The organism is Vibrio sp. 10N (assembly GCF_036245475.1).
Taxonomy (GTDB): domain Bacteria; phylum Pseudomonadota; class Gammaproteobacteria; order Enterobacterales; family Vibrionaceae; genus Vibrio.
This window is the reverse complement of sequence record NZ_BTPM01000001.1, coordinates 634,387-749,729: the sequence shown is the minus strand read 5'-3', so window position 1 is coordinate 749,729 and position 115,343 is coordinate 634,387. Positions and strand designations below refer to the sequence as shown.

Here is a 115,343-nt window from a genome sequence, read left to right as displayed (position 1 = left end):
TGATCTTCTGCTCTTTACCCGTCGACTTGTCTTTCGCAGATACGTGCAGGATACCATCCGCATCTAGGTCGAAAGTCACTTCGATTTGAGGCATACCACGAGGTGCAGCTTGAATGCCTTCTAGGTTGAATTGACCTAGAGACTTGTTGTACATCGCTTGCTTACGCTCACCTTGAAGAACATGGATAGTTACCGCGTTCTGGTTGTCTTCTGCTGTAGAGAAAACTTGGTTCGCTTTCGTTGGGATAGTTGTGTTCTTCTCAACTAGCTTAGTCATTACGCCGCCCATTGTCTCGATACCTAGAGACAGAGGAGTAACGTCTAGTAGAAGTACGTCTTTAACATCACCCGCTAGTACACCACCTTGAACTGCAGCACCCATTGCTACTGCTTCATCTGGGTTCACGTCACGGCGAGCTTCTTTACCGAAGAACTCAGCCACTTTCGCTTGAACCATAGGCATACGAGTTTGACCACCAACTAGGATTACGTCGTTGATGTCGCTTACTGATAGATCAGCATCTGCTAGAGCAACTTTTAGTGGCTCAAGAGAACGTTGTACTAGGTCTTCAACTAGAGATTCTAGTTTCGCACGAGTCACTTTTACGTTCATGTGCTTAGGACCAGTTGCATCTGCAGTCACGTACGGTAGGTTTACGTCAGTTTGAGAAGTAGAAGAAAGCTCGATTTTCGCTTTTTCTGCTGCTTCTTTAACACGCTGCATTGCTAGAGGGTCGTTCTTAAGATCGATGCCTTGCTCTTTCTTGAACTCTTCAACTAAGTAGTTGATCATGCGGTTATCGAAGTCTTCACCACCAAGGTGCGTGTCACCGTTAGTTGCTAGAACTTCAAATGTTTTCTCGCCTTCAACTTCGTCAATCTCGATGATAGAGATATCGAATGTACCACCACCAAGGTCGTAAACTGCGATAGTGCGGTCGCCGCCTTTCTTGTCTAGACCGTAAGCAAGTGCTGCTGCTGTTGGTTCGTTGATGATACGTTTAACTTCTAGACCTGCGATACGACCAGCATCTTTCGTTGCTTGACGCTGTGCATCGTTAAAGTAAGCAGGAACTGTGATAACTGCGCCAGTGACTTCCTCACCTAGGAAGTCTTCTGCAGTTTTCTTCATTTTCTTAAGTACTTCAGCAGATACTTGAGGAGCAGCCATTTGCTGGCCTTTTGCTTCTACCCATGCATCACCGTTGTCAGCCTTAACGATTTTGTAAGGCATGATTTCGATGTCACGCTGAACTTCTTCGTCTTCAAAACGACGACCGATAAGACGCTTAATAGCAAATAGCGTGTTCTCTGGGTTTGTAACTGCTTGACGTTTTGCAGGTTGACCAACTAGCGTCTCGCCGTCTGTGTATGCGATAACCGATGCGGTTGTGCGCTCACCTTCAGCATTTTCGATTACGCGTGGTTTGTCGCCGTCTAGAACAGCAACACAAGAGTTAGTAGTACCTAAGTCAATACCAATGATTTTACCCATCAGGCTATCTCCGAATAATTCTATTGTTTCGTTTGCTGCCTCAGTGTGAGGCTGAGAGCCGACAAAAATTGTCCGCTCGCAATAGGTTTGTTTTCTGTATGACCCATAGATAAGGGCGTCAAAATGCTTTTCAAGGGAAAAAGTGAAAAAAGTTTAAGTTTTTTCTGTTGTCATTGAGCATCTGAACATCATTTGTACCCAATGCCTAACGTTGTAATTGTTTGAAAAATAAAAAACGGAGCCACAATTGGCTCCGTTTATCATCGAGAGAAACTATTTTTAATTACGCACGGCTTTGGGCAAGCACTGCGTCAGCTTCTTGCTCTGCTGGCTCACCAATTTCACCTTCGCTACCAGCAACAATTGTGTTTACTGCGGTATCACCAACCACGTTTGAGCTAGTACAGAACATATCGTTGATACGGTCAACTGCAGCAACAATGGCTAGACCTTCTGGTGGCAAGCCTAGTTGGTGCAGGATAACACCAATCATCACTACGCCGCCGCCTGGAACACCACCAGCACCAATTGACAGTAGAAGTACCGTAAAGCCTAGAGTAAACAAATCGCCCATTTGGATAGGCTGACCAAAGGCATTAGCGATGAAGATAGCCGCAATTGCGATGTAGATAGACGCACCGGCCATGTTCATAGTCGCACCTAGTGGTACACCAAAACCTGCTACAGATTTAGACACACCAATCTTGTCTGTCAAAGTACGCATCGTCACAGGAATCGTCGCGTTAGAGCTTGCTGTTGATAGTGAAAATAGAACTTGCTCACGAGTTGCACGAATGAACTGTGCTGGCGTCATTTTTGTCGTCGCGCCAACCATAAGTGGGTAAACCACAAAGATCCACAGAACAAGAATACCTACTACTAGTGCCACATAACCCGCTACCGATGCTAGCGTGTTAGCATCAAGCGTTGCACCAAGTTGAATCATCAGTGCGAATACACCGTAAGGCGCTAGGCTCATTACAAGACCAATCAGCTTCATCATCACGTCATTCGCTACTTTGAATGCGTTGATAGCAGGGCCACCTTTTTTGTCCAGAGCTTGGATAGCTAGACCTGTCAGAATCGCCATAAAGATGATTTGTAGCATGTCACCGTTAGCAAACGCCTGAATTGGGTTGCTCGGTACAATGTTAGTGATCATTGAGAAAATATCTGGCGTCGTCGTTGATGTGATTGCCACAGCCTCCGCAACAGTACCGCCTAAGTTAGCACCCGCACCCGGCTGAACGACCATGCCGATGGCAAGTGCAAAAGTAATCGCGATGACAGTATTGAGAATATAAAGCGCAAAGGTTTTGCCGCCAAGACGACCGAAAGAGTTGATGTCTTTAAGCTCTACGATACCGCAAACGATAGAAACGTATACCAAAGGTACAACGAGTAGTTTGATTAATGAGACGAACATGCCGCCCACGCCTTCTGCAAAACCAAGTAGATACTGGTCAAAAAGGCTAACACCTGCGAAAAGGTATTGGATAGCTGTACCAATCAAAAGACCAGCAAATAGACCTACAAAGATCTTTTGGGATAGTGATTTATTCATTCATAAACTCCAGAATGTTGTGTTTAGTCCCTGCATTTTTATAGTTATTTGCTTTCTTATTTATAGAAAGCTCAGGGGATATTACAGATCTGAAGTCAAAATGAAAGCATAAATTTTACATTTCCCTATCCAAATTTTAAAGTTTATAACTCCGTATTTTTAGAAAAAACCAGAATAATAAACCAAAAAAAATGAAGCCAATAAGGCTTCATTTTATAGAATAGGCAAATTCTCTGGGATAAACCTCTAGTGTCAACCCCAAGAAATAATCTGCTACTTTGACACCATTACCATGGCAGGACGGATAACACGGCCATTTAGCTCGTAACCCTTTTGCATAACAAACATGACGGTATTTGGCTCATGATCGGCACTTTCCTGAATAGACATTGCTTGGTGCTGCTCAGGGTTGAATGCTTCACCTTCTGGATTGATCTCTTTCAGACCAAACTTAGCAACCACATCAACAAACGTCTTATGCGTCATCTCAACACCTTCAACGATCGGTTTTACCGCTTCGTTTTCAGCATCTGCTGCCGCGATAGCACGCTCTAGGTTGTCAATCACTGGTAGCAATTCTTCAGCAAATTTGTTCAGTGCGTACTTACGAGCTTTATCGATTTCTTGTTCTGTGCGACGACGCATGTTTTCAACGTCTGCTTTCGCACGCAGAACAGAATCTTGCTGCTCTTTCACTTTTGCTTCGCTAGACAGAAGGGCTGCTTCTAGTTGTGCAATCTTAGCTTCTTGAATGTCTTGCTCGGATTCTTCGTTCCATTCCACGTCAGCGTCAGAACCTACCACCTCTGCATCTTCCTGTTTTGCTTCCGCTTCTTGGGTGTTTAGCTCTTCTTGATTTACCTTGTTTTCTTCGTTGCTCATGGTCTCTCCGGAATACTCGCTTCAAGGCAATGCATAATACGACTCACCCACAATTCTTAGGAACTAAATCGCACCAAACACTGCATATATACATACTTTGGGTATATTATGGGGATGAAGATTTGTGATTCAAGCACTAATAGTTTGGAAGTGATATGAAAAAACCCTTTGAGGTGATCGCCATCATAGGTAAACCTCGAGCCCAGCAAGCGATTCAAACCCATAAAGAGCTGTTTTTGTGGCTAACCTCACAAGGCTACAAAGTTCTTGTGGATGATCGGCTCATCGATATTCTTGTCGATATCCCAAGACAACACTTTTTCAGCCTTGTCCGCATCGGTCGCGAAGCTGACTTAGCGATTGTCGTTGGTGGCGATGGCAATATGCTTGGCGCGGCACGCGTGTTGTCTCGCTTCGATGTCGCGGTGATTGGTGTTAATCGCGGTAACTTAGGCTTTCTGACCGATCTTAACCCAGAAGGATTTGAAACAGCGCTCGAGTCGGTATTGAATGGTGAGTATCTCGAAGAAAAACGTTTCCTATTAGAAGCGGAAATTCATCGACATGGTCAAATCAAAAGTCACAACGCCGCGCTCAATGAAGCCGTACTTCACCCTGGCCAAGTCGCTCATATGATTGAGTTCGAAGTGTACATTGATGACTCTTTTGCCTTCAGTCTGCGCTCCGATGGTCTTATTGTATCGACCCCGACTGGCTCAACCGCCTATTCTCTCTCTGGTGGCGGTCCGATTTTATCATCACAACTGAATGCCATCTCCTTGGTACCTATGTTTCCACATACATTATCCAGCCGCCCATTAGTTGTAGATGGCAACTGTCGCATCAAACTGGTGGTATCACCTGACAATCGTGGCACTCAAGAAGTGAGCTGTGATGGACAAATCTCTCTTCCAGTATCTCCAGGTGACGAGATCCACATTTATCAAAGCCCAAATGTGCTCAAACTGATTCACCCTAAAGACTACAGTTACTACCACGTACTCAGAAACAAACTGGGATGGTCTAGCAAACTGTTTTAAGTTAATCATATAGATAGCCTCAATATAACCATTGGGGCTTTTTTGTCTTCAACGCTCAAAAAACTGACAACAGTGCGTCATGTCACATAAAATTTTACCTGTATAACTTTACTGTATAAAGAAACAGTATATACTGAATTTACATACAGTAGTGTTCATTTAAACAGGTAATAAAAATGCTGTCTCATCTAAGTGTTAATAATTTTGCTATCGTAAAATCGCTGCAGTTAGAGCTATGTACAGGTATGACAACCATCACTGGCGAAACAGGTGCAGGTAAATCCATTGCTATCGATGCGCTTGGCCTGTGTTTGGGTGGCCGTGCTGATGCTGGTGCCGTGCGCGCTGGTGAAGACAAAACCGAAGTCACTGCCGCTTTTGCAATTGAGAACAACCAGCAAGCGACACGCTGGCTTGAAGACAATGACCTGTTTGATGGCACTGAATGCATTTTACGCCGCACCATTACCAAAGAAGGCCGTTCGCGCGCCTTTATCAACGGCAGCCCAGTTCCACTATCACAACTGAAGTCGCTCGGTCAGTTACTCATTAACATTCATGGACAGCACGCTCATCATCAGCTAATGAAAAGCGACTATCAGTTAAGCCTGCTTGATCAGTATGCCGGTCATACAACTCTCCTAAAGCAAGTACGCTCAAAGTACCAAACCTGGCGCAGTGCAGATATCACCCTAAGCCAGCTTAAAGAGAACAGTGCCAACAACCTAGCTCAGCTTCAACTTCTCGAGTATCAAATCAAAGAGCTCAATGAACTCGCCATTGGCGAAGAGGAGTTTCCGGAGCTTGAACAAGAGCACAAACGTCTATCTAACAGCGGTGAGCTCGCGGTCACTTGCCAACAAGCCATCGACATTATTTACGAAGGTGACGAGGTTAATGCCCTTGCTATGCTGCAAACAGCCAGCAGCAAACTTCTGCAACTTGCTGAACTCGATTCTAGCCTGTCACCACTTCCGAACATGATTGAAGAAGCCATCATTCAAATCGAAGAAGCCAATACCGAGCTGCGCAATTACCTCGACAAGATTGACGTTGATCCAGAACGCATGGCCTATGTGGAAGAGCGTTTTTCAAAAATCATGTCGCTGGCACGTAAACATCATGTGATGCCAGAAGAGCTTTACCAACATCATCAAGATCTATTGGCACAGATCGACGCACTTGACTGCTCAGATGAAAGAATGTCTGAAATGGAACAAGAAGTCGCCGCTCACTTCGACGCCTATGTACGAGCCAGTGAAAAGCTGAATAAGTCTCGAGGTCGTTACGCCAAAGAGCTGAACAAACTGATTTCCCAAAGCATGCACGAACTCAGCATGGAAAAAGCCAAGTTCGCCATTGATGTCTCATTCCAGTCTGATCACCCTTCCCCGACAGGCATGGACAACGTGGTGTTCTTAGTCTCTACCAACCCAGGTCAACCAATGCAGCCAATCGCCAAAGTTGCCTCGGGTGGTGAGCTGTCGCGGATCTCGTTGGCTATCCAAGTGATCACTGCGCAAAAAGTCGATACCCCAAGTCTCATCTTCGATGAAGTCGATGTGGGTATCAGCGGACCTACTGCCGCAGTGGTGGGTAAAATGCTACGTAAGCTGGGTGAATCGACACAAGTACTGTGTGTGACTCACTTGCCGCAGGTGGCTGGTCATGGCCATCAGCAACTGTTTGTTACCAAAACAACGAAAGCCAACAAAACCGAGACCAGCATGCTGACTCTGAACGAGCAAGAGCGTATCAGTGAACTTGCTCGCCTACTTGGTGGCAGCCAAATCACCGACTCAACACTGGCTAATGCTAAAGAACTACTGATCGCAGCGTGATTACACTGTGATGAGATAGTTCCCTTGTAAGCCAAGATTAACCGAGGATTGTTGCTTAACTCATAAAACCGAGCTTGAGCGACAATCTTACGCAGACAAGTTTTTACTTCTGGCTCATCCTTGTTTATTATCTTTGCAGTTTCACAAATCGACGTTGTAAATTAAAGCTATGCAATTTAAGAAGTGGTTACTTGCACTGCCACTAGCACTCAGTGTGCTGACAGGATGTTCAGTAATAGAAAAAATCGTTTATCGCATTGATATCAACCAAGGCAACTTCGTTGAACAGAGTGCGGTGGACCAGCTGCGTTATGGCATGACCAAAGAGCAAGTTCGCTTCGTCCTTGGCTCGCCAATGTTAATTGAAAACGGCTACCCGAATACTTGGTATTACATCTACCATGCGACTAAGGGGCACGACGATTCTGTTCAGCAGAATCTCATCGTCAACTTTGATGGTAACGGTGTATTGGCGTCTATCGCTGGCGATTATGAAGCAAGTGATAACTTCTTCGACGCCCTCAACTAACCCGTTGAAAATGTAAAAAGCTCGCCTAGGCGAGCTTTTTTGTGTCTTTTGGAAAGCGTTGTGTTAGTTTGACTCAGCAGTCTTTCTTAACGGAGAAGGTTTTCCACCAGTCACTGGATCGGCTTTACCCGCGTTTTTAGCCTGCTCAGCACGTTTTCGCCTGATCTCTTTAGGATCGGCGAGCAGAGGACGATAAATCTCTATACGGTCTTTATCTCTTACTGTCGCATCCAACTTTACGTTGCGGCTAAACACACCCACCTTGTTGACCGACAAGTCTATTTCAGGATAGACAGACAATACGCCCGACTTTTGGATGATCTCTTCAACAGTTGACTCGTGATTAACCACTAACTGAAAAACGCGCTGTTCATTAGGTAAGGCGTAAACCACCTCTACATGAATAAGCTGGTTATCAGCACTCATAGGTGTAGACCTCTTTGGCACGCTTAGTGAACGCGTTCACCATATTGCTAGTGACATCGTGGAAAATTTTTCCAAATGCCAGTTCAATCATTTTACTTGAGAATTCAAACTCAAGCTTCAGCTCAACTTTACAGGCCTGGTCATCCAGTGGAATAAAAGACCAAACGCCCTTAAGCATTTTAAATGGACCGTCCACCAGCTCCATTAAAATCTCGCTTCCATGCACCAAAGTATTCGCAGTGGTAAATGTTTTACTGATCCCTGCCTTAGAAACGTCTACCGACGCAACCATCGCTGAATTCGTTGTCTCTAGTACACGCGAACCTGAACAGCCCGGCAAAAAATCAGGATAACTGGCGACATCATTAACCAAGTTAAACATTTGATCAGCACTAAACATCACGAGTGCTGAGCGAGTCACTTGTTGCATAAAAACTCCCCAAACTAAAAGGTTGCCTCCGATTCTACTGTTAAGCAGCTGTTAGCTCAAGTAGCACGCTCACACCCTATGAGAATCAGGACGTAACGCAAGCTCACACAAAACAAAACGTTGGCAAATAAAACCCTTCCCTAAACGCAAAAACTCGCCGTATAATGACGCCATTATGGTAAAGAAGAATTCAAAGAATAAAGCGGGTAGCAATACCATCGCTCAGAACAAGAAAGCTCGCCACGAATTTCACATTCAAGACGAGATCGAAGCTGGTATCGAGCTGCAAGGCTGGGAAGTAAAATCCCTACGCTCAGGCAAAGCGAATATCGCTGAGAGCTACGTTTTCCTACGTGATGGCCAAGCTTACATCAGCGGCATGTCAATCATTCCGCTTAACCAAGCATCAACTCACATTGTTGCCGAGCCAACACGCGTGCGTAAACTGCTTTTGCACCGCCGCGAGCTGGACAAGCTTATCGGTCTCGTTAACCGTGACGGCATGACGCTTGTTGCAACAACTATGTATTGGTCTCGCTCTTGGGCTAAGATCAAAGTAGGCGTCGCGAAAGGTAAAAAGCTTCACGACAAACGTGCTGATTTGAAAGAAAAAGATTGGGCACGTGATAAAGCGCGAATCATGAAGAGTAATTTGCGCTAAAACTGACCAGTTAAACTCCGCAGTGCTAGACAGGCTAAGCTTTTCTGGTAACATGCGAAGAACACTTTGGGGCTGATTTAGGATTCGACAGGAATTTTGCAGTCTGAGGTGCATGCCGTGGGGCGGTTGGCCACGTAAAAAGCCGCAAAAAAATAGTCGCAAACGACGAAAACTACGCACTAGCAGCTTAATAACCTGCTCAGAGCTCTCTCGCCCTAGCTTCCGCACGTAAGACGGGGACCAACGAGAGATCAAACCCAAACGCGCTAGCCCGGATTTTCCCACCTGAGAGATGAACGGCGAATTATAATTCAGGTTAGCCATTAACTAGCGTGTCGGTTCGCAGGTTGGTGGTGAATTTAAAGATCGACTAAGCATGTAGTACCAATGATGAATGGTTTTTGGACGCGGGTTCAACTCCCGCCAGCTCCACCAATTCAATGAATTAAGACGTCCTAGGGCGTCTTTTTTTATGCCTGCCGTCAATAAAAATCAATGACTTAGCGTATTTTAGTGTTTTTTAACATCCAATAACTTCTTTGCATTATGGGTACACACGTGGGTACACTATCTAAAGTTCGTTAATTTGGTGTACCCATTATGGCAAAAACTACAACAAGACTGACCGACAAGGAAATCAAAGCCGCCAAGCCGCAAGAGAAGGAATACAATCTTTTTGATGGTGATGGCCTTCGCTTGAGAGTGAAGCCTAACGGCTCCAAACATTGGATTCTAAACTACTACCGCCCCAATAGCCGAAAGCGTGCTAATTTGAGCTTAGGTAAATATCCAGACCTTCCCTTAGCAAAAGCTCGAAAAGCGACAATGGAAGCCAAAGAACTTTTGGCAGAAGGCATCGACCCGCAGGAAAAGCGTAAACAAGAACAGCAAGAACACAAGGCAATCCAACAGCACACTTTCTTTAATGTCGCTAACGAATGGTTTGAGATTAAAAAAGGGGATGTGACCGCAGACTACGCCGTTGATATCTGGCGCTCTCTAGAGCTGCACATCTTCGCTCGCTTAGGAGAAATACCAGTACGAGAAATCACAGCACCTCAAGTGATTGAACTGCTTAAACCTATCGAAGCAAAAGGCAGCTTGGAGACCGTAAAACGCCTAGCTCAACGCCTAAACGAAATCATGAACTTTGCCACCAACTGTGGCCTCATCCATGCCAACCCACTAACGGGAATTAAAGCCGCCTTCAAAAAACCTAAGAAAGAGAACATGGCTGCGCTCACTCCAACTGAGCTTCCTGAGCTCATGTCAGCCATTGCTAACGCCAGTATCAAACGTACCACACGATGTTTGATAGAGTGGCAGTTACACACCATGACACGCCCTAGTGAAGCTTCCGGCGCTCGTTGGGATGAGATTGACCTAGATGAAAAGGTATGGGTAATCCCAGCGGAACGAATGAAAAAGCGCAGAGAGCATCGTATCCCTTTAACAGAGCAAGCGCTTGAACTGTTAGAGGTCATGAGGCCAATTAGCGGCAATCGTGCTTATGTCTTCCCGTCAGACCGCGACCCAAAAAAGCCATGCAATAGCCAAACCGCCAATATGGCTCTAAAGCGCATGGGTTTTGCAGGCCGACTTGTAAGTCATGGTTTGCGTTCGCTTGCGAGTACGACACTCAATGAACAAGGGTTTGAAGCTGACTTAATTGAAGCGGCACTCGCTCACGTTGATGATAACCAAGTCCGCAGTGCTTACAACCGAACTGACTATCTAGAGCGCCGCCGCCCGATGATGTATTGGTGGAGTGGTCATATTGAAGAAGCAAGCAAGGGGAAACTGTCGATAACGGGAACGCTTGGCTTAAAGTCTGCAATTTAGATACAAGCCACCTCAATGCAGGTGGCTACTCCACCAGCAAACTTTTGGACAGAAGTTCTCTACATCCCTTCATTTCTAACATACCCATATAGCCGTCATCCTCACGAAAGTGAGGATCTCTTACCGCGTGTAGGTAACTGAAAAAATTCGACTAAGTCACGTAAATTCACTTCGCGACGCGCGGAATGAGATCCCCTTTTTCAAGGGGATGACCGTAATTTTTTAGGATGGTGTGAAACACAAAATGGGGCACAGGCTTTTCAGACGCGAAGAAAAGCCTGTAGAGGTGTTTATCAGCAGTCTGTTTTCTCAGAGAGCCTCAGAGCGTCTTCTAGCTCAACACCAAGGTATCGAATAGTGTTATCTACCTTCGAATGTCCAAGTAGGATCTGAACCGCCCTAATGTTTTTCGTTCTGGCATAGATCAAAGTAGCTTTAGTTCGACGCATGGAGTGAGTTCCATAATAGTCAGCATTCAATCCAAGTTTCGCTGCCCAGTTTCTGATAATTGAGCGATAGAATGAGTAGCTGATAGGTTGCCCTGAACGTCGGTTACTCGGAAATAGAAAACTACTTGCCTCTAGGGATGCTGCATAGATCCATCGGCTAATACTTTGCTGTGTTCTCGGAGTAATCTCATAATGGACATCGGTCCCCGTTTTTTGCTGGATGCACTGAACCCTTTCATAGATCACTCCTTGAGAAGAAACATCGTAAACGTGTAGCTTTAGCAAGTCACTAGCTCTCAACTTGCTATCTATGGCTAAGTTCAATAACGCGAGCTGCATAAAATTGTTTTCAATCTCTAGCCTAGTTCTGATTCGCCAGATCTCTTCGAGCTTAAATGGTCTTTTGACACCACTGCATTTCCCAGAAGATAGCTTTCTCATTTTGACCTCCTCCAAATATTGTTGGTCAACATGAAGTTTGGCAGTCACATTTATTAGGTGTCAGGAAGAGCTGAAACATCGGCTCTAGGAAATCTGGCAGCGGATTCAACTCAAATTACCTCTCAAAACCACCCCAACTAATAGCTTTATCAATAATCGCGACTTCGGTTCCAATTTTACTACCCTGCGCAAGATTATTCAGAGCGGTGTCCTAGTCTCTCCCGTGACAATAGGAGGGCTCTGACAAAGCCTTTAGGCAAAAGAGAGGGATGTTATGAAAAACTTACACCGGACACACTGCTTAGCAGTAGCGCTCGCTCCACTAGCAGTGTTTAGTCACACAATATCTGCCAGCGAAATATTCACCACTCATGATGATGGTACGGCTTTAGGTATCGTAGATGCCAATTCCGGTCAGGGAGCGAATATCGGTCCATTTGGTTCTAATCAGACCTGGGCAGCTGCTTTTGACCCCAACGACACTCTGTATACCATCACTAATGGATTTTCTGGCGCTGGAGCTACCCTTGCCATTGTCGATGAAAATACTGCAACCATTACACCTGTGGGTTCCGTAGGTACCAATATGATTAGCCTTGAAGTCACTTGTGAAGGTGTAATGTATGGAGTGGGGTACAACGACAGGGTTCTGTATGAAATCGACCAGAACACCGGCAACACGACGGCCATTGGTAATACAGCGATAGCCAGCACCATGGACTTGGCTCTCGACAGTAACGGAGCGTTATGGGCAACCGTTGGTAATCGATTATGGACGTTGGATACTAACACGGGTGCATCCACCCCAATGACCACTATTACGGGAGTTGCATCAGGCTCGGTTATGGGCATCATGTTTGATTCCAACGATAATCTATATGCAACAGCCTATGTCAGCGACTCTCCACTCTATCTGATTGACGTCGGTACGGGCGCCGCAACACCTGTGGGTAATACAGGTTTTACCCGCCCTCACGGTGGTGACTTCCGACCCGATTGCATCATAGCGGTGGATATCGATATCAAGCCCGATAGCAATGTCAATCCGGTTAATCACAAGAGTAAGGGTAAGATCCCAGTGGCCGTTCTTACCACAGATACTTTCGATGCCGCTGCCGTAGACCCAACGACGGTGACCTTTGGTCCAGATGGTGCCACTCCCGCGCATGGCGGTCACATGGAAGACGTCGACCTTGATGGTGACTTAGATCTGATACTTCATTTTAAAACGCAAGATACCGGTATTCAGTGTGGTGATACCCAGGCAATACTTAACGGTAAAACCTATGAAGACCGAACCATCGAAGGTGTTGACCTTATCCACACGGTTGCTTGCAAAGACTATATGGCTGAAGACGAATAACCAAAAAATCTATTCGATGTCTCCAGAACAACCAGTGCTTCATCTTGGTGGAGTGCTGGTTAGTCCATTAAAAGCCATGTTTTCGTACACTTCGCTGTACATTCACGATCAGATTCATCGACACTGTCTGCAATTTAATCAAAACTACCGGTGAAACCGGTAGTATGATGAAAGCCCCTAGAAGCATAGGTATCTACACAAATTGGTTGCAAGTTGAACAATCAGATAAGCGAACGGAACTGATCTAAAGATCAGCGATCAACAGAGTTAACTTTCATTTCCTTAGTATTGATGATGACTCTTTGAACAACACCAATTGCCGTGTATCCGTGAATCAACCCACCCCTAAAGTTTGACGGAGAAGTGCGCTAGCTCGGAATGGGGCAAAAGTTTGTTAGCCCTTGCCCTATCACCTCATTTATTCCAATGCCTTTTGACCGTCGCAATACCCAAACCAAGTACCTCCGCGACTTTAGACTGCGACAAACCTTCAGATTTTTTTGCCAGAACAGAATCCGTAGTAGCCTGAGCTACTGGTCTTCCAAGTTTTTTGCCCTCTGCTTTCGCTCGTTCTAACCCTTCTTTGGTTCGCTCCCTGATTCTATTGCGCTCAAATTCAGCAAACGCCGAGAACATTTGAAGCATCAGCTTACCTTCAGCGCTCGACAAATCTGCAACAGGTAAGTCTAAGCAAACCACTTTTACTCCCCTGTCTCCTAACATGGTAATCGTCTTTTGAACATCAATGTTATCGCGCCCTAAACGGTCTAGCTTTAAAACCACCAGCATATCGCCAGATTCAAGCTGAAGCTCCACCAGCATTTTAAATTTGTCTCGCTTCATCGCCTCAACTGAGCCAGATACTGTTTCAGATACTACTCGTGATTCAATAACCTCATATCCTCGCTGTCGGATAGCTATTATCTGGTTTTCCGTGGACTGCTCTGTTGTCGATACTCGACAATATGAAAAAATCCGCATTCAGTATTTTCCTTGTTCAAAACTGGCATCAAATAACCTAGTATCAATAAATATAAGTATCATTTATTGATTGTGCTAGTTTTTTGATACCTTTTGAGATATAAAAAAGCTGGTATCAACATACGACTGTTTGTTAATACCATTAAGAGTCACTCTAAAATGGATTGAATGTAAGGTTGCTATCTTCAATCTTTCTCTTTGATGACTTATAGCGATTACAGCCATACAAACCAGGAACACGGCTCTCTTTAACCTGAATAACTTGTTTACTGCTTTGAGAACCTCTCAAAGCTTCTTTTCTATTTGTTTTATTTAAAGATAATGTTTGACCTTTATACATAATAAACATTCCAATATACGTAACAGTTAATATATACAAATAAGTATCAAATAAAATTCAAATAGTAAAGCATTTAATTCTGCCGCCAACAAATTAAATAATCAAACTAAACAGTATCTACATTTAGCAATATTGATCAGTTAATAAAATAAGATCAGCACATGACACATTTAGGATCCAATTTTATATTTAATAATTTTATTTTTTGTGTTATAACTTTATAACCGTTATAACTATTATAAAGTTATAATTAAATATAAGGAGTGACTGAAAAATTTGCATTCTATTAAAGAAATAAGCAGCCGATCGAGATAAATTTCTTCTGCCAAACTTGGCACATCGACTGTCAATGTTGGCACATTCACTGCCAAGTTTGGCAAAGGTAGAGTGCGACCTAAAATTGAGCCTGTTTTTACACCGCACTCATGCTGTGCAAAAATTAACCATTAAGAGGGATGCCGAAAATATTAATTTTTCTCAGACGGCAGGAACAAGCTTACACTTATCTGTAAAACTCTTTAGAATACATTAAGACAAATTATCCAGCCTTTAATTCAATATATTAACTTACGGTAACCATGAATGTTAGAAAAGATAAGTCATCTTGAAATTGGAGAACCACAAAAGTTTCTCAACTTTTGTGAAATTGTATCTTGCATAATAAAACATTGTGGTAAAAATAGTGCCACTAGTTATACCTTGCTTAAAACCATACGGGAAGCGACTCTATTAAGCACACCATGTAAAATGTTAAATGGCAGTAACAAAAACAATGCTGCACTCATTAGCCCTGAGGCTTTAGCCATAAAAGAAGCAGGAAAAGAGTCAAACAATTTAATTTTAGAACATGGTGTTCCTGTAAAAGTCATTATGGATAAAATACAGGAATACAACGAACCAACTCCTGTAGACATTGCAATTATCATTCAAAGCATGAGTGCTCTTGCTGTCATCACCAAAGAAGAAGGTAAATACATGAGTAAGCTTGGAATAAAATCAAAAATGCCAGACGACTGGGATAAACAAAACAAATGGATACGTTATGAACGCGCTAATATACAGCTTATTCCAAACCCATATAAAAGATAAGCTATAGCGATTAACGTATTAAAAGTCATCACCTTAAATCAAATACTCCTCTAGCTGTTAGAATGATCATAATATTAAACGGAATAATCTATCAGCTAGCTTGGAGAAAAATTGTTGAGCAGATATGGAAATTGCTATTCTGTATCACCTAGCTTACTAAGCGAAAAACTACCATCATCATTCTTAGTCCAAATCACTTTGTCACCATCCTTCCATTCTAGTTCTTTCAGGTATTCATCAGGAATTTCAAAGTAGTGCTCACCTTTATCATTAACTTTGATCGTAACTTTCATTGAATTAACCTCTACTCAAGAATTTGAGCTTTTTTACCAAGCTCACTAAAGTTGCAACATGAACGTTAGTAGCTTTCTGGCAACAAATGTAAATTTCGTCCGACACGTCGCAAATCTCGGATTGCTGCATCCTGTGTTGCAACACGAAGCGGTCTTTCTGAACGGTAAATACTATTCAGAATATCGGATACTGAGCGCTTGGTGTGCGTAATCTCTATCACTCCATAAGACGTTTTGTACTCTCCTTTGCACCCTGTGCTCATGATAGTAAGCCGATCTATCGGGATCTGACTAATCACGCCATATTCTGACAAAGCACTTTCGAGACTGATATAATTATACTCACCTCGTCGGAGTGCTTTTACTATGTATTCGATTGTATCTACACTCTTCGTTTTGGAAGATAGGCAGTATACATATACTCCCCGAACCACTCGCTCTAAGACACCTGCATTGAGGAGCCTTTTAAGACCTGCGTTAAAAGCCCTTTCACTATCTTCAATGAACAGCTTTCTCAAATCACCATGACGATAGACATAGTGACCTTTCATATCAAATTCATGTAAACGCTTAATTGCTGACTGTAACTTCATAACTCAAGTGGACACCTATTACATTTAAATATCGTATTTATCGATACTTGGTTGGTAGATACCGAGGTAAAACTCTACACTAAATCAATTGCTCTTGAACTATTGATTCTGCTGAAAAGCCAAGTGCTCGATACCCTTTTTCTCGCTTATTGAACATCCTGAGCAGCATTGGAATTTTTGCATCAATATAGTCGATCACTTTCACCTCCTCTTTTCCTTTGTAATCACGCTGTATGCGCCCTACATATTGGATTAACGAACCTTTCCAAGACACAGGCAGCGCCAATATCAAAGTATCTAAGCGAGGGAGGTCAAAGCCCTCTCCGATAAAACGCCCAGTAGCAACAATGACTTGTGTACTGCCTAGCTTAGACATCACCTCTGCTTGCTGCTTTTTCTTCATCGAACCTACTAATATTTGGTGTGTGATCCCCAAATCATTGAGTAAACCAGCAATGATATTGGCGTGCTCTCTCCGCTCGGTTAACACGATCGGAACTCGGCCATTGGAGACCTCTTTTTGAATCCCCTCAACAATGGTGGCGTTACGTATAGGGTGAAGCATTAACCAACGATAAATCTCGGAAATATGAGGTTTTGGGTCATTCGAAGATAAATGCAAAGGCACTTCCAGGTTCAGCTCTCGGCGATCTAGCACCTGAGCAAACTGATTGTTTCGGTCTGACTTTATGGTATGTCTTACTCTACCTGCTTGCATAAATATGATCGGTTGATGCCCATCTCGCCTTTCAAGTGTTGCACTAATCCCAACGACGTACTTAGCATGCGCTTCAGATAACACCTGCTCATATTGTGGTGCTGATAGATGGTGGCATTCATCCACAATGATTTGACCATACTCTTTCACCAACGAATGAACACTATTGTCGCTTCTGTTTATCAAACTTTGATAAGTCGCGATATCAACTTGTCCTGTTGGTTTCTTCTTACTTCCTGTATATACGCCGATATCGATACCCTGGGTGAAAGCTTTTAAACGCTCTTGCCACTGGTCAACAAGCTGCTTGTTATGCACCAAGACAAGAGTATTGACTCCTCGCCTTTGTATTAGACCAATTGCTGTTACCGTTTTACCAAAGGCCGTTGGAGCGTGAAGAACACCAATATCATGCTGCATTAGCTCATCAATCGCTTTACTTTGCGCTGAGCGCAAAGAGCCAACAAATGTCATGTCCGTTAGCACCTGACCAGCAAAACGATTATCCGTAACTTGGAGAGCAATCCCTAATTCTAAGCAAATAGCCTGTAAGTCATCCCAACACCCCCTCGGCAAGCTCAAGTAACCACTGTCTAATTCCGCCAAGCATATAAAACGTGCAATTCCGTTGGTCGACAATCGCAGCCCTTGGGCTTTGAAAAACTTAGGATTCGAAAAGGATGCCAATTTTTTAAACTGAGCAATTAGAGGATTCGGAACTTGGTTTATCGGTAAGTACAATCGGTTGGCAAGAACGATGTCTAACGCCTTAGGTTTGTCTGAGATGGCAGCGCTTGTGTTCACTGTTCGTTCCCATGGCTTGATTGATGCGCCATCTTCACCATCATTTCGATGGCCCACTCTGCTTTCGAGAAGTAATTCTATTTTCTCAATAGATAATCGTCCCGTCGACGCTAACACCTCCCATTGATCAGGGTATGGTGTAAATGAATGATCAACAAACACCGAGTTTCCATTTAAACGAGCTTGTTTTTGTAACGGCAAAGCAATCAGATTCCCAATTCCCCCGATAGGTAGCACGTCTTGATTGGGGAATAGGCGGTCATAGGAATCAAATGACAAAGCACCATGAATTTTCATGGCTTCATCAAGTAAATAGAACCCTAATTGTCGAGCTACTTTTGCGTCAGTCGCCTGTGCAAAGAAAATCCAGACATGTGCCCCCAGACCTGAGCGAGATCGTTCTAATAAACAATCGATGCCTTTTAGTTTGCACACTTCGACATACGCAAGAGAGGCTTCTTGCCAATCACTTTTATCAAAATCAACCGCTAGTAACCAACAGGTGTTATTCGCCAGCATAGGATACAAACCAACAACCTCTTTGCCAGTAAGGTGGGCATACATAGCATCGTCACCTAACGGCTTGAATGCTTGGTTGGGGCACTCCAAACACTTTACTTTAGGTTTACCGCATACACCTTGATGCCACTCGTTTTCGCAAGCAATCGCATAACCACTTCTGCCTTGTTGGTTCTGCCACCTATGCGCATAGCATTGAGTATTGCCTTTAAAATAACTCTGATAGATAGACAGTTTTTGCTGAGGTGACATTTCACATGCAGCTTCCTTGTCAATCGCTTCCTGCGTCAATAGACGCTGCTTCTGCTGTTCAAGTTGAGCCAGCTCCTTTTTTAGCTCATGAATCTTTTGTTCAATTAGCTCAAGCTCATCCATATCTAGCCCCGACAATTACATCACTTTTATGCAGTTAATAATCGATTGTATAAATATGCAACAATACGAAAAACAAAGGCACAATTCATAACCTATCTAACATATTTATAAAGCATTCTTGCCTAAAATCAGTACATACCGTCGCTAAATTGAGAGTTATTCACGTTTTGATGCTGCTTCAACATGTGCCTTTCGGCTTAAGAATCCAAGATCAGACATTCGTTGATGTCGCTGATGTTGTGCGAGGGAAGAATTGCGGCTGTATATGCCCTTCTTGCCACACACCACTGATTGCGAGACAAGGTGAAGAAAAGCAATGGCACTTTGCTCATGCGAGCCGCAAGGTTGAAGGAACTGATAAAGAATGTGATTTTTCTTTTTTTGTTTCTGTGCGCATGATGGCGAGACAAGTGATAGAAACGGGTATATCTATTGTTCTTCCTGAGTACAGAAGTTCTCTAACAAAACAAGCGAAAGGAAAGTGTTTCACAGAAGATTTTTTGGTTGCTAAGTCATCCACCATCTTACTTGATAGCGTCGATAAAGAAGCGTTATTTGAGAAATGTATTGTGGATGTAATGGGCAGAGTCGGTGAATTCATCTTTGTTATTTATTTCACCCACCCAAACCGTCCACTTCCAAGTGAGTTGCTCACACCACATAACAGGCAATGCGGTGTGCTCGAAATCAAGTTGGATGATACACATCATCTATTTACACGCGATAAAGTATCAGGGACTCGGCAACTGGACAGACTAAAAGATTACCTTCAAAACGATGTCGAATCTAAAGTGTGGGTATTTCATCCGCGCTACGCTCAGTTGGAACAAGAAGCGACTGAGCGATTATCCTTAAAGGCATCTCAGTACACACCACCACCTACTCCGAGCTTTCGTAATGACCAATATCGTCATCGCAACCAGAGGAATGTCAACCTTCACCGCTCCGACTCATGGCAATCAACAACGAAAGCTATCCCGCCTACACCTATACCAAAACGTTCAGCTCAATTTGAGTGCATCATGTGTCAATGCCAGTGGCAAGTTACGCTACCTAGTACACCAATCTGCCCTCAATGCCATAGCCACCTATACGCTAGCGAGGTCTCTTCAAGATAAGCACCACATCAATTGTTCATTTTATTCTTCCGTTCATTTTTTATGAACAAACCGAAAAAATGAACACAGCCAAATACTATCCTTAGTTTTTGATTCTCAAGACTAGCACTCTAAAAACAGCTAATGAGTAGTTAAAGTTACATAATCAAACCAAAACCCAAACAATGAGTAGCAAAGGTGTCATTAGGAGCAACTCCGTCTCCCAACCAATCGCCGATGACGTTCCCCTTTTGCGTACTCTGACTCTGGCACAAATACACGCATACCCTAAATCAACTGGAGGTATACTGTACGCAATGACCACACATTTACAAACTCAGCTAGGTAGAGAAATTGAAATTTTACGCAGTATCTGATTTGCACTTGGATTTACACGGTATCCATCGGAGCTTTTGGCATAACTTCGATAATGACGCTGCTTTGATTATTGCGGGTGACACCGCCAATGCACTCAATGGCATTGCGTATGTAAAAAATGTTCTTTGCTCTTACTTTAAAGCCGTTGTCATCATTGCAGGGAACCACGAGTGGTACGGTAGTAAAAGTAAATCGTATCGTTCTGGTTATCTGCACAAACAAGTTTCAATCAACTCCGAAAACGGTATTGATGTTCAAACATACACCCCAATAGCAAAGCTTAAGGCGCACAGTGAAACAACTGCGAACTTGTTTTTTCTGGATAATGAATCAATCGATTTAGACGGATGTACTATCTATGGCGGCACTCTTTGGTTTCCTATCCACACATACTCGCCTGAACTAATAGATGCGTACTCAGAACTGATGAATGATACAAAGTACATCAGCCATCAAATGATTGAAGAGCAGCACAAGGCATTCATTAACAACTTTCCAAGGAAAGTTGATATAGCGATATCTCATCATCTTCCATCAAAAGAGGCTTTTGCTGTCGAACAAAATGCCAACAGCGATTATGCTCCGTACTACCAAGCTGGTTTGAGTGACGAACTGATCTCTAAAGCACGATACTGGATTGCAGGTCATCAACACGATCCAGTAGAAAAGATCATTGCTGGCAGCACCACTTTCATTTGTAATCCAAAAGGCTCTATCCCACTCAAGTCAGGAGGCTTGAAGATCAAGGCATACTACCTTTAAAGGAAAATGTTTTATTTGATTTATGAAAGCCTTTGGCTTTCACATCCCAACCATTCTTTGTTTGTTCATTGATTACCTCCATTTAATTTTAACGCCATAGAAAAGTGAACAATTACAATTAATTAGCTGCAATTGTCAATCTTTGTTGAGCCAGCCCTGCTTTTGCTAAAGACTAGCTTGTCCAGATTGACATTTGCTTATACTAAGTATGAAGCACTCACCATATACTCATTACTGCGCCTCGCTCCCCACATAATCATACGCACACCAAAATGCACTTTTACGCGCATTAAAATGTAAAACAAAACATTTTTATGCGCATTAAAATGTTTAAACTTGCATTTTATCGCGCATTTTTATGTAATAAGCATCGAACATGAAATCGCTATCACTAAGGTGGCTAGATGAAACGAACACTGCTTGAAAACCTACTCACCTGGAAAGGCAAGCCAACCAGGAAGCCTCTACTGATTGACGGAGCTAGACAAACTGGCAAAACATTCTTATTGCAGGAGCTATTAGGAAGTACATTCGAAAATGTCCTAAGGATCGATTTTTTAGAGAGTCCTGAGTTAATGGAAGCTTTTGCTGGATCTTTAAATCCTGATGACATCATCACCAATATTGAACTCTTAACAGGGCAAACCTTCGAACCATCTACTGATCTACTTATTTTAGATGAGATTGGTGAGTGTCCTAGAGCGGTTACCGCACTTAAATACTTTGCAGAAAAGGCTCCCAAAGCTTATGTTGCTGCAAGTGGTTCCAATATTGGATTGCTCACCTCCTTCCCTGTTGGAAAAGTTGAACAGCACAACTTAAGGCCACTGACTTTCAGGGAGTTTTTGTGGGCATCTGGAGAGAAAGCTCTTCAAAAAGCGTTTGACCAAAAGCTGAGTTCTTCTGCGGCTCATTCCAAGTTAATCGAATTGCTAACTGATTATTACTTCGTTGGCGGCATGCCTGAAGCCGTAAACTCATGGTTCGCAAACTCTCAACTCAGTATCATTGACCGAATTGAAGCCGTCTCTGAAGTCCATCGAAACTTAATTGAGGGCTACATGCGTGATTTCGGAAAATACTCTGGAAAAGTAGATGCGCAACTCATCGAGTCTGTATTTAGAAGCATCCCAGCCCAGTTATCTTCGGTATTCGATGACTCCGTTAAACGGTTCAAATTCAAAGGCGTTCACGAACGCAAATCTCGATATGCTGAATATGAAAGTGCGATCACATGGCTTCACAAGTGTCGACTTGCGCTAAAGAATCATCCTATTGAAGGACAACCTCGTTCTCCTTTAGCTGCTTATCAGAAGGAAAATGCAGTTAAATTATTTCTATTTGATGTAGGCCTGTTGAACCATATGCTCGGCACGGGTTACCGTGAAATCAAACAGCAAGGCTATGAATACAAGGGATATGTCGCAGAAAACTATGTTCAACAGGAAATCGCCGCACTAGGTATTGAACCAAGTTTCTCTTGGGGAGACGCAAGGGCTGAGATAGAGTTCATCATCGCTGATGACCTAGGCCGTATTGTGCCTGTAGAAGTAAAGAGCGGTAAGCGAACCCGAGCAAAATCATTGCAGTCTTACATCGAAAAGTGCAAGCCCCACAAGACGATCAAACTTACAGGCACTCAAGGCTCTCCAGCAACAGAAAAAGAACACATAGTGATGCCACTTTACTACACTGAATACTTACTTGATCACCTAAGAGATCTAGATAAAAGCTAAGTGAGTAAGAACATACTCATTAATACCGAAGAATCCATGATATGGGCAATATTTGGCTCATATCATTTAAACAAAGTGTTCAAACCTTTGGGTCTAAGAGTTGGTCTGATACTGTCCTCATCTAGTATGCTAAACTCATTGCTCGACAGTAATAAATCACCTGTTGATGAATAACCATTACATGTAGTTTTAAGATTATTTTGCTATGATTAACACTGGCTTTAATAGCAAAAAGTTATATTTGGACGGGGGTTCAGTTTCTTTTGCAGTAGGAAATTGATGTAACATTTGATGCTACACCAAATTGGTAACACCAAGCTAATTACCTGAATTTTAAAATATTGATACATTGGTTCAACTCCCGCCAGCCCACCAAACGTTTGGAAAGGGCGCTAACTTTATAGTTAGCGCCCTTTTCGTATCTTAGCAGCAGGCAAATAGTTCAAGCATCGAGACCTTTTGACCACCGATAGGCCAAAAGGTCTATCACCTACTAAAAGCTAAACACACTCTTGCTCAATCAACTGAAGATAACCTCTTACATCGTCATCTGACATGTCTAGTAGTCTATCTCCCACGTACCATTCAATGTAACTTTGCTCGGCTAGCATTCCTTGTTGTGGGTTGCCAATCCAGAGGCTGTGCTCTGTGGCAAGCTTATCTCGAAGCGCTATTGCTTTGTCTTGACTCATGGGTAGATGGATGTGCAGCATGTTCGCTTGAGGCTTGACCGGGTTTGCAGTCAATGATGGAAACTCTGACAGTATTTGGTAGAGCTGTTTGGTACGTTCGAATAGCGCTGGCATTAAGGCCAGCCTTTGTTCGAACTGCATGGCTGCTGCGACGATATAAGGAGTGCGATGATAGACACTGCCACCCTGACGGTGCATCCATACTGCGGCTTGATCGATAAACGCTTGATCACCGAGTAACATCGCACCGCCTAGACCGCCGATGCCTTTGTACATAGAGACATAGACTGAATCAAAGCCCTCGCATATCTCAGCGTAATCCTTTTGATAGTAAGCAGCGGTTTCCCACAGTCGCGCACCATCCATATGTAAGTGAATATCGTATTGACCGCAGTGAGCTTTAATACGTGATAGCTCTTCAAAACTTGGCAACTGCCCGCCGATTTCACGCATTGGTAGCTCATAGAGTACAGCAGCCAGCGTATCTGGGATTTTAACTAAATCCTCCAGCACCCAAGGTTGAAACGGTTTGCCAACGGTAATCAAATTAAAACGCTGCTGCAACTGATAGCCTTGGTTTTCATGCAATTGGATATGACTTGAAGGATGCATAGCAACCTTATTGTTGCGCTTCATTTCGCAAGCGATCTGCAATGCTGTTGGCTGGGTCATGGTACCCGTAATAACAAACAATCCCGCTTCAAAGCCAAGTAGCTTTGCCAACTTCTGCTCAAAACTCTGTATTAACTCCCCTTCCCCATAACGGTCATGGGTGACTTGGTTCTGTTCACACCATGCAGACATTTGAGCAAACGTCTCGGCTGGAGAGTATTCTTTATTTCCTGGCAACGAAATCTTGCATTGTTGTTGCATCGTCTATCCCTATCTAGCATTGAGTTCGATTAGGGTAACACTGGTCTATCACTCATTAACAGCTAATCAATAGCAGCGCTCTAAACGGATGACGCTCATCTGCGTGAGGTCATCAGATTCACTGTTTACTTTGTGGAGACCGAGTCGCTCACAAACAGCAATCGCCGCTTTATTACCCGCTCGAGTCTCGGCAAAAATACAGCGCGCGCCCATTTGCTCACGGCCAAAAGCGATAAGCGTCGACATCGCTTCCACAGCGAGACCTCGTCCTTGTCTATCTACCGCCAGACCAAATCCAATCGAAGCTTGCTGATTAGGCTCCAAACGAAATGCGACAGTACCAATAACTTGATGGCTCTCTTTGCCTTCAATCACCAATTGAAACTTAGTGCGGGGAATTTGATGTGCCTGCTCAACAAACATTTCCAACAAGTGCGCATTGAACTCTGGGGAACATTCTTCTTTTGGATAGAAGGTTTGGTACTTGGGGTGTGAGGTAATTTGTAGCCACGATTCAATATCACCAAGTTCGAAATCTCTTAAGATAAGTCGTTCAGTTTCTAGATGGAGCGCCATTGTATTCTCTTGTTTGATTCGACGGACAACGTCGTTAAGGGGAAGTTTGAGAATAGTAGCTCACAATCCGTTATGCGAATGTGTTTTATCCCTCTGCTCTGTGACGCAAACCTAAAGTTTTTGTTAGCAAAGGTTAAAGCTAAGAATTCGGCCACAATCACCTTTTTTGCTGGCATAAGCACCATATGACTGCATTAGGGTTTTCAACTGACTGAATTATCGTTACCATTTAGGCGTCGAAATGACATTAATCTATTCTCAGGGCGGGGCGAAATTCCCCACCGGCGGTAAATCATCATGATAAGCCCGCGAGCGCCTGATACAGAGTATCAGGGTCAGCAGATCTGGTGTGAATCCAGAGCCGACGGTCATAGTCCGGATGGGAGAGGATAAGACTATCGAGTCACCCTAATCAGTTATTGATGGGGTGGATAGGCTATTTGCGCCTAAACTCGATTTTTAGCGTTATGACTGCCATTGAAGAATTCATACCTTTTCAATGTTTTACTGTCGTATCGCTTAGCTCTATCTTTTGGATAAACCACGTTAATTCTGACGTGGGTGCATCCCCATATCTATGCCCTGATTCTGGTACTTAAAGTTAGGAGTATTACCATGAATCAGAACCAAACTTCACTTCTTGCCGACTTTGGCACACCTTTAGAGCGTGTAGAACTGGCACTACAAGCGCTTCGCGAAGGCCGTGGCGTATTGCTACTCGATGACGAAGATCGTGAAAACGAAGGCGATATCATCTATTCCGTTGATCATCTCACTAACCAACAGATGGCACTGATGATCCGTGAGTGTAGCGGTATTGTTTGCCTATGCGTGACTGATGAACAAGCCAAACAGCTTGATTTGCCACCTATGGTAGAAAACAACAACAGCGCCAACCAAACCGCTTTTACTGTGTCTATTGAGGCTAAAGTTGGCGTGACGACCGGCGTATCTGCAGCCGATCGCGTCACAACCATCAAAACCGCTTGCCAACCTGGTGCTCGCCCGGAAGATCTGGCGCGTCCAGGCCACGTTTTCCCGCTTCGTGCCAAGCAAGGCGGGGTACTGACTCGTCGCGGTCACACTGAAGGCACCATCGATCTGATGCAAATGGCTGGTCTATCACCATTTGGCGTTCTTTGTGAAGTCACTAACCCAGATGGCACTATGGCCAAGGCGCCAGAAATTGTCGCTTTTGGCAAGCTTCACAATATGCCCGTACTAACGATAGAAGACATGGTTCAATATCGTCTGGCAGCGAGTGAAAAATCGGCATAACTACGCAGACCTAAAATAGAAACAGCCGCTCATCACTGAGCGGCTGTTTTATTATGGCGCCATCATAACTCACTAGATGCAGTGGAGAGGTGTCATGCAACCCAGCACACCCAATTGCGAGTTATGATGACTTAATACAGCTTATTACTGACACGGGCCAAGGTCTTTCCATACGCCCCATTCGCCTGACTTGCTTGGAACTTCACCTTGCGTCCACCACTTAGCAGAATACAGATGGCCTTGATAAACCACTTCATCTCCACCGTTATAGACCGCAGCAGGATCCCAAGGAGTACCACAAGTCGTACCTATGTTGCCTGCTTTCACTGTTACCGTATGTGATTGGCTTGAGGTTAATGAGCCGTCACTGACGACTACCGTCAACACATAGTCGGTATCCACTGTTACGCTTGGTGCCGTAAAGCTCACCTGTGCTCCATTGGTCGCGACAGCTAACCCTGCTGGCGTTTGCCAAGTAAACGTTAGTGGGTCATTTTCCTTGTCACTAGAGCTCGAAGCATCAAGTGTCACAAGATCATTGGCATTCGCCATTGTTGGTCCTGTAATCACAGCCACTGGTGCGGTGTTCACCGGCGTCGTATTCACCGGGTTTACGGTCAGTGTTACCGTCGCACTATCTGTCGCGCCCTCATTGTCGGTCACGGTGAGCGTGAGACTGTACTGCTCGCTAACGGTCACTTCAGCAACATCCACACTAAGCTGGGCAGTATTCGCACCAGATACTACTAATGTCTGACCTGCGGGTTGTGACCATGCATAGCTAACGATTGAGCCATCGCTATCACGAGATCCCGAGCCATCAAGAATCGCTGTTGCAGGGCCTACTACGGTTTGATTGCCACCAGCATTCGCAGTCGGTGCACGATTCACTGAAGTACCTCCTGCGAGACCTTCGTGCATCGCGTTGAGAATATCGCCATTGTCGGCATCAATTTCCCATGAGAACAGACCTGCAAAACCTTGTGCACGAACATACTGGCCTTTGGCAATTACAGAGCGTGGATCATCAAAAGTCACCAATTCACCTGTCGTGCGGTTCCACACATACGGGGCTTCTGCAAGTTCGTCATAGCCGTACTCAAAACCATTAACGCCGGTATTATTTGAACCAATCATGTATGTTTTCAGACCCTTATAGTCAATAACACCATCTTCCCAAACACCTTGAGTCGTCGTACCTTTGAGTTTACCCGTTGCTACACCTGTCATCGGATCCGTTGGGTCTGTGAGTGTATCAGGAGTCACGCCTTCCCAGCCTCGGCCGTACATGGCTGCGCCAACCACCAATTTGTTCGCTGGCACGCCTTTCGCGAGCAGCAATTGGATACCATTGTCGGTCGTGTAAGCCGGACCTTTGTAAGGCACACCATCCGCATCGACACCAGTACCATCACACTGACCAGGACGCATAAAGTTACCGCAATAGAGCGCCGCTTGGTGACCTGGTACGTTGTTCCAGCCACCGTAGAAGTCGTAGGTCATCGCGAAGATGTAATCCATATGAGGAACTGCATCGACGTAGTTTACGTCTTCAATCTTGTCATAACCGACACCCACCGCAGAGGTCAGCTCATAAGTACGACCGGTTTCCGCCGTGAGCTCATCGAGCATAATACGCAATTCTTGCATCAGTGCTGCGTACGCATCACCATCACGCAATGGGTCACCAAGATCAGGTGCCGCCCCTTGACCACCTGGGTATTCCCAGTCGATGTCGACACCATCATAGAACTTCCATGTTTGCAGGAAGCGTTTCACTGACGCCACAAAGATGTCGCGATTGGCTTTGTCGGTAAAGCTGTAGAACGGATCAGAAAGCGTCCAACCACCAATTGAAGGAAGTATCTTTAGATCAGGGTTACGCTGCTTAAGTGCCATCAACATGGCATAGTTACCCTTAATCGGCGAGCTGTACTCATGCCCCGCTTGTGGGAAACTTTTTTGATAAGCCGCCCAAGGGTCATGAATAACGACCTCATAATCAGGCATTCCCTGACAAGCAGTTTTTAGTGCATTAAAGCTGTTACCACCAACAGATTTCACCGATTCGTTCGGCCCACAGATTGGGATAAAGCCATAGATGATGTGAGTAAGGTTATCGACGGGGATATTGTCTACTGTAAATTTGCGCCCATAGATGCCCCACTCTACAAAGTAAGTCCCGACAACCGTATTTGGATCGGTGTTGTACGTTTTGTTGTTCGGATCAACATTCATGGTTAATGGCGCTAAGTGCGCGCCATCGGTATCCGCGACAATAAGCTCCGCAGGCGCACTGCGTGAGCACCCTGTTGCATCACACGCTTCAACTTCAACTTGGTAACGACCGCCTTGAGCATAGTTAAACTTCGCCAGTGTTTGACTGCCAGAAATGGGGCCCGTCGCCACTTTTGCGCCGTCAAAATAAATATTGTAAGTATCGCCAGTTGTTCCACTCCATTGGTTAAACTGGATGCTGATGTCTGCGGCATCTTTGTATTGCACCATTTGGTTATAACCAGCGGTGGTTTCCATCGCGAGTTGGATCTTAGAAAACTGAAGGTTGTTTGAGCCATAGACGTCGATTGACGGTGCAGCAGGAGCTGCCACAGCGCCTTGGCTTACCGCTAAAGCGACTGCAGATAAGCCTAATAATAGTTTTTTCATTGCCATTCTCTTTCCTTGAAAGACGAAAAATATCGCTGCTCACAAACGTTAAGAAACTGTGAACATCGGTATTTATTAATAGGCTGAAGCGTTTATTTTTTGCGCAAAAATAAACCTCACTTCGAGTCACCACTCAAAATTAACTCTCTCGTCTCACACAGTTTCATTCAGTATTTAACTCTGTACCCAGAATTTTTCTCTCATTTCGATCCCGCTACAAGTGATAAAAACTAAAGAGATTCGACATTGATATTCAACAAAACCCATACATTCACCCGACAAATGAAAGTTAATGCGAGATACAAATAATGTCTTGTTAAACGTTAGGACTGGAAAAATCGCCGCGCTTATATAACAATGTTGCTCTTATTAGTCGGGGGGCATTTTTGCTGAGATCACCAAGTGGTGAGACCCGTTGAACCTGATTCAGTTAACACTGGCGTAGGGAACTATAGAGAGAAAAGAGACTGCAATATCAGTCCCTTTCTCGTCGCTATGGATCTCCTTCGCACGTAAGGAGCATTTATGGCGACAACACCTCTACACACTCCAATCGTCTTGACCATCGCGGGTTCTGACTCTGGCGGCGGCGCAGGTATTCAAGCAGACATTAAAGCCATCTCCGCAACTGGCTCATACGCGTGCTCAGTTATCACCGCGCTCACTGCGCAAAATACCCAAGGCGTTACAGGTATCCTGGGTGTCGACCCCGAATTTGTGAAAGCTCAGCTTGATGCAGTATTTCGTGATCTAAATGTGGTCGCGGTAAAAATTGGTATGCTCGCGGATACCCATATTATTGGCGCGGTTGCCGAAAAGCTGCGTGAATACCAACCTCAATTTATCGTCTTAGACCCGGTAATGGTGGCCACCAGCGGCGATCTACTGCTTGAGGCCTCGGCCATAAACGCACTCAAAACGCAATTGTTGCCACTCGCCACGGTAATCACTCCCAACTTACCGGAAGGCGCAGCGCTGCTTGGCTGTGACGTCCCTCAATCTCAGCAAGAGATGGAGGCATTGATTGATGCATTGCGCACACTCGATACGCCCGCCATTCTGCTCAAAGGTGGGCACCTCGAATCCGAGCAAAGCAGCAATGATTTACTGATCACCTCTAGCGATGTCGCGTTTTACGAAACCAAACGTATCGCCACCAAAAACACCCACGGTACAGGCTGTACATTAAGCTCAGCGATCGCCTCATTCCTTGCAAAAGGGTACCCACTGAATGACGCGGTCAAACAGGGTAAAGACTATATTACTCAGGCGATAGCCCATGCCGATGAACTTGATATCGGCACAGGTCATGGGCCAGTGCACCATTTTTTTGCCCTCAATAGAGACGCGTAACGCTGATGACGTCCATTCACATTCAAGGCGCCACCCTGACATATTTGGGCGATGACAAGCCAATATTCTCAGGGTTGGATGTACAGTTTGATAGTGCCACTTGGACGGCGATTCTTGGCCCAAGTGGCTGTGGAAAGTCGACCTTATTGCGTTACATCGCGGGGCTGCTATGTGACAAAGTCGACTTCAGTGCCGCTGAGTTTTCTCCGCAGCTGGATGTATTGGCTGGGCAAATCGCCTACATGGCGCAACAAGACTTACTGCTCCCTTGGCTCACCGTCATTGACAATGTGTGCTTAGCATCCAGGCTCAACGGTAAGAAAGTGGACGTTAAAACGAACCAACAGGCTCGAGCGCTACTCGAAAAAGTCGGACTTGGCGACAAAGCCTCTGCGATGCCAAATGAACTCTCGGGTGGCCAAAGACAGCGCGTCGCCTTAGCGCGTACTCTTATGCAAGACAAGTCCGTAGTACTCATGGATGAACCTTTCTCTGCTCTAGATGCAGTCACTCGACACAAGCTACAACAGTTGGCTGCAAACTTGCTGAAAGGTAGAACCGTTTTACTGATCACCCACGACCCACAAGAAGCGCTTCGTTTAGGAGAGCAGATCTTAGTCATGAATGGTGCGCCTGCACGATTGCACACCATTACGCCACCACAACAACCAATACCACGTACGATAGACGGTGAGTTTGCTTCTATTCAGCAGTCCATTTTAGAGCGTTTAGCACAAGCATACGCCCCGACAATCTCTGCCCCGACACCGTTTGGAGGTTCACATGACACCACTTGCTGAAGTTGCCAACCGCAATCACCGTCAAGCGTCAAAGCAAGGTTTGAGCTCCATGATGCGCGCACTCATAAGTTTGGTGACCATCTTGGTGATTTGGAAAACGATTGTTGTCGTGTTTGAGATGCCAAGCTTTATCCTCCCGACTCCCGAGGCTGTATTTATAAAGCTATTTGAACGCCATGATGTGTTGCTTAAGCATACCTGGGTTACCAGTCAGGAGATTTTACTTGGTCTACTGCTTGGGCTTTCGATGGGGTTGTTCTTTGCCCTGCAAATGCTGCTGTTTCAACCGATAAAACGTTGGCTACTGCCCATTCTAATTACCAGCCAAGCCATTCCAGTGTTCGCATTGGCTCCGATTTTAATGCTTTGGCTAGGCTATGGGATTGCATCCAAAGTGGTTATGGCTGCACTGATTATCTTTTTTCCAGTCACCACCTGCTGCTATGACGGACTTCGTAACACCCCAACAGGCTACTTAGATCTCTCTCAAACCATGGGAGCAAACCGCTGGCGTCAGCTCTGGCACATTCGCCTTCCTGCCGCTTTACCCGTACTCGCTTCAGGTATCCGTGTTGCCGTGGTAGTCGCTCCGATTGGCGCAGTGGCCGGTGAGTGGGTGGGTTCAAGCGAAGGGCTTGGCTATCTGATGTTACAAACCAATGCTCGCATGCTGATCGATGAAATGTTTGCTGCACTATTCATCCTAGCGGCCGTGTCCGTTTCGCTCTACTTCATTACCGACTGGGCGCTAAAACGCCTTATCCCTTGGGAAAATAACTAAGTTCAAAAGGAAAACGTATGACTTTCACTTCTAAAAAGGCCATGGCTGCATTACTCACAGCAATGACCACCTTCGCTGCAAACGCAGCCGATAAGTCCATGACACTAATGCTTGATTGGTTCGTCAACCCCAACCATGGCCCTATCGTGATTGCTCATGAACGCGGTTATTTTAAAGAACAAGGGATTGAGGTGGATATTCAAGAGCCCGCGGATCCAAGTACGCCAGCCAAATTGGTTGCAGCGGGCAAGGTCGACATGGCGGTCTCTTATCAAACCAGTCTGACGATTGATGTTGCCGCTGGTCTGCCACTTATTCGTAGCGCAACGCTTATCGCTACGCCGCTTAATACCATGATGGTATTAGACAATGGCAAGATTAAGTCGCTAGCCGATCTCAAAGGCAAAAAAATAGGCATTGCTATCGCTGGCAATGAAGAAGCGACCATTGGCACCATGCTAAAAACCGAAGGTGTCGAGTACAAAGATGTTCAGATCATCAATGTAGGCTGGGCACTGTCATCATCATTGGCATCCGGCAAAGTGGATGCGATTTGGGGCGGTCTACGAAACTTCGAAACTAACCAGCTAGAGCTGGAAGGCTTCAAACCAAAAGCGTTTTTCCCAGAAGAACATGGCGTTCCAACCTACGAAGAGTTGGTGTTTGTGGCGAATGCAAACAGCTATGACAAACAAGCGATTGCCAAATTTAACCGCGCGATTGAAAAAGCCACAACTTACATCGTCAATCACCCTCAAGAGTCTTGGAAGGAATTTGTCGCATACGCACCAGACACACTGAACAACGAACTGAACAAACGTGCATGGCGCGACACGCTAACGCGATTTGCACTGCGTCCATCGGCTGTTGATGCTGCCAAGTACGATGCGTTCACTGAGTTTATGTACCAACACAAGATCATCTCTAACAAGCCGACAGCCCAAACAATGGTGCCGGTACTTTAGGAGCCACTATGAACCACCAAGATCTTATCAACGCCTGCCGTGCAGAATGGCTTGGCTATACCGAGCATGAATTTGTGCAGCAACTCGCTAAAGGTCAACTTGAGCAGAAAGCCTATTTGCACTACCTCAAGCAAGACTTTCTATTTCTCAAGCAGTATGCACGTGCCTATGCGCTGGCTATCTATAAGGCGAAAACCCTGACGCAAATGCGAGAAGCTGTGCCGAGCGTCGCTGCACTTCTTGAGTCTGAAATTGGTCATCACGTCACCTATTGCAGTCAATGGGGCATCACCGAAGCCGATATGGAAGCGGAAACCGAAGACTTTGGTACCGTGGCTTATACCCGATATGTACTCGATGCGGGTATGACGGGAGAGCTTGTCGATCTTTATGCGGCACTCGCTCCTTGTGCGATTGGCTACGCCGTCATCGGTAAAGCGTTAATTGAGTCGCCAGCAACGGTATTGGAAGGCAACCCCTATCGCAGTTGGATTGAGCTTTATGTTGGTGAAGAGTTTCAATCCGGGGTTCAGGTGAGTATTGAACGTTTAGACAAACTACTCAAAGAGATTGAGCTCGATAGCCAAAGAGGCCGAGAACTCATACAAGTGTTTAAAACAGCCACAAGAATGGAAATTGCCTTTTGGCAGCAAGGTCTTGATACAAAATAACCCCATAATGGTGACCCTAGGGTCGGCATTTTTTCATCTCTCAACTAACCACCTAACAAACAAAAATCACCCCCACAACCTCCATTTCGGATTTTGTGCCCAAAGTCACGTGTTAACACAATATTTACAACTGAATTTAACATTAGCAACAAAGTTGGTTAGGATGTCGTCTCGTGTTTGTAAGGTTCAAACACCTCGCGCTCACCGTCATCATGCTTTTCGTGCAAGCAAGGACGATTGATTATGGATGAGCATCAACAAGTGATGTCGAACAATCAGACCACGAGTCGCTGAGTTTCGACCTCCCCCAGCTTTACAGGGAAGAACTATGCAGTCTTTAGTTGATTTTTTAAACGGGATAATCTGGAGTCCCGCTCTTATTTATTTATGTCTTGGTGCAGGCCTTTTCTACTCCATTCTTACTCGATTTGTACAAGTCCGTCATTTCTTCGAAATGTGGCGTCTATTGCTGTCAGGTAAGAGCTCAGATAAAGGGATTTCATCGTTCCAGGCACTGGCCGTCTCGCTGTCTGGCCGTGTCGGTACAGGTAACATCGCGGGTGTCGCAGCGGCGATCGGCTTTGGTGGGCCTGGTGCGGTTTTCTGGATGTGGATGGTGGCCTTCTTTGGTGCAGCCACGGCCTACGTCGAATCGACGCTAGCGCAGATCTATAAAGAAGAAGACCAAGGCGAGTTCCGTGGTGGTCCTGCTTACTATATTGAAAAAGCCATGGGTCAGAAGTGGTACGCGTGGATCTTCGCGATTGCGACTATCTTTGCATGTGGTGTGCTTCTTCCAGGCGTTCAATCAAACAGTATTGGTAATGCCGTTGAAACTGCCTTTGGCACAGGCGCGATGATTGAAACAGCGATCGGTACCATCAGTTTTGCCAAAATTTTCACTGGCGCTGTCATCTCTATCATTCTCGCCTTCATCATCTTTGGTGGCGTAAAACGTATCGCGCACTTCACGCAGATCGTTGTTCCTTTTATGGCGCTTGCATACATCATCATCGCATTTGTGATCATTCTACTGAACATCGGTGAAGTGCCACGTATCGTGGGTATGATTCTCGGCGATGCTTTCACTCCAATGGCTGGCTTCGGTGCTGCGATTGGTTGGGGTGTGAAGCGTGGCGTTTACTCTAATGAAGCAGGTCAAGGTACAGGTCCTCACGCAGCGGCAGCGGCAAACGTTGATCACCCAGCTCAGCAAGGTCTGGTTCAGTCTTTCTCTATCTACATCGATACGTTGCTGGTTTGTTCCGCAACGGCGTTTATGATTCTTATCACGGGCGCCTACAACGTACACGGTCCTGAGAGCACATTCCTAGTTCAAAACCTAGCGGAAACGGTCGGCGCTAACGGCCCTGCGTTTACTCAGCTAGCGATTGAAAGCACTATGCCTGGTGTTGGTAAGCTGTTCATTGCATTCGCACTGTTCTTCTTCGCCTTTACCACTATCTTGGCGTACTACTACATTGCAGAAACCAACATTGCCTACATTCGCCGCACCTTTAAGGTAAACGGCTTGATGTTCCTATTGAAGCTGGTTTTGATCACCTCGGTGTTCTACGGCACAGTGAAAGCAGCGAACCTAGCTTGGGCAATGGGTGATGTCGGTGTAGGTCTCATGGCATGGCTAAACATTGTTGGTATCTTGATTATCTTCTTCATTGCGAAACCAGCTATCGTGGCGCTTAAGGATTACGAGAAGCAGCAAAAAGAAGGGGTTGAAGAGTATACGTTTAACCCAGTTGCACTTGGTATCAAAAACGCAGACTACTGGGAAGGTCGATACGAGCGTAAGACAGGTAAAAAGCCTGAAGCAGCCCAAGAGGTTGGTTCTGCACCGAGTCAGACGCAGACATCATAATTAGAGTTAGTGATCGCATAAAGAAAAAGGGGTAGCTTAGCTACCCCTTTTATCATTCACTGTTCCCGAATGAATGAAACTTAAATCATGCCGCCACTTCTTGAGTGGTCATTGCTGGCGCTTTCTTCTCACCAATTGGCAGAATAGTACGGCCGTATTCGTTATTAAGAACTTGAGCCATTGCGAAGTAAATCGCGCTTGCGCCACAGAAGATGCCTTCGATGCCTGCGATAGTGCCAATCAGTTCACTGCCGAAGAAATCACGAGCGGCAAGCAAGAAGAACAGAATGGTCAATGAACCAAATACCACTTGCTTAGCCACTGGGTAGCAAAGTGAACCGATAAACATGAAACCAGTAAACACCCCCCAAAGCAGTAGGTACCAACCCATAAACTTCGCAGGGCTTGCCGGAAGACCCATGTAAGGCATCACAATAATACCGACTAGCGTTAACCAGAATAGACCGTACGAAGTGAAAGCTGTGGTGCCGAAAGTATCGCCACGTTTAAAGCACATCATGCCCACAAACACTTGGCTTAGACCGCCATAGAAAATACCCATCGCCAGGATCATCGAATCAATCGGGAAGAAACCTGCGTTGTGGATGTTAAGTAGAATGGTGGTCATACCAAAACCCATTAGGCCAAGTGGCGCTGGATTCGCGAGCTTGTTAGACATTGTCAAAGAGCCTTAAATTCAAAATTAGTAATAAAAGTTACAGAAAAATTTTAATTCATATTTTGAATGTTGAGCAGATCCATTATTTGCAATCTAAGTTTGACAGATTGCATGGTTAAGGTCTGAAATTTCTGATAAACATAAAAAAAGCCGACATAACGTCGGCTTTTTACTGTCTGAGATAGTTTCAATCAAAACTATTTATCGAGGATTATTCCCACTCGATAGTCGCTGGTGGCTTACCAGAGATATCGTATACCACACGAGAAATACCATCTACTTCGTTGATAATACGGTTAGAAACCTTACCTAGGAAGTCGTATGGTAGGTGCGCCCAGTGAGCCGTCATAAAGTCGATAGTCTCAACAGCACGTAGAGAAACAACCCAGTCGTACTTACGGCCATCGCCCATTACGCCCACAGAGCGAACTGGTAGGAATACCGTGAACGCTTGAGATACTTTGTGGTAAAGGTCTGCATTGTGCAGCTCTTCGATGAAGATAGCGTCAGCACGGCGCAGTAGGTCACAGTACTCTTTCTTGATTTCACCAAGTACGCGAACACCTAGACCTGGACCTGGGAATGGGTGACGGTAAAGCATGTTGTATGGAAGACCTAGCTCTAGACCGATCTTACGTACTTCGTCTTTAAATAGCTCGCGTAGCGGCTCAACAAGACCCATTTCCATATCATCAGGAAGACCGCCCACGTTGTGGTGAGACTTGATGACGTGTGCTTTACCGGTTTTTGATGCCGCAGATTCGATAACGTCTGGGTAGATTGTACCCTGAGCTAGCCATTTCGCGTTCTCTAGCTTCTTCGATTCTTCATCAAATACGTCTACGAATACGTGACCGATTGTCTTACGCTTCTCTTCTGGATCAGACTTGCCTTCAAGTGCTGCAAGGAAACGCTCTTCTGCGTCTACTTTGATGATGTTTAGGCCGAACTTGTCGCCAAACATCTCCATCACTTGCTCACCTTCGTTTAGACGAAGAAGACCGTTGTCTACGAATACACAAGTCAGTTTGTCACCGATAGCACGGTGAACAAGCATCGCCACTACTGATGAGTCAACACCACCAGATAGACCTAGAATCACTTCATCGTCGCCTACTTGCTCTTTAATGCGAGCAACCGCGTCTTCAATGATAGAGCCTGGAGTCCACAGACGCTCACAGCCACAAGCACCAAGAACGAAGTTCTCTAGCATTTGTAGGCCTTGTTTAGTGTGCGTTACTTCTGGGTGGAACTGCACACCGTAGTATTTCTTCTCTTCGTTTGCCATTGCTGCGTACGGACAAGTATCCGTCTCACCAACTTTTACGAAGTCTGCTGGGATTTCAACAACTTTGTCGCCGTGGCTCATCCAAACGTCTTGAGTTTCTTCAAGATCTTTAAAGATTGCAGAGTCACCAGATACTTTAACTTGTGCGTAGCCAAATTCACGCTCGTTAGAGCCCGCTACTTTACCGCCAAGCTGTTCAGCCATGGTTTGCATGCCGTAGCACACACCAAGAACTGGAACACCTGAATCAAATACGTACTGAGGAGCACGTGGAGAGTTGTCTTCCGTAACGCTTTCTGGACCACCAGATAGGATAATACCGTCTGGGTTGAATTCACGAATATCCGCTTCTTCTACGTCCCAGCTCCATAGTTCACAGTAAACACCGATCTCACGAACGCGACGTGCTACTAGTTGTGTGTATTGAGAACCGAAGTCTAGGATCAGAATTCGTTGGTCATGAATATTTTTCGTCATTTTGGGCAATCTTATCAGCTAAGTGTTGAAAACGGAGGCGAGTTTACCCGCCTCTCATCTTTGCTTCAAGGAAAAAAGCAAACGTTTACGTAGGAATTATTTCACTACGTTATCGCTATTAACCTAAGTGGTTAATTAACCTGAACGATTAATTAACCCAAACGGTAGTTAGGCGCTTCCTTGGTGATTTGAACATCGTGTACGTGAGATTCGTTTAGACCTGCACCAGAGATGCGAACGAATTCCGCTTTAGTACGCATATCTTCAATAGTCGCAGAGCCAGTTAGACCCATGCTTGAACGAAGACCACCCATTTGCTGGTGAACGATCTCTTTTAGGCGACCTTTATAAGCGATACGACCTTCGATACCTTCTGGTACCAGTTTGTCTGCCGCGTTGTCAGACTGGAAGTAACGGTCAGAAGAACCTTGAGACATTGCGCCAAGAGAACCCATACCACGGTAAGCTTTGTATGAACGACCTTGGTAAAGAATCACTTCACCTGGTGCTTCTTCAGTACCAGCGAACATAGAACCAACCATGACACAAGATGCGCCAGCTACGATAGCTTTACAGATATCACCTGAGAAACGGATACCGCCATCAGCGATAACTGGGATGCCATATTCTTCAGCCGCTGCTGCTGCATCTGAAATCGCAGTGATTTGAGGTACACCTACGCCTGTTACGATACGAGTCGTACAGATAGAGCCTGGGCCGATACCTACTTTCACTGCGCTTACGCCTGCTTCAATCAGTGCTTTAGCACCGGCAGCCGTTGCAACGTTACCACCGATGATGTCGAGATCTGGGTATGCTGCGCGAGTTTCGCGGATACGGTTTAGAACACCTTCAGAGTGACCGTGTGAAGAGTCGATAAGTAGAACGTCAACACCTGCTTCAACAAGGGCTTTAACACGTTCTTCGTTACCAGCACCAGCACCAACCGCAGCACCAACGCGTAGACGACCTTGCGCATCTTTACATGCGTTCGGCTTACGTTCTGCTTTGTGGAAGTCTTTTGCTGTGATCATACCGGTTAGTTGGAACTCGTCGTTCACAACCAGTACTTTCTCAACACGTGCACGGTGCATCTCTTCTTGTACTTCTTCACGAGAAGCACCTTCTTTAACAGAGGCTAGGCGCTCTTTTGGCGTCATTACTGCTTCTACTTTCTTAGAAAGGTCAGTAACAAAGCGAACATCACGACCAGTGATGATGCCTACGAGTTCGTTGTTTTGTGCAACAACAGGGAAACCTGCAAAGCCGTGCTTTTCAGTCAACGCAACCACATCAGCGATAGATGCATCTGGGCTAACAGTTACTGGGTTAGTAACCACACCTGCTTCAAAGATTTTAACTAGACGAACCTGCTCAGCTTGCTGCTCGATAGACATGTTCTTGTGGATAAAGCCAATGCCACCTTCTTGGGCGAGCGCGATCGCAAGACGCGCTTCTGTCACTGTGTCCATAGACGCAGAGATCATTGGAATATTCAGAGTGATATTCTTGGTCAGCCGAGTGCGAAGATCAGCTGTGTTTGGGAGAACGGTGGAGTGAGCTGGAACGAGTAGTACATCATCGAACGTCAGCGCTTCTTTGGCAATTCTTAGCATTTGCAATATCTCACAATAGAGGAGTTTAAAGAAAAAATCCGCCCTTATCGTTTCGCATAATAAGGTGATTTGGATTAGATATTGCGGTGGGATTATACGCCCGACGAAATCGCTTGGCTATACATTTTTCTATTTTTTATTTGCAATTACCCCCTTGATATGTATTATATTGCCGCTAATTTCCATACTCACGCCCTTGAGATTAGCTGTGTCCCTATCCTCGCGATCTACTTCTCATTCATCTTCTTCAAATCAGAACATTTACACGGTTTCTCGTCTGAATTCCGAAGTGCGTTTATTACTAGAAAATGAAATGGGGATTGTCTGGTTAGTGGGTGAAATCTCTAACTTTTCTGCACCGGTCTCTGGTCACTGGTACCTCACGTTAAAAGACTCACGTGCTCAAGTTAAGTGCGCGATGTTCCGTGGCAACAATCGCCGAGTCACCTTTAAGCCCGTCAACGGCAATCAAGTATTGGTGAAAGCGCGTCTCTCTTTGTATGAGCCACGTGGTGACTACCAACTGATCATTGAATCGATGCAGCCAGAAGGCGATGGCAGACTGCAGCAAGAGTTTGAGAAGCTAAAAATGTCGCTGGCGGCTGAAGGGTTATTCTCGCAGTCACTGAAAAAGCCTCTGCCCTCTCATCCAAAACGCGTGGGTATCATCACCTCTAAAACAGGGGCTGCGCTGTTCGATATTCTCGATGTACTGAAAAGGCGCGATCCATCTCTGCCTGTCGTTATCTACCCGACAACCGTGCAAGGTGACATGGCCGCATTCGAGATCGCTCAAGCTATTGGCCGCGCCAACAGTCGCAATGAGTGTGATGTGTTGATTGTCGGTCGTGGTGGTGGTTCACTCGAAGATCTTTGGTGCTTTAACCATGAAGTTGTGGCGAGAACCATCGCAGCAAGCCAAATCCCTATCATTAGTGCAGTCGGGCACGAAATTGATGTCACGATTGCCGATTATGTTGCCGATGTACGTGCGCCAACCCCAAGCGCGGCAGCAGAGCTGGTCAGCAATGACACATCACACAAGCATGAGTCACTAAAGAGTCGAGAGCAAAGACTGCGTAATACGATGCAGATTTACCTTGCTCAGCAAAAACAGCAGTTTTCTGCACTGACACAAGCGTTAAACAGCCATCATCCAAAACATCAGCTGCAAAGACAGAGCCAACTTCTCGATGAGTTTGAATACCGTTTGAGTTCTGCCATGAAGCAGCGACTATCGCAAGAAGCTCTGCGTCTAAATAACAAGCAGCATCGATTGATGGCACTCTCTCCAGACCGTCAATTAGAAAAACAATCGAACCGATTAGTGCAGTTACAAGCGCGGCTTAAACAAGCAATACAAAAACAGCTCAATACCGCCAAACATCAGTTTGCAGTGACGGCAGGAAAGCTGGATACGGTCAGCCCACTGGCAACGCTACAGCGAGGCTATTCAATCACTCAAGACAACAAAGGTCATGTGATCACTAACGCTCATTCGCTTGAAGTAGGTAGCACAATTACCACTAAACTCGACACCGGCGTCATTGAGTCTCAGGTGACCCGCATACAAGATAACGAATAACGACTGTCCGTTAAGTCACTGCCTCAAACGTCAACTTCACTCGGGATTTTGACTTGAGCTCGTTGCAACTGTGGCAAAAGTAGCTCGCCGAGCCACACGCTTGAAGCTTCTCGAGTTCTGCCTCGCAGTCTGGGCAGAAAGCCCGCTTGTTAAAATGAAGCTGACAGTGGCTACAATGGTATTGACCATCCCAACCCAGTTCTCGTTCGCATGTTGGGCAATTATTACCTGAACTCATTGTGACTCACCTACATTAGTGATAGTTAATGTTGGCATCATACGATTTTGTTCTCGGCTTGCGCATTGATACCAATCAAATTCACCGTTTGACCACCGACTAAGAAGCAAGCATTTGAGAATAACTCGTCATCGGCACGGTCCGTCGATTACGTCGTTTAACTTTATACATTTCCGCGTCCGCTTTTCGGATCAGTTTGTCCATTGGCAGATCTGAACAACATTCCTTAGTGGCAAATCCAACGCTGACAGAAATGTTGGTTTCTTCCAATGTCACTGGCTTATTAAGCTCAGTCGTCAGGGTCTCATAGAATGCTCTTGCGCCTTCTTCACTCGGGAAGCAGCAAAACGCTAAGAACTCATCGCCCCCATAACGTCCGAGCACAGCTTGAGGCGGAAATATCGCTTTCAGCTCATTAGCCACTGCCATGAGCACCTTGTCACCAAAGTAATGGCCGAATTCGTCATTAACTTGCTTAAATTTGTCGATATCAACAAAAAAGCAACCCAAAATATTGCCGTCAAAACAATGACTTTGCTCTACTCTGTCGAGAAGCTCTCGTCGGTTTAAACAATGTGTGAGGGGATCCATTTGGGCTTGAAATGTGAGCTTGTCCTCAAGGGCGTATTTCTCCAACGCCACCGAATAAACTGCGGCAACGGACTCAAGTACTTCAACCTCGATCGCTCGCGGGGTAGCTGGGGTACTACTGTAAAGTGCAAACGTTCCTAAACAGTGTTGCTCTGTAGACATCACAGGTACAGACCAGCAAGCACGAATATCGGCAGAAGCAGCCAGCTCCAGAAAAGGCTGCCAATTACGATGTTGTGTGACATCGTCAACAATCACTGAGCGCTTCAGAAAAGCAGCAGCGCCGCATGATCCGACCGTTTCACCGATCGCGATGCCATTGATCGCCTGATTGTAGTCAATTGGCAGGTTAGGAGCGGCCACGGTATGCAAGCACTCTGTGGCCTCATCTAATGAGAGGATGGAAACTCGTTTGTCTGGAAATAATCGCTCGGTCAGCTTGACTATCCTTGACTCTAACTGGGTTCGGGGTAATCCCAGTGCGAGCTCCTTTAATAAGTTATTCATGCCTTTATGGGCATCGATCAGCAAGTCTTTATTCATAGTTCGCGTCTTTTTGATTGTTGCCATACCACTTCTCGCAAAGTGGTCGGCATACTGTTTATTATGCGCTTCGGGCACATACTAACACAGGGGATAGATAGATGAACTATTGACCAAAGGAATATTTGAACGTAATTTAGCCTTTGTGGTCTGGATATGACTTGCCAAGCTGACCCCAATAAAACGATCTTTATATGATCTTCTTCAAAAGCTAGCTTGATCAGCGATCTGCTTAAAAAAGAACATTTATATAACCACACACCGAAAGCATAAGTTACATATCCTGCATTTCGATTTTAAGCAGAACAAAAAACTAAAAATGGTTATACTGGAAGTCGCTAACCGAATTTAATAAAAAGATCGTATTTCCTATTATTGAATTACATTGGTGTGCATTTCGATATAGTTACTGTCGATGACACGCAATTCAACACTTAGTTTGGGCAATGCAGAAGTCGACGTTATGTGAGTTCCGCCACACGGCATGACAACTTTCACATCATCCAACTGACAACACCAGTAACGAGAGCTGGTTAAATACGGGCCATCCACGGTCATAGTTACCTCGCTTGGCTCACTGAGCCAATCTTGCAGTTGCTGGTTAACCTTAGATTCAATATCTGCGATGTCATCGAGTAGTTGTGCGGTATTCAAGCCACGCTTTCGTAACGTCTTGCCCAGTCGATATTTGTCAAAACAGCGATCGAGCGATACAAAACTCAGCTCTTGAGCGTAGCTATTGAAATCGTAGGAACCTAAACCATCTTTACGGTCTGCGTCTTTTCGCCAGTAAGTTGCAGCGAGGACTTTGTTGAGTGCCAGTGAAGCGATATGACCAGCGCTGTGTCCTCTACTTAAGCTCTGCTGGTGCTGTTTGTCGACGTTAAGCATCACGTTGTGCCCAACATTCAGTTCGACATCCTTATCGAGGCGATGCACAACAACAAATACCCAACCTTCAGTATCACGTTTAACCGGAATCGACTCTGCAACGTAAAGAATGCCTGTGGCCACTTCAACTGCACCAACTAGACAATCTAGCACCTCGTAATCAACACCGCTTACCGACAATGTGCCTTTATCTGCTGGGTGATCCGGCCAGATATGACTAACAGGATGAAAAGGCGTCTCTGCGACGACGACGTCACAATACTGATCGGTTTGAGAGAGAACTTGGATCTGACTTTCCAGCGTCCAAACTTGATGGCAAAAATGTACCTTAGTGGCTGTGATCATCAACCTTTCCTTACGACATAACTTTTATTGCACACAAAAAAACGCCCTCTTAATTCAGAGGGCGTCATTACGTTAATACTTTATTTTTTAGGACGACCTTTCATCATAGTCATCAGGCGCTTACGTTTGCGCTCTTGCGACAGTGTCATCTTACTTGTTCTACCTTCGAACGGGTTATCACTGCTCTGGAAGTTAATGCGGATTGGGGTCCCCATGATTTCCAGTGAACGGCGGTAATAGTTCATTAGGTAGCGCTTATACGAATCTGGCAGTTCGTTCACTAGGTTACCGTGAACAACAACGATTGGTGGGTTATAACCACCAGCGTGCGCGTACTTAAGCTTCACGCGGCGACCACGAACCATAGGCGGTTGGTGATCTTCTGTCGCCATTTTCATGATACGAGTCAGTACTGACGTACCTACACGTGTCGTTGCTGACTTATACGCTTCTTGAACAGACTCGAACAAGTGACCAACACCCGTACCGTGAAGCGCTGAGATAAAGTGAATACGAGCAAAGTCGACAAAGCCTAAACGGCGGTCTAGCTCTTTTTTAACCTGCTCTTTCACGTCTGTATCCAAACCATCCCACTTGTTCACTGCTAGAACAATTGAGCGACCTGCGTTAAGGGCAAAGCCTAACAAGCTGAGGTCTTGATCTGAGATATTCTCGCGAGCATCGATAACCACCAATACCACGTTGGCATCTTCGATCGCTTTTAGCGTTTGAACAACTGAGAACTTTTCAACCGTCTCATTAATACGCTTGCGACGACGTACACCTGCGGTATCAATAAGAACATACTCACGATCATCACGCTCCATCGGAATATAGATAGAGTCACGTGTCGTACCTGGCATATCATAAACCACCACGCGCTCCTCACCGAGGATACGGTTAGTCAGTGTCGACTTACCCACGTTTGGACGACCGATGATTGCCAGTTTGATTGGCTGATCTTGAAGACGCTTGTACTCTGCTTCCGCTTCTTCTTCGGTGTAGTCGAGTTTCTCGTCTTCATCTTCGAACATGGTCAAATCTTCAATTTCACCCTCAGTTTCTGACAGATGTTCAAAGAAAGGATCCAAAGCGCGGTCAAGCAGAGCAGTGACACCACGGCCGTGAGCCGCTGCGATGTGATACATGTTTTCAACACCTAGCTGCCAAAACTCAGCGCTTGCAGCATCGGCATCAATACCATCAACCTTGTTGACCACAAGGAATGCTGGCTTTTCAATTTTACGTAGGTGGTTCGCAATCGCTTCATCAGCAACCGTCAAACCCGCACGACCATCCACTAGGAATAGCACTACGTCAGCTTCTTCAATCGCAGCTAACGATTGTTCCGCCATTTTGGTTTCTACACCTTCTTCAGTGCCATCAATACCGCCAGTATCGATAACAATGAATTCATTCTCACCCAGTTGAGCTTGACCATATTTACGATCGCGCGTTAGTCCCGGAAAATCCGCAACCAAAGCATCACGCGTACGTGTCAGTCTATTAAACAGTGTCGACTTACCCACATTCGGGCGTCCAACTAGGGCAACAACAGGTAACATATTAACCTCTACACTTAATTTCTTATTGTAGTTATAGGTAAAAATGGTCTCGTTTTCCTATAACCACAACGCATTCTATCTATCCGAGCTCGAAAAGATCCTTTTGCTTCGCAGCAATAAAACGGCTCCTAACTGAAAATCAGCCAGGAGCCGTTTGTGAATTATATCACGCTTTCTAGTTAATGGTGAGTTTCTTTATTTCACCGTCGCGATTGATGATCACGTAGCCACCTGGTACCAATGTTGGCCCTACAGCCATACCGCTCTCGTTGGTCATTTGCTGTGCTACAAACTCGCCAGTTTGACGATCGAGCCAGTGCAAGTAACCAAGGCTATCACCCACCACAACGTAACCGTCAACAATCACAGGCGCCGTCAACTGACGGTTCTCTAGCTGGCTGTTTTCCCATAGCTCGGTACCACTGCGCGCATCAACTGCGATAACGTGATCCGTTTCTGAGATCAAAAACAGGCTGCGGTTGTCCGTGGCCATGTCCGTGGCAGAAGAGTAGTTACGCTTCCAGATTGGGTTACCAGAACGAAGATCAATGGAAATCAATTGACCATTGAAGCCCACAGTATACAGCGTGCCGCCTAGGATAATTGGTGAGGAGTCAACATCAACCAAACGGTCAATTTCAGTCGCACCTTTTGGCGTACCCACAGGTTGTTGCCAAATCAACTGACCACGTTCAATGATGGCTGCCGCCAAGCGACCATTCGCTGTGCCCCAGAACACACCACCAGAGACCGTAGCAGGAGCGCTATCACCGCGCAGTGTTAGGTTTGGAACATCGGTACTGATTGCCCAGCGCTCTTCACCGTTCGTCTGCTCGAGTGCCGTCAATACACCTTGACTGGTATGCACCATCACCAGGCTTGCATCCGCGACCGGCATCGCTAGGACTTCACCGTTGACTTCCGCACGCCAAAGCTCTTCACCCGTGTTGACGTCCAGTGCAATCACTTCGCCATTTTCACTACCGATATATAGCTTTTGGTATGCAGCCGCAATGCCACCAGACAGTCGAGCCGTCACTTCGCCAGTAATATCGACTTGCCAAAGGGTTTTGCCCGTTTCCGGATCCATGGCTTTCACTTCACCTTCACGGCTGGCAACAAACAGCTTGTCATACGCATAGACAGGAGACAGTTTAGAGAAGAAACTTCCAACACCGTTGCCAATGCTTGAAGACCACTCCGTGCTAGGAGTAAACTCACTTTGCACTGTCGGTAGCGGCGCCATAATGATGGTGTCTTCTTCGCTCGAACACCCTGCAAGTACACCTAATACCGAGATAGAAAGTAATACCTTTTTAACGAGTCTATTCATCGGCTATAGCCCTTACTTGGCAAGATCATCCAATTTTAGCTGTAGCGCTTGGCTTGCATCTTGTGCTTGCTGCGCTTCAGTGTAAGCGGTGTAAGCCGCATCGCGGTCACCTTCGCGAATCGCGATGTCACCACGAAGCTCTGCCACACGACCCGCCCAAGCGATATCAGTGATTTTATCAAGTTCAGCGCGAGCACCCGCGTTGTCGCCTGACTCAATCATTAGACGTGCAATACGGTAAGTCACTAGCGGAGTAATCGCCGCATCTTTGGTGTTGCTCTGTGCCCACTGAAGCTGCGTCAATGCATCTTCAAAGTTGCCTGCTTCCACTTGTGCTTTTGCCAATTGCATAGCCGCTAAAACCGCGTATTCGCTGTCTTTGCTTGTATCGATAAATGCTTGAACATCTGCACTTGAGTCCGCGCCTTTCGCGACAATAGACTCAACGGCTTTACTGTACTGTTCTGATGCTGCTTCCTGAGCTTGGACAACGGAATCTTGATAATAACGCCAGCCAAATAAACCACCTAGACCAACAACAACGCCAAGCACAACGGCTTTGCCGTTCTCTTTCCACCAGTCTTTGATCGCTTCAACTTGTTGTTCTTCAGAATCGTAGAGTTCCACTTCCTGTCCTCTTAAAAGAAATCGTTACCTAAACGAATAGGCAGCTGAAACCTCGCTGCCTATTGTCTTGGGTTTAAACTTAAATAATATCTGCTAATTTAGCGGCTAACTCGGTTTGAGCAACAGTTTCTTGCTCTCCGCCCTGCAAATCTTTGACCACGACCGTATTCTCAGCCACTTCAGTCTCACCAAGCACAAGGGCATAAACCGCGCCTACTTTGTCTGCGCGCTTGAATTGCTTCTTAAAGTTACCGCCACCAAAGTGGTTCATAACTCGGATGCCAGGGATTGCTTCACGAAGGCTTTCAGCAAGCTTCATACCCGCCATCATAGTACCTTCGCCAGCCGTGACCACATAAGCATCAACACTGCGACGAACGTTAGTCAGTTCAAGCGTTTCCATCATCAACACAAGACGCTCAAGACCCATAGCGAAACCCACCGCCGGTGTAGCTTTGCCGCCAAGCTGTTCTACAAGGCCGTCGTAGCGGCCACCGCCACATACAGTACCTTGTGCACCTAGGCTTTCAGTGATCCACTCGAAAACAGTACGGTTGTAGTAATCCAGGCCACGAACCAAACGTTGATTAACCGTATATTCGATACCTGCCGCGTCAAGAAGTTCACATAGACCAGAAAAATGTGCTTTTGACTCTTCATCGAGGTAGTCAGAAAGCTCTGGCGCATCCACCAAGATCGCTTGAACGTCTGGGTTTTTGCTATCAAGTACACGCAATGGGTTAGTATGCATACGGCGCTTGCTGTCTTCATCTAGCACATCAACGTGCTGCTCTAGGTGAGCAATCAGTGCCGTACGGTAGTTAGCACGTGCTTCTAGTGAGCCGATAGAGTTCAGCTCTAGGCGTACGTGCTTATCTATGCCCAGTTCACGCCACAGACGCGCTGTCATCATGATAAGTTCAGCGTCAACGTCAGGACCGTTTAGACCGAATACTTCCACACCACATTGGTGGAACTGACGGTAGCGACCTTTTTGCGGACGCTCGTGACGGAACATTGGGCCCATGTACCACAAACGCTGCTCTTGGTTGTAAAGCAAACCATTTTCAATCCCTGCACGCACACAGCCAGCTGTACCCTCAGGGCGTAGCGTTAGGCTATCACCGTTGCGGTCTTCAAAGGTGTACATCTCTTTTTCAACCACGTCGGTCACTTCACCGATAGCGCGGCTAAATAGATGTGTCATCTCAACGATTGGCATACGTACTTCGTTGTAGCCATATGCGCTGACCACTTGCTTCACTGTATTCTCAACTTTTTGCCAAAGTGGAGATTGTGTTGGGAGGCAGTCGTTCATGCCTCGAATTGCTTGGATAGTTTTTGCCACAGTTTAATACCGTATTTTCGTTGAGATTATTTGTCTTCTACTTCATTTACTTCGATGCGATTTGCAGAATCTAGCATCGATGCTTTAGCTCGAATTTTTGCTTCAAGCTGATTAACGAGGTCATCGTTATCAAAGCGCTCTTTCTGACGTTTTCCGTCTTCATAGAAAGCACTCTTCTTATTACTGCCTGCCAGACCTAGATGAGACACTTCGGCTTCACCCGGACCGTTAACCACACAACCAATGATAGACACATCCATTGGGGTGATCACATCTTCCAAACGCTCTTCTAGTGCGTTGACTGTGCCGATCACGTCGAACTCTTGACGTGAACAGCTTGGGCAGGCAATAAAATTGATGCCGCGAGAACGAATTCGCAGTGATTTCAGAATATCGAAACCCACTTTGATTTCTTCTACTGGGTTCGCAGCCAGAGAAATACGCAGCGTGTCACCGATACCTTCAGCTAACAGCATGCCTAGACCAACCGATGATTTCACCGAACCAGCACGCGCACCACCCGCTTCCGTGATACCTAAGTGAAGTGGCTGATCAATTTTCTTAGCCAGTAGACGGTACGAGTCCACCGCTAGGAATACATCTGACGCTTTCACACTCACTTTGAACTGGTCAAAGTTAAGACGATCAAGAATATCCACGTGACGCATTGCTGATTCAACTAGGGCCTCGGGCGTTGGTTCGCCATATTTCATCTGGATGTCTTTTTCCAGAGAGCCACCATTGACGCCGATACGAATTGGAATATTCTTATCGCGAGCACAATCAACGACCGAACGGATACGCGCTTCATTACCAATGTTGCCAGGGTTAATACGCAAGCAATCCACGCCGTACTCAGCGACTTTAAGCGCAATACGGTAGTCGAAGTGGATATCAGCAACCAGCGGAATAGAAACCTGCTTTTTGATCTCACGGAAAGCTTCAGCGGCATCCATGGTCGGCACGGAAACACGCACAATGTCAGCGCCTACGTTTTCCAAAGCTTTGATTTGAGCAACCGTAGCGGCTACATCTGTCGTACGCGTGTTAGTCATAGACTGAACGGCGATAGGCGCGCCATCGCCGATAGGCACATCGCCCACATAAATACGCGTGGAGGGACGACGTTTAATTGGTGATTCGTGATGCATAGTGTTTTCTAAGGTAAGGTGAATCGAGCTACTTTGCCTGAAGTATACCCAGAAAGGTCGACAGGTTCACTCGCTAATGTCATAGAAACCTTTTCAGGTGCACCTAAAATGACTTTGAATGGAGCTTTGCCGTCCAAGTTAACATTTTCGCCGGCTTTTTTAATGCCCGTCGAGACAGTTTTGCCGTCGGCGTCTTTTACTTGGATCCAACAATCGCCTGAGAAAGACATAGTTAGGTTTGTCAGCCCGTTAGCGGGTTTTGGTTCAGGCTCTGCCGCAATCGGTTCTGCCTGCTCGACAACTTCCGCTACATCCTCGGTTACTTGGCCTGATGTGGCTTCAGATGGCGTAGCTTCAGGCTCAGCCGGCGTGGCAACAATGGAAGAAACATCCAAAGTTTTCACTTCTGGCTCCTGTGCAACAAGCTCGGCCTCTAGTGTGGCTATTTTCTCAGTCGCCGGCGCCTCTACTTCAAAAGCAGGATCGCTTGTGGAGGTGTCTGCTATTTCAGACAAGGTATCTTTCTGTTGGTTCTGCAGCCACCAAACTGAAGAAATACCAACGATCACCACACCAATACCCCAAGTGAGTTTCATGATGCGACTATCGTGTTTTTCTTTATTGGTTTTTTTCGAAAAGCTTTGCATTGGCTGTTCGTAGTGTTGAGCTGCACTGTGATTTTCGATGGTACCAAGCACTTCTTGCTCATCAATGCCTACCGCTTTCGCGTAAGAGCGTAGATAACCTCGAGTGAACGTGGCAACTTGTTCACCATCGAACTCATTTGACTCAATTTTTTGGATGATCGCGACGCGTAATCGTAATCTATCGGCGATTTGCTTTTGTGTGAGCCCTAATGCCTCACGCTTTTGCTTTAGGATCGTACCAGCAAGCGGTGCTTGCTCGGCTGGTGATGACGGTTCTGTGGCGTTATTTTGCTCAGTACTCATTGATATTGTACTTCTTATTGGTTATTACTTAGACACAACACGCTTAGTTCGTTATTTTTAATGGGTGTTGGTGATCTTAGTTTGGTAAATCGCTCGCACTAGCTGTTCAATACAGCATAGTCCCAAATGGCCAACTGCGGCACTTCTCTATTTGTAAAGCGCTCGATTTTATTATGATTTATCTCTGACTGATTGAGTTAGCCAGCATCATCTCGATTGGAACTGCTCATCATAGTCGATTCTCCACACGAGTTAAAATGCCCAGAGTAAAAACAGCGCAAATAGTGACAGTTTTGATTAAAAATTAACACTACTCATATTTTTCTGGCGACATTTCGTAGTATTTGATTAACGAAAACTATGTTTGTTCCGTTATGGTTCAACTATTTATCTAGAAAATGTGGCAAAGATCAGAGTTTAGTGAGTTCAATACCTCCTGCGATTATCAGCCGCTAAATCTGAGATTCGCAGATACAACAAAGCCAAGTCGAAACTTGGCTTTGTATACGGTATTCGCGTCAATAACCTAGAGTGCTTTGACAGGGATCGCTTGTTGTCCCTTTTGTGCAGCAATTTGCTGAGTACGCTTGGTTCGGTCAATAACGTCACCGACAAGCTGACCACATGCGGCATCAATATCGTCACCACGGGTCTTACGAACCGTCACGGTGTAATCGTACTGCATCAGAGTTTTCATGAAACGGTCGATACGTGAGTTACTTGGCTTTTTGTAAGGCGAACCTGGATACGGGTTGAACGGGATCAGGTTGATCTTAGCCGGTGTATCTTTAAGCAGCTCGGCCAATTCGCGCGCATGACCCATGTCGTCATTCACATGATCAAGCAGCACATATTCTACCGTCACTTTACCGCGGTTTGCGTTCGACGATGCAATATAGCGACGAACAGAAGCCAAGAAATCTTGAATATCCCAACGGTCATTGATTGGCATGATTTCGCTACGAAGCTTATCGTTTGGCGCGTGCAGTGAGATAGCCAATGCTACGTCAATTTGCCCTGTCATCTGATCAAGGCCAGACACAACACCAGACGTCGATACGGTCACACGGCGCTTAGACAAACCAAAACCAAGATCATCAAGCATAAGCTCAAGTGCTGGCATTAGATTTTTCATATTCAAAAGAGGCTCACCCATGCCCATCATTACTACGTTAGTAATTGGGCGGCGACCAGTTTCTTTTTCAAGACCGATCTCTCGAGCTGCGCGCCACACCTGACCAATGATTTCAGACACTTTCAGGTTACGGTTGAAGCCTTGCTGAGCCGTTGAACAGAACTTACATTCTAACGCACAACCTACTTGTGAAGACACACACAACGTTGCACGGTCGTCATCTGGGATATAAACCGTTTCCACATCTTGATCACCAACACGCATTGCCCACTTGATGGTGCCATCAGATGAATGCTGAGCTTCAGAAACCGTTGGCGCTTTAATTTCAGCCAAACGGATCAGCTTCTCACGCAGTTTCTTATTGATGTTGGTCATCTTCTCGAAGTCGTCGACACCAAAATGATAGATCCACTTCATAACTTGATCAGCGCGGAAGGCTTTTTCGCCCAGTTCCTCTTGGAAAAACTGACGCATACCCTTGCGATCAAAATCGAGTAGATTGACTTTTTGTGTGGTCATGGTGCCTCTTCGATGACGGTAATTGGTGTTAAGGGCGCGAATTGTACAGGCTTTAGCCCCCTACAACAAGCGTTACAAAACCCTAAAATATTAAGGTATTCATTTCTAAGTGAACATTTTTTGTACAACAAAAGTATCAGGTAATAAAAAAGGAGGCCACGCCTCCTTTTTACTCAACAATGCGCTCAATTAGCGAGGGCAAATTTCTGACTGTGGAAAGAAAAACTCAATCTCACGTGCTGCTGACTCTGGGCTATCCGAGCCGTGTACTGAGTTATGACGCATGCTTAGTGCGTAGTCCGCACGAATGGTGCCACACGCGGCTTCTTCTGGGTTGGTTTTTCCCATTAGCTCTCGGTAACGACTGATCGCATCTTCACCCTCAAGGACTTGAACCATGATAGGTCCAGAGGTCATGAATGCACGAAGATCATCGAAAAACGGTTTACCTTCATGCTCTGCATAGAAGCCTTTCGCCTGCTCATCGGTAAGATGTACCATCTTAGCGGCGATAATAGACAGGCCAGCTTTTTCGATACGGTGGTAGATCTCACCAATCAGGTTACGCTTAACTGCATCCGGTTTAACGATAGAGAATGTTCTTTCTAGGGCCATTAGTATTCCTTTTCTTTCGTGTTGTTCTTTTATTTGTGATGTTCTGCTTGGGTTATTTATCCGCTTGCTCAGTCAGTAGACGAGCTAACGTTCGAACGCCCATACCTGTCGCGCCTGCTGACCATTTGTCTGTGCCTGATTTACGGTAGGTACCCGCGCAATCAAAGTGCAACCAACCTTTCTTGTAGTCTTCAACAAAGTAAGACAAGAATGCCGCCGCCGTGCTTGCACCTGGAGAGTAGTCACCACTGCTGATGTTGGACAAGTCAGCAAAGTTCGATGGCAACATACCGCGGTGGAAGTCCGCCAATGGCAGTGGCCATAGGCCTTCTTTCTCTTGGTTCGCATTAGTCAACGCTTGATGCGTTAACTCATCATCAAATGACATGATGGCATGGTAATCGTTACCCAGTGCGTTCTTAGCAGCACCAGTCAGAGTGGCACAATCAATGATAAGTTCAGGGTTTTGCTCACTCGCGTAGATAAGACCGTCAGCCAATACCAAACGACCTTCCGCGTCAGTATTCATGATCTCGACTGTCTTACCATTTTTATAGGTAATCACATCACCTAGCTTAAGCGCGCGACCCGATACCATGTTTTCAGCGCAGCATAGAATGAGTTTCACACGCTTGTTCAAGCCACGCATGATCGCGAGACCAAGACCGCCAGTAATAGTACCAGCACCGCCCATGTCCGCTTTCATTGCTGTCATAAAATTCGATGGTTTTAGGCTGTAACCACCTGAATCAAATGTAATACCTTTACCCACTAGACAAGCGAATACTGGCGCATTTTCATCGCCCGTTGGGTTGTAGTCCAGTTGTAGCATCGCAGAAGTACGCTCAGAACCACGACCAACGGCAAAGATACCTTCCCAACCTTCTGTCAGTAGATCTTTGTCTTTAACGATGCGGTAGGTGACGTGCTCTGGAGCTGTCGACTTGATGAACTCAGCTGCCATTGTCGCAAGTTGGCGTGGCGCCACTTCTTCAGCACTCTTGTTGATGATATCGCGCGTCCAGTTAGAGGCTTTGATGCGTGCTTCAAGCTCTTTTTTGTCTTGATCGCTGAGTTCTGCCAATGTGACTTGAGTGCTTTTCTTGGCGTTGCGGTAGCCTTGGTAGAAAGCCCAAGATGACTCTAGATCCCAACCTTCGCCAGCCAGTGTGGCGTTTGAAATGCCTTGTGAATCGAGCTTGCGAGCAGCGCGTTGAATCGCGCCAAGATCATGACCTTCACCGATGTGAATCGTCGCGCCTTGCTCAGAAAATGAAATAATAGCCTTGTCGCCCCATTGCGGTGCTGCCGTGTCTTGGCTGATAAATACCGACATTGTGCTAGACATGGTCTCTCCTTGTCTTAAATCTAATTATTGCAGCTTAGCTATTACAGTTCAGCTGCTGTGTCACATTCTGTGTTTCAAATGATGTTATCACTATGTAGAGACAATACCAATGACTGCACCATGGGAATTAATAACAATGTAACATGCTGCGACAAAAAAACGGGCCAAAGGCCCGTTTTTGTATAACTAACTAGTAAGTCTGTTTAATCGTACTCATCCATCCAGCATAAAATCACAGCTTCGAGGATTTTTTCATTTGAGCGATTTGGATCATCGTCAAAGTCTTCCAAGTCTGTAATCCATTTATGCAAGTCTGTGAAACGGACCGTTTTCGGGTCAGTTTCTGGAAATTGATCGCACAGCTCGATAGCGATATCACGAGAATCAGTCCATTTTAAGCTCATGAATCCTCCAGTTAATTAGTGATCTTCAGATGCGTGGTTCAATGTGTACTTTGGAATTTCAACAACCAGATCTTCATCCGCCACTACCGCTTGGCAACCAAGGCGAGACTCTGGCTCTAGACCCCATGCTTTGTCCAGCATATCGTCTTCAAGCTCTTCACTTTCTTCAAGTGAATCGAAGCCTTCACGGATGATGACGTGACAAGTGGTACATGCACACGACTTTTCACAAGCGTGTTCAATTCCAATACCGTTCTTTAGCGCTACGTCTAATACAGTTTCGCCTTCATTAGCCTCTAATACTGCGCCTTCTGGGCAGAGATCTTCATGGGGCAGAACAACAATTTTTGGCATGACTACTTAGTCCTCGATCTAAATGTTATCAACTGATTGGCCCGCCAACGCTTCACGGATGGACTTGTCCATTCGACGTGAAGCAAACTCTTGGCTCGCTTTATCAGTGTCTTTAATACCTTGTTCAATAGCATCGGCATTATCGCCATTGCGAAGTTCAATGAGCGCTTCAATCGCTTTAACCAATGCCTGTTTTTCTTCTTCGTTTAGAAGTGCATCACCGTCCGCTTGCATCGCAGCGATTAGGCCTTCAATCACACGATCCGCTTCAACGCGCTGCTCAGCCAATGCACGTGCTAACATATCGTCTTTGGCGTAAGTCATCGAGTCTTTGAGCATGTTGGTGACTTCGTCATCGCTAAGACCGTAAGATGGCTTCACTTGGATTTCTGACTGAACACCGGTGCTCTTTTCCATCGCAGTAACAGAAAGCAGACCGTCAGCATCAACTTGATACGTCACGCGGATATGAGCTGCACCCGCTGCCATCGGTGGAATGCCTTTTAGTGAGAAACGAGCCAATGAACGGCAATCGTCCACCATCTCACGCTCACCTTGCACTACGTGCACGGACATCGCCGTTTGGCCATCTTTGAACGTGGTAAATTCTTGGGCGCGTGCTACTGGAATCGTGGTGTTGCGTGGAACGATCTTCTCGACCAAGCCACCCATGGTTTCAATACCCAACGATAGTGGAAGAACATCCAACAGCAGCATTTCTGAGTCAGGCTTATTACCTGCAAGAATGTCCGCTTGAATCGCCGCGCCAATCGCGACAACTTCGTCTGGGTTGATGCTAGTCAGTGGCGTTTTACCAAAGAAGTCGCCAACCATTTCACGAACCAATGGTGTACGAGTCGAACCGCCTACCATGACAACTTCTAGGACGTCTTCTGCATCGACTTCCGCATCTTTCAAAGCACGGCGACATGAAAGCAGTGTCTTCTTCACAAGTGGACGAATTAGGTCTTCAAACTGTGCTTTCGTCAGTTCACCTTGCCAGCCAAGAGCGTTGACAGTCGCAACATCATTTTGGCTCAGATCGATTTTCGCTTGTGTCGCTGCGTCCAGTAATTCACGTTGCTCATGAGCGTTAAGCTTTGACTTACCAACTTGCTGCTGTAAGTAATCGGCAACGAGGTGGTCGAAATCATCACCACCCAGCGCTGAATCACCGCCCGTTGCCAGTACTTCAAATACACCACGAGATAAACGTAGGATAGAGATATCGAAGGTACCACCACCTAAATCGTAAACCGCAATCACGCCTTCTTGACCACTATCTAGACCATAAGCGATGGCTGCCGCAGTAGGTTCGTTAAGAAGACGCAAAACATGCATACCCGCTAGGTTTGCCGCATCTTTGGTGCCTTGACGCTGCGCATCATCGAAATACGCTGGAACGGTAATCACCACACCTGCCAGTTCGCCGCCCAGCGATTCTTCTGCGCGCTTACCGAGCGTTTTAAGAATGTCAGAAGAGACTTGAATCGGGTTCTTTGCGCCGCCTGCGGTTTGCAGAACAGGTAGGCCATTCTCGCTTTCTGTTAGCGAATATGGCATTGACGGGTAACGAGTCTGAACGTCTGCCAGTGAGCGGCCGAGTAGACGCTTCACAGAAATGATGGTGTTAACAGGATCCAGTGCTGCGTTATCACGAGCATCGATACCAACAATAGTGTTGTCTGCTGCGTAGCGAACCGCAGACGGGAGAATCTTGTTACCGTTGGCATCTGGCAATGTCGCGGCTTCACCACTTCTTACTGTCGCGACAAGCGAGTTGGTTGTACCTAGGTCAATGCCCGCAGCCAGTTTATGTTCGTGTGGTGCGGAGCTTTGGCCAGGCTCTGCGATTTGAAGTAATGCCATTCAAATATCCTTGGGAGCTTCCATTAACCAAGCAGCTTATCTTCTAGCTGTTCTATTTCACTTTGCAACTTGGCGATAAATTTAAGTTTTCTAACGCTATCAGCAGCAGTTGGCCATTCGGCTTGCGAAAGCTGACCTTCTAATTCTGATAACTGGACCTTGAACATTTTGCTGACCTTAGCTTCAAAGTCAAAAAGTTCTGATTCAGGGTCGCTCGAAGACGCTAGGTCTTCCAATTCTTCTCGAAGTTCCATCTGTTCCATTAAGAACATAGGGTCTTGCAATGTTTGCTGCTCAGCACGAATGTCGACACCGTTTTCGGCCAAAAGGTATTCGGCGCGAGAAATCGGCTTTTTCAGCACTTGGTAAGCATCATTGATTTGCGCTGCTTTTTGCACAGCCAACAGGCGATCGCGCTCAGAGGCAGTGGCAAAGTTGTCTGGGTGAAAGCGTTTTTGCAGTTCTCGGAACTGAGAAGAAAGAAGGCTACCGTCCAACTGAAACTGAACAGGTAGCCCAAATAATTCGAAATGGTTCATAGCATTGACTCGTAATTAATGAGCTTGGCTGATGATACAACCAAGCTCGTTAAAGGTTAAACATTGAAGCTTTCACCACAACCACACTCGCCTTTCGCATTTGGGTTGTTGAACTCAAAACCTTCGTTCAAGCCTTCTTTTACATAATCGAGCTCTGTGCCATCGAGATAAACCAAGCTCTTCGCATCGATGATGACTTTTACACCTGAGTGCTCAAACACCGAATCGCCTTCATCCAGTTCATCAACGAACTCAAGAACGTAAGCCATACCAGAGCAACCGGTGGTTTTTACGCCTAAGCGCAATCCAATACCTTTGCCGCGATTGTCTAAAAATGTCTTAACTCGGCTCGCTGCTGCGTCTGTCATTGAGATGGCCATACTACAACCTTTGTTCGTTTCTCTTGATGATACTGTGTTTAATAAAGCTAAAGGGCTTGGTTATCCAAGCAGTTTAGTCGTGCTTCTTCTTGTAGTCCGCAACCGCTGCTTTGATTGCATCTTCAGCAAGAATTGAGCAGTGAACTTTCACTGGTGGCAACTCTAGTTCTTCTGCAATCTCAGAGTTTTTGATTGCAGCGGCTTCATCGATAGATTTACCTTTTACCCACTCAGTTACTAGTGAGCTTGAAGCGATCGCTGAACCACAACCGTAAGTTTTAAACTTCGCATCTTCGATGATACCTTCTGGTGTCACCTTGATTTGCAGTTTCATTACGTCACCACACGCTGGTGCGCCAACCATACCACTACCCACAGCCGGATCATTCTTATCAAATGAACCTACGTTACGTGGGTTCTCATAGTGGTCAATTACTTTTTCACTATACGCCATAATAACTTCCTCGAATCCTCTACTTCCGTGAGATTAGTGGTGTGCCCACTCAACCGTGTCTAGGTCAATCCCTTCTTTATACATATCCCATAGAGGAGACATGTCACGTAATTTGTTTACTGCTGTTCTGATCTGCTCAATCGCAAAATCGATATCTTCTTCAGTGGTGAAACGACCAAATGAGAAGCGAACTGAGCTGTGTGCAAGCTCATCGTTTAAGCCAAGTGCACGCAGCACGTATGAAGGCTCAAGACTTGCTGATGTACAGGCAGAACCAGAAGATACTGCTAGGTCTTTCAGCGACATTAGTAGCGACTCACCTTCTACGAAAGCAAAACTCACGTTTAGGTTGTGAGGAACACGCTGTTCTAGGTCACCATTGACAGTCACGGCTTCAAGATCTTTAACGCCATTAAGTAGACGATCGCGCAATGCTTTCGCATGGTCATAATCTTTCTGCATATCTTGCTTAGCGACAGCAAAGGCTTCGCCCATACCCACGATTTGGTGAGTAGGTAGTGTGCCAGAGCGGAAACCACGCTCATGACCGCCGCCGTGCATTTGCGCTTCTAGACGAATACGTGGCTTACGACGTACATAGAGTGCGCCAATACCTTTTGGTCCGTAAACTTTATGAGCAGATAGTGAAATCAAGTCGACTTTCATTTCTTGAACGTCGATAGGCAATTTGCCTGCAGATTGTGCTGCATCTACGTGGAATACGATTTTCTTACTACGGCATAGCTCGCCGATAGCAGTAATGTCTTGTACAACACCGATTTCGTTGTTTACGTGCATGATTGACACAAGCACTGTGTCTTCACGCATTGCCGCTTCTAGCTTAGCAAGGTCAACAATACCGTTTGATTCTGGCTCTAAGTAAGTCACTTCGAAGCCTTCACGCTCTAGCTGACGGCATGGGTCAAGAACCGCTTTGTGCTCTGTCTTAACCGTGATGATGTGCTTACCTTTTTTGCTGTAGAAGTGCGCAGCACCTTTAATAGCAAGGTTGTCAGACTCAGTAGCGCCGGACGTAAATACGACTTCGCGAGGGTCTGCGTTTAACAGATCAGCGATCTGTTCACGAGCGTTATCTACTGCTTCTTCTGCTTGCCAACCAAAACGGTGAGAACGTGACGCAGGGTTACCGAAGGTACCATCCATCGTCATGTATTGAACCATTTTTTCTGCAACCCTTGGATCGACAGGGCAAGTGGCAGAGTAGTCTAGATAAATAGGCAGTTTCATTCTTTACTCCAATGTATAAGCGACACTACTACGAGCGAACATTGATTCCGATGGGTGCGGTGCTTGTACTTTTTCTTGAGAACCCATGATTTACCGCAAGATCTACGTCTTGTCGGTCTGAAATTTCTAATACTTCGTTATCTACCATCAACTCGCCAAGAGTGATGTTATTTAGGAAGTCACTGATGCGAGAGCTTAAATCTCTCCACAGTGTATGTGTGAGACAACGTGTACCACCTTGGCAATCTCCTTTGCCAGCACATTTTGTTGCATCAACCGATTCATCAACTGCAGCGATAACCGTACCAATCGAAATCTCAGTTGCCTCTGCGCCCAAGCGGTAACCACCACCAGGACCACGAACACTTGCAACCAGACCCGCTTTGCGCAGTTTGGAGAACAGCTGTTCTAGATAAGACAAAGAGATACCTTGACGTTCAGAGATGTCCGCTAGAGGTACTGGGCTTTGCTGTGAGTGCAGTGCGACATCAAGCATCGCTGTTACTGCATATCTTCCTTTTGATGTAAGTCTCATATCACACTATCCACATTGATTATGTGGCATAAATATTTCCATACCTGACTGTTTTAGTCAAGTATTTAATTGACTAAAACAGTCGGGTATTTAACCCAACAAAAGAAATGGTTATTTTTTAACCCCTATCGCTTTTTCAACTGAGGTCAAAATACCACGTAACGTGTTGATTTCCGAAGCTTCAGGACGCGTTCGACTAAACATTCTACGCAGCTTATTCATCACGAGACCCGGTTTGTCTTTAGAAATAAACTGGGTATCCATGATGACTTTTTCAAGGTGTTGGTAGAATAATTCCAGCTCTTTGTGACGCGGGTAATCCACTTCACTCGGCTCGGCATACTGTTGTGCTTCGCGCTCTAGATGCGCCACTCGTACTTCATAGCTAAGGGTTTGCACCGCCATAGCAAGATTGAGCGAGCTGTACTCTGGGTTTGCAGGAATACACGTATGGTAGTGACAAAGCTGCAGCTCATCATTGGTCAAGCCCGTTCGTTCGCGCCCAAATACTAACGCAACTGCGTGTTTTTCACCTTCTACGGCAAATTTCTTACCACACTCTCTTGGCTCAATCATCGGCCAATCTAGTGTACGAGAGCGTGCACTAGAACCAACAACAAGACCACAATCTTCCACTGCTTCTTCTAGTGTAGACACAACTTTTGCACCCAGTGCTATATCACTAGCACCGGCAGCCAACGCAATCGCCTGTGAATCCACCTCACATTGAGGGTCCACCAGCACCATCTGGCTCAGTCCCATTACCTTCATCGCTCGAGCTGCCGAGCCAATATTTCCAGAATGAGAAGTCCCAACCAGGACGATTTTTACGTTGTCTAGCATTGTCACATTGCACTCATTTTACACAATCGCAGAATGGTAACATAAACTTGACTAAAGTAGTCAGGATCTTTCTATTCATAAAATTAACAGCACAAAAAATAACCACTTCCCTTTTGCCAAATCTTTGGTATACTTCGCGCCGCTTTTTGTTCTTTAACATCCGTTGGGAAAATTCGTATGCATCCAATGCTAAACATCGCTATACGCGCTGCGCGTAAAGCGGGCAACCATATTGCTAAATCACTAGAAAACACTGACAAGATTGAGTCAGTACAGAAAGGCACTAATGACTTCGTTACTAACGTAGACAAAGAAGCCGAAGCAATCATCATCAGCACTATCCAAGCTTCATACCCAGACCACAGCATCATTGCTGAAGAGGGTGGCCTAATCGAAGGTAAAGATAGTGACGTACAATGGATCATCGACCCACTGGATGGCACCACTAACTTCGTACAAGGCATTCCTACTTTCTCTGTGTCTATTGCAGTTCGCATCAAAGGCAAAACAGAAGTAGCGTGTGTTTACGACCCAATGGTTAACGAGCTTTTCACTGCACAACGCGGTGCTGGCGCTCAGCTTAACAATGCACGTATCCGTGTAAAACAGCTTAAAGATATCAAAGGTACTGTTATCGGTACTGGCTTCCCATTCAAGCAGAAGCAACACTCTGAAAGCTACTTCAAAATCATGTCTTCAATGTTTGTTGAGTGCTCTGACTTCCGTCGTGCTGGCTCTGCAGCTCTAGACCTATGTTACGTTGCAGCAGGTCGTCTAGACGGTTACTTCGAGCTTGGTCTAAAACCATGGGACATGGCAGCAGGCGAACTGATTGCTCGTGAAGCTGGCGCTATCGTAACTGACTTCTCTGGCGGTACTGAGTACATGAAGTCTGGTAACGTTGTTGCTTCAAGCGCACGTGGCGTGAAAGCGATGCTTAAACACATCCGTGAAAACGGTAACGAAGCTATCCTTAAGTAATTCTCTACAGCTTAAGTAGTTCTGTAGAAGAAAGCACAGCCCGTCACAGCTGAATTTGAAATCCCGACCTATGGTCGGGATTTTTTTGTTTTTACAGTCCATTGGTAAATGCCAGACCGTTTGATGCTGTCAAAATTATTCGTCATCTTCACGAAAGTGAAGACCTCCTAAAGCGCGTAGCCAACTGAAAAACAATGACTCTGTTACGTAAATAGCGTTCGCAGCGCGCTGCAGGAGATCCCCTTTTTCAAGGGGATCACTCAACCTAAGGTATGACTCTGCCTGAGGAATGACCTCGCCATAGTGCAAACTAGAATCTCCTCGACAATTACACGCAAAAGAAAAGCCACTCGTTCGAGTGGCTTTATCAATGTCATCAAATCCAACAATCTGCCTTACGGCATCTCATCAAACTCAGCGCCTTCTTTTTCAATCTGAGGCGGCATTAGGTGCTCTTTCTGGATACCCAGTTTCAGAGCCAACGCAGATGCTACGTAGATAGAAGAGTAAGTACCAACCGTGATACCCAGCAGCAATGCTGTCGCAAAGCCGTGGATCATCGCACCACCTTGAGTGAATAGGGCGATAACTACGAACAAAGTAGTACCAGACGTAATCAAGGTACGGCTTAGTGTTTGTGTGATCGAGCTGTTCATGATGTCAGCAGGCTCACCCTTACGCATTTTGCGGAAGTTCTCACGGATACGGTCAAATACAACGATAGTATCGTTGAGCGAGTAACCGACAACCGTTAGCAGTGCTGCGACAATCGTCAAATCAACTTCAATCTGCATAAGCGAGAAGATGCCCAGCGTGATGATAACGTCGTGTGCCAGCGCGAGTACCGCACCCGCCGCCAAACGCCATTCAAATCGCACTGATACGTAGATCAAGATACAGATAAGAGACACAAGGATCGCTAGACCGCCCGCCTCTGTTAGTTCATCACCTACGTTCGGACCTACGAACTCGATACGACGCATTTCAACGTCTTCACCCGTGCCTACACGAATGGCATCTAGGATCTGGTTACCCAGCGCCTCTGCTTGCATGTCATCACGAGGACGCAGGCGAACCATAACGTCACGAGCAGAACCGAAGTTCTGTACCGTAGCGTCACCGAACCCTTTCGCATCGAGTGCTGAACGGACTTCCTCAAGGTTTGCAGGCTGTTCGAAGCCCACCTCGATAAGTGTACCGCCAGTGAAGTCTAGACCCCAGTTAAGCCACTTCGTTGACAGTGTAAAAATAGCTGCGCCGATCATCACAATGGACAAAACGAACGCAACTTTTGACCAACGCATAAAGTCGATCGTTTTGTCTGCTTTCATTATCTGAAACATAACTAACCCTTAGATCGACAATTTGTTGATACGTTTGCCGCCATAAACCAGGTTCACGAGACAACGTGTACCAATGATGGCTGTAAACATAGAAGTAAGAATACCGATAGACAGTGTGACCGCGAAGCCTTTGATCGCACCTGTACCCACAGCAAATAGAATGATCGCTGTAATCAAGGTGGTGATGTTGGCATCGGCGATGGTACTGAATGCGTTAGCATAGCCTTGGTGAATCGCTTGTTGTGGGTTACGCCCCTCTTTAAGCTCCTCACGTATCCGCTCAAAGATCAGAACGTTCGCATCCACCGCCATACCAACGGTCAGTACGATACCTGCGATACCTGGCAGCGTCATCGTCGCACCTGGAATCATCGACATGACACCAACGATTAGAACGATGTTCGCCATCAATGCCATGTTGGCAAACAGACCAAATCGACGGTAGTAAACCAACGTAAATAGCATCACGGCAATCATACCTGTGATACACGCCTTGATACCCATATCGATGTTTTGCTGACCCATTGATGGACCGATAGTACGTTCTTCAACAATAGAAATCGGCGCAATCAGAGCACCTGCACGAAGCAGTAGTGCTAGGTTGTGCGCTTCAGCAGCAGAGTCGATACCTGTGATACGGAAGTTACGACCAAGTGCAGACTGAATCGTCGCTTGGTTGATCACTTCTTCATGCTTATCAAGGATAACTTTGCCTTCTGGCGTGCGTTTGCCGCTGTCTTTATATTCAGCGAAAACCGTTGCCATCAGCTTACCGATATTCTGACGCGAGAACGCCGCCATCTTGTTACCACCTTCACTGTCTAGTGAGATGTTAACTTGTGGGCGACCGTATTCGTCTGCGCTTGAGCTTGCATCAGTAATGCTCGCACCGCCTAGGATAACGCGCTTCTTAAGCACAACCGGACGACCGTCACGATCAAGCTTAATTTCGCTACCCGCTGGTGCACGACCACTTGCTGCCGCAGCTAAGTCAGCCGAGCTGTCAACTTCACGGAATTCTAGTGTTGCTGTTGCACCCAAAATCTCTTTCGCGCGCGCCGTGTCTTGAACACCCGGTAGCTCAACCACGATACGGCTCGCACCTTGGCGCTGAACCAATGGCTCTGCCACACCCAGTTCGTTTACACGATTACGTAGGATAGTGATGTTCTGCTCAACAGCGTAGTTGCGGATTTCTTGAAGGCGAGTTTCTTTGAATCGAGCGACCAAAGCAAAGCGGCCGTTTGAGTCAGAATCGAAGAAGTCCATATCTGGGTATTTTGCTTCCAGTACCGTCTTCGCTTCTGCAAGTTGCTCGGCGTTACGTAGCAATACTTCTACGCCATCTTTACCCGCTGGGCGGATAGAGCGATAACGGATGCGCTCTTCACGAAGATCGCTTCTAAAGCCTTCTTCTTGCTGACCAACCAGTTTTTCCATCGCAGCATCCATGTCGACTTCCATCAAGAAGTGAACACCACCACGAAGGTCAAGACCGAGTTTCATTGGCGCAGCGCCAATAGACTCAAGCCAATCAGGAGTAGCTGGAGCAAGGTTAAGTGCAACGATTGAATCTTTGCCTAACGCTTCACTGATGATATCACGGGCACTGATCTGAGTATCAGTGTCAGTAAAACGAACAAGAATGGAGCCATTTTCAAGAGCAATGGACTTACGAGAGAGTTGCTCTTCATCAAGAGCTTTAGTGACAGTATCCAGCGTCGACATATCAACAGAGGCGCCACGCGCCCCTGTAATTTGAATAGCCGGATCTTCACCGTATAGATTGGGAAGTGCGTATAACGCCGCTGCCGCAATGGCGAATATCACCATCAGGTACTTCCACAAAGGGTAACGATTTAGCACAGCGAGATCCTATAGCTGTTTTATAGAGACTTCAGCGTACCTTTTGGTAGCACTGCAGTAACGAAGTCTTTCTTGATAACTACTTCATTGTTGTCGTTTAGTGCGATAGCAATGTAGTCGTTGTCTTCAGCGATTTTAGTGATTTTACCAATTAGACCGCCGTTAGTTAGGACTTCGTCGCCCTTACCCATAGAAGCCATTAGGTTTTTGTGCTCTTTTGCACGCTTCGCTTGTGGGCGGTAAATCATGAAGTAAAAAATTACCGCGAACATGCCTAGCATGATTAGCATTTCGAAACCGCCACCTTGTGGTGCTGCTTCAGCTGCGTGTGCTGCAGAGATCAAACTCATCGGAGAACATCCTCTTTAATGTAAATACATATCCAAAATTGGGCTATCCCCCTATCTTTTCAAGAAGCAAACGGTAACTCAATGTTTCATAGTCACTTAAAGGCACAAAAAATGTGACCCAGAGCTAGGATTTGTTACCAATTGCAGGGATAGCCGACTATTTAGCCAACTATTGAGCGTCGACCTTCATATCTAGTGGTGGCACTTCGCGGTTGCGACGTGCGTAAAACTCTTCCACAAACTGCTCAAAACGGTCTTCATCAATCGCTTTACGGATGCTTTCCATCAGCATTTGATAGTGACGCAGGTTGTGGATGGTGTTTAGACGTGCACCCAAGATTTCGTTACAGCGATCTAGGTGATGTAGATACGCTTTCGAGTAATTCTTACAGGTGTAGCAATCACAGTTCTCATCTAGAGGACCGGTATCCGTCTTGTTTGTCGCGTTACGGATTTTGATTACCCCACCAGTCACAAACAAGTGACCGTTACGAGCGTTACGCGTTGGCATCACACAGTCGAACATATCGATACCACGGCGAACACCTTCAACCAAATCTTCTGGTTTACCTACGCCCATTAAGTAACGAGGCTTATCTTCAGGAAGCTTAGGAGTTGTGAACTCAAGAACGCGGTGCATCTCTTCTTTTGGCTCACCAACAGCAAGACCACCAACCGCATAACCATCAAAACCGATGTCAGTCAGGCCTTTCACCGACACATCGCGCAAGTCTTCGTATACGCTACCTTGAACGATACCAAACAGCGAGTTTTCGTTTTCTAGCTTGTCGAAGTGATCACGAGAACGCTGTGCCCAACGTAGTGACATTTCCATCGACTTCTTCGCTTCTGCGTGAGTCGCTGGGTATGGCGTACATTCGTCAAAGATCATCACCACATCAGAGCCAAGATCTTTTTGGATTTCCATAGATTTTTCTGCATCCATGAAAATACGGTCACCGTTCACAGGGTTACGGAAATGCACACCCTCTTCTGTGATCTTACGGATATCGCCAAGACTGAATACTTGGAAGCCGCCTGAATCAGTCAGGATAGGACCATGCCAGTTCATGAAGTCGTGCAAGTCACCGTGCATCTTCATGATCTCTTGACCCGGGCGAAGCCATAGGTGGAAAGTATTACCAAGAAGAATTTCGGCACCAGTACCGCGGACTTCTTCAGGTGTCATACCTTTAACGGTACCGTACGTGCCTACCGGCATAAATGCTGGGGTTTGTACTGTACCGCGTTCAAACGTCAACTGACCACGACGAGCATGGCCATCTTTTTTCTTAAGTTCGTATTGTAATTTCACGAAGCCTCCAAATTGCCAGAGACACAGTCTGACTCAATCTTAAAACGCACTAACAAGCGTAGCTTGCCGCACTTAGATCCGCCCGCCTAACATAGCTCGTTAGGCGAAAGGTTTTGGTGTTCCCTACCGTATTCCACTGAGTCCTTGAGTGAAATAAAAAGCTTACTAATTACTGGCGTCAGTTATGCCGTTTTCTTGGTAATGAACATCGCATCACCATAGCTAAAGAAGCGATACTTTTGCTCTACCGCATGTTGGTAGGCATTCATGACATTGTCATAGCCTGCAAACGCACTGACCAACATGATCAGCGTCGATTCTGGTAGGTGGAAGTTTGTCACGAGACAATCCACCAGCTGATATTCATAGCCAGGGAAGATGAAAATCTCAGTATCACCAAAGAAAGGCACTAACTCGGTACCCTTTTTCAGTGCATCTTGCGCTGCACTCTCGAGTGAACGTACTGAAGTGGTACCCACTGCAATAATGCGGCCGCCATTCGCTTTGGTCTCTGCAATCGCATCCACCACGTCTTGAGGTACTTCCACGTACTCTGCATGCATGTGGTGGTCATGAATATTTTCTACGCGAACAGGTTGGAATGTACCTGCGCCCACGTGAAGGGTTACGTATGCGAAGTTGGCACCTTTTGCTTTGATTTGCTCAAGAACACTGTCATCAAAATGAAGACCCGCTGTTGGAGCGGCAACCGCGCCTGGCTTTTCGTTATAAACCGTTTGGTAGCGCTCTTTATCTGCATCTTCATCTGGACGGTCGATGTAAGGTGGCAGTGGCATATGGCCGACATCATTTAGGATCTCAAGCACTGTTTTGTCTGACTGCATTTCAATTTCAAACAATGCATCGTGACGCGCCGTCATGATCGCTTGGTATTCGTCGTTTTCACCCAGAAATAGCTCAGTACCTGGCTTTGGTGATTTTGAACAACGAACGTGAGCAAGTACACGCTTGTCATCAAGCATACGCTCTACTAATACTTCGAGCTTACCACCAGAGGCTTTACGACCGAACATACGAGCAGGAATAACGCGCGTGTTATTAAATACAAGAAGATCGCCAGGCTGAACTTGGCTGACGATATCAGTGAAGCTTCCATCCACAACCTCACCCGTATTACCGGTCAATTGAAGCAGTCGGCTTGAGCTACGCTCTGCCTTTGGGTAACGAGCAATCAGCTCATCAGGTAATTCGAAGTGAAAATCTGAAACTTGCATAACACCAATCTTCTATATTAAGCGACATAAAACGGCGAAAAAATTCGCAGCCGCATAGTATAAAGTGACCCGTTGGAATAGCAAGCTGAACCGACGCTCATGCCCCGCGATTGCATGTTTTATTGAGTTTCAATTTAACCGCTTTATCAATAGGGATATTTTGTGAGTTGAGCGGCAAAAACCGACGCTAATCTCAGATTTAATCAGGGAAAAAATCTATAGTTAAAGTACACAAACAGAACGAGTTGGAGGCCACATGATTAAGGTCCAAGATATGATGACTCGCAACCCTCACACCCTATTGCGGTCTCACTCACTAGCCGACGCCAAACACACGATGGAAGCGCTCGATATTCGCCACATTCCCATCGTCGATGCAGAACGTCATCTACTGGGGATTGTCTCTCAACGTGACGTACTCGCGGCACAAGAATCCATATTGCAGAAAATACCCAGCGATCAGTCCTACACCCTGTCAACGCCACTGAGTGAAGTGATGCGAACTAACATCATGACTGCAGAGCCGCGTGCAGGTTTGAAAGAAAGTGCCCTATACATGCAAAAGCATAAAGTTGGCTGTTTACCTGTAGTGCACAACAAACAGTTGGTTGGCATCATCACCGACAGTGACTTCGTTGCTATTGCAATAAACCTTCTTGAACTGCAAGAAGACAGCGAGCCTGAAGAGATTCAATCAGAGAGTGATAGCGAAGGGGTTAATTTGTAGGGCGGAGTCCAGTGAGCTGGTAAGTACATAATGCACTCATAACGAGGTTCTGAGGTAATACGGGGTAGCTGCGATAAAAAAGAAGCGGCTGACGCCGCTCAAATCTACCGACATTTTATGGTCATTGAACGACCAATTGGGGCAGTGCTCAAAACAGGTTTAGTGTTAGTTTTCATTTGTAGCTTTCAAACAACAGGTGATGAACTGCCGCTGAAAAAGCTCGGCTCATTCACAAGTAATCACTTTGATGGCTCAGTATACAAGGTGGTTACTTTTTATGGACCTAAAACCTCCAAACCATGTATTTACATTACCGCAACTTACTTTAGAGTTACAACTCTAAAGTGGTCATTTTTTGCATTTCGATAGTTTCCTCTTTCCGTACCACTTTGCTTTGTTTAAGGTGTTTTTGTCATTAGTTACGTAATTTAATTTCACAATAACTAACGGATAACCTCCGCGCTCGCTGATCCACCAAGGCACGAAAACGCCTACTCAGCTGAAGCTAACTCGTACTACTAGCCTCCGCACGGTTTTTTCAAAATATCACAATGTAAAATTGACAAGGTCAAGTCACTGAAATGACTGAAAACTAATTCAACCTTGTCATTGCTGACCGCCAATAAATAATTTGCTCCATCAGCAATAAACACTAAAAAAGGCACCTTAATTGGTGCCTTTCACTAGTTAAATAGAAGCTGTTTACAGAAACAGGCTACAGCAGTTCGGAAACCACATCAGCAAGCTGTAAAAACGAATCACGTCTTGATGAACTTGGTCGCCATACCAAGCCAATATCACGATGCGCCTGTTGGCCAGGTGGCTCAATCACAATCAAGTTTTGATTTTCAAGCAAACCGTGCTCAATCGCCATTTGTGGAATGAACGTAGTTCCCAAACCGTTTGCCACCATCTGTACCAAAGTATGTAAACTCGTGGCACTAAATGGGTTGATCTTCTCTTTTTCAGTAAGCTTACACGCCGAAACCGCGTGTTCAGTCAGACAGTGCTCGTTTTCTAGCAAGAAGACCGACTCATCAGGAAGATCATCATATTTAATTGGTACTCGAATGCTATCGGCTTGGTTACGGCTTATCACCATCTTAAACGGGTCATGGCCAACGATGCAGCTTTCCATCGAACCGATATCCATCGGAAGCGCAAGGATCAGCACGTCTAGCTCACCGTGGCGTAACGCCGCTAGTAAATTAGCTGTTGTATCTTCTCTTAAGAGTAAGTTGAGCTGTGGGTAACGGGCATTGATCTCTTGTACCAAGTCACACAACAAGAAAGGAGCGATCGTGGGAATGCAGCCTAGTTTCAACTGACCTTGCATCACATCACCTTGGCACAGGTTCCCAAGCTCGATCAGATCCTGACCTTTGGCCAACAGCTCACGTCCTTGAGAGACCACCATTTCACCCGCTTGGGTAAAAACAAGTGGGCTTTTTTTGTCTTTCTTTTCATAAAGAGGACAACCGATAAGCTCTTCAAGATTTTGGATTCCCTTACTTAATGTCGATTGACTGACAAAACAGCGCTCAGCCGCCTCGCTAAAGTGTCGGGTTTCATGAAGTGTAACCAGGTAATGAAGCTGCTTTAAACTTGGCCATTTATTCATTTCAACTGCCTGTTTTTGAACCAGTATCGAAAAAGGAATCAACCGTGTGGCTTCATCGCTTTTTTCGATGGAATTAATCTAATATTTTCGCTTTTTTCAATACTACAATGTGTACTATAGTTTGTCTCGTACAAACACGGACCAAACCAAAATGGTTTGAAATTATCCCTATTTAGGAGCAAAAAAAATGGTACTAGTTGGTCGTCAAGCCCCAGACTTTACTGCAGCAGCTGTTCTAGGTAACGGTGACATCGTTGAGAACTTCAACTTCGCTGAGTTCACTAAAGGTAAGAAAGCGGTTGTTTTCTTCTACCCACTAGACTTCACTTTCGTTTGCCCATCTGAGCTGATTGCATTCGACAACCGTCTAGCTGATTTCCAAGCTAAAGGTTGTGAAGTTATCGGTATCTCTATCGATTCTCAGTTCTCTCACAACGCATGGCGTAACACTGCTATCGAAGATGGCGGTATCGGTCAAGTGAAATACCCACTAGTTGCTGACGTTAAGCACGAAATCTGCAAAGCGTACGACGTTGAGCACCCAGAAGCAGGCGTTGCTTTCCGTGGTTCTTTCCTAATCGACGAAGACGGTCTTGTACGTCACCAAGTTGTTAACGACCTACCACTAGGCCGTAACATCGACGAAATGCTACGCATGGTTGACGCTCTAAACTTCCACCAGAAGCACGGCGAAGTTTGCCCTGCACAATGGGAAGAAGGTAAAGCAGGTATGGACGCATCTCCAAAAGGTGTTGCAGCGTTCCTATCTGAGCACGCAGAAGACCTATCTAAGTAATTCGACCCTTCACCCTGCGCTCAAACCAGGGTTGATGGTTGGAAAAATATAAAGCGGAAAACGCACGCCAATCATTGAAGAAGAAACGAGTTAGCCAAAAAAACGAAGCCCGAGTCACCGACTCGGGCTTTTTTTATTTTCAGATTTCTTGGTCGGCGATATATTGATAGCAGTCTTTCTATTGAGAATCAAAATGAGCTACCAACTTGAAGTCTGTATCGACAATATCGAGTCACTCGCTTATGCCATCGCTGGCGGCGCTACCCGCATTGAACTGTGTTCATCACTCGCTTTAGGCGGCCTTACTCCAAACGCTGGATTCATCAAACAAGCCGTTCAGTCATCTACTATTCCTATCTACGTCATGATTCGACCTCGTCAGGGCGATTTCTTGTATGACTGTGATGATGTCGAAATCATGGCAGAAGACATTCGTACCGCCGCAAAATATGGCGCACAAGGGGTAGTACTCGGACTTTTAGATAAAGACGGTCACATCGACATGCCACGTTCCATTCGCTTAGTGAAGCTGGCACGTGAACTTGAACTTGGCGTCACTTTCCACCGCGCATTTGATCAATGTAGAAACCCACAACAAGCGATGGAGGATGTGATTGCTCTTGGCTGTGAGCGAATACTCACTTCTGGATTAGCATCCAATGCGTTAGACGGCGCATCAAAGTTAGCAGAGCTGGTTGAACAAGCCGATGGCCGTATATCCATCATGGCCGGTGCAGGTGTTTGTGCCGATAACGTCACTGCCATCATTGCCACCAGCCAAGTGCAAGAAGTGCACCTATCAGGTAAATCTTCTCGCAGCAGTAAAATGCACTTTATCGCTGAGCAAGCCAAAATGGGAGCCGACGATGTCGATGATTTTGCCATCCCTGTCACCAGTAGCGACAAAATCCGCGCAGTAACCAAAGTGCTAAACTCTCTATAAAACAGCAGCAAAGAAAAACAAAGTTGGAGAAGGACTTCTATGGGCAAGAAAAGCAAAATGGACAAAAAACTCTATGAAAGTGAACTGGCTCGATTGCAGATCGAGTTGGTTAAGCTGCAAGAGTGGGTGAAACAAGAAGGGCTTAAAGTGGTTGTGGTGTTTGAAGGTCGTGACGCGGCAGGGAAAGGCGGCGTTATCAAACGCATCACTGAAAAGCTTAACCCTCGAGTATGCCGAATTGCGGCCCTGCCTGCTCCAACTGAAAAAGAGAAAACCCAATGGTACTTTCAGCGCTATGTGGCTCACCTACCCGCGGCGGGTGAAATCGTGCTATTTGATCGCAGTTGGTATAACCGTGCTGGCGTTGAGAAAGTCATGGGATTTTGCAGCGATGAGCAGTATCAAGAGTTTTTGCGCTCTTGCCCTGAATTTGAACGCATGTTGGTTCGCTCCGGTATTATTCTTCTCAAGTACTGGTTCTCTGTGTCTGACGAAGAGCAAGAAAAGCGTTTTTTGGAGCGTGTGAATACCCCGATTAAGCGTTGGAAATTCAGTCCCATGGATTTGGAGTCTCGCAATCGCTGGGCCGAATACTCACAAGCCAAAGACACCATGTTTTCTTACACCGATACTAAGCTGTGCCCATGGTGGGTCGTGCCCTCCGATGACAAAAAACGCGCACGATTAAACTGTATCACTCATCTACTTAGCCAAATCGATTACCAAGAAGTCAGCTATCCAGAGATCGACTTGCCAGAAATCAACAAACAAGGCTACATGCGAACGCCTATTGAAGAACAATCTTTTGTGCCGGATAACTATGACTAAATCAACGCAACTGTTTAATCAACTCGATCTAAACCTATTAAAAACCTTTCGTATTTTGCTGCAAGAGCGCAATACCCGTAAGGCGGCGGAACGTCTTTACGTCACACAGCCGGCGGTTAGCCAAGCGTTGCAAAAACTGCGTTCAGTGTTTGAGGACGAGCTGTTTGTCAAAGTCCAGGGTGGCCTTGAGCCTACGCCTTTTGCTTTAGATCTTGAAGATAAAATCGCGCCATTTATTGATGGTTTAGAAACGGCGCTCAATCAACTGGAGGAGTTTGATCCGGCCACACTTACTGGGACGATACGTATCGCATTGGCCCCTATCGTTATGGCAAGCCTTGCTGGCGCACTATTTACTACTTTTAGGCAGCAGGCCCCACTGTTAAATTTGGAGCTACTTAGCTGGAGTCAAACCACGGCAGAGCAAATTCGCAATGGCGAAGTGTTTTATGGCGTGCATTACGATCTGGAGAATCTGTCGAAAGAGCTAGCGCGCGATCCTCTGTTTGATTTAGAAGCGCGCATTATTGTTCGTAAACACCATCCTATTACCAAGCCACTCATTACTCCCGAAGATTCCGTCGGTTACGAACTGGCTTCACTTATCTCCCCAGGATGGAATGATCACTTCACCCATGCAAGCCAAATCTTAGAGCAACACGGTTATATACCCAAAGTAGGTTTTCGCTCAGAGATGCTGTTAGCACTTATCGATGTGATTGAATCTACTGATATGCTACTACCGCACTCTAATTTGTTTCCGATCCAAAGTTATCCTCAATTACGCTCACTCAAAGTTGAAATCGATGGGCAGATCTATACCAAGCGCTTGCTTGGTTACTTGCACAACAAAAACCGCCACTCTGCAAAATCAAAATGGATAGAATCCATTATCAAAGAAAAATTACCACAACAAGCCAATAAGCACGGCTAATCAAAGCTATTAGTGACGCTACTTAGTCAGTATAAACAGGAGCCGCTACCATCGGCGCTCCTCCTGTTTGCGATTAGGTATGACCATGAAAAAGCTGCTACTAACCATCCTTACAACCCTACCCTTCACCGCCTTAGCATCGGACGCTCATGCACAAGACATTCATCTGTCACCAGATGTCAAAATTGGGATTTTTAACGGTGCTGGCGTTCAGCTTGGTATCGCTGATACTCTAGGAATGGATGCGGTTTACTTCAGCTACGCGCGCAAGTATTACGATACCGACCGCTATGACGAGACCATCGACTCTTTTCGTCTAGGTCTACAGCACATGTTTGGCGATCGTGAAAACTATGGACTACAAGCGGAGATCGGCCTAGCCAACTATCGTGGCGAGAAGCACACCAACAGTGAATTGCTTAATCGCAGTGCTAATGGACTTAGCATCAGTGCGGGTTACGTGTATATGCTAAACCCTAGCTTTGGCCTAAGAACCGGGTTTGATTATGATGTGTTTGGTGCGAGCAACACCTTTATCTCTATGGGCTCGCACTTCTCATTAAACTTCGGTGTGGTTGGTCGCTTCTAAATAGCGGCGGCGGGCGACAAATTACAATATATCCTTGATGGCCTTTTCATCTAAATGGCGGACATCTTTACCTTTCACGAAGTAGATGATGTACTCACAAATGTTTTGACAGCGATCGCCGACACGTTCGATAGCTCGTGCCGACCACATGACCTGAAGAATGTTAGGAATGTTCTTTGGGTCTTCCATCATATAGGTCATTAACTGGCGGATCACCGCTTCGTATTCCGCGTCTAACTTATCATCCAACTTGTAGACTTCCGCCGCTGCATCAACGTCCATGCGAGCAAAGGCATCAAGTACTTGGTGCAGCATGGCAATGGCCTGTCGGCATAGAGGCTCTAAAGACACATGGAATTTTTGGTGCTTAGTTGAAGGCTGCTCTATAGCCACACGTGCGATACGAGTTGCCACATCACCAATGCGCTCTAAATCAGTAATGGTTTTAATAATGGCCATCACCAAACGTAGATCTTTGGCTGTGGGCTGACGCTTTGCAATGATGCGCGTACACGCCTCATCGATAGACACTTCCATCGCATTGACTTTGTGATCGTCTCTTACGACTTTGCGGGCAAGTTCAATGTCGTCTTTGTGCAGAGCCTGCATTGCAAACGACAACTGTTGCTCAACCAAGCCTCCCATGGTCAAAACATGGGTACGAATAGACTCAAGCTCGGCGTTGAACTGACCTGAGATATGACGACCAAAATGCATGTGTGAAAATTTCCTGTTGTAACCCTAAAGCCAGTCAATCAGCCGTAGCGGCCTGTGATGTAGTCTTCGGTTTGTTTTTCTATCGGTGAAGTAAATATAGTATCTGTATCGGCGTACTCTACCAGTTTTCCAAGATGAATGAACGCGGTATGGTCACTCACTCGCGCCGCTTGCTGCATATTATGGGTTACGATCACAACCGTATACTTGGTTTTTAGATCGTTAATCAGCTCTTCGATAGTCAGTGTTGAGATGGGGTCGAGCGCCGATGTCGGCTCATCCAGCAGCAATACCTCAGGCTCAATCGCGATAGCACGAGCAATCACCAATCGCTGCTGCTGACCGCCAGATAGCCCAAATGCGTTTTCATGCAGGCGATCTTTGACCTCATCCCACAGTGCCGCTGCTCGCAAAGAGCGCTCAACCGCATCATCAAGATTGCGACTGTTTTTGATGCCTTGAAGCCTAAGCCCATACACGACATTTTCATAGATGGATTTAGGAAACGGGTTCGGGCGCTGAAACACCATGCCTACGCGGCGGCGCAGCGTCGCCACATCGACTTTGGGATGATAGACATTGCCACCATGAAGCTTGACCTTGCCTTCTACCGTACACCCTTCAATCAAATCATTCATTCGATTGATGCAGCGCAGCAAGGTCGATTTTCCGCAACCTGACGGGCCGATAAACGCCGTGACTTGTCCTTTGGGAATACGCATCGATACATCATCCAGCGCTTGCTTATCACCGTAGTACAAGTTCAAGTTTTCAATCGCGATGGCGGTTTGCTCATCACTTAAGTTGTTCACATCTAAAGGCGTTGGATAGCCCAGAGTCTGGTTAATAGAAAACATGGTTAATCTTGTCCTAATGTGCGGTATTTTTCGCGCAAGTTATTACGTATCGCTATTGCCGTTAAGTTTAGCCCAACCACAACGGTGACCAGCAAGAACGAGGTGGCGTACACCAATGGTCTCGCCGCTTCAATGTTGGATGTCTGAAAACCCACGTCGTAAATATGAAAACCGAGATGCATAAACTTACGCTCAAGGTGTAAAAACGGAAACTGTGAGTCTACCGGTAGACTAGAGGCTAATTTTACCACGCCAACCAGCATTAATGGCGCTACCTCACCCGCCGCGCGAGCAACCGCTAAGATTAAGCCGGTAATGATGGCTGGACTTGCCATCGGCAGCACAATTCGCCACAAGGTTTCCGACTGCGTGGCACCAAGTGCTAACGAGCCATGACGGGCAGACGTTGGAATACGATTCAAGCCTTCTTCTGTCGCCACAATCACCACCGGCAGCGTCAAAATTGCTAAGGTCAGCGATGACCAAAGCAGGCCAGGTGTTCCGAAGGTTGGCGCTGGCAATCGCTCAGCATAAAACAGAGAGTCGATGGAACCGCCAATGGTATAAACGAAAAAGCCTAATCCAAACACACCATAAACAATTGACGGCACACCTGCCAAGTTGATAACGCCCACTCGTATCATGCGCGTCAGTAAATTGTTCTCAGCGTACTCGTGCAAATACACCGCCACCAGCACACCAAGCGGCATCACCATGACCGACATGATAATGACCAGCAGTACGGTGCCAAAAATAGCCGGGAACACGCCGCCTTCAGAGTTCGACTCACGTGGGTCATCCGATAAGAACTTCCAAACCTGATGTCCCCAATGAGAGAGCTTATCACCGTAGCCCATTTGATTCGGATACCAAAAATCCATCACGCGATTGAGACCGATTTCTAATCGCTTGCCGCGCATATCTTCGACAACCAAAGTTTTGCTCGCTAACTCAGCCCTTAGCTCATCAAGCTCAATGTCAGTCTGACTCAGTTGCTCACGAATGATCGCGTTTTGCTGCTGATAGCGAAGCGTTAACTCTTCGGTCAGCACGCCGTTCAAGCTATCACGGCGCTGCTTCAAACGTAGCGCTTCAAGTTGGTGATTGAGTCCTTTTAATCGGCGTTCGGTAATGCCATCAATACGATCGCGGATCAGCGCTATCTGCTGAAGTTCAAACGTTAACGTCTCGGCAATCGCTGTCTCTTGCAGCCCTTCAACACCTTTAAGAGCCAGAATACGACCAAAGAAGTTTCCTCCACGAGTACGCTCAATCACCACAAGATCCGCAGGTGTCTTGGCATCATGAAGCTCAGATGAAAGCAGAGATACAAAGTCGATGCCATACAAATCTCGGTTGGCGACTTTGATGCTATAGCGCTCGACCTTACCCTGCTCTAGAATGTCAGTTGGTAGCAACGACTGTGCGTTAGGAATATTGTAAGTGGGTACCCAAGTCTTTGAATAGATTTGCCCAATTAATGCCCCACCTTGATCATCTTGCCACTGATAGAGCGGCGCTGGCCAAAAGTAAGTCAGCCCTCGCCAACCAATAAGCAGCAATAAACCAAGCACGGAAATCAAGCTGATACTGACCGCGCCACCTGTGAGCCAAACCCAAGGTGACCCAGATTTGAACCACTTAAACATGTTCCGACTCCCCTACACAATTAAAGCGCACTGTATTTCTCCCGGAGTCGTTGTCTCACCCACTCTGCTAGCGAGTTGACCACGAAGGTAAAGCTAAACAAAATGAGTGCGATCAAGAACAGCAAACGATAATGGCTGCTGCCAACTTCTGATTCTGGCAACTCAACGGCCATGGTGGCCGACAGCGTCCTCATGCCTTCAAAAATATTCCAATCGAGGATCGGCGTATTACCCGTTGCCATCAGCACGATCATCGTCTCGCCAACGGCGCGTCCTAGTCCCATCATAACCGCAGAGAAAATACCTGGGCTTGCAGTAAGCAGCACCACATAGATCAGTGTTTGCCACTGTGTCGCTCCCAATGCTAGCGAGCCATCAGACAAGTGTTTTGGCACGGAGAAAATGGCATCTTCGGCAATGGTAAAAATAGTTGGAATCACCGCAAAGCCCATAGCAAAACCGACCACTAGAGCGTTGCGCTGGTCGAAATCAATCCCATGTGTCGCGAGAAATACCCTTGCATCACCATTGAATAGCATCACTTCCATGTCACTAGAGAACGTCATTGCTAAGTAGATGGCAATCAAGATGACAGGTATGAGGGTGAAAGGATGCAAACCGCTCGGCAGCTTGGATGTGTATGCTTTAGGGATGGCGTACCACACCGCGCCAGATAGCAAAGAGAGCAGCGGCAACGCCACCAGCAACAGCAAAATCGCCGGTAAATGCGTCTCTACGATTGGGGCGAACCAAAGTCCCGCTAAGAAACCGATGATAACCGTTGGCAGTGCTTCCATCAGTTCGATGGTCGGCTTAACCACGCGGCGCATTTTCGACGACATAAAGTACGCGGTGTAGATAGCGCCAAATACCGCAATCGGCACCGAAAACAACATGGCAAATAGGGCTGCCTTAATGGTACCAAACGCGATGGGAACCAAGCTGTATTTAGCTTCAAAATCATCGGAAGCGGCGGTGGTTTGCCAAATAAATTCCGGCTCAGGGTAGCTTTCGTACCATACCTTTTGCCACAGTGCGCTCAGCGAGATCTCTTGGTGCTCATTAGGAAGATAGGCGCGATGGATCGCATCGTCGGATAACACCAGCGCATGATGATTGTTGTTCGATAGGGCGAAAGCTCGCACGCTAGAGCTAGGTACTTGACTATCAGAGACAATTTTATCGCTAGTAGTATAAACGCTTTGTAGATGAAGATTGCTGAGCGCCGAGCTGGACGACTGTGGACTCGCAAGCAACACAGCGAACCCTTTGCTCATGGTCTCTGGTGTTAAAAGCGCAATATCAGCCTCAAACTGAAATGAGCGAATCGGCGTAAGTTTACGCTCGCCTTCAGTCAATACATCAAACCATTGCCACACCTGCTGATTGTCATATTGCACCAGTAGCGAATACGCACCAGACAACAAATGTACACCACTGACGTTGGCACCATTAGGAGCCGATAAATCAACTACCTCACGCGCGTGTAGCGACTGTTCACCGCGATTAATCACCACTATCTGATTACCGGTGCGAACATACAAGGTGCGACCATCTGGCGTAACCACCAACTCTTTTGCACCTTCAATCGCCGTTGGTAAGGTAGCTGAAGAGAACTCATCACTGCGTGATGTCGTGGCGTCCCGTGAATAACTAGCTTGCAGCATGCCGCGCTCATCAATACTAGCAATGACAGTTTCACCTTTGTTGACCACCGCATTGACCAGAATCGCGCTAGGTATCGACACCCACTGCTCCTCATGAAGCTCAGGAATCATCAACTGTGCATCACCACTACTTTGATCCAGTTGCAGTTTGGGTTTTAGCGCGGCGTAACGGTCTTGATCATCCACTGCTAACAATGTTTTTTCATCGATAGCTTGCAAGCGCACAATGTCATCTGACAACCGATGTGAAGTCTGTTCACCCGTAACAAGCGATTTCTGAATATAACCACCATCAGCAAAGAAAAATACGCTGTCATGACCACTATCGCTAACTAAGGTTAAAACTGGCGTTTCTGCGATATCAGAGCTGATAGCGGGCTGCCATGTGACCTCGTTATCGGAAAACAAAGGCAGAGTGACATAAGCTAAGTAGACAAAGATGAAGATAAGCCCAGCAAGTACACTCAAGCCACCAAATGAGACGATCCAACGCACCAAACGATCTTTTATAAGACGTTTTCTATCTTTGGTATGAAGTGAAAAATTGGCCGTTGCCATAGTCTACTAGTGTTCTCTTATGATGCAGTTTGGGTGTTTGAGGCTTTTACCTTCAAGGACGAGAGGCAAGTGAACAGCATGCACGAATTGCCTCAACATAATATGTCGTTTAGATGACAATTATATTACACAGCTTCTAAGGTGCTGAAAATAATGAAATGTGCCGCGTTGTACGCGGTTTGAAATAAAAGTGTCATATCGAATCTCTATGGTTCACGACAAGATTCCCCTTACATTCCGTCTTGTTGCTTACTAGCAGCGGGCAAAAAACGTCGGTGGTTTAGTACATGAGCGCAGAAAAACTTTATATAGAGAAAGAACTTAGTTGGTTATCGTTTAATGAGCGCGTGTTGCAGGAAGCCGCCGATAAAACGGTTCCTCTGGTCGAAAGGATCCGTTTTTTGGGGATCTTTTCCAACAACCTCGATGAGTTCTATAAAGTTCGTTTTGCCGACGTCAAACGCCGTATTTTGATCAACCAAGACCGCGGTGGCAATGACAACTCTAAACACCTGCTTGGGAAGATGCAAAGCAAAGCACTGAAACTCAACCAACGCTTTGATGAACTGTATAGCGAGCTGATCATGGAGATGGCTCGCCGCCGCATCTTCCTCGTCAATGAAACTCAGCTTGATGACCCCCAGCAAAAGTGGATTAAAAAGTACTTTAAAAAAGAAGTACTGCCGCACATCACCCCACTTATGCTCAAAGACGACGTTGATCTTTTACAGTTTCTGAAAGATGAGTACGCCTATATCGTCGTCGACCTGAAAAACAATGACAGCTCTCAATATGCGATCTTAGAGATCCCAACCGATCACTTACCGCGTTTTGTGATGGTACCTGAACAAAAAGGCAAACGCCGTAAGACCATCATTCTACTCGACAATATCATCCGCTACTGCCTTGACGATATCTTCCGTGGTTTCTTCGACTATGACGAGCTCAACGGCTACGCAATGAAAATGACTCGCGATGCAGAATACGATTTAAGCCACGAAGTCGAGCACAGCTTGCTAGAACAAATGTCAGAAGGGGTAAGCCAGCGCCTAACGGCGATGCCTGTACGCTTTGTTTACGAGCGTGACATGCCTGAAGCTATGTTAACCACATTATGTGACAGGCTGGGCATCTCCAATTATGACAGCCTAATACCGGGCAGTCGCTACCACAATTTCAAAGATTTCATCGGCTTTCCAAACGTGGGGCGTGACTATTTAGAGAACAAACCCCTACCGCCGATGCGCTGTGCTGACTTTGATGGCTATGACAACACATTTGATGCCATTCGCGCCCAAGATATTCTGCTCTACTATCCATACCACACGTTTGAGCACATTACCGAGTTGGTTCGCCAAGCCTCGTTCGACCCTAAAGTACTCAGTATCAAAATCAATATCTATCGCGTCGCGAAAGATTCCCGCCTCATGAACTCACTGATAGATGCGGTCCACAACGGTAAGAGCGTAACGGTCGTGGTCGAGCTCCAAGCCCGTTTTGATGAAGAAGCCAACATTGAGTGGTCAAAGGTTCTGACCGAGAATGGTGTACACGTTATTTTCGGTGCGCCGGGTTTGAAAATCCACTCTAAGCTATTGTTGATAAGCCGCCGCGAAGAAGGAGAAATCGTTCGTTACGCTCACGTGGGTACCGGTAACTTCCACGAGAAAACGGCACGTATCTATACCGACTTCTCACTACTTACTGCGGATCAAGAGATCACCAATGAAGTGCGCAATGTGTTCGGCTATATCGAGAACCCATATCGTCCGGTCAGGTTTAACCAACTGATTGTTTCGCCGCGCAACTCACGTAAGCAGCTCTATCGCTTAATTGATACCGAGATTGCCAACGCACAAATCGGCAAAAAAGCGGCGTTGACGCTCAAAGTGAACAACCTTGTCGACAAAGGCTTGGTGAGTAAACTGTATGAAGCAAGCAGCGCAGGCGTAAAAATCAATATGATCATTCGTGGTATGTGCTCACTGGTACCGGGAATTGAGGGCGTCAGTGATAACATCAAAATTATCAGTATTGTCGATCGCTTTTTAGAACACCCTCGCGTTATTATTGCTCACAATGATGGTGATCCACAGGTGTACATCTCCTCTGCAGATTGGATGACACGGAACATCGACCACCGAATTGAAGTGGCGACACCTGTGCGAGATGAGCGCTTAAAGCGACGTATTATCGATATCGTCAACATCCACTTTACCGATACGGTAAAGGCTCGTTGGATTGATAAAGAGATGAGCAACACCTACGTTCCTCGCGGTAACCGCAAGAAAGTTCGTTCACAAATTGCTATTTACGACTATCTTAAACAGGTAGAGAAGCAAACTAGAAAAAGCAAACAACAACTAGAACATAATGAGTCAAAGCACGGACACGAACACTAAAGAGCCACCAACCAACGAGCTAATCACCAAAGATGTGGCAGCGATTGACCTTGGGTCAAACAGCTTCCATATGGTGGTCGCCAAAGTCGTCGACCAAGACTTACAACTGGTCAGCAGACACAAGCAACGCGTCAGACTCGCTTCCGGTTTGGATGAGCATGGAAACTTAGATGACGCCGCAATGGAGCGAGGCCTAGAGTGTCTCGCAATGTTTGCCGAGCGCCTTCAGGGATTCGAGGTCGACAATGTTCGCATTGCAGCAACCCATACTCTTCGTATCGCAGCCAATGCCCATGTCTTTTTGCAAAAAGCTCGTGATGTTCTGCCTTTCCCCATCGAAGTTATTCCCGGTGAAGAGGAAGCGCGTCTTATCTATGCCGGTGTTGCTCATACGCAAACCGAGTCCAACTCAAAACTGGTCGTTGATATTGGTGGTGGTAGTACCGAACTTATTATTGGAAAGGCGTTTGAGCCAGTGCTTCTTAATAGTACTCAAATGGGCTGCGTCAGTTATACCAACAAGTACTTCGCCAACGGTAAGCTTTCCTCTAAGAACTTCACCAAAGCGATTCTTTCTGCCAGACAACGTCTTGAAGCATTAACTCCGCGTTACAAGAAAAAAGGCTGGGAAGTCGCACTCGGCTCCTCTGGCACCATCAAAGCCATCAAGGAGGTGCTGGTTGGGATTGGTTATGACGATGGCATCATCAGCAATAAGCGTCTTTATAAGCTCATCGACAAGCTGTGTGAGTTCGACAGTATCGAGGATATCGCACTGCAAGGATTAACTCCTGAGCGTAAACCAGTGTTTGCTGCCGGTGTTGCGATTCTCACCGCGATCTTCGAGAGCTTGAAAATCAAAGAGATGCACTTTTCCGCCGGTGCGCTTCGTGAAGGCTTGCTATATGAAATGGAAGAGCGTTTTGAGCGCTCTGATATTCGTATGCGCACGGCAGAAAATTTAGCCAAAAAACACTTTGTCGATCTTGAGCACGCTGCACGAGTTAGAGGTCAAGCACACGAGTTTTTGAATCAAGTGTACGAGTCACTCGGGCTTAAAAAGAAAAGTGAATTGTTCAGCTTATTAGAATGGAGTGCCTTGCTCCACGAAGTAGGACTGAGCATTAGCTATCAAGCCTTCCACCGACACTCAAGCTATATTCTCAACCATACCAATATGCCCGGCTTTAACAGCGAGCAGCAGTTGGTGCTTGCCACTTTGGCGCGCTTTCAACGCAAAGCACTTAAACTGCAAGAGCTGCCTGAGTTTACCCTCTTCAAGAAAAAGCACATTGTTGGCCTCATTGGTATTTTGCGTTTGGCGATAATCGTCAATGGCCAACGCAATGAGGAACTGCTGCCACTTGAGCTATCCATCGACGATGAGACTTGGACACTCACCAGCCCCCAAAGCGACTGGCTAGAGCAAAACAAGTTGCTGCAAGCAGATTTACAAACTGAGCAAGCCTATTGGGAGTCAGCAGGCTGGAATCTTGTGTTCTAAACGCCTGGATGTGACTGACTACTAAAACGAAAAAGCGGCAACTAGGCCGCTTTTTGTTTATCCGTTAGGGCATCAGCTTATTCGATGCTCAGCCCTACCTTGGCCAGTTCACCTTTGGCAAACTCAAGACTTACCGGAACATAGCCGTCTTTCTGGACGATCCTCTGCCCTTCTCGAGAGTAAATATAACGAATATAAGCCTCTTCAATAGGCGAGAGTGCACGGTTGGGATCTTTATTCACGTACACATAGAGAAAGCGTGATAACGGATAGTGCCCAGACTGAACATTTTCTTGGGTCGGCATTACGTACTGCTCACCGTGATTAGCAATCGGCACCAATTTGGCGCCAGAAACCTGATAGCCGATCCCAGAGTAACCTATGGTGTTAATCGAAGAAGCAACCGACTGTACCACTGAAGCAGAACCCGGCTGCTCATTAACATTACGCCTAAAGTCACCGCCACATAATGCTTTATCTTTAAAGTAACCATAGGTACCGGATACAGAGTTACGCCCAAAGATTTGAATCGCGCGTTCATTCCAAGGCGTTTCAATCTCTAGCTGCTGCCAAGTTCGCAAATACTCAGTTCCCCCACAGCGAAGGGTTGATGAGAAAATTGCATCGAGCTGCTTAAAGTTAAGACCTTCTATCGGGTTATCGGTGTGAACAAACAACCCAATAGCATCGATAGCGACTTTAAGTGCCGTTGGTTTATAGCCATATTGGCGCTCAAAGGCTTCCACTTCACGCGTGCGCATTTCGCGGCTCATTGGGCCAAACTGCGCAGTCCCTTCCGTCAATGCCGGGGGAGCGGTCGACGAGCCAGAAGCTTGGATCTGTGGATTCACATTTGGGTAAAGATTTTTGAATTCTTCGAGCCATAATGTGGTCATGCCGGAGAGCGTATCTGAACCTACAGAAGACAAGTTACCCGATACACCAGAGAGCTTACTGTACTTGGGTAGCTCCTGTGCCATAGCAGTGCTCGACAACAATGCACACAACGTTAATCCCTTAGCGACGCGCGCCACTAGCGTAGTCATCACTGAACCACCAAACGCTCTGGCAAAATGAACGAGAACTTACTGCCTACGCCCACTTCAGAGTGGATTTCTAAGTGTGAATCGTGATGCGATAGAGCATGTTTGACAATCGCTAAGCCGAGTCCACTGCCACCTGTATCACGAGATCGCGCCTTATCAACACGATAAAAGCGCTCCGTCAATCTGTGTAGATGCTGCGCTTCAATGCCATCACCGGTATCTTCAACCTCTAAATGTGCACCTTGAGAAGACTGGTACCAACGCACTTTGACATTAGCGCCAGGAGGCGTGTATTTCACTGCGTTGTAAACCAGATTTGAAATCGCACTGCGCAGCTGATCATCATCACCAAACACGCGTAAGCTGTTATCGACATCAAAAGTGATCTTATGTTGATCATCACCGCTTAGGCTCACCGCTTCTTTTTCTAGCACTTCTAGCATTGCGGGCACATTAACAACCTCGTCAAGCTCGTGCATTGGCGCGGCTTCAATTTTCGATAGTGTCAGCAGTTGGTTAACCAAGCTGTTCATGCGATTGAGCTGCTCTGTCATGACGCCGTGCGCTTTAGTCCACATAGGGCCGACGACCATATCTGGGTCTTCGGTCATCTCTAAGTAGCCTTGCAGTACCGTCATTGGTGTACGTAGTTCGTGAGAAACGTTGGCAAAGAAGTTACGACGCATGCCTTCAAGCTGTTTCAGCTGGCTGACATCACGCACTACCATCAGGTGCTCACCTTCTGTGTACGGTACAATACGCAGCTCAAGCATTCGCTCTACATTGAGGGGGGAGCGCATCTCTAACGGTTCGGAGAAATCTTGCTTACTGATGTATTTGATAAAATCAGGCGTGCGGATCAAATTGGAGATAGGCTGCCCCGAATCATCAGGCCAACGGAATCCTAGTAGATGCTGCGCGAGCTTGTTACACCAAACGATATTGCCTTCACTTCTAAATACAACGACGGCATCAGGAAGCGATTCCGCACCGTTTTTAAAGCGACGGATAAGGTTTGTTAACTCTTTACGCTTGCGGCGCTGCCTCTGCTGAAGGCGATAAATGCCGTTAAATAACGATTCCCAATTGCCTGTGCCCGATGGCGGAGTAAGACGCTTTTCATCCCAGAGCCAAGCCGACAGGCGCAACTGGTTATGCAGGTGCCATATCAACTGCAAAACCGTGGCAACCAGAAGTAGCCACGGCATGTATCCAAATATCCACCCAACGACAATCCATGGGGTGTAAAAAAAAGCCAGCTCCCAGGCCAGCTTTTTCCAGGTTAACCTTTCAACCATTTACCTCTCCAGTTCGATACTAGCCCTTGGTTGAGAATCGGTAGCCAGCGCCTCGAACGGTTTGAATCAATTTATCATGACCTGCTGATTCAAGAGCTTTACGTAGACGACGAATATGTACATCGACCGTACGGTCTTCAACATACACGTTGGTGCCCCATACGTTGTTGAGTAGTTGCTCACGACTGTAAACGCGCTCTTGGTGCGTCATAAAGAAATGCAGCATCTTAAATTCCGTTGGGCCCATGTCTAGTGGCTGATCGTTCGCCGTCACACGGTGAGAAACAGGGTCTAGTTTAAGACCTTGTACATCAATCACATCTTCGAGTGCTGTCGGTGTAACACGGCGAATCACGGCCTTAAGGCGAGCAACCAACTCTTTTGGTGAGAAGGGTTTGGTGATGTAATCATCCGCACCCACTTCTAGGCCACGCACTTTGTCTTCTTCTTCACCGCGAGCGGTAAGCATCACCACAGGAATATTGCGAGTCAGCTCTTCGCGTTTCATGTGTTTGATAAAGTTAATGCCAGAACCGCCAGGTAGCATCCAGTCAAGTAGTACAAGATCTGGGAAAGGTTCAGCCAGTTTGTTAACTGCTGTATCGTAATCTTCCGCTTCAACAGCTTGGTAGCCTTTCTGCTCTAATACGAAACACAGCATTTCGCGAATTGGTGCTTCATCCTCGACCACCAGGATCCTTCTAGACATATCTGAATAACCTTTTGGAATCTAATCAACTTCATGCATTATCAAGAATTATTATGACACTTTTGTGACCATTGAAAACAATTTTTAATATAACTTTCGCACAAGATCTATTGCGATAATCGAGATTTAAGCTAGGACAATTTAAGCAAAATTGCCTATTATGTGCAGCTATCTATTCTAAAGGTGAGAGTAATATGTGGTTTAAAAACTGTTTGGTCTATCGATTCAACAAGGAACTTGAGTTTAATGCAGATAAGCTAGAGCAGCAGCTTGAAGAGTTTCGCTTTACTCCTTGTGGTAGCCAAGACAAGCAGAAGTTTGGCTGGGTAACAGCATTGGGTAAGCATGGCGATATGATGACCCATGTTTCTGAAAACCGAATTCTACTGTGTGCCAAAAAAGAAGAGAAAATGCTTCCTGCGTCGGTGATCAAAGACTCTCTGGCCAGCAAAGTAGAAGCACTTGAGACTCAAGAAGGTCGCCCTCTGAAGAAGAAAGAGAAAGACGATCTTAAAGACGAAATCATCATTGATCTTCTACCACGTGCGTTCAGTCGTAGTAACCTCACTCACCTTCTTATTATGCCAAAAGAAGGCTTTGTTATTGTTGATGCTAGCAGCTACAAAAAAGCTGAAGACGTGATTGCGTTACTTCGTAAAACTATGGGTAGCCTTCCTGTTATCCCTGCGTTCCCAGAGCAACCTATTGAAAACACCTTAACAGAGTGGGTAAAAACCAGCGAAGCTCCTACAGGCTTTAACCTTCTAGACGAAGCAGAGCTTAAGTCAGTTCTCGAAGATGGCGGCGTTATCCGCTGTAAGAAGCAGGAGCTATCGAGCGACGAGATCCTAGGCCATATCGAAGCAAACAAGTTTGTCACTAAGCTCGCTCTTAACTGGCAAGATCGTATTGAGTTTGTTTTGGCCGATGATGGCAGTATTAAACGCCTTAAATTTAGCGACGAGCTGAAAGACCAAAACGACGATATCCCTCGTGAAGACGCAGCAGCACGTATTGATGCGGATTTCTCACTACTGTGTGGTGAATTTGGCGCCTTCCTACCTAACCTGTATGACGCACTAGGCGGTCTTCCTAAACAGTAACCTCGTCTTTATCAAGCTCGTGGCTAAGTGGCTTCGACACACCTAACGTTGCGGGCTTGATTCAAAACTTGGAAAACTCTCCATACTAGCGTAAAATTTGCGCCCCTTAGTGCCATTAGGTGGCACAACACTGACTTGTAATCAGATTAGAGATATAAAGCAATGTTTACTCCAGAACTTCTGTCACCAGCGGGCAGCCTTAAAAACATGCGTTACGCATTCGCATACGGCGCAGATGCAGTATACGCAGGCCAACCTCGCTACAGCCTTCGTGTTCGTAACAATGAGTTTAATCACGAAAACCTAAAGATCGGTATCGATGAAGCACACGCTCAAGGTAAAAAGCTGTATGTGGTATGCAACATTCAACCACACAACTCAAAGCTAAAGACCTTCATCCGCGATCTTAAACCTGTTGTCGAGATGGGCCCTGACGCGCTGATCATGTCTGACCCAGGTCTAATCATGATGGTTCGTGAAGCCTTCCCTGAAATGCCTATTCACCTGTCTGTTCAGGCGAACGCGGTAAACTGGGCAACAGTTAAGTTCTGGGCTGCGAATGGCGTTGAGCGCGTCATCGTTTCTCGTGAGCTGTCATTAGAAGAGATCGAAGAAATTCGTGAACATTGCCCTGAAACTGAACTAGAAGTATTTGTACACGGCGCGCTTTGCATGGCGTACTCTGGTCGTTGTCTATTGTCTGGCTACATCAACAAGCGTGACCCAAACCAAGGCACATGCACTAACGCATGTCGTTGGGAATACAAAGTTGAAAAAGCGACAGAGAACGACGCGGGTCAAATCGTTGAAGAGTTCACACCTGAAGCTCAACCTGTAGAGGTTGTTGACGAGCGTCCAGAGACCACTATCGGTCGCGGTAAACCGACAGATGAAGTTGTACTACTTTCAGAAAGCCACCGTCCTGAAGACAAAATGGCTGCGTTTGAAGATGAGCATGGCACCTACATCATGAACTCAAAAGATCTACGTGCGGTTCAGCATGTAGAACGTTTGACGAAGATGGGCGTTCACTCACTTAAGATTGAAGGTCGTACTAAGTCTTTCTACTACTGTGCGCGTACTGCTCAGGTTTATCGTAAAGCTATCGACGATGCCGTTGCCGGTAAGCCATTCGATGAATCACTAATGGGTACGCTAGAGAGCCTAGCTCACCGCGGTTACACTGAGGGCTTCCTGCGTCGCCACACACACGACAGCTATCAAAACTACGACTACGGTTACTCTGTGTCTGATTCACAGCAATTCGTAGGTGAGTTTACCGGTAAACGTCGTGGTCACTTGGCTGAAGTAGAAGTAAAGAACAAGTTTATTGTAGGTGATAGCCTGGAGCTAATGACACCGAAAGGCAATGTAGTCTTCAACCTAGAAGTGATGGAAAACCGCAAGTCAGAAAGCATTGATGACGCGAAAGGGAACGGCCACTTTGTCTTCATTCCAGTACCAGAGGAATTGGATCTGGACTACGCACTGCTTATGCGTAACCTAAACTCAGGACAAGATACACGTAACCCAACGGGTAAGTAATCATGGCGTTACTCATTACTGACAAGTGCATTAACTGCGATATGTGTGACCCAGAATGCCCGAATGGTGCCATTTCTATGGGCAGTGAGATCTTCGAGATCGACCCTGCTCTATGTACTGAGTGTAAAGGTCACTACGAGAAACCAACTTGTCAATCGGTATGCCCTATCACGAAATGCATCATCACCGATCCTAATCATGTGGAAACGGATGAAGAGCTGCTAGAGAAGTTCGTGATTATTCAAGGCATGGCCTAAACGCAAAAAAAGCCTCCAACCGGAGGCTTTTTTATTACCCAGACTTTTCGATTGGGAACACATTGCAGTACAGCTCTTTCTCGTACTGAATTTCCAGTTTCTTGCGCCAGTTTTCCGCAGAGTTTATGGGAATCAAATAGAACTTCTCTCTGCTCGTATCGGTCACAAAAGCAATGCCATGTTGCATGAGTTCGTAATGGATATCGTTAACGAACCCTAACGTAAAACTTTGCCTACCGGATAATTGATTAATGTCTTCTCTAGTTAGGATCACTCCGTCTTTTTCCGTCGCGAACCTCTCTCTCAGCCATCGGGCAAACTGCCTTGATGATATCATTGTCATAACAGTATTCCTTACCCAAAGTCATAGGGGAACCCCCCTATAAAGCAGTAGAACAGCCCTAAGTAAGACAATAATAAAACCTAGAAAACAACGACTAATCCACTGAAGTACTGATAACAATAGTCAACAACCAAGCACTTCTCCAGTCGCATTTGTGAGAGTGATACCAATCAGATAGTTAGCCGTAATGACCGCCATTGTCGTAATAGCTTGCAGGCTCAAGCGCTACGAATATGACTGCAACATCAAGCTCTTTACCCAAAGCAGATCGGATCTGTTCAGTAATAACCGCTGCCACTTTATCCTTCACTCCCTGCCCCCGATCAAACCACAGCACTTCCACAAATGGATAAGCGTGACTTAACTTACCATCGAAGTAAAATGTTGAGCTAATGTGCTCAATGGTAAAGTCCTCTTTTGGACAATCCATAAGCGGTTGAAGCTCGTCAACTAACGGGCTAGAGAGTGTTTTGACTATCTCTGATTCCAGAGCTCTAAAACGTAAATGAGGCATAATCATATCCATGTATATAATGATGGTTATGAGTATATCAGTGAACTATAAGATTCGAGAATGTAGAAATACAGAAATGAAAAAGGCTCCAACCTAAGTCAGAGCCTTTGAATACTGCAGATGTGAAAAAGCCCCGTCTTTCGACGAGGCTTTAAAGATGGCAGGGGTGGAGAGATTCGAACTCCCAACACGCGGATTTGGAATCCGCTGCTCTGCCAATTGGAGCTACACCCCTGTAGTTATTTTTAAGACTTAACTCTGTCTAAATAAGTGGCGGAGTGGACGGGACTCGAACCCGCGACCCCCGGCGTGACAGGCCGGTATTCTAACCAACTGAACTACCACTCCGCAGTGGTCTATTTAAAGTCTTATCTCAATCGTGCTTTAAACAGATTATGTTCAAAGCCTGGCGATGTCCTACTCTCACATGGGGAAGCCCCACACTACCATCGGCGCTATTGCGTTTCACTTCTGAGTTCGGCATGGGATCAGGTGGGTCCACAACGCTATGGTCGCCAAGCAAATTCTGCTTTGGTTTTCAGCTTTTCAAAAAAGCTAAAAGCCAAAATATCTGGAAAACTGATTTTAAAGTTCTGAACTCACATTCAATGTTCTTACTTTGAGTCCATCAAAACCCTTTGGGTGTTGTATGGTTAAGCCTCACGGGCAATTAGTACAGGTTAGCTCAACGCCTCACAACGCTTACACACCCTGCCTATCAACGTTCTAGTCTCGAACAACCCTTTAGGACGCTTAAAGCGCCAGGGAAGACTCATCTCAGGGCTCGCTTCCCGCTTAGATGCTTTCAGCGGTTATCGATTCCGAACTTAGCTACCGGGCAATGCGTCTGGCGACACAACCCGAACACCAGAGGTTCGTCCACTCCGGTCCTCTCGTACTAGGAGCAGCCCCCTTCAATCTTCCAACGCCCACGGCAGATAGGGACCGAACTGTCTCACGACGTTCTAAACCCAGCTCGCGTACCACTTTAAATGGCGAACAGCCATACCCTTGGGACCGACTTCAGCCCCAGGATGTGATGAGCCGACATCGAGGTGCCAAACACCGCCGTCGATATGAACTCTTGGGCGGTATCAGCCTGTTATCCCCGGAGTACCTTTTATCCGTTGAGCGATGGCCCTTCCATTCAGAACCACCGGATCACTATGACCTGCTTTCGCACCTGCTCGAATTGTCATTCTCGCAGTCAAGCGGGCTTATGCCATTGCACTAACCTCACGATGTCCAACCGTGATTAGCCCACCTTCGTGCTCCTCCGTTACTCTTTGGGAGGAGACCGCCCCAGTCAAACTACCCACCAGGCACTGTCCTCATCCCCGATTAGGGGACCAAGTTAGAACATCAACACTACAAGGGTGGTATTTCAAGGACGGCTCCACTAATACTGGCGTACTAGTTTCAAAGCCTCCCACCTATCCTACACATGTAGGGTCAATGTTCAGTGCCAAGCTGTAGTAAAGGTTCACGGGGTCTTTCCGTCTAGCCGCGGGTACACTGCATCTTCACAGCGATTTCAATTTCACTGAGTCTCGGGTGGAGACAGCGTGGCCATCATTACGCCATTCGTGCAGGTCGGAACTTACCCGACAAGGAATTTCGCTACCTTAGGACCGTTATAGTTACGGCCGCCGTTTACCGGGGCTTCGATCAAGAGCTTCGACCTAAGTCTAACCCCATCAATTAACCTTCCGGCACCGGGCAGGCGTCACACCGTATACGTCATCTTACGATTTTGCACAGTGCTGTGTTTTTAATAAACAGTTGCAGCCACCTGGTATCTGCGACTCCCCATAGCTCCATCCGCAAGGGACTTCACCGCGAGGAGCGTACCTTCTCCCGAAGTTACGGTACCATTTTGCCTAGTTCCTTCACCCGAGTTCTCTCAAGCGCCTTGGTATTCTCTACCCGACCACCTGTGTCGGTTTGGGGTACGATTCCTTACAATCTGAAGCTTAGAGGCTTTTCCTGGAAGCATGGCATCAATGACTTCACTACCGTAGTAGCTCGACATCGTGTCTCAGCCTTAAAAAGAGCCGGATTTACCTAACTCTTAAGCCTACGCACTTGAACCTGGACAACCGTCGCCAGGCCCACCTAGCCTTCTCCGTCCCCCCATCGCAATTGTAAGAAGTACGGGAATATTAACCCGTTTCCCATCGACTACGCCTTTCGGCCTCGCCTTAGGGGTCGACTCACCCTGCCCCGATTAACGTTGGACAGGAACCCTTGGTCTTCCGGCGAGGAGGTTTTTCACCCCCTTTATCGTTACTCATGTCAGCATTCGCACTTCTGATACCTCCAGCAAACCTTACAGTTCACCTTCAACGGCTTACAGAACGCTCCCCTACCCAATACATAAATGCATTGCCGCAGCTTCGGTGTATAGCTTAGCCCCGTTACATCTTCCGCGCAGGCCGACTCGACTAGTGAGCTATTACGCTTTCTTTAAATGATGGCTGCTTCTAAGCCAACATCCTAGCTGTCTAAGCCTTCCCACATCGTTTCCCACTTAGCTATACTTTGGGACCTTAGCTGGCGGTCTGGGTTGTTTCCCTCTCCACGACGGACGTTAGCACCCGCCGTGTGTCTCCCGGATAGTACTTACTGGTATTCGGAGTTTGCAAAGGGTTGGTAAGTCGGGATGACCCCCTAGCCTTAACAGTGCTCTACCCCCAGTAGTATTCGTCCGAGGCTCTACCTAAATAGATTTCGGGGAGAACCAGCTATCTCCAGGTTTGATTGGCCTTTCACCCCTAGCCACAAGTCATCCGCTAATTTTTCAACATTAGTCGGTTCGGTCCTCCAGTTGATGTTACTCAACCTTCAACCTGCCCATGGCTAGATCACCTGGTTTCGGGTCTATATCCAGAGACTGAACGCCCAGTTAAGACTCGGTTTCCCTACGGCTCCCCTAAACGGTTAACCTTGCCACTGAATATAAGTCGCTGACCCATTATACAAAAGGTACGCAGTCACACCACGAAGGTGCTCCTACTGCTTGTACGTACACGGTTTCAGGTTCTATTTCACTCCCCTCACAGGGGTTCTTTTCGCCTTTCCCTCACGGTACTGGTTCACTATCGGTCAGTCAGTAGTATTTAGCCTTGGAGGATGGTCCCCCCATATTCAGACAGGATATCACGTGTCCCGCCCTACTCGATTTCACTGATGATGAGATGTCGGTTACGGGGCTATCACCCTGTATCGCGGCACTTTCCAGAGCCTTCACCTGTCTCATTAAAAGCTTAAGGGCTAATCCAATTTCGCTCGCCGCTACTTTCGGAATCTCGGTTGATTTCTCTTCCTCGGGGTACTTAGATGTTTCAGTTCCCCCGGTTCGCCTCGCTGAGCTATGTATTCACTCAGCGATACCTGCTTATGCAGGTGGGTTTCCCCATTCAGGAATCCCAGACTCACAGGTTATTACTACCTAATCTGGGCTTATCGCAAGTTATTACGCCTTTCATCGCCTCTGACTGCCAAGGCATCCACCGTGTACGCTTAGTCACTTAACCATACAACCCCAAAGAGTTTCAGATGAAACCATGAGATTGTTTAATCAAACAACCAAAGTTGTCTGCAATTTTTATACATGATGCAGACTCGATTTTGCCGGACTCAAATATGAATCACTTTCGTGATTCCCAAGAACACTTGAATGTGTGTTGGTACCTAATCAAAAGATTAGGATTTGAGAACTTTTAATTGAATAACATTAATCAAATGTTATTCGTCAGCTTTCCAAATTTTTAAAGAGCTTGTTTTCTACAGCAATAAAGCTTTCGAAACCATTTTTAAGAACACTTAAGACTTTCTATTAAAAAGAAATGCGCTTAAAGATGGTGGAGCTAAGCAGGATCGAACTGCTGACCTCCTGCGTGCAAGGCAGGCGCTCTCCCAGCTGAGCTATAGCCCCATCAGTGTGTGATGCTTATCGCCAATCATCTGGGAGGAAGATTGGTGGGTCTGAGTGGACTTGAACCACCGACCTCTCGCTTATCAGGCGAACGCTCTAACCACCTGAGCTACAGACCCAAGCATCGTCTTTAATTCATAAACCGTATCAATCTGTGTGAACACTCATCGCAATAATCTATTCGTATAAGGAGGTGATCCAGCCCCAGGTTCCCCTAGGGCTACCTTGTTACGACTTCACCCCAGTCATGAACCACAAAGTGGTGAGCGTCCTCCCGAAGGTTAAACTACCCACTTCTTTTGCAGCCCACTCCCATGGTGTGACGGGCGGTGTGTACAAGGCCCGGGAACGTATTCACCGTGGCATTCTGATCCACGATTACTAGCGATTCCGACTTCATGGAGTCGAGTTGCAGACTCCAATCCGGACTACGACGCACTTTTTGGGATTCGCTCACTTTCGCAAGTTGGCCGCCCTCTGTATGCGCCATTGTAGCACGTGTGTAGCCCTACTCGTAAGGGCCATGATGACTTGACGTCGTCCCCACCTTCCTCCGGTTTATCACCGGCAGTCTCCCTGGAGTTCCCGACATTACTCGCTGGCAAACAAGGATAAGGGTTGCGCTCGTTGCGGGACTTAACCCAACATTTCACAACACGAGCTGACGACAGCCATGCAGCACCTGTCTCAGAGTTCCCGAAGGCACCAAAGCATCTCTGCTAAGTTCTCTGGATGTCAAGAGTAGGTAAGGTTCTTCGCGTTGCATCGAATTAAACCACATGCTCCACCGCTTGTGCGGGCCCCCGTCAATTCATTTGAGTTTTAATCTTGCGACCGTACTCCCCAGGCGGTCTACTTAACGCGTTAGCTCCGAAAGCCACGGCTCAAGGCCACAACCTCCAAGTAGACATCGTTTACGGCGTGGACTACCAGGGTATCTAATCCTGTTTGCTCCCCACGCTTTCGCATCTGAGTGTCAGTATCTGTCCAGGGGGCCGCCTTCGCCACCGGTATTCCTTCAGATCTCTACGCATTTCACCGCTACACCTGAAATTCTACCCCCCTCTACAGTACTCTAGTCAGCCAGTTTCAAATGCAGTTCCGAGGTTGAGCCCCGGGCTTTCACATCTGACTTAACTAACCACCTGCATGCGCTTTACGCCCAGTAATTCCGATTAACGCTCGCACCCTCCGTATTACCGCGGCTGCTGGCACGGAGTTAGCCGGTGCTTCTTCTGCAGCTAACGTCAAATGATGCCGCTATTAACGACACCACCTTCCTCACTGCTGAAAGTGCTTTACAACCCGAAGGCCTTCTTCACACACGCGGCATGGCTGCATCAGGCTTGCGCCCATTGTGCAATATTCCCCACTGCTGCCTCCCGTAGGAGTCTGGACCGTGTCTCAGTTCCAGTGTGGCTGATCATCCTCTCAGACCAGCTAGGGATCGTCGCCTTGGTGAGCCATTACCTCACCAACTAGCTAATCCCACCTGGGCATATCCTGACGCGAGAGGCCCGAAGGTCCCCCTCTTTGAGCCGAAGCTATTATGCGGTATTAGCCATCGTTTCCAATGGTTATCCCCCACATCAGGGCAATTTCCCAGGCATTACTCACCCGTCCGCCGCTCGACGCCGTTAACGTTCCCCGAAGGTTCAGTTAACTCGTTTCCGCTCGACTTGCATGTGTTAGGCCTGCCGCCAGCGTTCAATCTGAGCCATGATCAAACTCTTCAATTTAAAGTTTTGATTCCCTAAATAAATAGGGGGAGGCTCAATGAATACTGAACATTACATAAAGTAATGTTTGAATTGACTGTGCTCTTATTGGTTTTCACTTTTGAAAAAGTGAAACAAAACAGCTCAAGGCTGCTTCCCAATTCGAATGGTCACTTCGTTTCATTGAAACCTAATTTGATACCGCTCTTTATTAAGAGAAATATCTAATTTGATTATCATCAACGAGTGCCCACACAGATTGATAGGTTTATATTGTTAAAGAGCTTGTTTTGAGCTTTGCTCAAAACGGACGGCCATTTTAGCGAGATAAGTTTTCGTGTCAACCACTTTTTTCAACTTAATTTGCTTGGCTTCCTCAGAAGCTTTTGGCCTTCGGACTCAGTAGGGATTTGTGTCTCCGTTCCCGTGTCAGCGAGGTGGCATTATAGAGATCGCCATTCACTTGGCAAGCGCTAATTTACATTAAATTCGCTTTTTCTTTCCGTTCGCACACAAATGAATCAGAACGTCCAAAAAAGACACAAAAAAGGGGAGTGACCTCCCCTTTTATTTACCAAACGCTAGTAAACCGCTACTGACCAACCGCAATTTTATCGTTATTAACGATAAGTTTGACCGGTTTGGTTGGATCCACTTTACCCGCTAGTATCTCTTTCGCGAGTGGATTCTCTATACTTTGCTGAATCGCTCGTTTTAGAGGTCTTGCTCCGTATACTGGGTCGTAACCCACTTTCGCAATGTAATCGAGAGCCGCATCTGCCACGACCAACGAGTACCCACTGTCTTCCATTCGTTTACCTAATTGCTCAAGCTGAATGTTAGCAATCGACTTAATGTGTTGCTGACCCAGTGGGTGGAATACCACACTCTCATCCACACGGTTTAAGAACTCAGGTCTAAAGTGAGACGTCACTACATCCATCACTTCTCGCTTAATACCCTCATAATCGAGAACTTGGAAATTCTCTTGGATTCTTGACGATCCTAAGTTCGACGTCATGATGACAACCGTGTTTCTGAAATCCACCGTGCGACCTTGCCCATCGGTGAGGCGACCATCATCTAATACTTGTAGAAGAATATTAAAGACATCTGGATGCGCTTTTTCTACCTCATCGAGTAAGATCACCGAATATGGCTTACGTCTAACCGCTTCCGTTAAGTAGCCACCTTCTTCATAGCCAACATAACCAGGAGGAGCACCGACCAAGCGCGCCACCGAGTGTTTCTCCATGAATTCAGACATGTCGATACGCACCATGGCATCTTCGCTGTCAAACATGAAGTTTGCGAGCGTTTTACACAATTCGGTTTTACCCACACCGGTTGGGCCTAAGAATAAGAACGAACCAATGGGCTTATTCGGATCGGCAAGGCCTGCTCGACTACGACGAATCGCATCAGAAACTACTTCCACCGCCTCTGCTTGACCAATGACGCGTTTATGCAGAACCTCTTCCATACGAAGCAGTTTGTCTTTTTCTGCTTCTAGCATCTTAGAGACTGGGATACCGGTTTGTTTCGACAACACTTCTGCTATTTCAGCATCAGTGACTTTGTTACGAAGCAGACTCATCTCTTGCATCTCAGCTTGTGTCGCAAGATCGAGCTGTTTTTCAAGCTCAGGAATACGACCATACTGAAGCTCGGACATACGATTTAAATCGCCTGCGCGTCTTGCGACGTCCATATCCAGTCTCGCTTGTTCAAGCTCTGCTTTAATATGTTGCGTACCCGATAGCGCCGCCTTCTCTGCATTCCATACTTCTTCGAGCTCAGCATAGTCACGCTCTTTTGTCTCTAGCTCTTCATTCAGAGTAGAAAGTCGCTTGCTACTTGCATCATCCGACTCATTTTTCAGCGCTTGCTGTTCTATTTTAAGCTGAATGATTTTACGCTCGAGTTTATCCAGTGACTCTGGTTTAGAGTCTATTTGCAGACGAATGCTAGAAGCGGCCTCATCAATAAGGTCAATCGCCTTATCAGGTAACTGTCTATCTGTTACATAACGATGAGAAAGACTGGCCGCTGCAACAATCGCAGGATCCGTTATCTCTACATGGTGGTGCAGTTCATAGCGCTCTTTTAGCCCACGAAGAATCGCCACCGTGTCTTCAACACTCGGCTCATCTACCAACACTTTTTGGAATCGTCTCTCTAGCGCGGCATCTTTCTCTATATATTGACGGTATTCGTCTAAGGTAGTGGCACCGACACAATGCAGTTCACCACGAGCAAGCGCGGGTTTAAGCATGTTGCCCGCATCCATTGAGCCTTCGCCTTTACCTGCTCCAACCATAGTGTGCAGTTCATCAATGAATAGAATAATGTTGCCTTCTTCTTTGGCAAGTTCACTCAATACCGATTTCAAGCGCTCTTCGAATTCACCGCGATATTTAGCGCCAGCCACCAAAGAACCCATATCAAGTGATAAGACTCGGCGCCCACGTAGGCCTTCTGGCACTTCATTATTAATGATGCGTTGAGCAAGGCCTTCGACAATCGCGGTTTTTCCCACCCCCGGTTCACCGATGATGACCGGGTTATTTTTTGTACGACGCTGCAACACCTGAATGGTACGGCGGATTTCGTCATCTCGACCAATCACAGGGTCTAGCTTGCCTTGCTCTGCACGCTCTGTGAGATCGATAGTAAACTTCTCTAATGCCTGACGCTTTTCTTCAGCATTGGGATCATCAACCTTTTGACCCCCACGGATCTGTTCAATCGCTTGATTAATCTTTGCTTCTGTCAGGCCTTGTTCTTTGAGCAAGTTACCCAAAGCGCCTTTATCTTCGATAGCAGCCAGTAAAAAGATCTCTGATGAGATATAGGCATCTTGACGTTTCTGAGCCACCTTGTCACACAGGTTAAATAGCTGTCCCATAGAGCTAGATAGCTGAACATCGCCCCCAACACCGGTGACTTTAGGTAATTTATCGAGAAGCTCAGCAAGTTTTGAACGCAGATGTACCACGTCCACGTTGAGCATCGTCAGCAATGGACGAATGGAGCTGCCCTCTTGATTGAGCAAAGCAACCATAAGGTGGACAGGTTCAATGTATTGATGATCTCGGCCTAGAGCCAGAGACTGAGCATCAGAAATAGCGACTTGGAATTTGCTAGTAAATCGGTCTAAACGCACAGCAACCCCCTTAATTACATTCGGCTGGATATGCAAATAAGATGGTTACTCAGGTGGAGGATTTCAAGAGATGGGATTGAAAATCAGGCTTTAATCCAAATAAAACTCGCCATACGGCCTGTTTGTCCATCGCGTCGATAGGAAAAAAAACGTGTTGGGTCTTGGAAGGTACACAACCCACTTTGTGCAACAGAGTCTACACCTAACGCTTTCAGCTTTAGCTCGGCAATCAATGCCAAATCAGCAAGCCATTTTCCTGAAGAGGGATGTGATTTAAATGCTATCGCATACTCTGGATGATTCGTACAAAATGCTTCACGTACATCCTCGCCCACTTCAAAGCAGTCAAAACCAATCGCTGGTCCAACCCAAGCCTGAAGCGGTGAGTCAAATAGAGAGACCGCATTTTCAACAATACCGTCGGCAAGTCCGCGCCAACCAGCATGTACTGCAGAAACTGCCGAACCATCTTTAGCCGCCAGTAGGATTGGCAAGCAATCTGCCGTCATCGCACTGAGTACGACACCCGGTACTGTGGTAAAGCTGGCATCCGCATCAAGCACGGCATCAGTAGGGGCTTCCAGTTGAGCAACAACCGTAGAGTGAGTTTGATTTAGCCAAACTGGGTTGGACGGCATGTTCGCTAGCGATGCGAGTTGACGCCTATTGGCTTCAACATCAGCGGGAATATCACCCACATGCATACCCAGATTCAACCCTAAAAATGGCGCGTTAGACACGCCACCTTCACGAGTCGTAGTTACTGCGCTCACATTGGGCGCAGCAGTCCAGTTTGGCTGAAGAGTCGACATTAATAGTCTTCTTCTTTGTTTAGCTTAGTGTCTTCTCGAAGCGCTTCTGCCATAGCGACCATGTCGTCCGGCACAGGTGCGTGGAACTCCATCTCTTCACCTGTTACTGGGTGAGCAAACTTAAGCATCACCGCATGCAGCGCTTGACGATCGAAGCGACGGATCATTTCTGTTAGCTCCTCGCTCGCACCTCGTGGGATTCGAGCGCGACCACCATAAGCAGTATCGCCTAGTAGGGGGTGCTGCAAATAAGACATGTGAACACGGATCTGGTGAGTACGTCCCGTTTCTAGACGCAAACGAATACGAGTGTGCTCACGGAAGTGCTCCGCTACGCGATAGTGAGTAATTGCAGGCTTACCTAGCTCATTCACCGCCATCAATGTACGTTTTGTCGAATGGCGACCAATTGGCTTATCGACCATACCACCAGCCGTCATTTTACCGATAGCAATCGCTTCGTACTCACGGGTGATGTTACGTTTTTGCAGCGCACGAACCAAACGCGTTTGCGATGGAACCGTCTTCGCCACCACCATCAAACCTGTAGTGTCTTTATCGAGACGGTGAACGATACCTGCACGTGGCACTTCCGCAATGGCTGGGTAATGATGCAAAAGCGCATTCAGAACCGTGCCATCTGGTGTCCCTGCTCCAGGATGGACAACGAAATCTCTTGGCTTATTGATAACAATAATGTCATCATCCTCGTAAACGATATTTAGAGGAATATCTTGCGCTTCGAAGCGTTCTTCATCTTCTAGTTCAGCTTGAACGGTAATCAGTTCGCCGCCCATCACTTTTGTGCGAGGCTTGGTAACCACTTCACCGTTAACCGCAATTTTTCCGTCCAGAAGCCACTCTTTCAGGCGCGAACGAGAAAAATCTGCGAAGAGTTCAGCTACAGCTTGGTCTAAACGTTGACCTAACTGGCTGTCTTTTACTGTATTTGTTAATTCAATCTGCTGAGCCATATCGAACTTTTTAAAAAACCTTGGGACTAATACCACGAGTGTGGATAATATAGCTCATCATTGTATCTGTTACTGACAAGAAAAGTAATGGAAGCGGAAAAATATTTACGTCAAGGAAACTCGTTCTCGTATGAAACTACTTAAACTAACAGGCTTGCTTTCTATAGCTTTGTTGTTTGGTTGTGCTGACAAAGAAGTCACCGTCCCAGATGTCCCGCCGTCTCAGTTGTATTCTGAAGCTCAAGAGTCACTGCAAGGGGGTAACTGGACATCGGCTATTGAGCGTCTCGAAGCGCTAGACTCTCGCTACCCGTTTGGAGCGTACACTGAACAGGTACAGCTTGATCTCATTTATGCCTACTATAAGAACGATGATTTGCCATTGGCGCTTGCGACCATCGAGCGTTTTTCTCGTCTCAACCCAACACACGAGCGCTCCGATTGGGTTTTGTATATGCGCGGCCTAAGCCACATGGCACAAGACCGTAACTTTATGCATGATATCTTCCGTATCGACCGCTCGGATCGCGATCCTGAACCCGTTAAAGCAGCCTTCGCGGATTTTGACCGCTTGTTAAAACGCTACCCAAACAGTGCCTATGCTGAAGATTCACAAAAACGCATGGTAGCACTGAAGAATCGCCTGGCTAACTACGATCTAGCAACCGCCGACTTCTACCTGCGCCGTGAAGCTTGGATCGCTGCCATCAACCGTACTCAAGAACTTCAAAAAACCTACCCAGATACGGAAGCGGCACGTAAGTCACTGCGTATTCAAAAGCAGGCTTATGAAGAGCTTGGTATGAAAGAGCAAGTTGAACGCACCGAAAAACTCATAGAGCTCAACCCGCTATAGAGATTAAAATCATGACTAAAGCGCTGTCTTAACAGCGCTTTTTTTATGCCTAAATTGGCGAAAAGACGTTTTCATTTATATAGTTATCTTTAGCACAATAGTGAAAAAGGGAATGGAATTGAAAGCGCTATTACTGGTTGTTGTTTTCGTCATCTTCTCGCTGCCACTGCGAGCACTTGAGCTAACCCCACTGAGCAGAACACCTTACACAGGAGACTTAGACGTGCTCACAGAAAAGCGGGTTTTGCGTGTGCTGGTCTCGGCTGATCTTGGTTTCTACTACATTGAGAAAGGCCAGCCCCGAGGCATTGGCGCTGAGCAACTGTATCACTTCGAAAAACATCTAAAGAAAAAATTCCCTAAACTCAAAGTTCAGGTCATTCCGGTTCCTAGAGATGACCTTATCCCTGCACTGGTCAATGGTTATGGTGACCTCATTGTGGCGAACCTTACCGTAACCCCCGCGCGCGAGACTATTATCGAGTTTAGCCGCCCTATTCTGGATAATATTGACGAGCTGATCATTACCAGTGATGGCTACCCTGCCCTATTAAGTCCCGAAGATTTGAGCGGCCAAGAAATCTGGGTTCGCGCCAGCTCGAGTTACTTTGAAAGCCTGCAAGCACTCAATAAAACGCTCACCGAAGATGGACGCCCTCCTGTATTGGTTCAATATCTAGAGGAAACATTACAAGACTATGAGCTGATCGAGATGATCAAGCAAGGACTGGTGAGCGCAACGGTTCTGGACAGTCATAAAGCTTACTTCTGGAACAAAACCTTCGATGACCTAAACATTCATAGCGGCATTCCACTTCGCAGTGGTGGCAAAATAGCGTGGGCGATGCGCAAAGGTAGCCCTAAGCTTGGCGAGCAGGTCAATGCCTATATCAAAACAGCAAAGGAAGGTACGCTGCTTGGCAATGTTATCTATAACAAGTATTTAGAGAACACGTCATGGTTTGCGAGAGCGCTTAATCCCAACAATATAGAACAACTGGAGAAGCTGGTTTCACTATTTAAAAAGTATGCCGACCAATACGACTTCGACTTTCTGATGATTGCCGCACAAGCCTTCCAGGAGTCACGCCTTAATCAAAACAAGGTGTCACCAAAGGGCGCCGTAGGCATCATGCAAGTGCTGCCGAGTACCGCACGAGATCAAAACGTCAACATCAAGAATATCAACAACATCGATAACAATGTGCATGCAGGCGTTAAATATCTACGCTTTATCCGCGATCGCTATTTCAGTGATGACGCCATCAGTGAAGATGACAAAGTTTATCTCTCCTTAGCCGCATACAACGCAGGCCCCGGCAACATATCTCGAATGAGACGATTAGCGGAAAAGAACGGCTACGATCCAAATAGATGGTTTGGCCACGTAGAGCTAATGGCACGCCGCAATATCAGTTCAGAGCCCGTCACCTATGTGGCCAATATCAACCGATACTTTGTCATCTACAAACAACTGGAGTCCTTACAGCAGATCCGCGACGAGCAACAGGCTAAAAACCAAGACATCGAATTCTATCGAATATTGAGTGGCAGCAAGGAGGAAATCACGAAGTGATACAGATCACATTTAATTACTGAGCATTTAATAGACAGCGACTTTTCTTAGGTCGTACTAAGTCGCCAAAAATGGGGAATTTTCAGAACGCTACTCTATCCAAATTAATGACTTTTGGAGGAAAGGAAAGGCTTTTTTACTGTTAACAGCGCAAAGTTTTGCGATAGATCACATTTAGATTTGGACGCTAAAAACCCTCGCATAAGAGTGATGTAGATCACATTCTTTTCAGTCTGGATGAGTAATCTGGAGTTAACCCATGAGGGATGCAACAGAGGAAAAAACATATGAGAGTAAACATCACTGGTAAAAACATTGAGATCACCTCTGCAATCCGTGAGCATATCGAAAGCAAGTTTAAGAAGTTAGAAAAATGGCAAGTGGACATCATTAGTTGCCAAACTGCTTTCAACGAAGAGCCAAACAAACAGATGAAATTCGAAGCGGCCATTACGGTACCCAAAGGCAAACTTGTCGCTTCCGCTACTCATGAAGATTTATACGCTGCCGTTAACGAGGTTGAACAGAAGCTAGAACGTCAGCTAAACAAACTAAGACACAAACCAGAAGCTCGTCGCACAGAGAAGCCAGAGCTACTAGAAGCAGAAGAAGTCGAATAACACGGTTGTCTTAGCGAATAGCCATTCAATTTAGTCATCTTTAATATAGCGCCTACGGGCGCTATTTTTTTGCTTGACGCCCCATGCTCCCTTGCTTATTGTGGGGCTTAGCCAATAAAAATTAGTAAACAACGATTTATGCGCCCAATTATTCTGTTCTTTTTTGACTTCTTTTTTCTCCACTAGGCTTGGAGGCTTCTTCGTTTTCGAAAGAAAAGTCAAAAACGAACGGAAAGCCTCCCAAACGGGAGGCTTTTTTATAAGGATTATTTGATGACCGACACTAAGTATTCTCTTGACGAAATTCGCCTGCGACTCAATGAGTTAGATGACAACCTACTGCAGTTACTATCAGAGCGCCGTAAGCTCAGTATTGAAGTAGCCAAAAGTAAAGTACAGACTTCAAAGCCAGTTCGCGATGCCGCTCGTGAACAGCAACTTCTTGTTAAGTTAATCAATAATGGTAAAGATAAATACGAACTTGATGCACCGTACATCACCAAGATTTTTCACACCATCATTGAAGATTCCGTGCTGCTTCAACAGGTCTACCTGCAAAATCTAGCCAACCCAGACCAAAGCAGAAAGCCAGTAGCGCGCGTAGCATTTTTAGGCGCCAAAGGCTCCTATTCGCATCTTGCCAGTCGCGATTATTTCTCTCGCAAAAATACAGAGCTAGTAGAACTTAACTGCGACCAGTTTAAGGAAGTCATCAAAACCGTAGAATCTGGTCATGCAGACTATGGCGTTCTCCCTATTGAGAACACCAGCTCAGGTTCAATCAACGAAGTATTTGACTTGCTACAGCACACAACATTGCACATTGTTGGCGAAATTACCCAACCGATTGAGCATTGCCTTGTCGCAACCAAAGAGATCCGCTTAGAGAACATTAAAACCCTGTATTCACACCCGCAGCCTCATCAGCAATGCAGTGAGTTCTTAGGTCGCCTTAAAGGCGTGACTCTTGAGTCTTGCGCCAGCACCGCTGATGCTATGCAAAAGGTACAAGAGCTAAACCGCGATGACGTCGCTGCTATCGGTCATGCAGCAAGTGGCAAGCTTTATGGTCTGCAGTCAATCCAAGGCAACATTGCTAACCAAACGGAAAACCATACCCGTTTTATCATCGTCGCGAGAAAGCCGGTGGAAGTTTCTGCTCAAATTCCAGCAAAAACCACCTTCATCATGGCGACTTCTCAAGAGGCAGGTTCTCTGGTTGAAACCTTGTTGGTGCTGCAACGCTATGGCATCAACATGAGCAAACTCGAGTCACGCCCTATTATGGGTAACCCTTGGGAAGAGATGTTTTATGTGGATGTAGAAGGTCATAAAGATTCAGAAGCGATGCAATTGGCAATAGAAGAGCTAATTAAGATCACTAAGTATCTCAAGGTTCTTGGTTGTTACCCTATCGACAATGTAAAACCTGTAATTCCAGATCTCACAGATAAAAAAGACTAAAACCAAAAATCCCTAGGTATTGCCTAGGGATTTTTTCTTCACGTTATGCAAGCGCGCTTATGTCAGCGGTAGGATTTTTATCTCTACACGTCGATTGCATTGACGACCTTCTGCTGTCGAGTTACTGCAAATTGGGAAGCGCTCGCCCATGCCACGAGCCACAGCACGCCCTGGCGCAACTTTTTGGCCTACGAGGAAAGAACGAACCTGTTCGGCACGTTTCTCAGAGAGTTGCTGGTTGTAATTGGCACTACCTGTACTGTCGGTGTAACCATCGATAACTAGGCTGGTATCTGGGTATTCAACCAAAATGCGCGCTACACCTTTCAGTGTATTGTGAATGCCACTGTCTAAAGTGTGTGAGTTACTCGCAAATCCAATGCCGTTTTCAAGGCGAAGTACCAATTGATTGTCACCTGTACGCTCAACTTGCACCCCCGAATTCAGTAGTTCTTGACGTAGTGCTTTCTCTTGCTGATCAAAGTAATAGCCAGCACCACCACCAATCGCAGCACCACTTGCTGCTCCTAACAAAATGCCTTTGCTATCCCCACCAGAAGCAATGCCCACTGCAGTGCCAGCAATCGCGCCAATCAGTGCTCCTTTCGTCGCTGAGTTGGTCTCGTACTCACCTGTCGTCGCATTTTGGCGCTGCGTAGCTTGGCAACCTACCAATGTCACAATTCCTAAGGCCACCACTACTTGTTTTAATTTCATATCCATTGTCTCTGTTGAAGTTTCTGATTGTATTGAAACAGAACATCATACTATATATTTTGTATTCATTCCTATTTGGGCTCAAAACGAACCCAGCCATAGAATATAAATATCAACGAATTTAATGACAAGAATAGGGAAGATTTACGTTAGAATTAGGTCTTTACGCTTTACACATGGAAACGTCTGATATGAAAAAGGTTGTCATCTCCTCGTTAAATCCCGCCAAAATCAATGCCGTAAAAAGTGCGTTTGAATCTGCCTTCCCAAATCAGGCTTTTGAGTTTCAAGGAGTAAGTGTACCTAGTGGTGTCGCTGAGCAACCTATGGACAATGCCGAAACCCACCTAGGTGCAAGCAATCGGGTTAACAACGCTAAAGAAGCGATATCAGACGGTGACTATTATGTGGGTATTGAAGCCGGACTCGATGGTGGCTGTACATTCGCCTGGATGGTGATTGAATCTGAAGGTTTGATAGGCGAGTCTCGAAGCGCCAGTTTAATGCTGCCACCAGCAGTGGTTGAGCAGCTAGCCCCTACTGTCGAGCTTGGGGACGTAATGGATAAAACGTTTGGTACCGACAACATCAAACAGAAAGGTGGGGCCATTGCGCTGCTGACTCAGCATCAACTCACCCGCAGCTCGGTGTATCATCAGGCGTTGATATTAGCCCTGATCCCGTTCGTCAACCCAGAGCACTTCTAAGAGTAAAAACGAGCGAGACCAAACGGTCTCGCTACTTGAGCAATAAATCGCTTAACGCATTTTTCTCTGCATTTTCTAGACGTTTCACTTCTGCACTGCCACGAGTAATTGTCGCGACACCCACCCCTAACATCTGGCTAATTTGACGCTGTGATAAATCGCCTTTTAGCAGCTCACACAGAATGTTAACACGAGCGGTCACCGCTTCACGCTCATCAGGCGTTAACAACAGTGTCATTAACTGTGCTTGTTGCTCTGTACTTTGTGAGCGTTGGATCAGGTCGAGAACTTGTTGCCAGTCTTGGTATTGGGGTTCCATGAATCATTCCATTAGATACTTGCAATACTCCATTCTAACCCCAAGCTCGCGCCAATGCCTAGCCTAGGGTAACTAGTAACGCCTTTTCGCTTCAGCGTCAGTTAGGAAACTTCCTTGAACACCCATTAAATCGCGATAGTACACTTGAAACATCAGAATATTCTGAACGTAACCACGCGTTTCCTTAAAAGGTATCGCTTCAATAAATGCAATGGCATCTAAGTTACCGTCAGACGCAGCTCGCCAGCGCTTAACCCTATTGGGCCCAGCGTTATAAGCAGCAAGCGCAAAGATGCGATTATTGTCGTAGTTGCCTAACAGTTCATTGAGGTAGTGCGAGCCAATCTCAATGTTCTTACCAGCCTGATAGAGTTCACTCGTGCGCTTGTAGGCGATCTTGTGCTTTTTAGCCGTATATTTGGCTGTTGCTGGCATAATTTGCATCACACCTCTCGCCCCTACGGGAGAGCGAGCTTCAACATCCATGGCACTCTCTTGTCTTGCTAGCGACATCAGAAGGTCTTTATTCAAGTCCAACTTGTCACCGTAAAAGCTAAACCACCACTGGTGCGCCGCTGGGAATCGCAAGCTCATGTTATCCCACATTTTCGCCGATATGGTCGCAACGACCGTTAGATGATGCCATCGCTTTTGCCCGGCGTATGCGGCTAGCATCTCTTTTTCAGCTGTCGACGAACTAGACAGTAAATAGCGCCACTCCGATTTTGCGGCGGCGATTTTGTCTCGCTTAATCAGCTCTTCAATTCGCACAAGGCTCGTTTGGTAAGGTGCTATCACCGATTTATCCAACTCGATGCTCGAAATTGGATAAACAATCGAGTGCTTGAGATGAGTCGCGGCTGCGGCGCTGTAGAAATTGCGCTTCCCAACAATAGATTCAAGGCGCTGCTCACCTTGTGCTTTATTGCCCAAACTTATCTCTGCGCGCGCTAACCAGTATTGCCACCGGCTACTCTGTTTTGCTTTATCACTCAGCTTATCGATCCACTTTGCTAAACCAGCCCAATCCGCTTGTTGCACCGCTAAGCGAGCACGACGTTGCAAATAGATGTCGCTACTGGACTTCTCTAGGATAGCATCGCGCCATTTTGCTTCGCTGTCTGAATCGGTAGTAATGAAACGCATCGCCACATACTCATTCATCGATTGCTTGAGCTCTGGCGATAAATTGCGATTGTTGTTCAAGGTAGATAAAGCGCTGCGAGCTTGATCTTTGTCGCTACGTGCGAGCTTTTGTAAGGCAAGCTCTGTGAGTAACGTTCGATTAGGCTCAGGAAAGTCGCTATCTGCAAATCTAGTGACCGTTTTAGGGGATTTGAACAACGCTTGCAGCTGTTTACCTTGCTGCTTACCTTTCGTGGTCTTAAGCTGCTTATTAAGGTAGTTAATCAGAGAGCCATTTCGGCGCTCAAATGCCAAGGTCATCCGCTCGATAACATGCTCATCAGTACGCAGCCCTGCTTTATTCCAAGCTTCGAACAACGGGTCACAAGCACTATCGACACTATCACCACTCTTCCACAACGTGGCTGCCCCCTCATAGGCCGATTGACTATCACCTGTTTTTAACTGTGCATAGTGGTAATGGCATTGATAGCGCTCACCGCTAGGGTAGCTGGTTTGAAAAGCAAGCAGATCACGCCAACGCTTTTGCTTAGCGAGCTGGTCGACATATGGCGCACGAATACGAGACGAAAATGGAAACGTCTGATGTTTTTCAATAAAACGGTTAACTTGCGGCACCGACTTATCAGCCAACTGCAACGAAAACACCCGATAGTCCACATAAGGCGTGAGTGGGTAATCTGCAATTTGTGGACGAATTTTGTTATAGCCATTGATGTTTCTAGCATCAATCAGCTCTTGCGCCATGTCGTATGTCACCCGCTGGCGTTCTAACTTATTTTCAGAGGCTGACGCATTAGTTTCAGAGGCAAGCGCACTAGTAAATAGCGCAGGCAAAGCCAGAGTCACGATAGCGCCGCAAGCGGTAGTGATGAGCTGCTTCGGGTATCGTTGTTTAGAGTTCATGTAACCGGTTCCTTCGATGCTGTAAAGGTTGACCAAAAGAAGTATTGTTATTGTTTTCTGGGCCGTTGTGTCAGCCGCTTTTGAATGCATGGTCAAACTTCAATTTAAGACCAAATATGCCAACTTTCCAATGGGTTTGATATTAAGAATTTGTTTCTGACTCTTTAATACGCACAGACTCGGTCGCTCAGCACAATCTGAGCGCGCTTTCTACCAAGTAAAATTGAAAGGGTTCGGGTCGGTGGTGTAAAATAGAAACTTTATTGACTTCAAAATTAGGAACGATCGGCAATGGCTGAATACGTCTATACAATGTCGCGCGTGAGCAAAATTGTGCCACCAAAGCGACAAATCCTTAAGGACATTTCTCTAAGCTTCTTCCCTGGCGCGAAAATCGGTGTACTTGGTCTTAACGGCGCAGGTAAATCGACACTGCTACGCATCATGGCAGGTATTGATACTGACATCGATGGTGAAGCACGCCCACAACCAGGCCTAAACGTAGGTTACCTACCTCAGGAGCCGGTACTAGACGAATCAAAAACGGTTCGCGAAATCGTTGAAGAAGCTGTTGCAGACGTTGCTGGCGCGATGAAGCGTCTTGACGAAGTTTACGCAGCTTACGCAGAACCAGATGCCGACTTTGATGCGCTAGCAAAAGAGCAAGGTGAGCTGGAAGCACTGATACAAGCGAAAGAAGGCCATAACCTAGAGAACGCGCTAGAGCGTGCTGCAGATGCACTTCGTCTTCCTGAGTGGGATGCGAAGATCCAACACCTTTCTGGTGGTGAGCGTCGCCGTGTTGCAATCTGTCGCCTACTGCTTGAGAAGCCAGACATGCTGCTTCTTGACGAACCAACCAACCACTTGGATGCTGAATCTGTAGCTTGGCTAGAACGCTTCCTTGTTGATTACACAGGTACTGTTGTGGCGATTACCCACGACCGTTACTTCCTAGATAACGCAGCGGGTTGGATCCTAGAACTTGACCGTGGTGAAGGTATTCCATGGGAAGGTAACTACACCTCTTGGCTTGAGCAAAAAGATGCGCGTCTACAACAAGAAGCGTCTCAAGAGAAAGCTCGTCAAAAGACCATCGAGAAAGAACTTGAGTGGGTTCGTCAAAACCCTAAAGGTCGCCAAGCGAAATCTAAAGCACGTATGGCGCGCTTCGAAGAGCTACAAAGCGGCGATCACCAGAAGCGTAACGAAACTAACGAGCTGTTCATCCCGCCAGGTGAGCGTCTAGGTGACAAAGTTCTTGAAGTGAACAATCTAACCAAGTCTTTCGACGGCCGTGTTCTTATCGATGACCTATCATTCAGCATTCCTAAGGGTGCTATCGTGGGTATTATCGGTGCCAACGGTGCAGGTAAATCAACGCTATTCAAGATGCTAAGCGGCACTGAGCAGCCAGATTCAGGTACGATCGACCTAGGTGAAACTGTTAAGCTGGCGTCTGTTGAGCAGTTCCGTGACTCAATGAACGACACTAACACAGTATTCCAAGAGATCTCTGAAGGCGCTGACATCATCAAGATCAACAACTTTGAGATCCCAGCTCGTGCTTACTGCTCGCGCTTTAACTTCAAAGGCAGCGACCAACAGAAGATCATCGGTGAGCTATCTGGTGGTGAGCGTAACCGTGTACACCTTGCTAAGCTTCTTAAAGCTGGCGGTAACATGCTGCTACTCGATGAACCAACCAACGACCTTGATGTTGAAACGCTGCGTGCGCTAGAAGAAGCACTTCTAGAGTTCCCTGGCTGTGCCATGGTTATCTCGCACGACCGTTGGTTCCTTGACCGTATCGCGACGCACATCATCGACTACCGTGACGAAGGTCAGGTTAACTTCTACGAAGGTAACTACACCGAGTACATGGAATGGCTGAAGAAGACGCTTGGTCCTGAAGCGGCTGAACCACACCGTATCAAGTACAAGCGCATCTCAAAATAATCACCCATATATGAGATAAACTTGTTTTTTCCCCTGAGGGCGCCGATAATGGCGCCCTCTTTTTTTGTGATTTTGCACCATAAATCAACAAAATTTACTGAAAATTCACCTTACTTGATAGACATATTGTCATCTATGAACCGTTACTATGGCCAATAAGATTCACGTTGTAATACCAACACAACAAGGAAAGAAGAAAACGCTGCGCCTAGGGAAAAAGCGCACCTATACCGCAATCTTACTTGCTGCGGCTTTTCCTATTGGCTTGGGCTTAGTTGGCTATTCGTATCAACAGTCTCAACTTGAACTGACCTCAACCGAAGGTTCGTTGGCGAGTCTTAATCAAGAAAAAGCGGAGCTCGAGGCAAAGCTGGAAGAGCAAGTGAATGAAATGCACGCGCTCTCTCAAGAGCTTGAAGAGAAACGTGATTCATTACAGCTGCTGGGTAAACGCGTTAACGATGTGGAAGCCGTGCTTGGTCTTGTTGATGAAGAGCAGTATGACAGTGAAATGCCATTAGAAAAGCGCATCGATGCGGCAGCCATTGATTCAGCGGTTCGCGCGACCATGCTTAGACTCATTCCCAACGATAGTCCAATGACTTATCAGCGCATCTCTTCTTCTTATGGTAGACGTACACACCCTATTTCCGGTAAGCGTCATGTTCATAGTGGTATCGATTTAACCTGTAAAACTGGTGAACAGATCTTAGCGCCCGCAGACGGCGTCGTTGAAACGGTAAGACCTAGCCGCCAAGGTTATGGTAACTATCTCACCGTACGTCACGCCTTTGGTTTTATGAGCTCTTACGCCCACCTACACAAGTTCAAAGCGAAGAGTGGTCAGTTTGTAAGTAAAGGGGATGTACTTGCCACCTGCGGTAACAGCGGCACCTCGACAGGCCCGCACCTTCACTATGAAATCCGCTTCTTGGGTCGTACTTTAAACCCTCAGTACTTTATCGATTGGAGTCCAGAAAACTTCGATTATGTCTTTGAAAAAGAGAAGAAAGTACAATGGGCACCATTAATTGAATTAGTTAGCAGTGTAGTTAAGCTTCAGATTAACCTGACCAATGCGCCTTATGTCGATTCATCAATTAAGACCGCTGGCAATGAAGAAGTAGACGCAATAGACACCAAACAAACCAACTAAAAAAACGCAGCTAACTAGCTGCGTTTTTTTTGGTTTCATTTCAACTCGACGTATTTCGTCAACTAACCACGATGAATCGCATCATTCGCCTGCTTAAGCAGATTCTGACTCTCAGACATAAATTGCTGTGAGTAGTCACCAAACCAGTTGCTCACCTCATTGAACTCAGTCACAAACTTGGCTTTGTCCTTGCTATCGAGCAGTGCTAGCGCTTCGCCAAACTGCTTGTGGAAACACTTGATCATCTCAATGTTTTCATCCGATGACATAATGATATCGCCGTACAGGGTCGGGTCTTGAGCGAACAGTCTGCCTACCATCGCAAGCTCGAGACGGTAGATCGGTGAGCTCAATTTCACTAACGTATCAAGGTCTGGGTTTTGCTGACTCAGATGGCGACCGTAGGCGAACGAGGTGAAGTGGCGCAGTGCCTGAATAAGCGTCATGCCTTTGTCGTGCTGCTCAGCAGAGATCTGGCATAGACTTGCTCCCCAAATTTTAAACTGTTCAAGTAACCACTGGTACTGGGCTTCTTGTCTACCATCACAGTACACAATAACCTGCTTCGCAAGACTTGGAACGTCAGGGCCAAACATTGGATGCAGACCAACAACAGGGCCTTGGTGCACATTAAGCATGGCATTGAGTGGCTTTGACTTAACAGACGTCAGGTCACACAAAATGCAGTCTTCTGGCAGATTGCCCAGCTTCTCAATCACCCCTTCTGTTAGGTGAATGGGTACTGTCACAACCACAAGACCAGCGTTGTCTAAGATCTCATCGGCACGGTCCCAGTCTTGGCTGCCGAGTACTTTGACTTGATAGCCAGACAAGGTAAACATGCGACCAAACAAGCCGCCTAACTGTCCTTTACCACCCACAATCACAACTGAGCGCAATTCCGGGTTAAGGCACTTAAAGCCCGAGTCCTTCTCACTGGCATAAGACTCGCGCATGGTGCGGCGCAGGATGTCCTCAATCAATTGAGGCGGTACGCCCTTTTTCGCGGCTTCTTCGCGGCGAGAGGCCAGCATGGCTGCTTCTCTGTCAGGGGCATAGATAGGTAAGCCATGTCGGCTCTTTACTTCACCAACTTGCTCCACAAGAGATAGACGCTTTGCCAAAAGCTCAAGCATCTGCTTATCAACGTCATCGATTTGGTCACGCAATGCGTTCAGTTCAGCAGCCATGGATGTCATTATTCCTTAATACGATTTTCCAAGAATGGGACCAGCTCAGTATGAGCATGACGTAATAGTGCCTCAGTTGAATCCCAATTGATACACGCATCGGTGATAGATACGCCGTATTTCATTTCGCTCAGAGGAATATCGCTGCTCTGGTTACCTTCGTTAAGATGACTTTCAATCATCAGACCGATAATCGACTTGTTACCTTCACGGATTTGGTGGATAACATCTTCAGCAACCAAAGGCTGACGACGGTAGTCTTTGCGTGAGTTCGCGTGGCTACAATCGACCATTAGCGATGCATCTAGGTTCGATTTGGCAAGCTCCTGCTCACATTCAGTCACAGACACTGAATCGTAGTTTGTCTGTTTGCCGCCACGAAGAATCACGTGACCGTTGGCATTACCTTGAGTCGTCAATAGTGCTACCTGACCTTCACGGTTAATACCCATGAAGCGGTGGCTTGAAGACGCCGCTTGCATCGCATTAATTGCGGTTGCTAGGCTGCCATCGGTGCCGTTTTTAAAGCCGATTGGCATCGACAGACCACTCGCCATTTCGCGGTGAGTTTGTGATTCTGTTGTACGCGCGCCAATCGCTGCCCATGAGAAGGTATCCGCTAGGTACTGTGGACTGATTGGGTCAAGCGCTTCTGTAGCTAGAGGGATTTCCATTTCTGCCAGTTCTACCAGCAGCTCTCGACCTACATGCAAACCGTGCTCGATGTCAAACGTGCCATCCAGTTGAGGGTCGTTGATAAGACCTTTCCAACCCACAGTGGTACGTGGCTTTTCAAAGTAAACTCGCATCACGATGTAAAGTTGGTCATTCAGCTGTTCCGAGAGTGCTTTTAGACGCTTAGCGTATTCTTTTGCCGCTTCGATGTCATGAATAGAGCAAGGGCCGCAAACCACTAACAGGCGATGGTCTTTTTTATGGATGATGTTGGCGATGGTTTCACGAGAGTCTTGAATAAACTTGCGCGCTTTTTCGCTAAGCGGTAATTTTTGTTTTAGCTGTTCCGGCGTGATCAGTACCTGCTCGTCACTGATATTAATATTACTGAGTTCGCTCTTTTTCATCTCGTCACCTGTAAATTTATTTTTACACCGAACCTTTGTCACTTCCATGTTCGGATAAGCTTTAGTTGGTAATATACATAGATAAAAATCACATGCAAGCGTAAACTTAAAAAAACACCATGCGTAAACACTAGTTTACATCAAACTATCTCGATTCAGTTTTTACTCTGCGCTCAGACTTCGACACCAACTCTGCCCTTTGTCTCTAGTTGCGTTACAATAAAACCATCGAGGTTGAGGTGGTACCCATGGACTTAATTATCTCTTTGCTACAGCAGATGTGTGTGTATCTGATGCTAGCGTATATGCTCAGCAAAACACCGTTGTTCCTTCCACTGTTTAGCGTCACGAACCGCTTGAGTCATAAATTCAGTATTTACGTACTGTTCTCTTCATTTTGCATACTTGGCACTTACTTTGGCCTGCAGATTGACGATGCGATTGCCAATACTCGCGCCATTGGCGCCGTAATGGGCGGTTTATTTGGTGGCCCGGTGGTCGGTTTTGCCGTGGGCTTAACGGGTGGATTACATCGCTATACGTTAGGTGGATTTACCGATGTCGCCTGCGCTATCTCAACCACCGCCGAAGGGGTGATTGGCGGCATTGTGCACCTTTATTTCCTCAATAAAGGCAAGAAGGAACAGCTGTTTAATCCACTTGTGGTTCTGTATGTCACCTTCGCAGCTGA

At 46.3% G+C, this 115,343-nt stretch carries 99 protein-coding genes, 4 tRNA genes, 3 rRNA genes, 1 other RNA gene, 2 riboswitches and 1 other annotated feature (2 of these 110 only partly in view); of the genes, 39 read left to right on the top strand and 68 right to left on the bottom strand.

Features of this window, described 5'->3' with window-relative positions; genetic code table 11:
* From dnaK to grpE, 3 genes are all read right to left on the bottom strand, one after another.
* Nucleotides 1–1,495, bottom strand: partial view of a molecular chaperone DnaK gene (gene dnaK, locus AAA946_RS03610; RefSeq protein ID WP_103881154.1) — the 5' portion only. The gene continues 419 nt to the left of window position 1, outside the view; 1,495 of the gene's 1,914 nt are visible here — the first part of the coding sequence; its start codon is at nt 1,493–1,495; its stop codon lies off the left edge, out of view.
* Between the two features lie 283 nt (nt 1,496–1,778).
* Nucleotides 1,779–3,059 carry a dicarboxylate/amino acid:cation symporter gene (locus tag AAA946_RS03605; protein ID WP_338163653.1) on the bottom strand — a complete coding sequence of 427 codons (1,281 nt, stop codon included), beginning with the start codon at nt 3,057–3,059 and terminating at the stop codon, nt 1,779–1,781.
* 273 nt (nt 3,060–3,332) lie between these two features.
* The gene (grpE, locus tag AAA946_RS03600) at nt 3,333–3,941 is read right to left on the bottom strand and encodes a nucleotide exchange factor GrpE (RefSeq protein WP_042500822.1); all 609 of its coding nucleotides are present in this window, start codon (nt 3,939–3,941) and stop codon (nt 3,333–3,335) included.
* A gap of 155 nt (nt 3,942–4,096) precedes the next feature.
* Between grpE and nadK the strand changes: the two genes are divergently transcribed.
* The 3 genes from nadK to bamE all read left to right on the top strand — a co-directional run bounded on the left by nadK (nt 4,097) and on the right by bamE (nt 7,351).
* Nucleotides 4,097–4,981, top strand: a complete 885-nt coding sequence (gene nadK, locus AAA946_RS03595; protein WP_338163652.1) for an NAD(+) kinase — start codon at nt 4,097–4,099, stop codon at nt 4,979–4,981.
* Between the two features lie 176 nt (nt 4,982–5,157).
* The gene (recN, locus tag AAA946_RS03590) at nt 5,158–6,822 is read left to right on the top strand and encodes a DNA repair protein RecN (protein ID WP_338163651.1); all 1,665 of its coding nucleotides are present in this window, start codon (nt 5,158–5,160) and stop codon (nt 6,820–6,822) included.
* A gap of 169 nt (nt 6,823–6,991) precedes the next feature.
* Nucleotides 6,992–7,351 carry an outer membrane protein assembly factor BamE gene (bamE, locus tag AAA946_RS03585; protein WP_112478609.1) on the top strand — a complete coding sequence of 120 codons (360 nt, stop codon included), beginning with the start codon at nt 6,992–6,994 and terminating at the stop codon, nt 7,349–7,351.
* Between the two features lie 63 nt (nt 7,352–7,414).
* Here bamE and AAA946_RS03580 read toward each other — a convergent pair whose 3' ends face one another.
* Together AAA946_RS03580 and AAA946_RS03575 are read right to left on the bottom strand one after the other, a co-directional pair.
* Entirely contained in the window at nt 7,415–7,777 is a 363-nt protein-coding gene (locus AAA946_RS03580) for an RnfH family protein (RefSeq protein ID WP_338163650.1), read from the bottom strand.
* Nucleotides 7,767–8,207, bottom strand: coding sequence for an SRPBCC family protein (locus tag AAA946_RS03575; protein WP_338163649.1), 441 nt, complete (start codon nt 8,205–8,207; stop codon nt 7,767–7,769). Before AAA946_RS03575 ends, AAA946_RS03580 begins: the two co-directional genes overlap by 11 nt.
* Nucleotides 8,208–8,382: 175 nt before the next feature.
* On the opposite strand from AAA946_RS03575, the gene smpB reads away from it, so the two are divergent.
* The 3 genes from smpB to AAA946_RS03560 all read left to right on the top strand — a co-directional run bounded on the left by smpB (nt 8,383) and on the right by AAA946_RS03560 (nt 10,710).
* The gene (smpB, locus tag AAA946_RS03570; RefSeq protein ID WP_112460957.1) at nt 8,383–8,868 is read left to right on the top strand and encodes an SsrA-binding protein SmpB; all 486 of its coding nucleotides are present in this window, start codon (nt 8,383–8,385) and stop codon (nt 8,866–8,868) included.
* A 68-nt stretch (nt 8,869–8,936) separates the two neighbouring features.
* Nucleotides 8,937–9,303, top strand: a transfer-messenger RNA (tmRNA) gene (gene ssrA, locus AAA946_RS03565).
* A gap of 165 nt (nt 9,304–9,468) precedes the next feature.
* The gene (locus AAA946_RS03560) at nt 9,469–10,710 is read left to right on the top strand and encodes an integrase domain-containing protein (RefSeq protein WP_338163648.1); all 1,242 of its coding nucleotides are present in this window, start codon (nt 9,469–9,471) and stop codon (nt 10,708–10,710) included.
* A gap of 293 nt (nt 10,711–11,003) precedes the next feature.
* Here the strand turns inward: AAA946_RS03560 and AAA946_RS03555 are convergent, their stop codons facing one another.
* Entirely contained in the window at nt 11,004–11,600 is a 597-nt protein-coding gene (locus tag AAA946_RS03555) for a tyrosine-type recombinase/integrase (RefSeq protein WP_338163647.1), read from the bottom strand.
* A 274-nt stretch (nt 11,601–11,874) separates the two neighbouring features.
* Between AAA946_RS03555 and AAA946_RS03550 the strand changes: the two genes are divergently transcribed.
* Nucleotides 11,875–12,963, top strand: coding sequence for a hypothetical protein (locus tag AAA946_RS03550; RefSeq protein ID WP_338163646.1), 1,089 nt, complete (start codon nt 11,875–11,877; stop codon nt 12,961–12,963).
* 414 nt (nt 12,964–13,377) lie between these two features.
* On the opposite strand, the gene AAA946_RS03545 is transcribed toward AAA946_RS03550, so the two are convergent.
* Together AAA946_RS03545 and AAA946_RS03540 are read right to left on the bottom strand one after the other, a co-directional pair.
* Entirely contained in the window at nt 13,378–13,944 is a 567-nt protein-coding gene (locus tag AAA946_RS03545) for a recombinase family protein (protein ID WP_338163645.1), read from the bottom strand.
* A gap of 154 nt (nt 13,945–14,098) precedes the next feature.
* Complete coding sequence (locus AAA946_RS03540) at nt 14,099–14,284, bottom strand: hypothetical protein (RefSeq protein ID WP_338163644.1); 186 nt, start codon at nt 14,282–14,284, stop codon at nt 14,099–14,101.
* 582 nt (nt 14,285–14,866) lie between these two features.
* Between AAA946_RS03540 and AAA946_RS03535 the strand changes: the two genes are divergently transcribed.
* Complete coding sequence (locus tag AAA946_RS03535; RefSeq protein WP_338163643.1) at nt 14,867–15,373, top strand: hypothetical protein; 507 nt, start codon at nt 14,867–14,869, stop codon at nt 15,371–15,373.
* 134 nt (nt 15,374–15,507) lie between these two features.
* Here AAA946_RS03535 and AAA946_RS03530 read toward each other — a convergent pair whose 3' ends face one another.
* From AAA946_RS03530 to AAA946_RS03520, 3 genes are all read right to left on the bottom strand, one after another.
* On the bottom strand, nt 15,508–15,666 hold the full coding sequence (locus AAA946_RS03530) for a hypothetical protein (protein WP_338163642.1): 159 nt from the start codon (nt 15,664–15,666) through the stop codon (nt 15,508–15,510).
* A 65-nt stretch (nt 15,667–15,731) separates the two neighbouring features.
* Complete coding sequence (gene abiEi / locus AAA946_RS03525; protein WP_338163641.1) at nt 15,732–16,259, bottom strand: type IV toxin-antitoxin system AbiEi family antitoxin; 528 nt, start codon at nt 16,257–16,259, stop codon at nt 15,732–15,734.
* 79 nt (nt 16,260–16,338) lie between these two features.
* Nucleotides 16,339–18,675, bottom strand: a complete 2,337-nt coding sequence (locus tag AAA946_RS03520; RefSeq protein ID WP_338163640.1) for a TOTE conflict system archaeo-eukaryotic primase domain-containing protein — start codon at nt 18,673–18,675, stop codon at nt 16,339–16,341.
* Nucleotides 18,676–18,845: 170 nt separating this feature from the next.
* Between AAA946_RS03520 and AAA946_RS03515 the strand changes: the two genes are divergently transcribed.
* The 3 genes from AAA946_RS03515 (at nt 18,846) to AAA946_RS03505 (ending at nt 22,648) form a co-directional block, all read left to right on the top strand.
* The gene (locus tag AAA946_RS03515; protein ID WP_338163639.1) at nt 18,846–19,793 is read left to right on the top strand and encodes a competence protein CoiA family protein; all 948 of its coding nucleotides are present in this window, start codon (nt 18,846–18,848) and stop codon (nt 19,791–19,793) included.
* A gap of 333 nt (nt 19,794–20,126) precedes the next feature.
* Nucleotides 20,127–20,912, top strand: coding sequence for a metallophosphoesterase (locus tag AAA946_RS03510; RefSeq protein WP_269666226.1), 786 nt, complete (start codon nt 20,127–20,129; stop codon nt 20,910–20,912).
* 404 nt (nt 20,913–21,316) lie between these two features.
* Nucleotides 21,317–22,648, top strand: a complete 1,332-nt coding sequence (locus AAA946_RS03505) for an ATP-binding protein (protein WP_128811517.1) — start codon at nt 21,317–21,319, stop codon at nt 22,646–22,648.
* A gap of 500 nt (nt 22,649–23,148) precedes the next feature.
* On the opposite strand, the gene AAA946_RS03500 is transcribed toward AAA946_RS03505, so the two are convergent.
* A complete protein-coding gene (locus AAA946_RS03500) occupies nt 23,149–24,213 on the bottom strand; it encodes a threonine aldolase family protein (RefSeq protein ID WP_338163638.1) in 1,065 nt (354 codons plus the stop codon).
* 66 nt (nt 24,214–24,279) lie between these two features.
* Nucleotides 24,280–24,789: a GNAT family N-acetyltransferase gene (locus AAA946_RS03495; RefSeq protein WP_338163637.1), complete on the bottom strand. Its 510-nt coding sequence runs from the start codon at nt 24,787–24,789 to the stop codon at nt 24,280–24,282.
* Nucleotides 24,790–25,039: 250 nt separating this feature from the next.
* A riboswitch (FMN riboswitch) is annotated at nt 25,040–25,184 on the top strand.
* 220 nt (nt 25,185–25,404) lie between these two features.
* Between AAA946_RS03495 and ribB the strand changes: the two genes are divergently transcribed.
* The gene (gene ribB / locus AAA946_RS03490) at nt 25,405–26,067 is read left to right on the top strand and encodes a 3,4-dihydroxy-2-butanone-4-phosphate synthase (RefSeq protein ID WP_338163636.1); all 663 of its coding nucleotides are present in this window, start codon (nt 25,405–25,407) and stop codon (nt 26,065–26,067) included.
* A gap of 144 nt (nt 26,068–26,211) precedes the next feature.
* Here ribB and AAA946_RS03485 read toward each other — a convergent pair whose 3' ends face one another.
* Nucleotides 26,212–28,734, bottom strand: a complete 2,523-nt coding sequence (locus tag AAA946_RS03485) for a glycosyl hydrolase family 18 protein (RefSeq protein ID WP_338163635.1) — start codon at nt 28,732–28,734, stop codon at nt 26,212–26,214.
* 364 nt (nt 28,735–29,098) lie between these two features.
* Nucleotides 29,099–29,199, top strand: a riboswitch (TPP riboswitch).
* 60 nt (nt 29,200–29,259) lie between these two features.
* On the opposite strand from AAA946_RS03485, the gene thiD reads away from it, so the two are divergent.
* The 6 genes from thiD to AAA946_RS03455 all read left to right on the top strand — a co-directional run bounded on the left by thiD (nt 29,260) and on the right by AAA946_RS03455 (nt 35,180).
* The gene (gene thiD / locus AAA946_RS03480; protein WP_338163634.1) at nt 29,260–30,087 is read left to right on the top strand and encodes a bifunctional hydroxymethylpyrimidine kinase/phosphomethylpyrimidine kinase; all 828 of its coding nucleotides are present in this window, start codon (nt 29,260–29,262) and stop codon (nt 30,085–30,087) included.
* Nucleotides 30,088–30,092: 5 nt separating this feature from the next.
* Nucleotides 30,093–30,887 (top strand): ABC transporter ATP-binding protein, encoded by a 795-nt coding sequence (locus AAA946_RS03475; protein WP_338163633.1) that lies wholly within the window; start codon nt 30,093–30,095, stop codon nt 30,885–30,887.
* Nucleotides 30,871–31,668: an ABC transporter permease gene (locus tag AAA946_RS03470; RefSeq protein WP_338163632.1), complete on the top strand. Its 798-nt coding sequence runs from the start codon at nt 30,871–30,873 to the stop codon at nt 31,666–31,668. Before AAA946_RS03475 ends, AAA946_RS03470 begins: the two co-directional genes overlap by 17 nt.
* A 17-nt stretch (nt 31,669–31,685) precedes the next feature.
* Nucleotides 31,686–32,633 carry an ABC transporter substrate-binding protein gene (locus tag AAA946_RS03465; protein ID WP_445206052.1) on the top strand — a complete coding sequence of 316 codons (948 nt, stop codon included), beginning with the start codon at nt 31,686–31,688 and terminating at the stop codon, nt 32,631–32,633.
* An 8-nt stretch (nt 32,634–32,641) separates the two neighbouring features.
* A complete protein-coding gene (tenA, locus tag AAA946_RS03460) occupies nt 32,642–33,304 on the top strand; it encodes a thiaminase II (RefSeq protein WP_338163631.1) in 663 nt (220 codons plus the stop codon).
* A 328-nt stretch (nt 33,305–33,632) separates the two neighbouring features.
* Nucleotides 33,633–35,180: an alanine/glycine:cation symporter family protein gene (locus AAA946_RS03455; RefSeq protein WP_338163630.1), complete on the top strand. Its 1,548-nt coding sequence runs from the start codon at nt 33,633–33,635 to the stop codon at nt 35,178–35,180.
* Between the two features lie 85 nt (nt 35,181–35,265).
* On the opposite strand, the gene AAA946_RS03450 is transcribed toward AAA946_RS03455, so the two are convergent.
* From AAA946_RS03450 to guaB, 3 genes are all read right to left on the bottom strand, one after another.
* The gene (locus AAA946_RS03450) at nt 35,266–35,859 is read right to left on the bottom strand and encodes an acetate uptake transporter (RefSeq protein ID WP_338163629.1); all 594 of its coding nucleotides are present in this window, start codon (nt 35,857–35,859) and stop codon (nt 35,266–35,268) included.
* Nucleotides 35,860–36,070: 211 nt separating this feature from the next.
* Nucleotides 36,071–37,624, bottom strand: coding sequence for a glutamine-hydrolyzing GMP synthase (gene guaA, locus AAA946_RS03445; protein WP_042500759.1), 1,554 nt, complete (start codon nt 37,622–37,624; stop codon nt 36,071–36,073).
* Nucleotides 37,625–37,776: 152 nt separating this feature from the next.
* Nucleotides 37,777–39,240: an IMP dehydrogenase gene (gene guaB, locus AAA946_RS03440; protein ID WP_338163628.1), complete on the bottom strand. Its 1,464-nt coding sequence runs from the start codon at nt 39,238–39,240 to the stop codon at nt 37,777–37,779.
* Nucleotides 39,241–39,448: 208 nt separating this feature from the next.
* On the opposite strand from guaB, the gene xseA reads away from it, so the two are divergent.
* Complete coding sequence (xseA, locus tag AAA946_RS03435; RefSeq protein ID WP_445206051.1) at nt 39,449–40,825, top strand: exodeoxyribonuclease VII large subunit; 1,377 nt, start codon at nt 39,449–39,451, stop codon at nt 40,823–40,825.
* A 10-nt stretch (nt 40,826–40,835) separates the two neighbouring features.
* On the opposite strand, the gene AAA946_RS03430 is transcribed toward xseA, so the two are convergent.
* The 21 genes from AAA946_RS03430 to trmJ all read right to left on the bottom strand — a co-directional run bounded on the left by AAA946_RS03430 (nt 40,836) and on the right by trmJ (nt 60,650).
* Complete coding sequence (locus AAA946_RS03430) at nt 40,836–41,063, bottom strand: zinc ribbon domain-containing protein (protein ID WP_338163626.1); 228 nt, start codon at nt 41,061–41,063, stop codon at nt 40,836–40,838.
* Nucleotides 41,064–41,162: 99 nt separating this feature from the next.
* Nucleotides 41,163–42,224: a sensor domain-containing diguanylate cyclase gene (locus AAA946_RS03425; protein ID WP_338163625.1), complete on the bottom strand. Its 1,062-nt coding sequence runs from the start codon at nt 42,222–42,224 to the stop codon at nt 41,163–41,165.
* Nucleotides 42,225–42,569: 345 nt separating this feature from the next.
* Nucleotides 42,570–43,436: an alanyl-tRNA editing protein gene (locus tag AAA946_RS03420; protein WP_338163624.1), complete on the bottom strand. Its 867-nt coding sequence runs from the start codon at nt 43,434–43,436 to the stop codon at nt 42,570–42,572.
* Between the two features lie 77 nt (nt 43,437–43,513).
* The gene (gene der, locus AAA946_RS03415) at nt 43,514–44,998 is read right to left on the bottom strand and encodes a ribosome biogenesis GTPase Der (protein ID WP_338163623.1); all 1,485 of its coding nucleotides are present in this window, start codon (nt 44,996–44,998) and stop codon (nt 43,514–43,516) included.
* Between the two features lie 175 nt (nt 44,999–45,173).
* Nucleotides 45,174–46,331 (bottom strand): outer membrane protein assembly factor BamB, encoded by a 1,158-nt coding sequence (gene bamB, locus AAA946_RS03410; RefSeq protein ID WP_338163622.1) that lies wholly within the window; start codon nt 46,329–46,331, stop codon nt 45,174–45,176.
* A gap of 12 nt (nt 46,332–46,343) precedes the next feature.
* Entirely contained in the window at nt 46,344–46,958 is a 615-nt protein-coding gene (locus AAA946_RS03405; protein ID WP_338163621.1) for a YfgM family protein, read from the bottom strand.
* A 79-nt stretch (nt 46,959–47,037) separates the two neighbouring features.
* A complete protein-coding gene (gene hisS, locus AAA946_RS03400; RefSeq protein WP_338163620.1) occupies nt 47,038–48,306 on the bottom strand; it encodes a histidine--tRNA ligase in 1,269 nt (422 codons plus the stop codon).
* A 26-nt stretch (nt 48,307–48,332) separates the two neighbouring features.
* Entirely contained in the window at nt 48,333–49,457 is a 1,125-nt protein-coding gene (gene ispG, locus AAA946_RS03395; protein ID WP_338163619.1) for a flavodoxin-dependent (E)-4-hydroxy-3-methylbut-2-enyl-diphosphate synthase, read from the bottom strand.
* Between the two features lie 8 nt (nt 49,458–49,465).
* On the bottom strand, nt 49,466–50,407 hold the full coding sequence (gene rodZ, locus AAA946_RS03390) for a cytoskeleton protein RodZ (RefSeq protein ID WP_338163618.1): 942 nt from the start codon (nt 50,405–50,407) through the stop codon (nt 49,466–49,468).
* Nucleotides 50,408–50,933: 526 nt separating this feature from the next.
* Nucleotides 50,934–52,061: a bifunctional tRNA (adenosine(37)-C2)-methyltransferase TrmG/ribosomal RNA large subunit methyltransferase RlmN gene (locus AAA946_RS03385; protein ID WP_338163617.1), complete on the bottom strand. Its 1,128-nt coding sequence runs from the start codon at nt 52,059–52,061 to the stop codon at nt 50,934–50,936.
* Nucleotides 52,062–52,250: 189 nt separating this feature from the next.
* A complete protein-coding gene (gene ndk, locus AAA946_RS03380) occupies nt 52,251–52,676 on the bottom strand; it encodes a nucleoside-diphosphate kinase (RefSeq protein ID WP_338163616.1) in 426 nt (141 codons plus the stop codon).
* 52 nt (nt 52,677–52,728) lie between these two features.
* Complete coding sequence (gene pepB / locus AAA946_RS03375) at nt 52,729–54,024, bottom strand: aminopeptidase PepB (RefSeq protein ID WP_338163615.1); 1,296 nt, start codon at nt 54,022–54,024, stop codon at nt 52,729–52,731.
* 203 nt (nt 54,025–54,227) lie between these two features.
* Nucleotides 54,228–54,428: a Fe-S cluster assembly protein IscX gene (gene iscX, locus AAA946_RS03370; RefSeq protein ID WP_042476251.1), complete on the bottom strand. Its 201-nt coding sequence runs from the start codon at nt 54,426–54,428 to the stop codon at nt 54,228–54,230.
* 15 nt (nt 54,429–54,443) lie between these two features.
* Complete coding sequence (gene fdx / locus AAA946_RS03365) at nt 54,444–54,782, bottom strand: ISC system 2Fe-2S type ferredoxin (RefSeq protein WP_006072576.1); 339 nt, start codon at nt 54,780–54,782, stop codon at nt 54,444–54,446.
* A gap of 18 nt (nt 54,783–54,800) precedes the next feature.
* On the bottom strand, nt 54,801–56,651 hold the full coding sequence (gene hscA / locus AAA946_RS03360) for a Fe-S protein assembly chaperone HscA (RefSeq protein WP_338163614.1): 1,851 nt from the start codon (nt 56,649–56,651) through the stop codon (nt 54,801–54,803).
* 23 nt (nt 56,652–56,674) lie between these two features.
* Complete coding sequence (gene hscB, locus AAA946_RS03355; protein ID WP_338163613.1) at nt 56,675–57,190, bottom strand: co-chaperone HscB; 516 nt, start codon at nt 57,188–57,190, stop codon at nt 56,675–56,677.
* Nucleotides 57,191–57,246: 56 nt separating this feature from the next.
* Nucleotides 57,247–57,570, bottom strand: coding sequence for an iron-sulfur cluster assembly protein IscA (gene iscA / locus AAA946_RS03350; RefSeq protein ID WP_338163612.1), 324 nt, complete (start codon nt 57,568–57,570; stop codon nt 57,247–57,249).
* A gap of 73 nt (nt 57,571–57,643) precedes the next feature.
* On the bottom strand, nt 57,644–58,024 hold the full coding sequence (iscU, locus tag AAA946_RS03345; protein ID WP_042500728.1) for a Fe-S cluster assembly scaffold IscU: 381 nt from the start codon (nt 58,022–58,024) through the stop codon (nt 57,644–57,646).
* Between the two features lie 33 nt (nt 58,025–58,057).
* Nucleotides 58,058–59,272 carry an IscS subfamily cysteine desulfurase gene (locus tag AAA946_RS03340; RefSeq protein ID WP_042500726.1) on the bottom strand — a complete coding sequence of 405 codons (1,215 nt, stop codon included), beginning with the start codon at nt 59,270–59,272 and terminating at the stop codon, nt 58,058–58,060.
* 28 nt (nt 59,273–59,300) lie between these two features.
* Nucleotides 59,301–59,807: a Fe-S cluster assembly transcriptional regulator IscR gene (gene iscR, locus AAA946_RS03335; RefSeq protein WP_338163611.1), complete on the bottom strand. Its 507-nt coding sequence runs from the start codon at nt 59,805–59,807 to the stop codon at nt 59,301–59,303.
* 111 nt (nt 59,808–59,918) lie between these two features.
* Nucleotides 59,919–60,650, bottom strand: a complete 732-nt coding sequence (gene trmJ / locus AAA946_RS03330) for a tRNA (cytosine(32)/uridine(32)-2'-O)-methyltransferase TrmJ (protein WP_338165762.1) — start codon at nt 60,648–60,650, stop codon at nt 59,919–59,921.
* A 177-nt stretch (nt 60,651–60,827) separates the two neighbouring features.
* On the opposite strand from trmJ, the gene suhB reads away from it, so the two are divergent.
* Nucleotides 60,828–61,631, top strand: coding sequence for an inositol-1-monophosphatase (gene suhB / locus AAA946_RS03325; protein WP_042476232.1), 804 nt, complete (start codon nt 60,828–60,830; stop codon nt 61,629–61,631).
* A 395-nt stretch (nt 61,632–62,026) separates the two neighbouring features.
* Here suhB and secF read toward each other — a convergent pair whose 3' ends face one another.
* The 5 genes from secF to queA all read right to left on the bottom strand — a co-directional run bounded on the left by secF (nt 62,027) and on the right by queA (nt 67,740).
* Complete coding sequence (secF, locus tag AAA946_RS03320) at nt 62,027–62,974, bottom strand: protein translocase subunit SecF (RefSeq protein WP_338163610.1); 948 nt, start codon at nt 62,972–62,974, stop codon at nt 62,027–62,029.
* A 9-nt stretch (nt 62,975–62,983) separates the two neighbouring features.
* Complete coding sequence (gene secD, locus AAA946_RS03315) at nt 62,984–64,840, bottom strand: protein translocase subunit SecD (RefSeq protein ID WP_338163609.1); 1,857 nt, start codon at nt 64,838–64,840, stop codon at nt 62,984–62,986.
* Nucleotides 64,841–64,860: 20 nt separating this feature from the next.
* Nucleotides 64,861–65,190, bottom strand: coding sequence for a preprotein translocase subunit YajC (gene yajC / locus AAA946_RS03310; protein WP_006074799.1), 330 nt, complete (start codon nt 65,188–65,190; stop codon nt 64,861–64,863).
* 169 nt (nt 65,191–65,359) lie between these two features.
* Entirely contained in the window at nt 65,360–66,505 is a 1,146-nt protein-coding gene (gene tgt, locus AAA946_RS03305) for a tRNA guanosine(34) transglycosylase Tgt (protein ID WP_338163608.1), read from the bottom strand.
* 182 nt (nt 66,506–66,687) lie between these two features.
* A complete protein-coding gene (gene queA / locus AAA946_RS03300) occupies nt 66,688–67,740 on the bottom strand; it encodes a tRNA preQ1(34) S-adenosylmethionine ribosyltransferase-isomerase QueA (protein WP_338163607.1) in 1,053 nt (350 codons plus the stop codon).
* A gap of 256 nt (nt 67,741–67,996) precedes the next feature.
* On the opposite strand from queA, the gene AAA946_RS03295 reads away from it, so the two are divergent.
* A complete protein-coding gene (locus tag AAA946_RS03295) occupies nt 67,997–68,467 on the top strand; it encodes a CBS domain-containing protein (protein WP_338163606.1) in 471 nt (156 codons plus the stop codon).
* A gap of 715 nt (nt 68,468–69,182) precedes the next feature.
* Here AAA946_RS03295 and AAA946_RS03290 read toward each other — a convergent pair.
* The gene (locus tag AAA946_RS03290; protein ID WP_042500709.1) at nt 69,183–70,088 is read right to left on the bottom strand and encodes a hydrogen peroxide-inducible genes activator; all 906 of its coding nucleotides are present in this window, start codon (nt 70,086–70,088) and stop codon (nt 69,183–69,185) included.
* Nucleotides 70,089–70,275: 187 nt separating this feature from the next.
* Between AAA946_RS03290 and AAA946_RS03285 the strand changes: the two genes are divergently transcribed.
* The 5 genes from AAA946_RS03285 (at nt 70,276) to AAA946_RS03265 (ending at nt 74,178) form a co-directional block, all read left to right on the top strand.
* Entirely contained in the window at nt 70,276–70,884 is a 609-nt protein-coding gene (locus AAA946_RS03285) for a peroxiredoxin (RefSeq protein ID WP_042476179.1), read from the top strand.
* 193 nt (nt 70,885–71,077) lie between these two features.
* On the top strand, nt 71,078–71,827 hold the full coding sequence (locus AAA946_RS03280) for a copper homeostasis protein CutC (protein ID WP_338163605.1): 750 nt from the start codon (nt 71,078–71,080) through the stop codon (nt 71,825–71,827).
* 39 nt (nt 71,828–71,866) lie between these two features.
* Nucleotides 71,867–72,655, top strand: a complete 789-nt coding sequence (gene ppk2 / locus AAA946_RS03275) for a polyphosphate kinase 2 (RefSeq protein ID WP_338163604.1) — start codon at nt 71,867–71,869, stop codon at nt 72,653–72,655.
* The gene (locus AAA946_RS03270; RefSeq protein ID WP_338163603.1) at nt 72,648–73,589 is read left to right on the top strand and encodes a LysR family transcriptional regulator; all 942 of its coding nucleotides are present in this window, start codon (nt 72,648–72,650) and stop codon (nt 73,587–73,589) included. Before ppk2 ends, AAA946_RS03270 begins: the two co-directional genes overlap by 8 nt.
* A gap of 85 nt (nt 73,590–73,674) precedes the next feature.
* Nucleotides 73,675–74,178, top strand: a complete 504-nt coding sequence (locus tag AAA946_RS03265; RefSeq protein WP_338163602.1) for a hypothetical protein — start codon at nt 73,675–73,677, stop codon at nt 74,176–74,178.
* 21 nt (nt 74,179–74,199) lie between these two features.
* Here AAA946_RS03265 and phoU read toward each other — a convergent pair whose 3' ends face one another.
* Genes phoU through AAA946_RS03245 form a run of 4 tightly spaced genes read right to left on the bottom strand, consistent with a single transcriptional unit; the run spans nt 74,200 to nt 79,626 of the window.
* Complete coding sequence (gene phoU, locus AAA946_RS03260) at nt 74,200–74,895, bottom strand: phosphate signaling complex protein PhoU (RefSeq protein ID WP_338163601.1); 696 nt, start codon at nt 74,893–74,895, stop codon at nt 74,200–74,202.
* A gap of 38 nt (nt 74,896–74,933) precedes the next feature.
* A complete protein-coding gene (gene pstB, locus AAA946_RS03255) occupies nt 74,934–75,752 on the bottom strand; it encodes a phosphate ABC transporter ATP-binding protein PstB (RefSeq protein ID WP_112478639.1) in 819 nt (272 codons plus the stop codon).
* 2 nt (nt 75,753–75,754) lie between these two features.
* On the bottom strand, nt 75,755–77,401 hold the full coding sequence (gene pstA / locus AAA946_RS03250) for a phosphate ABC transporter permease PstA (RefSeq protein ID WP_338163600.1): 1,647 nt from the start codon (nt 77,399–77,401) through the stop codon (nt 75,755–75,757).
* Between the two features lie 20 nt (nt 77,402–77,421).
* Nucleotides 77,422–79,626, bottom strand: coding sequence for an ABC transporter permease subunit (locus AAA946_RS03245; RefSeq protein ID WP_338163599.1), 2,205 nt, complete (start codon nt 79,624–79,626; stop codon nt 77,422–77,424).
* Nucleotides 79,627–79,913: 287 nt separating this feature from the next.
* On the opposite strand from AAA946_RS03245, the gene ppk1 reads away from it, so the two are divergent.
* Nucleotides 79,914–82,028: a polyphosphate kinase 1 gene (gene ppk1, locus AAA946_RS03240; protein WP_338163598.1), complete on the top strand. Its 2,115-nt coding sequence runs from the start codon at nt 79,914–79,916 to the stop codon at nt 82,026–82,028.
* Complete coding sequence (gene ppx, locus AAA946_RS03235) at nt 82,000–83,532, top strand: exopolyphosphatase (protein WP_338163597.1); 1,533 nt, start codon at nt 82,000–82,002, stop codon at nt 83,530–83,532. Before ppk1 ends, ppx begins: the two co-directional genes overlap by 29 nt.
* Nucleotides 83,533–83,609: 77 nt before the next feature.
* Here the strand turns inward: ppx and AAA946_RS03230 are convergent, their stop codons facing one another.
* The 3 genes from AAA946_RS03230 to phoB are packed head-to-tail and all read right to left on the bottom strand — an operon-like array spanning nt 83,610 to nt 86,585.
* On the bottom strand, nt 83,610–84,578 hold the full coding sequence (locus AAA946_RS03230) for a PstS family phosphate ABC transporter substrate-binding protein (RefSeq protein WP_338163596.1): 969 nt from the start codon (nt 84,576–84,578) through the stop codon (nt 83,610–83,612).
* Complete coding sequence (gene phoR, locus AAA946_RS03225) at nt 84,578–85,876, bottom strand: phosphate regulon sensor histidine kinase PhoR (RefSeq protein ID WP_338163595.1); 1,299 nt, start codon at nt 85,874–85,876, stop codon at nt 84,578–84,580. The genes AAA946_RS03230 and phoR overlap by 1 nt, the downstream gene beginning before the upstream one ends.
* Before the next feature lie 19 nt (nt 85,877–85,895).
* Entirely contained in the window at nt 85,896–86,585 is a 690-nt protein-coding gene (gene phoB / locus AAA946_RS03220; RefSeq protein WP_042500693.1) for a phosphate regulon transcriptional regulator PhoB, read from the bottom strand.
* Nucleotides 86,586–86,779: 194 nt separating this feature from the next.
* Here phoB and rdgC point away from each other — a divergent pair, with 194 nt between their 5' ends.
* The 3 genes from rdgC (at nt 86,780) to AAA946_RS03205 (ending at nt 89,490) form a co-directional block, all read left to right on the top strand.
* Nucleotides 86,780–87,688 (top strand): recombination-associated protein RdgC, encoded by a 909-nt coding sequence (gene rdgC / locus AAA946_RS03215; protein ID WP_042476158.1) that lies wholly within the window; start codon nt 86,780–86,782, stop codon nt 87,686–87,688.
* Nucleotides 87,689–87,850: 162 nt separating this feature from the next.
* Nucleotides 87,851–89,233, top strand: coding sequence for a prephenate-dependent tRNA uridine(34) hydroxylase TrhP (gene trhP / locus AAA946_RS03210; RefSeq protein WP_234494462.1), 1,383 nt, complete (start codon nt 87,851–87,853; stop codon nt 89,231–89,233).
* A 2-nt stretch (nt 89,234–89,235) separates the two neighbouring features.
* Nucleotides 89,236–89,490 (top strand): YfhL family 4Fe-4S dicluster ferredoxin, encoded by a 255-nt coding sequence (locus AAA946_RS03205; protein ID WP_338163594.1) that lies wholly within the window; start codon nt 89,236–89,238, stop codon nt 89,488–89,490.
* A gap of 34 nt (nt 89,491–89,524) precedes the next feature.
* On the opposite strand, the gene AAA946_RS03200 is transcribed toward AAA946_RS03205, so the two are convergent.
* The 12 genes from AAA946_RS03200 to rluD all read right to left on the bottom strand — a co-directional run bounded on the left by AAA946_RS03200 (nt 89,525) and on the right by rluD (nt 100,954).
* Nucleotides 89,525–89,833, bottom strand: coding sequence for a hypothetical protein (locus tag AAA946_RS03200; RefSeq protein ID WP_112460995.1), 309 nt, complete (start codon nt 89,831–89,833; stop codon nt 89,525–89,527).
* A gap of 178 nt (nt 89,834–90,011) precedes the next feature.
* Entirely contained in the window at nt 90,012–90,347 is a 336-nt protein-coding gene (locus AAA946_RS03195; RefSeq protein WP_338163593.1) for a DUF1904 domain-containing protein, read from the bottom strand.
* A 158-nt stretch (nt 90,348–90,505) separates the two neighbouring features.
* Nucleotides 90,506–90,582 (bottom strand) — tRNA-Trp (locus tag AAA946_RS03190).
* Nucleotides 90,583–90,618: 36 nt separating this feature from the next.
* Nucleotides 90,619–90,695 (bottom strand) — tRNA-Asp (locus tag AAA946_RS03185).
* A 56-nt stretch (nt 90,696–90,751) separates the two neighbouring features.
* Nucleotides 90,752–90,867, bottom strand: a 5S ribosomal RNA gene (gene rrf, locus AAA946_RS03180).
* A 129-nt stretch (nt 90,868–90,996) separates the two neighbouring features.
* Nucleotides 90,997–93,883, bottom strand: a 23S ribosomal RNA gene (locus tag AAA946_RS03175).
* A 325-nt stretch (nt 93,884–94,208) separates the two neighbouring features.
* A tRNA-Ala gene (locus tag AAA946_RS03170) sits at nt 94,209–94,284 on the bottom strand.
* 42 nt (nt 94,285–94,326) lie between these two features.
* Nucleotides 94,327–94,403: transfer RNA gene (locus AAA946_RS03165), tRNA-Ile, on the bottom strand.
* Nucleotides 94,404–94,470: 67 nt separating this feature from the next.
* Nucleotides 94,471–96,023 (bottom strand): 16S ribosomal RNA (locus tag AAA946_RS03160).
* Together the 16S, 23S and 5S rRNA genes with 4 tRNA genes alongside form the textbook arrangement of a ribosomal RNA operon.
* A 571-nt stretch (nt 96,024–96,594) precedes the next feature.
* Nucleotides 96,595–99,168, bottom strand: a complete 2,574-nt coding sequence (gene clpB, locus AAA946_RS03155; protein ID WP_338163592.1) for an ATP-dependent chaperone ClpB — start codon at nt 99,166–99,168, stop codon at nt 96,595–96,597.
* Between the two features lie 83 nt (nt 99,169–99,251).
* A complete protein-coding gene (gene pgeF, locus AAA946_RS03150; RefSeq protein ID WP_338163591.1) occupies nt 99,252–99,980 on the bottom strand; it encodes a peptidoglycan editing factor PgeF in 729 nt (242 codons plus the stop codon).
* The gene (gene rluD / locus AAA946_RS03145; RefSeq protein ID WP_338163590.1) at nt 99,980–100,954 is read right to left on the bottom strand and encodes a 23S rRNA pseudouridine(1911/1915/1917) synthase RluD; all 975 of its coding nucleotides are present in this window, start codon (nt 100,952–100,954) and stop codon (nt 99,980–99,982) included. Before rluD ends, pgeF begins: the two co-directional genes overlap by 1 nt.
* 130 nt (nt 100,955–101,084) lie before the next feature.
* Between rluD and bamD the strand changes: the two genes are divergently transcribed.
* The 4 genes from bamD to pheA all read left to right on the top strand — a co-directional run bounded on the left by bamD (nt 101,085) and on the right by pheA (nt 105,470).
* Entirely contained in the window at nt 101,085–101,810 is a 726-nt protein-coding gene (bamD, locus tag AAA946_RS03140; RefSeq protein WP_338163589.1) for an outer membrane protein assembly factor BamD, read from the top strand.
* 112 nt (nt 101,811–101,922) lie between these two features.
* Nucleotides 101,923–103,386: a lytic transglycosylase F gene (locus AAA946_RS03135; RefSeq protein ID WP_338163588.1), complete on the top strand. Its 1,464-nt coding sequence runs from the start codon at nt 101,923–101,925 to the stop codon at nt 103,384–103,386.
* Between the two features lie 287 nt (nt 103,387–103,673).
* Nucleotides 103,674–104,006, top strand: a complete 333-nt coding sequence (gene hpf / locus AAA946_RS03130) for a ribosome hibernation-promoting factor, HPF/YfiA family (protein WP_338163587.1) — start codon at nt 103,674–103,676, stop codon at nt 104,004–104,006.
* Nucleotides 104,007–104,146: 140 nt separating this feature from the next.
* Nucleotides 104,147–104,268 (top strand) — a sequence feature (Phe leader region).
* An 11-nt stretch (nt 104,269–104,279) separates the two neighbouring features.
* A complete protein-coding gene (gene pheA, locus AAA946_RS03125; RefSeq protein WP_338163586.1) occupies nt 104,280–105,470 on the top strand; it encodes a prephenate dehydratase in 1,191 nt (396 codons plus the stop codon).
* A gap of 57 nt (nt 105,471–105,527) precedes the next feature.
* On the opposite strand, the gene AAA946_RS03120 is transcribed toward pheA, so the two are convergent.
* A complete protein-coding gene (locus tag AAA946_RS03120; protein ID WP_338163585.1) occupies nt 105,528–106,187 on the bottom strand; it encodes an OmpA family protein in 660 nt (219 codons plus the stop codon).
* A 191-nt stretch (nt 106,188–106,378) separates the two neighbouring features.
* Here AAA946_RS03120 and yjjX point away from each other — a divergent pair, with 191 nt between their 5' ends.
* A complete protein-coding gene (yjjX, locus tag AAA946_RS03115; RefSeq protein WP_338163584.1) occupies nt 106,379–106,894 on the top strand; it encodes an inosine/xanthosine triphosphatase in 516 nt (171 codons plus the stop codon).
* A gap of 31 nt (nt 106,895–106,925) precedes the next feature.
* Here the strand turns inward: yjjX and trpR are convergent, their stop codons facing one another.
* On the bottom strand, nt 106,926–107,213 hold the full coding sequence (trpR, locus tag AAA946_RS03110; RefSeq protein WP_338163583.1) for a trp operon repressor: 288 nt from the start codon (nt 107,211–107,213) through the stop codon (nt 106,926–106,928).
* Nucleotides 107,214–107,285: 72 nt separating this feature from the next.
* The gene (gene sltY / locus AAA946_RS03105) at nt 107,286–109,265 is read right to left on the bottom strand and encodes a murein transglycosylase (protein ID WP_338163582.1); all 1,980 of its coding nucleotides are present in this window, start codon (nt 109,263–109,265) and stop codon (nt 107,286–107,288) included.
* 291 nt (nt 109,266–109,556) lie between these two features.
* On the opposite strand from sltY, the gene ettA reads away from it, so the two are divergent.
* A complete protein-coding gene (ettA, locus tag AAA946_RS03100; protein WP_338163581.1) occupies nt 109,557–111,224 on the top strand; it encodes an energy-dependent translational throttle protein EttA in 1,668 nt (555 codons plus the stop codon).
* Nucleotides 111,225–111,372: 148 nt separating this feature from the next.
* Entirely contained in the window at nt 111,373–112,380 is a 1,008-nt protein-coding gene (locus AAA946_RS03095) for a M23 family metallopeptidase (RefSeq protein ID WP_338163580.1), read from the top strand.
* 62 nt (nt 112,381–112,442) lie between these two features.
* On the opposite strand, the gene tyrA is transcribed toward AAA946_RS03095, so the two are convergent.
* Both tyrA and AAA946_RS03085 read right to left on the bottom strand, forming a co-directional pair.
* Nucleotides 112,443–113,570, bottom strand: a complete 1,128-nt coding sequence (gene tyrA / locus AAA946_RS03090; RefSeq protein WP_338163579.1) for a bifunctional chorismate mutase/prephenate dehydrogenase — start codon at nt 113,568–113,570, stop codon at nt 112,443–112,445.
* A gap of 8 nt (nt 113,571–113,578) precedes the next feature.
* The gene (locus tag AAA946_RS03085) at nt 113,579–114,652 is read right to left on the bottom strand and encodes a 3-deoxy-7-phosphoheptulonate synthase (protein WP_338163578.1); all 1,074 of its coding nucleotides are present in this window, start codon (nt 114,650–114,652) and stop codon (nt 113,579–113,581) included.
* Between the two features lie 248 nt (nt 114,653–114,900).
* Here AAA946_RS03085 and AAA946_RS03080 point away from each other — a divergent pair, with 248 nt between their 5' ends.
* Nucleotides 114,901–115,343, top strand: the start of a protein-coding gene (locus tag AAA946_RS03080) for a sensor histidine kinase (RefSeq protein WP_338163577.1). Its footprint extends 1,261 nt past the window's final position; 443 of the gene's 1,704 nt are visible here — the first part of the coding sequence; the start codon lies at nt 114,901–114,903; its stop codon lies beyond the right edge, outside the window.

Coding starts and splice junctions, on each gene's coding strand:
- AAA946_RS03200 (WP_112460995.1), bottom strand. CDS start 89,833: ATGACAATGATATCATCAAGGCAGTTTGCCCGATGGCTGAGAGAGAGG.
- AAA946_RS03485 (WP_338163635.1), bottom strand. CDS start 28,734: ATGAAAAAACTATTATTAGGCTTATCTGCAGTCGCTTTAGCGGTAAGC.
- fdx (WP_006072576.1), bottom strand. CDS start 54,782: ATGCCAAAAATTGTTGTTCTGCCCCATGAAGATCTCTGCCCAGAAGGC.
- AAA946_RS03340 (WP_042500726.1), bottom strand. CDS start 59,272: ATGAAACTGCCTATTTATCTAGACTACTCTGCCACTTGCCCTGTCGAT.
- ribB (WP_338163636.1), top strand. CDS start 25,405: ATGAATCAGAACCAAACTTCACTTCTTGCCGACTTTGGCACACCTTTA.
- trhP (WP_234494462.1), top strand. CDS start 87,851: ATGTTTACTCCAGAACTTCTGTCACCAGCGGGCAGCCTTAAAAACATG.
- bamB (WP_338163622.1), bottom strand. CDS start 46,331: ATGAATAGACTCGTTAAAAAGGTATTACTTTCTATCTCGGTATTAGGT.
- pepB (WP_338163615.1), bottom strand. CDS start 54,024: ATGTCTAGCACAATGTCGGTATTTATCAGCCAAGACACGGCAGCACCG.
- iscX (WP_042476251.1), bottom strand. CDS start 54,428: ATGAGCTTAAAATGGACTGATTCTCGTGATATCGCTATCGAGCTGTGC.
- AAA946_RS03450 (WP_338163629.1), bottom strand. CDS start 35,859: ATGTCTAACAAGCTCGCGAATCCAGCGCCACTTGGCCTAATGGGTTTT.
- grpE (WP_042500822.1), bottom strand. CDS start 3,941: ATGAGCAACGAAGAAAACAAGGTAAATCAAGAAGAGCTAAACACCCAA.
- guaA (WP_042500759.1), bottom strand. CDS start 37,624: ATGACGAAAAATATTCATGACCAACGAATTCTGATCCTAGACTTCGGT.
- ispG (WP_338163619.1), bottom strand. CDS start 49,457: ATGCATCACGAATCACCAATTAAACGTCGTCCCTCCACGCGTATTTAT.
- AAA946_RS03470 (WP_338163632.1), top strand. CDS start 30,871: ATGACACCACTTGCTGAAGTTGCCAACCGCAATCACCGTCAAGCGTCA.
- trpR (WP_338163583.1), bottom strand. CDS start 107,213: ATGGAACCCCAATACCAAGACTGGCAACAAGTTCTCGACCTGATCCAA.
- AAA946_RS03425 (WP_338163625.1), bottom strand. CDS start 42,224: ATGGCAACAATCAAAAAGACGCGAACTATGAATAAAGACTTGCTGATC.
- AAA946_RS03430 (WP_338163626.1), bottom strand. CDS start 41,063: ATGAGTTCAGGTAATAATTGCCCAACATGCGAACGAGAACTGGGTTGG.
- rodZ (WP_338163618.1), bottom strand. CDS start 50,407: ATGAGTACTGAGCAAAATAACGCCACAGAACCGTCATCACCAGCCGAG.
- tyrA (WP_338163579.1), bottom strand. CDS start 113,570: ATGGCTGCTGAACTGAACGCATTGCGTGACCAAATCGATGACGTTGAT.
- AAA946_RS03195 (WP_338163593.1), bottom strand. CDS start 90,347: ATGCCTCATTTACGTTTTAGAGCTCTGGAATCAGAGATAGTCAAAACA.
- AAA946_RS03265 (WP_338163602.1), top strand. CDS start 73,675: ATGAAAAAGCTGCTACTAACCATCCTTACAACCCTACCCTTCACCGCC.
- AAA946_RS03545 (WP_338163645.1), bottom strand. CDS start 13,944: ATGCGGATTTTTTCATATTGTCGAGTATCGACAACAGAGCAGTCCACG.
- phoB (WP_042500693.1), bottom strand. CDS start 86,585: ATGTCTAGAAGGATCCTGGTGGTCGAGGATGAAGCACCAATTCGCGAA.
- pgeF (WP_338163591.1), bottom strand. CDS start 99,980: ATGTCGACTCTTCAGCCAAACTGGACTGCTGCGCCCAATGTGAGCGCA.
- AAA946_RS03540 (WP_338163644.1), bottom strand. CDS start 14,284: ATGTATAAAGGTCAAACATTATCTTTAAATAAAACAAATAGAAAAGAA.
- AAA946_RS03205 (WP_338163594.1), top strand. CDS start 89,236: ATGGCGTTACTCATTACTGACAAGTGCATTAACTGCGATATGTGTGAC.
- rdgC (WP_042476158.1), top strand. CDS start 86,780: ATGTGGTTTAAAAACTGTTTGGTCTATCGATTCAACAAGGAACTTGAG.
- AAA946_RS03500 (WP_338163638.1), bottom strand. CDS start 24,213: ATGCAACAACAATGCAAGATTTCGTTGCCAGGAAATAAAGAATACTCT.
- phoU (WP_338163601.1), bottom strand. CDS start 74,895: ATGCATTTTGGTCGTCATATCTCAGGTCAGTTCAACGCCGAGCTTGAG.
- AAA946_RS03245 (WP_338163599.1), bottom strand. CDS start 79,626: ATGGCAACGGCCAATTTTTCACTTCATACCAAAGATAGAAAACGTCTT.
- AAA946_RS03555 (WP_338163647.1), bottom strand. CDS start 11,600: ATGAGAAAGCTATCTTCTGGGAAATGCAGTGGTGTCAAAAGACCATTT.
- smpB (WP_112460957.1), top strand. CDS start 8,383: ATGGTAAAGAAGAATTCAAAGAATAAAGCGGGTAGCAATACCATCGCT.
- AAA946_RS03455 (WP_338163630.1), top strand. CDS start 33,633: ATGCAGTCTTTAGTTGATTTTTTAAACGGGATAATCTGGAGTCCCGCT.
- rluD (WP_338163590.1), bottom strand. CDS start 100,954: ATGGCTCAGCAGATTGAATTAACAAATACAGTAAAAGACAGCCAGTTA.
- ndk (WP_338163616.1), bottom strand. CDS start 52,676: ATGGCCCTAGAAAGAACATTCTCTATCGTTAAACCGGATGCAGTTAAG.
- ettA (WP_338163581.1), top strand. CDS start 109,557: ATGGCTGAATACGTCTATACAATGTCGCGCGTGAGCAAAATTGTGCCA.
- phoR (WP_338163595.1), bottom strand. CDS start 85,876: ATGGTTGAAAGGTTAACCTGGAAAAAGCTGGCCTGGGAGCTGGCTTTT.
- hscA (WP_338163614.1), bottom strand. CDS start 56,651: ATGGCATTACTTCAAATCGCAGAGCCTGGCCAAAGCTCCGCACCACAC.
- pstA (WP_338163600.1), bottom strand. CDS start 77,401: ATGTTTAAGTGGTTCAAATCTGGGTCACCTTGGGTTTGGCTCACAGGT.
- iscA (WP_338163612.1), bottom strand. CDS start 57,570: ATGGCCATCTCAATGACAGACGCAGCAGCGAGCCGAGTTAAGACATTT.
- AAA946_RS03530 (WP_338163642.1), bottom strand. CDS start 15,666: ATGAAAGTTACGATCAAAGTTAATGATAAAGGTGAGCACTACTTTGAA.
- yjjX (WP_338163584.1), top strand. CDS start 106,379: ATGAAAAAGGTTGTCATCTCCTCGTTAAATCCCGCCAAAATCAATGCC.
- AAA946_RS03085 (WP_338163578.1), bottom strand. CDS start 114,652: ATGAAAAAGAGCGAACTCAGTAATATTAATATCAGTGACGAGCAGGTA.
- AAA946_RS03295 (WP_338163606.1), top strand. CDS start 67,997: ATGATTAAGGTCCAAGATATGATGACTCGCAACCCTCACACCCTATTG.
- AAA946_RS03095 (WP_338163580.1), top strand. CDS start 111,373: ATGGCCAATAAGATTCACGTTGTAATACCAACACAACAAGGAAAGAAG.
- iscU (WP_042500728.1), bottom strand. CDS start 58,024: ATGGCGTATAGTGAAAAAGTAATTGACCACTATGAGAACCCACGTAAC.
- AAA946_RS03385 (WP_338163617.1), bottom strand. CDS start 52,061: ATGACCACACAAAAAGTCAATCTACTCGATTTTGATCGCAAGGGTATG.
- AAA946_RS03535 (WP_338163643.1), top strand. CDS start 14,867: ATGTTAGAAAAGATAAGTCATCTTGAAATTGGAGAACCACAAAAGTTT.
- AAA946_RS03270 (WP_338163603.1), top strand. CDS start 72,648: ATGACTAAATCAACGCAACTGTTTAATCAACTCGATCTAAACCTATTA.
- AAA946_RS03575 (WP_338163649.1), bottom strand. CDS start 8,207: ATGCAACAAGTGACTCGCTCAGCACTCGTGATGTTTAGTGCTGATCAA.
- AAA946_RS03475 (WP_338163633.1), top strand. CDS start 30,093: ATGACGTCCATTCACATTCAAGGCGCCACCCTGACATATTTGGGCGAT.
- bamE (WP_112478609.1), top strand. CDS start 6,992: ATGCAATTTAAGAAGTGGTTACTTGCACTGCCACTAGCACTCAGTGTG.
- bamD (WP_338163589.1), top strand. CDS start 101,085: ATGAAACTACTTAAACTAACAGGCTTGCTTTCTATAGCTTTGTTGTTT.
- recN (WP_338163651.1), top strand. CDS start 5,158: ATGCTGTCTCATCTAAGTGTTAATAATTTTGCTATCGTAAAATCGCTG.
- suhB (WP_042476232.1), top strand. CDS start 60,828: ATGCATCCAATGCTAAACATCGCTATACGCGCTGCGCGTAAAGCGGGC.
- AAA946_RS03605 (WP_338163653.1), bottom strand. CDS start 3,059: ATGAATAAATCACTATCCCAAAAGATCTTTGTAGGTCTATTTGCTGGT.
- AAA946_RS03465 (WP_445206052.1), top strand. CDS start 31,686: ATGACTTTCACTTCTAAAAAGGCCATGGCTGCATTACTCACAGCAATG.
- AAA946_RS03120 (WP_338163585.1), bottom strand. CDS start 106,187: ATGAAATTAAAACAAGTAGTGGTGGCCTTAGGAATTGTGACATTGGTA.
- hpf (WP_338163587.1), top strand. CDS start 103,674: ATGAGAGTAAACATCACTGGTAAAAACATTGAGATCACCTCTGCAATC.
- trmJ (WP_338165762.1), bottom strand. CDS start 60,650: ATGCTAGACAACGTAAAAATCGTCCTGGTTGGGACTTCTCATTCTGGA.
- sltY (WP_338163582.1), bottom strand. CDS start 109,265: ATGAACTCTAAACAACGATACCCGAAGCAGCTCATCACTACCGCTTGC.
- thiD (WP_338163634.1), top strand. CDS start 29,260: ATGGCGACAACACCTCTACACACTCCAATCGTCTTGACCATCGCGGGT.
- abiEi (WP_338163641.1), bottom strand. CDS start 16,259: ATGAAGTTACAGTCAGCAATTAAGCGTTTACATGAATTTGATATGAAA.
- secF (WP_338163610.1), bottom strand. CDS start 62,974: ATGTTTCAGATAATGAAAGCAGACAAAACGATCGACTTTATGCGTTGG.
- tenA (WP_338163631.1), top strand. CDS start 32,642: ATGAACCACCAAGATCTTATCAACGCCTGCCGTGCAGAATGGCTTGGC.
- AAA946_RS03515 (WP_338163639.1), top strand. CDS start 18,846: ATGCTGCTTCAACATGTGCCTTTCGGCTTAAGAATCCAAGATCAGACA.
- AAA946_RS03135 (WP_338163588.1), top strand. CDS start 101,923: ATGGAATTGAAAGCGCTATTACTGGTTGTTGTTTTCGTCATCTTCTCG.
- AAA946_RS03505 (WP_128811517.1), top strand. CDS start 21,317: ATGAAACGAACACTGCTTGAAAACCTACTCACCTGGAAAGGCAAGCCA.
- hscB (WP_338163613.1), bottom strand. CDS start 57,190: ATGAACCATTTCGAATTATTTGGGCTACCTGTTCAGTTTCAGTTGGAC.
- pstB (WP_112478639.1), bottom strand. CDS start 75,752: ATGTTTTCTATTAACCAGACTCTGGGCTATCCAACGCCTTTAGATGTG.
- AAA946_RS03230 (WP_338163596.1), bottom strand. CDS start 84,578: ATGACTACGCTAGTGGCGCGCGTCGCTAAGGGATTAACGTTGTGTGCA.
- AAA946_RS03550 (WP_338163646.1), top strand. CDS start 11,875: ATGAAAAACTTACACCGGACACACTGCTTAGCAGTAGCGCTCGCTCCA.
- AAA946_RS03495 (WP_338163637.1), bottom strand. CDS start 24,789: ATGGCGCTCCATCTAGAAACTGAACGACTTATCTTAAGAGATTTCGAA.
- yajC (WP_006074799.1), bottom strand. CDS start 65,190: ATGAGTTTGATCTCTGCAGCACACGCAGCTGAAGCAGCACCACAAGGT.
- der (WP_338163623.1), bottom strand. CDS start 44,998: ATGTTACCTGTTGTTGCCCTAGTTGGACGCCCGAATGTGGGTAAGTCG.
- pheA (WP_338163586.1), top strand. CDS start 104,280: ATGACCGACACTAAGTATTCTCTTGACGAAATTCGCCTGCGACTCAAT.
- AAA946_RS03580 (WP_338163650.1), bottom strand. CDS start 7,777: ATGAGTGCTGATAACCAGCTTATTCATGTAGAGGTGGTTTACGCCTTA.
- AAA946_RS03560 (WP_338163648.1), top strand. CDS start 9,469: ATGGCAAAAACTACAACAAGACTGACCGACAAGGAAATCAAAGCCGCC.
- AAA946_RS03285 (WP_042476179.1), top strand. CDS start 70,276: ATGGTACTAGTTGGTCGTCAAGCCCCAGACTTTACTGCAGCAGCTGTT.
- AAA946_RS03290 (WP_042500709.1), bottom strand. CDS start 70,088: ATGAATAAATGGCCAAGTTTAAAGCAGCTTCATTACCTGGTTACACTT.
- ppx (WP_338163597.1), top strand. CDS start 82,000: ATGAGTCAAAGCACGGACACGAACACTAAAGAGCCACCAACCAACGAG.
- AAA946_RS03520 (WP_338163640.1), bottom strand. CDS start 18,675: ATGGATGAGCTTGAGCTAATTGAACAAAAGATTCATGAGCTAAAAAAG.
- iscR (WP_338163611.1), bottom strand. CDS start 59,807: ATGAGACTTACATCAAAAGGAAGATATGCAGTAACAGCGATGCTTGAT.
- AAA946_RS03280 (WP_338163605.1), top strand. CDS start 71,078: ATGAGCTACCAACTTGAAGTCTGTATCGACAATATCGAGTCACTCGCT.
- ppk1 (WP_338163598.1), top strand. CDS start 79,914: ATGAGCGCAGAAAAACTTTATATAGAGAAAGAACTTAGTTGGTTATCG.
- ppk2 (WP_338163604.1), top strand. CDS start 71,867: ATGGGCAAGAAAAGCAAAATGGACAAAAAACTCTATGAAAGTGAACTG.
- queA (WP_338163607.1), bottom strand. CDS start 67,740: ATGCAAGTTTCAGATTTTCACTTCGAATTACCTGATGAGCTGATTGCT.
- guaB (WP_338163628.1), bottom strand. CDS start 39,240: ATGCTAAGAATTGCCAAAGAAGCGCTGACGTTCGATGATGTACTACTC.
- nadK (WP_338163652.1), top strand. CDS start 4,097: ATGAAAAAACCCTTTGAGGTGATCGCCATCATAGGTAAACCTCGAGCC.